Source organism: Methylovulum psychrotolerans (assembly GCF_002209385.1).
Lineage (GTDB): Bacteria > Pseudomonadota > Gammaproteobacteria > Methylococcales > Methylomonadaceae > Methylovulum > Methylovulum psychrotolerans.
In genome coordinates, this window is sequence record NZ_CP022129.1 from 1151496 (window position 1) to 1266838 (window position 115343).

Consider the following 115343-nt stretch of genomic DNA (forward strand, 5'->3'; position numbering starts at 1 on the left):
CGCCAGTTCTTGATCGCGTTTCAGCAATATAGCGCGATAACGGGCGCGGACAGACAAACACAGCAACACAGCAATGGCGATACCCGCCGCCCCTAGGCCGGCCGTGCCGCCTAGGTAAGTTTGGATCATGTCTAAATACATTTGCATAACATCCCCTCCTCTAAATGATAGCTTCGCTACGGAAGCGGCAGCTTGTTTCAGCCTACACCACCTACTGTGGCGGGCTTGCTGTCTTCTTGTTAAGTGAAAACCTAAAAAAATCAAGGCATAATCTTCTCAGGCAAAAAAAACCTGCCCAAAGAAGATGGGTGAAATACTAACTGATGTTATGCAAATGAATCCAGTCAAATTTTGTCAGGATTTTTAGCGGCAGGGAATGTCGTCAGAAATGACGGGCAACAAAAGACAATAACGGTACTGATTCGCCCAAGACAGGCATTTACAAAGAAGTCGGCACCGTACTATTAGCCTGATAATGCGGTTGATAAACCGCCCACCCCAAAACGAAAAATTCCGCCGTGCAAAACTTTTGCAGGGCGGAATTCTCTAAACGGCAACCTTAAGGAAATGTAGGCCAAAAAGCCCGGCATCACTCTGGTCTGTCAACTAACTCAACATAGGCCATTGGGGTGTCGTCGCCGGATCTGAAACCGCATTTCATAATCCGCAAATAACCGCCTGAACGGTCTTTATAACGTGGGCCGAGTTCGTTAAACAATTTAGTGACCATATCGCGGTCACGCAGTTTAGCAAATGCCATACGTCTTTTGGCAACGCTGTCTTCTTTAGATAAAGTAATCAGGGGTTCAGCAAAACCCCTTAATTCTTTAGCTTTCGGTAACGTGGTTTTGATCAATTCATGCTTGAACAGTGAATTGACCATATTGCTGAACAGCGCCTTACGGTGGCTACTGTTCATATTAAATTTTCTACCTGATTTACGATGTCTCATGGTAATGATGACCTAATAATATTAATGTGTTGTTGAATGGGATTGGTCGGCCAGATTGTCAGGCGGCCAATTCTCCAAGCGCATACCCAACGACAAGCCTTTCAATGCCAGTATATCTTTTATCTCGGTCAATGATTTCTTACCAAGGTTAGGCGTTTTTAACAGCTCGACTTCGGTACGTTGGATCAAATCACCAATATAGAAAATATTTTCGGCTTTTAAGCAATTGGCTGAACGGACAGTCAATTCAAGATCATCAACCGGACGAAGCAATACAGGTTCGAAGATTTCTTCAACTTCCACTTTCTCTTCTTCAAGCTGATCATTGACTTTTTCAAAATCAACAAAGACAGACAATTGCTCATGCAAGATAGTTGCGGCGAGCTTAATAGTCTGCTCTGGATCGACAGTTCCGTTTGTCTCTAACTCAATAATCAGTTTGTCCAAATTAGTACGCTGTTCGACACGGGTGCTTTCAACCTGATAAGCCACTTTCATAACTGGGCTGTATGAGGCATCCAACTGCAAAGAACCCATGGCGGGCGCGTTATAGCCTTGCAACGCCTTACGCACACTGACAGGCTCGTAACCACGGCCACGACGCACTCTGATCTTCATGTTCAATACGCCAGCTTGGGTCAAGTTGGCGATCACCAGATCAGGGTTGACGATTTCGACATCGTGCGGCAGAGTAATATCACCCGCCAAAACGCTGCCTGCGCCATTTTTAGACAGGGTAAGCTCGACTTCATCTTTTGAATGTAGGATTACCGCCAATTTTTTCAAATTAAGCAGAATGTCGATAACATCTTCCTGAACGCCTTCGATGGTGGTGTATTCATGAAGTACGCCTTCAATCTCTACATCAGTGACTGCACAACCTGGAATAGTTGACAGCAAAACCCTTCTCAAGGCATTACCTAAAGAATGGCCAAAGCCACGTTCAAGCGGCTCAATAACAATTCTTGAATGGTTAGGGGTTTTATTTACAACCTCAACAAGACGAGGCTTCAATAAGCCAGAAATAGAATTCTGCATTTATATCCCTCGAATTTCAATTATTTAGAGTAAAGCTCGACAACTAACTGTTCATTAATATCGGTACCTAAATCAACGCGATCAGGTAATGAAGTGAATGTACCTGTCATATTTTTTGAGTTGACATCAACCCATGCCGGAAAACCATACTGCTCGGTCACTGCCAACGCATCAATAATACGTTGTTGTTTTTTCGCTTTTTCACGCACGGCCACCACATCGCCAGGGGCGACTTGGTAAGACGGGATATTAATCAGCACACCGTTCACTTGCATGGATTTGTGGCTGACCAATTGGCGGGCTTCGGCTCTGGTTGACGCGAAACCCATACGGTAAACGACGTTGTCCAGTCTTGATTCCAGCAGGTTCAACAAGTTCTCACCTGTCGCGCCTTTTTTCATATCAGCAATTTTGTAATAGTTTCTAAATTGCTTTTCCAAAACACCGTAGATGCGGCGCAAACGCTGTTTAGCGCGTAACTGCATCGCATAGTCAGAATTTCTGGCACGCTTGGTGCCATGCTGACCGGGTCTTTGGTCTAATTTACATTTGCCTTCCAAAGATTTGCCTCTGCTTTTTAACAGCAGGTCAGCGCCTTCTCTTCGGCTTAATTTACAGGTAGGGCCTAGATATCTTGCCATATTATTGCTCCAAATTCTCTATACGCGGCGTTTCTTAGGTGGACGGCAACCATTGTGAGGAATGGGAGTGACATCAATAATATTGGTGATTTTGAAGCCGAGGTTATTTAACGATCTAACCGCAGATTCACGTCCAGGACCTGGACCTTTAACCAGTACATCTAAGTTTTTCATGCCAAACTCTTGGGCAACAATACCCGCTTTTTCAGCGGCAACCTGTGCGGCGAACGGGGTACTTTTTCTTGAACCACGAAAACCGGAACCGCCAGAGGTAGCCCAAGACAGAGCGTTCCCTTTTCTATCGGTTATTGTTATTATAGTATTATTAAAAGACGCATGGACATGGACGATACCGTCAACCACTTCTTTTTTAATACGTTTTCTTGAACGATTTGGACTAGCCATTTACTTTTTCTCTTTAAAGAATATCTTATTTTCTAATAGGTTTACGCGGACCTTTTCTAGTCCGGGCATTGGTTCTTGTCCGTTGCCCCCTTAACGGCAGACCACGGCGATGCCTAATCCCGCGATAACAACCTAGATCCATTAAGCGTTTAATATTCATAGAAACTTCGCGGCGAAGATCACCTTCCACTGTCATCTTTGAAACGACTCCACGAATCGTTTCCAACTGATCTTCGGTTAATTCTTTTATTTTAATGGACGGCAATATACCTACTTCCGCACAAATTTCAGATGCAGTTTGACGGCCAACTCCATAAATCGCAGTTAAGGCAATAACTGCGTGCTTATGATCTGGTACATTTATCCCGGCAATACGTGCCATTCAGATACCCCTTTGACTAATATTCTAAAGTTAAGTGCCGAATTATAGCACTATAGAAATAAAGACACAACAAAATCAACCTTGTCGCTGTTTATGTCTGCCATCAAGGCAGATAACCCGAACGACACCGTTTCTTTTGACTATTTTACAATTTCTACAAATTTTTTTTACAGATGCACGAACTTTCACTGCAAACTCCTAATTGTTTTTACAACAAAATCATTTCTTTAAATTGGCTTTCTTCATTAAGCCTTCATATTGCTGTGACATTACATGGGTTTGCATTTGAGAAATGAAATCCATAACCACTACGACAATAATCAACAAAGAAGTTCCGCCAAAATAAAAGGGAACATTCCAATACACGATTAAAAACTCCGGCAACAAACAGACCAGCGTGATATAAAACGCACCGATTAACGTTAACCGGGTCATCACCTTGTCGATATACATGCTAGTTTGCAAACCGGGTCTGATACCGGGTAAGAATGCACCAGATTTTTTTAAATTTTCAGCAGTCTCTTTTGAATTGAACACCAATGCGGTATAGAAAAAGCAAAAGAAGACGATGGCGGTAGCATACAGCAACACATACACAGGCTGGCCTGGTGAGAGCATGGTGGCAATATCCTGTAGCCAGGCAAAACCTTCCGCATTACCAAACCAGCCCGCAATCGTCGCAGGGAACAGGATGATACTGGAAGCAAATATGGGGGGGATAACACCCGCCATATTTATTTTTAAGGGTAAGAAACTACTTTGTGCGGCATAAAGCTTGCGGCCTTGCTGGCGTTTAGGGTAGTTAATCAGAATCCTTCTTTGGCCGCGCTCAACAAACACCACTAAGGCGGTGACGGCGACCGACAACAAGAACAGCAACAGGATAAAGCCGCCGTTCATTTCGCCCGTTTGCGCAAGCTCCAAGGTACTGGCGACCGCTTTAGGCAAACCTGAGACGATACCGGCGAAGATAATCATGGAGATGCCGTTACCGATACCTCGCTCGGTGACTTGCTCGCCCAACCACATCAAAAAGACCGTTCCGGTCACTAAGGTGATGGTCGTGACGGCGATAAAACCGAAGCCAGGATGCAAAACGACCGACAAACCGCCGGCTGTTTGGTTTTGTAAGGCCAAGGAAATGCCAATCGCCTGGAAGGTGGCCAAGACCACCGTCCCATAGCGGGTAAATTGGGAGATTTTACGTCTGCCCGCCTCACCTTCTTTCTTCATCTGCTCCATTGAAGGCAGCACCACCGTCATCAACTGCATAATGATTGATGCGGAAATATAAGGCATGATACCCAGAGCAAAAAGACTTAAACGCATCAAAGCCCCACCTGAGAACATGTTGAACATGTCCAAAATTGAGCCGCTCTGCTGTTCAAACATAATGGCCAGCGCTTTAGGGTCTATGCCAGGAACCGGGATATGCGCCCCGACCCGATACACCACAAAGGCACCTAAGACAAAAAACAATCTTGCTTGCAGCTCGGAAAAATTGCCCGGCTTGTTGGTCATTTGCGCTCTTGGAGTATTCACTGAATTAAGCCTCTATTGTTCCACCAAGCGCTTCAATGGCTACACGTGCGCCACCAGTAACATTAATCCCTTTAATGGTGACAGCTTTAGTGACTTCACCCGATTTAATGATTTTTGCTAACTTAGTAAAAGCAGGGACGATATTCGCGTCAATCAATGCCTTCAAATCAATGACCTCAGAAGTCAGGCCGTTCAGCTCGCTCAAACGGACTTCGGCAGAGAATTTTTGTGATCTTGATTTAAAGCCGACTTTCGGCAAACGGCGTTGCAAAGGCATCTGACCGCCTTCGAAACCGACTTTGTGGAAGCCGCCACTTCTGGCTTTTTGACCTTTATGGCCTCTTCCGCAAGTTTTGCCCATCGTACAGCCGATACCCCGGCCTACGCGTCTGGATTTTTTGCGTGATCCTTCACTGGACTGTATGGTATTCAGAAACATTATACTTCCTCAACTTTTAGCATATACGATATTTTATTTATCATGCCTCTGTTTTCTGGCGTATTAAGAACTTCAACGGTTTGATGCATCTTACGCAGACCCAAGCCTTTCAGACACGCTTGATGTCTGGGTAAACGCCCAAACTTGCTCTTAATCATTGTCACACTCAATTTATTAGTAGCCATGTTACGTTATCCGATAATTTGATCGACAGATAAACCACGTTTGGCGGCTATTTGGTTGATGTTGTGCATTCCAGTAAGGCCGTTGATGGTTGCTCTGACCACGTTGATGGGGTTGTTGGTGCCGATACATTTTGCCAAGACATTATGTACGCCGACAACTTCAAAAACCGCACGCATCGCGCCGCCCGCGATAATGCCCGTACCTTCGGAAGCAGGCTGCATGTAAACTTTCGCCGCTCCGGTGGTGTTCATGATCGGGTATTGTAAGGTGTCGCCTTTCAGAGACACTTTACGCATGTTTTTGCGGGCTTGCTCCAATGATTTTTGGATGGCAATTGGCACTTCGCGGGCTTTGCTCACACCGTAACCGACACGGCCTGCGCCGTCGCCGACCACTGTCAGGGCGGTAAAGCCGAACACGCGGCCACCTTTAACCACTTTCGCTACCCGTCTTACGTTAACGAGCTTCTCTTGCAAACCGTCAGTACTGCCTTGGGCAGGTGCTGTAGACATTTTATTCTCCTAAAACTTCAAGCCGACTTCACGCGCAGCATCAGCCAATGCTTTCACGCGACCATGATATTTAAAACCAGATCGATCAAAAGCAACCTCAGTGATACCCGCAGCAAGCGCCCGTTGGGCGATGTGCTTGCCCACTTCAGCCGCCGCCTGGATGTTGTCGGTATTTTTCAATCCCGATTTGATGTCCGCTTGTGTGGTTGACGCGCTCACCAAAGTGCTGGTGCCATCACCGCTGATGATTTGGGCGTAGATATGCTGGGAGGTCTTATGAACCGATAAGCGGATGGCATTTAATTTTTTTATTTTGCAACGCAATTTCAATGCGCGCTTCATACGAGTTTGCTTCTTTTCCATCACGCCACCTTATTTCTTCTTAGCTTCTTTCTTGATAACAGTCTCATCAGCATATCTGACACCTTTGCCTTTATAGGGTTCAGGTGGACGATACGCCCTAATTTTGGCGGCCACTTGCCCTATCTGTTGCTTATCGCTGCCTTTGATGACGATTTCTGTTTGAGTGGGAGTCTCAATCGTCACGCCGGCAGGGATTTCGAACTCGACAGGGTGGGAGTAACCCAAAGACAAGCTTAAGACAGTTTCTTTCGCTTGCGCTCTGTAACCTACACCGATCAAGGTCAGTTTTCTTTCAAAACCCGCAGAAACACCAGTAACCATGTTACTGACAATCGCCCGTGCAGTACCTGCTTGGGCGGTCGCAATTTTGTCATCCTTATTCCAGACCAGTTGCATAACGTCATCAGTGATATCGACGCTGACTGCCGGATTAAGCGCAAACGACAACAGACCTTTAGCTCCTTTAACGGTCACGCTGTTGTTCTCTAATTTTACGTCTACACCCTTAGGTATAGTGATTGGGGCTTTAGCAATTCTTGACATAACACGCCTACATTAACAAACAGTACAAATAACTTCGCCGCCATGCCCGATAGCGCGTGCAGCCCGGTCAGTCATAACACCATTTGATGTTGATACAATAGCAATACCCAAACCACCAAGAACCTTTGGCAACTCATCTTTAGATTTATAGATGCGTAAGCCGGGTCTACTAATTCTTTTAATATTTTCGATAACCGGAACACCTTTATAGTATTTCAGTTCGACCGTCATTTCGATGTGATTACCTACCGTTTCTGTACTAAAATCGGTTATATAACCTTCTTCTTTTAATACTTTTGCTATCGACACTTTCAATTTTGAAGACGGCTGCTTGATAAATTTCTTACCTGCCGATTGGCCGTTTCTGATGCGTGTCAGCATATCCGCTACAGGATCTGTCATACTCATTATTATTTCTCCTAACTCGATCTACCAGATATTACCAGCTAGCCTTAACTAAGCCAGGCACGTCACCACGCATTGTGGCTTCTCTCAGCTTGTTACGGCTCAGGCCAAACTTACGATAATATCCGTGCGGACGGCCGGTCAAATTACAACGGTTACGCACTCTGGACATGCTCGAATCCCGTGGCAGCTTTTGCAGTTGCACTTGCGCCAATTCTTTGTCTTCAAACGATGTGTTAGGGCTTCTGATGGCTTCTTTCAAAGCGTCACGTTTAGCACTGTATTTTTTTACCAACTTTTTGCGCTTGTCTTCACGAGCGATCATTGATTTCTTTGCCATGATAAACCTACCCTTAGCTCTTAAATGGGAAATTGAACAGTTTCAGCAACGCTAAACCTTCTTCATTTGTCCGTGCTGTCGTAGTGATGGTAATATCCATGCCGCGCAAAACATCAATCTTGTCGTAATCAATTTCTGGGAAGATGATCTGCTCTTTAACACCCATTGAATAGTTACCACGACCATCGAAACTTTTTGGGCTAAGGCCCCTAAAGTCGCGGATCCGTGGGATTGAGATGCTGATCAGACGATCCAAAAACTCGTACATTTTTTCGCTGCGCAAAGTCACTTTGCAGCCAATCGGCATATCGTCACGGATTTTAAAGCCCGCGATGGATTTTCTTGCCAAAGTGACCACTGGCTTTTGGCCGGCGATTTTTTCCATATCGGCGACAGCCGCTTGCAACACCTTTTTGTCGGTGACTGCGCCGCTCACGCCCATATTTAAAGTGATCTTAGTGATCCGTGGCGCCTGCATGACGGACTTGTAGCCAAACTGCTGCATCAATGCCGGAAGCACGGTTTCTTTATATGTTTCTTTTAATCTTGCCATAACCCATCTACACCTTAATTATCAACGACTTGATTGGTAGATTTAAAGTATCTGACTTTTTTTCCATCTTCCAATATTCTAAAGCCAATACGATCTGCCTTTTTTGTCGCAGGATTATACAAACCAATATTGGAAATATGGATGGGCATGTCTTTTACGACGATGCCGCCAGAAGCTCCGGTATTTGGGTTCGATTTTTGAGTCTTTTTGACTTGGTTAATTCCCTCAACCAATACTTTATCATTCTTAAGAACCTGGGTCACACGGCCGCTTTTGCCTTTGTCCTTACCGGTCCGAACAATAACGTCATCACCTTTTTTAATTTTTTGCATATTCTTCCCCTTATAATACTTCAGGAGCCAAAGAGATAATTTTCATAAATTTTTCCCCTCTAAGCTCGCGTGTTACTGGGCCAAAAATGCGCGTACCTAAAGGTTGCAGGTTATTGTTTAAAATAACCGCCGCGTTACCGTCGAAACGGATTACCGAACCGTCCGGGCGACGAACACCCTTACGGGTTCTGACGACCAGGGCGTTATAGACTTCGCCTTTTTTTACTCTTCCGCGCGGGATCGCATCTTTTATGCTGACTTTGATGATGTCACCAATGCCGGCATAACGTCGGTGCGAGCCACCCAGGACTTTGATACACATGACCTTTTTCGCGCCGCTGTTATCGGCGACATCAAGGTTAGTTTGCATCTGAATCATGATCTATTCCTAATTTGACTGTATATAAATAGCTGCTGCTATTTGTTCGAACTTTCTAAGACCTGAACAAGCATAAATGTTTTGTTCTTTGACAACGGTCTGCAAGAGGCTATTGAAACAAGATCGCCTTCTTGGCAAACATTGTTCTCATCATGGGCCATCATTTTAGTCGAACGTTTAATGTACTTGCCATAAACGGAGTGTTTGACCACCCGCTCAACCAAAACCGTGATGGTTTTGTCCATTTTGTTGCTGACCACCCGACCGGAGATGGTTCTTAATTTAGTGACGGCTTCGCTCATATCATGCACCTACCATTTGTGTTAATACTGTCTGGATACGTGCGATATCACGTCTTACTTTTCTCACTTGGTCTGACTTAGAAAGCTGGCCTGTGGCTTTTTGCATTCTAAGGTTAAATCGCTCGCGTGACAGCTCGAGCAACATAGCCTGTAATTCGGCTTGGGTTTTTTGACGTAATTCGGTTGCTTTCATTACATTATGGTCCGAACGGTAAAGAGTGTTTTTAATGGCAACTTGGCGGCGGCAAGCGTAAACGCTTCGCGGGCCAGCTCTTCGGAAACCCCTTGGATTTCGTACAGCATTGTGCCAGGTCTGATTTGTGCAACCCAGTATTCTACACTACCCTTCCCTTTTCCCATACGAACTTCTAATGGTTTTTTGGTAATTGGCTTATCTGGAAATATTCTGATCCAGATTTTACCGCCACGCTTGACGTGACGGGTAATGGTACGACGTGCAGATTCGATTTGGCGGGCGGTCAATCTGCCACGGCTGATGGATTTCAAGCCGTATTCACCAAAGCTGACAGACGAACCTTTGACGGCCGTACCGTTGTTTCTGCCTTTGTGTTGCTTACGAAATTTGGTTCTTTTAGGTTGAAGCATGACTTTTTCCCTTCAACTATTTTTTAGATTCAGAATTAATGGAGGCGATATGCGCGTCCATGTCGAAGACTTCACCTTTGAATATCCAGATTTTGATACCGATAATTCCATAGGTGGTGTTCGCTTCGGCGGTCGCATAATCGATGTCGGCACGCAGGGTATGCAAAGGCACACGACCTTCCCGATACCATTCGGTACGCGCAATCTCAGCACCGTTCAGACGGCCACCGATGCTGATTTTGATGCCTTCGGCACCCAAACGCATGGTGTTGGTCACGGCACGTTTCATGGCGCGGCGATACATAATCCGTTTTTCAAGCTGTTGGGCAATGCCTTCGGCAACCAACTGCGCGTCCAATTCAGGCTTTCTGATCTCTTCAACGTTAACTTGAACGGGGATACCGATCATTTTTGATATTTCTTGCTTCAACACATCAATGTCTTCGCCTTTTTTACCGATCACAATACCGGGTCTTGCGGTATGGATGGTGATGTGGGCGTTGTTAGCCGGACGGTTGATTTGGATGCGGCTCACTGAGGCGTTAGCCAATTTTTTTCTGATAAATTCCCTGATCTTCAGATCTTGATGCAGAAAAATTGGGTAATCTTGCGAACTCGCATACCATCTTGAATTCCAATCTTTGACAATGCCAAGGCGTATGCCCGTTGGATGTACTTTCTGACCCATATCTATAAACCCCTACTCGAATTCTGCAACGCTAATTGTGATATGACAGGTTCTCTTAAGGATATGGTTCGCACGTCCTTTGGCTCTCGCCTTAAACCGTTTCATAGTTGGCCCTTCGTTGACAAAAACGGTGGACACCCTTAAATCATCAATATCAATACTCTCATTGTGCTCCGCATTAGCGATAGCCGATTCGAGTATTTTCTTTATGATAGCGGCAGCTTTTTTGGAGCTGAACTTCAATGTGTTCAGAGCCTTATCAACCGCCAGGCCACGAATTTGATCGCCGACCAGACGGGCTTTTTGGGCAGATAAAGGCGCATTACTTAATTTTGCGGAAATTTCCATTATCTACAAGCCCCTATCTCGATTTCTTATCAGCCACATGGCCTTTATATGTACGGGTAGGTGCAAATTCACCTAATTTATGGCCTATCATATTTTCAGAAATCAACACTGGAATATGGAGCTTGCCATTATGTATAGCAATGGTCAAACCGAGCATGTCGGGAATGATCATTGATCTTCTCGACCATGTTTTAATTGGTTTCCGATTATTGCTGTTTACGGCATCTTCAACTTTCTTCAGAAGATGGTGATCAATAAAAGGACCTTTTTTAATTGAGCGCGGCACGTTAATCCCTCTCTATTCTACTTACGGCGTCTGATAATCATATTATCAGTACGTTTGTTTTTTCTGGTTTTGTAGCCTTTAGTCGGCATACCCCACGGTGATACCGGATGTCTGCCGCCGGAAGTACGACCTTCACCACCACCATGCGGATGGTCGACAGGGTTCATAACAACACCTCGGACAGTAGGACGGACACCCCGCCATCTTGACGCACCGGCTTTACCTAATGAGATCAGGTTATGTTCGGCATTGGAGACTTCACCAATAACCGCCAAACAGTCGGCCATCACTTTACGCATTTCACCAGAACGCATTCTGATGGTGGCATGGGCGCCGTCCCTAGCAACCAATTGCACTGAAGTGCCTGCGCTTCTGGCGACTTGTGCGCCTTTGCCGGGTTTCAGTTCAACACAATGCAGGGTAGTACCCATCGGGATGTTTCTTAAAGGCATACAGTTGCCTGTTTTGACAGGCACGGTCTCGGAAGAGATGATCTCTTGGCCGACTTGCAGACCTTTTGGGGCAATAATATATCTGCGCTCGCCGTCTTTATACAGGACTAAGGCGATGTTGGCGGTACGATTCGGATCGTATTCCAAACGCTCGACTACCGCAGGGATATTGGTTTTGTTTCTTTTAAAATCAATAATACGGTATTGTTGTTTATGACCACCACCAACATGACGTGTTGTTATGCGCCCTTGGTTGTTACGACCACCGCTTTTACTGATTTTGCTTAATAAAGGTGCATAAGGGCTACCCTTATGCAATTCATCGTTTTTTACTCGTACAACAAACCGTGATCCTGGTGATGTCGGTTTTGACTTTACAATAGCCATGTTTTTTACCGTTTCCTATTGACCTTTGACGTAACTGAATTAAGCAGTGGCAAACTCTATGTCAAACCCTTCCTTAAGTTTCACATAAGCCTTTTTCCAATCGGACTTTTTATATAATGAACGTGCCGATCTTTTTTGTTTACCTTTAACGTTCAGCACATTAACAGAGTCAACTTCAACACTAAACATCAATTCCACTGCACTTTTAATTTCGTCTTTGTTGGCCCGTTTATCGACCTTGAAGACAAATTGTTTGTTGCTTTCCGCAAGAGCCGCGCTTTTTTCCGAAACTATCGGTGCCAGCAGGACGTTTGCCAATTGATACGAACTCATACTCACGATAAACGCTCCTCAATGATTTTCAGCGCTTGGGGGGTAGCGATGACTTTATCGGCCGAAACCAACAGGACTGGGCTTAAGTTTATCGCTTCAACAACTTCTACATAAGGGATGTTACGCGCCGCCAAAGCCAGATTGACATCTAACTGTTCGACAATAATCACGACCCGTTTGGCATCAAGCGTTTTCAGCTTGGCGACCAATTCCTTCGTTTTTGGCGTACCCGGCAAAATATCTTGACTGACCACCAGACGCTCTTGTCTGAGCAACTCGGACAAGATTGATTTAATGCCCACGCGGAACATTTTTTTGTTTAACTTTTGTTCGTATGATCTGGGGCGTGCCGCGAAAGTCACACCACCGGTGCGCCAGATAGGGCTACGGGTGGTACCGGATCTGGCACGGCCTGTGCCTTTTTGACGCCAAGGCTTGATACCGCCGCCGCTGACATCCGAACGTGTTTTTTGCGCTTTAGTACCTGCACGACCACCCGCCATATAGCGGACGACCAGCTGATGCACCAACGTTTCATTGAAAGCCTGACCGAATACCGCATCAGCCACTTCGAGCTGACCGGCAGAATCGCCTTCGTTTAAAGCAGGTATATACAAACCCATGACTTAACCCTTATTCCGCTTTTTCATTGCGGGCGTGATAATGACATCACCGCCCTCAGCACCAGGCACTGAGCCTCTAACCAAAATCAAACCCCGTTCCTCATCAATGGCATGGATAGTCAGGTTTTGGATAGTTTTTTGCACCGCCCCCATATGACCTTCCATCTTTTTGCCTTTGAAAACCCGGCCCGGCGTTTGGTTCATACCGATAGAGCCTAATACCCTATGCGAACGGGAGTTACCGTGGGTAGCATCCTGCATGTGAAAGTTATGACGCTTGATACCGCCGGCAAAACCTTTACCAATGCTTCTGCCTTGGACATCGATATACTGACCTTCGGTGAAGAGGGTCAACGGCAATACCGAGCCAGTGCTAAATTCATCACCTTCGCCTTCTTCAAGACGGAACTCCCAAAGACCACGACCCGCTGTCACATTAGCCGCAGCGTAATGACCAGACATTGCTTTGTTGACCCTGGAAGATTTTTTATCACCGGTTGTGACTTGGATCGAGCGATAACCATCGCGTTCGATGCCTTTCACTTGAGTCACTGTATTTGCTTCAATCTGGACAACAGTCACGGGTACTGATGAACCGTCTTCACAAAAAACTCTGGTCATTCCACATTTACGACCAATAAGACCTATTGACATTTGCCAATTCCTCTACTTCTAATTCAATTTTATTTGAACATCGACACCCGCTGCCAGATCCAGTTTCATCAACGCATCTACAGTCTTGTCTGTCGGTTCTACAATATCCAACAATCTTTTATACGTCCGCAACTCATATTGATCGCGAGCATCTTTATTAACATGCGGAGAGATCAGGATTGTGAAACGCTCTTTTTTAGTAGGCAAGGGAATCGGGCCTTTAACTTGCGCACCGGTTCTTCTTGCTGTTTCTACTATCTCACCAGCCGATTGATCAATCAATTTATGATCAAATGATTTCAAACGGATTCTGATAGTTTGATTTGACATATTTATTACTCAATAATAGAAGCAACAACACCCGCACCGACGGTACGGCCACCTTCACGGATTGCGAAACGCAAACCGTCTTCCATCGCAATCGGCGAAATCAATTTCACCGTGACCGAGATGTTGTCGCCAGGCATAACCATTTCGACACCTTCGGGCAATTTGACCGCACCGGTCACGTCGGTGGTGCGGAAATAGAACTGTGGGCGGTAGCCGTCGAAGAACGGCGTATGGCGACCACCCTCTTCTTTTGACAAAACGTAAATTTCGGCATTGAAGTGGGCGTGTGGCTTGATGGTGTTTTTGTGCGCCAAGACTTGGCCGCGCTCGACATCATCACGTTTGGTACCGCGCAACAGCAAGCCGACGTTGTCGCCCGCTTCGCCTTGGTCCAACAATTTGCGGAACATTTCGACACCAGTGACGGTGGTCGATACGGTCGGGCGGATGCCGACGATTTCAACTTCTTGGCCGACTTTGATGATACCGCGTTCGATACGGCCTGTAACCACCGTGCCACGGCCTGAAATCGAGAACACGTCTTCGATAGGCATCAGGAAAGCGCCGTCGACGGCACGTTCAGGCAACGGGATGTAGCTGTCCAACGCTTCGACCAAACGGACGACGGACGGTGCGCCGATGTCGCTGGTGTCGCCGTTCAACGCCAACAGGGCGGAACCTTTAATGATCGGGGTGTCGTCGCCTGGGAATTCGTACATGTCCAGCAGTTCGCGGATTTCCATCTCGACCAGTTCCAACAACTCTTCGTCGTCGACCATGTCGGCTTTGTTCAGGAACACGACGATGTAAGGCACGCCGACTTGGCGTGACAGCAGGATGTGCTCGCGGGTTTGCGGCATCGGGCCGTCAGCGGCGGAACAGACCAGGATCGCGCCGTCCATTTGCGCGGCGCCGGTGATCATGTTCTTGACATAGTCAGCATGGCCTGGGCAGTCAACATGGGCGTAGTGGCGGGCAGGCGACTCATACTCGACGTGTGAAGTGGCGATGGTGATACCGCGCGCACGTTCTTCAGGGGCGTTGTCGATTTGGTCGAAGGCCTTAACCTCACCACCTTGCATTTCGGCCATGACTTTGGTCAGGGCGGCGGTCAGGGTGGTCTTGCCGTGGTCGACGTGTCCGATGGTGCCGACGTTGACGTGGGGTTTGCTACGCGAAAATTTTTCTTTGGCCATGAGTTAATACCTTATATTTATTCAATTTTATGAAGATTTTTTAATGATAGCATCTGCGATATGGGCAGGCGTTTCATTGTACTTTTCAAACCGCATACTGTATGTAGCGCGTCCTTGGGTGGAAGAACGCAAGTCAGTCGCATAACCAAACATTTCTGCAAGCGGCACTTCGCAACTGATGACCTTACTGGCCGGCAAATCCTCCATACCCAGAATGATGCCGCGCCGCCTGTTGATGTCACCGACGACATCGCCCATATAGTCTTCTGGTGTTACAACTTCGACTTTCATTATCGGCTCCAGCAACACGGGCGACGCTTCAGCCATGCCTTCGCGGAAGCACATCGAGCCTGCAATCCTAAAAGCCATTTCGTTCGAATCCACATCATGGTACGAACCGTCAAATAATGAAACCTTAACGTCCAAAATAGGAAAACCGGCCAAAACACCGCTTTTTAGCTGGTCTTGAACCCCTTTGTCGACAGCCGGGATGTATTCCTTAGGCACCACGCCGCCAACCACCTCATTGACGAATTCGTAACCTTTGCCCGACTCCAGCGGCTCTATGCGCAACCAGACATGGGCATATTGCCCGCGCCCGCCGTTTTGCCTGACAAACTGCTTTTCGTGTTCGACCGTCTTACGGATAGTTTCACGGTAGGCAACTTGCGGGTTGCCGATATTGGCATCAACGCTGAATTCCCTTTTCATGCGGTCAACGATAATTTCCAGATGCAGTTCACCCATACCCGAAATAATCACTTGACCGGATTCGGCATCCGTCATCACCCTAAAGGATGGGTCTTCCTGCGCTAACCGCGCCAAAGCGACCGCCATCTTATCTTGGTCGGCCTTAGTTTTAGGCTCCACCGCTATGGAAATGACCGGATCGGGAAATTCCATTTTTTCCAAGATCAGCACCGCATCCAAGCCGCACAAGCTGTCGCCCGTGGTCACATCCTTAAGGCCGATAGCCGCGGCAATGTCGCCCGCATAAACTTCCTTAACCTCTTCCCTGCTGTTGGCGTGCATTTGGACGATACGCCCAATACGCTCTTTTTTCTTTTTGATCGGGTTATAAATGACATCACCCGAATTCAACACGCCAGAATAGACCCGGAAGAAAGTCAATATGCCAACAAAAGGGTCGGCAGCAATCTTGAAAGCCAAAGCAGAAAAAGGCAAGCCGTCATCAGCATGACGTTGCACCTGCGTTTCTTCGTCTTCTAACAAACCAACTACGGGGGGTATATCTGTCGGTGCGGGCAAATAATCAATAACGGCATCCAATAACGCCTGGACACCTTTATTCTTAAAGGCGGAACCACAAAAGGCGGGGACTATTTGATTATCGATTGTCCGTAACCGAATACCCTGTTTTATTTCTTCATCGGACAACACACCTTCAACCAGGTATTTGTCCATATACTCTTCGCTGGCTTCCGCCGCCGCTTCAATAATGGCTTCCCGCCATTTTTTGCATATCGGCAACATATCAGCCGGAATGTCATCTTCGACAAAGGTCATACCCATATTGGCATCATCCCAATAAATGGCCTTCATCTTGATTAAATCGACAACACCCTTATAATTCTCTTCAGAGCCGATAGGCAACTGCATAGGCACGGGAACCGCACCTAACCGATTTTTAATTTGCCCGATAACCCGCAAGAAGTCAGCACCCGTGCGATCCATCTTATTGACAAATACCAATCTAGGCACCTTGTACTTATCGGCCTGCCGCCACACCGTTTCCGATTGTGGCTCAACACCGCCGACCGCACAAAAAACCGCACACGCACCATCTAACACCCGCAATGACCGCTCGACTTCAATGGTAAAGTCAACATGACCGGGCGTATCAATGATATTGATACGGTGCTGCAAATACTGCTTTTGCATCCCGCTCCAGAAACAGGTAGTCGCTGCCGAGGTAATAGTAATACCCCTCTCCTGCTCTTGCTGCATCCAATCCATGGTTGCAGTACCGTCATGCACTTCACCGATCTTATGAGAAACCCCTGTATAATACAGGATGCGCTCGGTCGTCGTCGTCTTACCCGCATCAATATGAGCCATAATGCCGATATTGCGGTAACGGTCAATAGGCGTTTTCCGAGCCACTCTACCTAAAACCTGAATAAAGGCTAGAAGCGGTAATGAGAGAAAGCTTTGTTAGCCTCTGCCATTCTGTGGGTATCTTCACGCTTCTTCGCAGCATTACCCTTGCCTTCGGAAGCATCCATCAGCTCACCAGCCAATTTAGAAGCCATCGTGCGCTCATTTCTTTTGCGTGACGCATCAATCAACCAACGCATTGCCAAAGCCATACGTCTTGACGGACGCACTTCAACAGGCACTTGATAAGTCGCGCCACCGACACGGCGGGATTTAACCTCAACGCGCGGCTGAACATTTTCCAAGGCTTTAGATAAGACATCTAAAGGAATGGTATGGCCTTTATTTTCAATAACATCAAGAGCACCATAAACAATCGATTCAGCGACTGACTTTTTACCGCTATCCATGACCATATTCATGAACTTAGTCAACATGACGCTATTAAATCTTGGATCTGGAATTATCTCTCTTTTAGTTGCAACTCTTCTTCTAGACATTTTTACTATCCAATATTTTTAGCTTTTTGGCCGTTTAGTTCCATATTTAGAACGTCCGCACTTTCTGTTATTGACACCTGAAGCATCTAAGCTACCACGGACAACGTGATAACGGACACCTGGTAAGTCTTTAACCCGGCCGCCCCTTATCAAGACCACGGAATGCTCTTGCAAGTTATGGCCTTCACCACCGATATAACTACTTACCTCAGCACCATTCGTCAATCTGACCCGCGCTACTTTACGCAATGCAGAGTTAGGCTTTTTTGGTGTTGTGGTATAAACACGGGTACAAACGCCCCGGCGCTGTGGGCAAGCTTCAAGAGCAGGCACATTGCTTTTTTCTATTCTTTTAGCACGCGGCTTACGAACCAACTGGTTAATCGTGGCCATATTTATTACTCACTCCGATAGACAATTAACTGCCAGACAAAATTAAACCAACCGTCAAGATTAAAATCACTGACAGTCAAAATTGTTTTCGACTTTCTAAATCACTTTAGCTTACGTTAGCAGGACATTTTACTTACCTATAACGTATAGGTCAAGCATATTTTAAATATCATTAACTTCGCTTAGATATTTAAGGCTTGCTTCAACGCTTCTTCGGTGTCTACCACCGTAGCGCTGGCGGTTTCTGCCAGATGCTGTTGCGCGAAACGGTTCTTTCTGTTTTCATGATAGGCCAACCCTGTACCTGCGGGTATCAGCCTACCGACGATAACGTTTTCTTTCAGACCTTGCAGGCTGTCGCTCAACCCGCGTACCGCCGCATCGGTCAAGACCCGGGTGGTTTCTTGGAAAGACGCAGCAGAGATGAACGATTCGGTCGCCAATGACGCTTTGGTGATACCGAGCAGCACCGATTCGAAGCTGGCCGGAATCTTACCTTCATTTTCAATCCGCTCATTTTCAAACCTGACCGCCGCACGCTCTACTTGGTCGCCTTTTAAGAACGCCGTGTCGCCGGACGCGGTAATCTCAACTTTTCTCAGCATTTGCCGAATGATACATTCGATATGCTTATCGTTGATCTTCACACCTTGCAGACGGTAAACGTCTTGAATTTCCTTGACCAAATAGTTGGCCAACTCCTCAATACCCCTCAAACGCAGGATGTCGTGCGGCGTCAATTCACCTTCGGCGATGGTTTCGCCTTTTTCCACATACTCACCCTCAAAGACGGTGATATGCCGCCATTTGGGGATCAGGGTCTCAACCTGTTCGCCCTGGGCATCGGTAATGATGACCCGTTGCTTGCCTTTGGTTTCCTTGCCGAAAGAAATGGTACCGCTGGTTTCCGCTAAAATCGCCGGATCTTTGGTTTTACGCGCTTCGAACAAGTCGGCGACACGCGGCAAACCACCCGTGATGTCACGGGTTTTACTGGATTCTTGCGGAATTCTTGCCAATACGTCACCGACCTTCACTTCGCCGCCGTCCTTAATACCCGCAATCGCGCCGGCGGGTAAGAAGTATTGCGCCGGAATTTCAGTGCCGGGCAGGTAAATGCCGTTGCCGTCATGGTCAAGCAGCTTCACCATAGGCCGCAATTCTTTACCCGCACTACCGCGTTGCTTAGGATCGGTAACGACCAAGGAGCTTAAGCCCGTGACTTCGTCGGATTGTTTTTGTACCGTCACGCCGTCAACAAAGTTGACCAACTCGACAATACCGTCCACCTCGGTGATGACCGGATGCGTGAATGGGTCCCAAGTGACAATAATGTCGCCGGCACTGATCTTGCTGCCTTCCTGTACCGACAATACCGCCCCGTAAGGGATTTTGTAACGTTCGCGCTCACGGCCATAATCATCGACCACGCACACCTCACCTGAACGGGACACCGCGACCAAATTGCCTTCGCGGTTGGCGACTGATTTTAAGTTACTAAGGCGTACCGTACCCGCCGATTTGACTTGGACGTTACTGATCGCCGCTGACCGCGAAGCCGCCCCACCGATGTGGAACGTCCGCATGGTCAACTGGGTACCCGGCTCACCAATGGATTGCGCGGCGATAACACCGACCGCTTCACCGATGTTGACGTGGTGGCCACGGCCTAAGTCACGGCCATAACAGGCCGCACAAACACCATGACGGTTTTCGCAGGTGATGACCGAGCGGACAATCAACTGGTCGACACTGTGCTCGTCCAACACCGATACCCAATGCTCGTTCAGCAACGTGCCCGCAGGTACGATGATGTTCTCGTTAGCCGGATCCATCACATCGTTGACCACCACACGGCCCAAAACGCGTTCGGACAACGGCTCGACCACGTCACCACCTTCAATGATCGGCATCATGACCAGACCGTCTTTGGTGCCGCAATCTTGGCCGGTAATCACCAAATCCTGGGCAACGTCGACCAAGCGGCGCGTCAAGTAACCGGAGTTGGCGGTTTTTAACGCCGTATCGGCCAGACCTTTCCGCGCTCCGTGGGTAGAAATAAAGTATTGTAAAACGTCAAGACCTTCACGGAAGTTAGCGGTAATCGGCGTTTCAATGATCGAACCGTCCGGCTTCGCCATCAGACCGCGCATCCCCGCCAACTGCCGGATCTGCGCCGCAGAACCCCGCGCCCCTGATTCCGCCATCATAAAGATGGAGTTAAAGGATTTTTGTTTGACGGTATTGCCTTGTGCATCAACCACCGACTCTTCACCGAGGCCGTCCATCATGACCTTAGCGACTTGGTCGTTAGCATGGGACCAGATGTCGACAACCTTGTTATAGCGCTCGCCGTCGGTGACCAAACCCGATGAATACTGGCTTTGGATTTCGTTCACTTCGGCTTCGGCGGCGGCAATAATGTCGACTTTTTTGGCCGGAATCGCCATGTCTTCAATACCGAAGGACACACCGGAAATGGTCGCGTAACGGAAGCCCAAATACATCAGCTGGTCGGCCAACACGACGGTTTCCTTATTGCCCAAATAACGGTAGCTGTAGTTAATCAACCGCGAAATGTTCTTTTTGGTCATATCGCAATTGACCAATTCATACGGCATCAAGTCGGGCACCACTTCCCAAATCAAAGCCCGGCCTACCGTGGTTTTGACCCGGTAAGTCTTGGACTCTTTTTCACCCTTATCGTTAAGGAATTTTTGGGTAATGCGCAATTCGATTTTCGCCTGCAATTCCACCGATTTGGCTTGCAACGCCTTATGGATTTCCCCGGTATCGACAAAAATGCTGCCGTCGCCCCGTGCGTTAATTTTTTCGCGGCTGATGTAATACAGCCCCAAAACCACGTCTTGGGACGGGTTAATGACCGGCTCACCGTTCGCTGGCGACAAAATGTTATTGGTCGCCATCATCAACGTCCGCGCTTCTAACTGCGCTTCAATAGACAAGGGGATATGCACCGCCATCTGGTCGCCGTCAAAGTCGGCGTTGAAGGCGCTACAGACCAACGGATGCAGCTGGATAGCCTTACCTTCGATCAGGGTCGGCTCAAACGCTTGGATACCCAATCTGTGCAAAGTCGGGGCGCGGTTCAGCAAAATCGGATGTTCGCGGATAACCTCTTCGAGAATATCCCAGACTTCCGTGCCTTCACGCTCGACCATTTTCTTGGCGGCCTTAATGGTCGTCGCCAAGCCACGGAATTGCAGTTTGCTGAAAATAAACGGCTTGAACAACTCCAAGGCCATTTTTTTCGGCAGGCCGCATTGGTGCAAGCGCAAGGTAGGTCCTACCACGATGACCGAACGGCCAGAGTAATCGACGCGCTTACCGAGCAAGTTCTGCCGGAAACGGCCTTGCTTACCCTTAATCATGTCTGCCAAAGACTTCAAAGGCCGTCTGTTAGTACCTGTAATGGCACGGCCACGACGGCCATTATCCAACAGGGCATCTACAGACTCTTGCAACATGCGCTTTTCGTTGCGCACGATGATGTCCGGGGCGTTCAAATCCAACAAGCGGTTCAGACGGTTGTTACGGTTGATGACGCGGCGGTACAGGTCGTTCAGGTCAGAGGTCGCAAAACGGCCACCGTCCAACGGCACCAGAGGGCGCAATTCGGGCGGCAATACCGGCAACACTTGTAAGATCATCCATTCGGGGCGGTTTTTGGAGCTTAATAAAGCATCCATGACCTTCAGGCGTTTGGCGTATTTCTTGATTTTAGTTTCTGAGCTGGTCGAGTTAATCTCTTCCCGCAAGATATTGACCTGCTCTTGCAAATCAATGGCTTTGAGCAATTCATAAATCGCTTCCGCACCCATCTTGGCGATGAAATCATCACCATGCAACTCGACCGCATCCAGATATTCGTCATCGGTCAGCAACTGGCCTTTGTCCAAAGGGGTCATACCCGGATCCAAGACCACGAAAGATTCGAAGTACAAGACCCGCTCAATTTCGCGCAAAGTCATGTCTAACAACAAGGCAATCCGCGACGGTAACGATTTTAAAAACCAAATATGCGCGACCGGACTGGCCAAGTCGATATGGCCCATGCGTTCACGGCGGACTTTTGACAAAGTGACTTCAACGCCGCATTTCTCACAAATCACCCCACGGTGCTTCAGACGCTTGTACTTACCGCACAGACATTCATAGTCACTGACCGGACCAAAAATCTTGGCGCAAAACAAGCCGTCACGCTCAGGCTTGAAAGTACGGTAGTTGATGGTTTCCGGTTTTTTCACTTCACCGTAAGACCAAGAACGGATCATATCTGGCGAGGCCAAACCAATGCTAATACCGTCAAAATCGTCGGCACGACCTTGGCGTTTTAAGAAGTTCATTAAATCTTTCAAGAGCTCGTCCTCTTCAAAATAATCTCTGGCAGAATCCAGAGCAGGCATTCATGTAGCGGCAATCAACAACGCGGGCTTATTCGCGTTGCAATTCTATATCCACAGCCAATGAGCGAATTTCTTTAATCAAAACGTTAAAAGATTCCGGCATACCTGCTTCCATTTTATGATCCCCATCCACGATGTTTTTGTACATGCGGGTACGTCCGGTCACGTCGTCGGATTTGACGGTGAGCATTTCCTGTAAGGTATAGGCCGCACCGTAGGCTTCCAACGCCCAGACTTCCATTTCCCCAAAGCGCTGACCACCAAACTGGGCTTTACCGCCCAAAGGCTGCTGTGTGACCAAGCTATAAGGGCCAGTCGAACGGGCATGCATTTTATCGTCAACCAAATGGTTCAGTTTCAGCATATACATATAGCCGACCGTGACTTCACGTTCGAACGGTTCACCCGTCAAACCATCGTACAAGGTGATTTGCCCGTGTTCCGGCAAATCCGCCAATCTGAGCATGGTACGGATGTCTTCTTCGTCCGCACCATCAAAAACCGGGCTGGCCATCGGCACACCGGCCACCAGATTCGCCGCCATTTCAAGAATTTCTTTATCCGTAAAGGAGTCCAGATCTTCTTTGCGGCCACTGCCGTTGTAAATCTTGTCCAGATACTCGCGGATCTCGTTAATCTTGGCTTTCGCTTCGAGCATTTTGCCGATTTTGATGCCCAGACCCTTAGCCGCCCAGCCTAAATGGGTTTCCAGAACCTGCCCTACGTTCATCCGCGACGGTACGCCCAACGGGTTCAGAACAATGTCGACCGGATTGCCGTCGGCGGTATAAGGCATGTCTTCTATAGGCCGGATCATCGAGATAACCCCTTTGTTACCATGACGGCCCGCCATTTTGTCACCCGGCTGGATACGCCGTTTGACGGCCAAATAGACCTTAACCATTTTCAGGACACCTGGCGGCAAATCGTCGCCCATGGTGATCTTCTTGCGTTTGATTTCAAACTTCTCGTCAAAATCTTTGCGCTGTTGCTCGATTTGCGTGGCGACCGTCTCCAATTGCAGGTTCAGCTCTTCATCCTGCATTTTGATTTTCAGCCAATCCGAACGTCTCAAGCCATCCAAATAGTCTTGGCTAATTTCGGTGCCGGCCCGCAAACCCACACCCGCCAAAGCGACCTTACCGATTAACAGCTTGGCGACACGCAAGAAAATATCTTCTTCAAGAATTTTCAGTTGGTCGTCCAAATCCTTACGGTAGCTTTTGATTTGGTCTTGCTCAATATCCAACGCCCGCTTGTCTTTCTTGACCCCATCACGGGTAAAGACCTGCACGTCAATGACCGTACCTTCGATACTGCCGGGCACCCGCAAAGAAGTGTCTTTAACATCGGCCGCTTTCTCGCCAAAAATGGCGCGTAACAACTTTTCTTCCGGTGTCAGTTGGGTTTCGCCTTTCGGAGTTACCTTACCGACCAGAATATCGCCGCCTTTGACTTCCGCACCGACATAAACAATGCCGGATTCGTCCAATTTCGCCAACGCCTCTTCACTGACGTTCGGGATGTCGGCGGTGATTTCTTCGGGGCTGTGCTTAGTGTCACGCGCAACGCAAGTTTTTTCTTCAATATGAATGGTAGTGAAGCGGTCTTCTTTCACAACCCGCTCAGACACCAAAATGGAGTCTTCGAAGTTGTAGCCGTTCCATGGCATGAACGCCACCAACATATTTTGCCCCAAGGCCAACTCACCCATATCGGTGGACGGGCCATCGGCAATAATATCGCCCTTGTTAACAATGTCACCCGGCTTCACCAACGGTTTTTGGTTGATACAGGTGTTTTGGTTAGAACGGGTATATTTGATCAGGTTATAAATATCCACGCCTGAGCTGCCAGTTTCGGTTTCGGTATCGTTAACCCGAACTACGATTCTGGCGGCGTCGACCGCTTCAATCTTACCGCCACGGGTAGCGACCACCGTCACGCCGGAGTCTTTGGCGACCGTCCGCTCCATACCTGTACCCACCAAAGGCTTTTCTGCCCGCAAGGTCGGTACGGCTTGGCGCTGCATGTTAGAACCCATTAACGCGCGGTTCGCGTCATCGTGTTCCAAGAACGGAATAATAGAAGCGGCGACCGAAACAATCTGCTTAGACGACACGTCCATGTACTGTACGGTGTCGGACATCGCCAAGGTAAACTCGTCTTTATGACGGCAAGATACCAGACCGTCAACCAACTTACCGCTTTCGTCAACCGCGACACTGGCCTGGGCAATAACAAACTCGCCTTCTTCAATCGCCGACAAATAGTCGACTTGGTCGGTAACATGGCCATTGACCACTTTCCGGTACGGGGTTTCCAAGAAACCATAGTCATTGGTACGCGCATACACCGACAGCGAGTTAATCAGACCGATATTCGGGCCTTCAGGCGTTTCAATCGGGCAAACCCGGCCATAATGGGTGGCGTGTACGTCACGCACCTCAAAACCGGCTCGCTCACGCGCCAAACCGCCGGGACCTAAAGCCGATACACGGCGCTTATGGGTCACTTGCGATAAGGGGTTGTTTTGGTCCATAAACTGCGACAACTGGCTGGAACCAAAGAATTCTTTAACCGCCGCCGACACCGGCTTGGCATTAATGATTTCTTGCGGCATCAGACCTTCGGAATCGGCCAAGGTCAGACGTTCCTTCACGGCACGTTCAACCCGCACCAAACCGACGCGGAATTGGTTTTCGATCATTTCCCCGACCGAACGGACACGACGGTTACCCAAATGGTCAATATCGTCGACATTGCCGTTACCGTTACGGATACTGATCAACTCTTTCAGGACATCAATAATGTCTTCTTTCGTCAGCGTACCTGTACCGATAATCTCTTCGCGGCCTAAGCGGCGGTTAAATTTCATCCGGCCTACCGTCGACAAATCATAACGGTCATCGGTAAAGAACAGGTTTTGGAACAAGTTTTCCGCCGATTCTTTAGTCGGTGGCTCCCCAGGGCGCATCATCCGGTAAATTTCCACCAACGCTTCCAGCGTGTTGCTGGTTGTGTCCAGACGCATGGCGTTACTGATGTACGGCCCTCTGTCCAAATCATTGACAAACAAGGTATTGATTTCGACAATGCCTTTTTCAATACAACGCTCGATCAGTGCGTCGGAAATTTCATCATTAACGTTAGCGACCAACTCGCCAGTCGAGTGGTCAATGACGTTGTGGCCCAAAATTTTGCCGATCAGATAATCGCGCGGCACTTCCACTTCGGTCATGCCGACCTTGTTCATTTCGCGGATATGCTTGGCGGTAATACGGCGGCCTTCTTCAACCAGCACTTGGCCGTTATACTTAATGTCGAAAGCGGCGATTTCACCACGCATACGTTCCGGTACGATATGGAACAGGCACTGTTGGGCACTTAAAGTAAACTTGTTGGTTTCGAAGAAAATCTTAATCATTTCTTCGTTTTCATAACCTAACGCCCGCAACAAAATAGTCGCCGGGATTTTTCTGCGCCGGTCTATCCGTACATAGACGCAATCTTTATGGTCAAACTCAAAATCCAGCCATGAACCACGGTAAGGGATCACCCGTGCATTAAACAGCAACTTGCCGGATGAATGCGTCTTACCTTTGTCATGGTCAAAAAAGACCCCTGGCGACCGGTGCAATTGCGAAACAATTACCCGCTCCGTGCCATTGATAACGAAAGTTCCATTTTCGGTCATTAAGGGCAATTCGCCCATATAAACTTCTTGCTCGCGGATATCTTTAACAATTTTTGCGTTACCCGGGGCATCTTTGTCATAAATGACCAGACGCACTAAAACGCGTAACGGCGCCGCAAAGGTTGCCCCGCGCTGTTGGCATTCTCTGACATCAAAAACAGGATCACCTAGTCTGTATTTGACATATTCGAGCACTGCATAACCGGAGTGGCTCTCAATGGGGAAGACGCTGGAGAAGGCGGAATGCAAGCCTATATCGGCGCGTTTCTCAGGAGTGGCACCCAATTGCAGAAAGCTGGCATAAGAGTTGATCTGCGTTGCCAGAAGATAAGGAACTTCGAGCACTTCAGTGCTTTTGCCAAAGTTATTTCGAATACGCTTTTTTTCGGTAAAAGAATAGGACATATCGCTTCCAAACTTTTTCGTCATGAAATGTTTTTACTGTACAAATCGTTGTAAACAGTAAAAGGCCGGTGACTTTAGGCCACCAGCCATACTTAAAAGACCGAAGTCTTGATGTGGGTCAATATTATTATTTAATATCGACTGTCGCGCCCGCTTCCAGCAGTTGCTTTTTGATCGTTTCCGCTTCAGCTTTAGGAATGCCTTCTTTCAGGACAGTCGGTACGCCTTCTACTGCGTCTTTCGCTTCTTTCAATCCCAAACCAGTGATGGTGCGGACAGTTTTAATGACAGAAACTTTGTTTTCGCCGAAACCGGTCAGGATAACATCGAATTCAGTTTGTTCTTCAACTGGAGCGGCAGCAGCGGCAGGAGCGGCAGCAACAGCTACGGCGGCGGCGGCAGAAACGCCAAACTTTTCTTCCATTGCTGAAATTAATTCAACAACTTCCATGACAGTCATATTAGATATAGCGTCCAAGATTTCTGCTTGTGATATTGCCATTTTTTTGTTCCTCGAAATATAATTAGTTTTAACGGGTTAGATAAGAAGCTTAAGCCGCTTCTTTCTGATCTCTGATCGCCGCCACTGTGCGAACCATTTTTGCATGCGGTTCGGCCAAAGTACGGACAAATTTCTCGATAGGCGCCTTAATGACCGACATCAGCATACTGATAGCCTGATCACGGGTCGGCAAGCTTGCCAAACGGGCCAATTCGGACGAGTCATAAAGTTGACCACCGATTGCCACCACCTTAGGGATTAATTTGTCATGACCTTTAGCAAAATCACCAATCAAACGCGCTGCCGCACCCGGATCGTCCATTGAGAAGGCAATCAGCAAAGGGCCTACCAGGCCGCTTTGCATACACTCAAATTCGGTTCCGGCAACAGCACGTCTTGCCAGGGTATTTTTTACGACCCGCAGATAAACGCCAGTCTCTCTTGCTTTCTTGCGCAGTTCGGTCAGTTCCGTTACGGACATACCCCGATATTCTGCTGCAATGGCAGAGTGAGCTTTAGCGGCGATTGCAGCAACTTCTTCGACGACAGCTTTTTTGCCATCCAAATTTAGTGCCACGCTTACCTCCGATAGTTTCTGAATTATTCAGATTGATAAAATGTACCTTTTCAGGCACTCCTTTAACGGCTCTTTCCCCAGTATAAATGCGTAGGTCCAGTCTCCGTCTACGCAGGAAATTAAGTTTTGCAACACCTGCGGTCTTTGACGGCCACCGCTTAGAAGGCGGCGACCCAAAGTTTTGTTAAGCAGCTAAGCTGCTGGGGTCTAACCACAAACCAGGCCCCATTGTTGAGGACAAGGTAATCTTTTTGATATAAATGCCTTTGGCAGAAGAAGGCTTCGCTTTACGCAAATCCGCCAACAGTGCTTCCAAATTACCTTGGATGGCCGCCGCATCAAACGTAACCTTACCCAATGTGCAATGGATAATGCCGCCTTTATCGGTACGGTAACGGACTTGGCCTGACTTGGCATTTTTTACCGCCGTGGCGACATCAGCGGTTACTGTGCCGACTTTCGGGTTAGGCATCAGGCCGCGCGGGCCTAAGATTTGACCTAACTGGCCGACGACGCGCATCGCATCAGGTGAGGCAATAACCACATCGAAATTCATTTCGCCTTTTTTGACTAAGTCGCCCAAGTCATCCATACCGACGATATCCGCACCCGCCGCACGCGCAGCTTCCGCATTAGCACCTTGGGTAAAGACCGCAACCCGAACCGTTTTACCGGTACCGTTAGGCAACACAGTCGCACCACGGACGTTCTGGTCGGACTTACGCGGATCGACACCTAAATTGACGCTGACATCAATCGCTTCGTTAAATTTGGCGACGCTTAATTCTTTCAGCAATTCGACCGCTTCAGTAATGGAATACTGCTTAGTGCGGCTGACTTTTTCTTTAATAATTTTTGCTTTTTTAGATAACTTAGCCATTACAAGCCCTCCACGTTCAGGCCCATGCTACGCGCACTGCCGGCAATTGTTTTTACCGCCGCTTCAAGATTGGCGGCATTTAAATCTTCCATTTTGATTTTGGCAATGTCTTCCAATTGCTCACGGGTAACGGTACCGATTTTTTTGGTGTTCGGGTTGCTGCTGCCGCTCTTAATGCCCACGGCCTTTTTCAACAGGATAGTTGCCGGTGGGGTTTTGGTGATGAAGGTAAAGCTACGGTCACTGTAAACGGTAATGACGACCGGTAAAGGCAAACCTTTTTCAACATCTTGAGTTTTGGCATTGAACGCCTTACAAAACTCCATAATGTTAACGCCACGCTGACCGAGCGCAGGCCCGATTGGTGGACTTGGGTTGGCTTCACCTGCCTTTACTTGTAACTTAATATACGCCGTTATCTTTTTTGCCATCTTAAACTCCAATGTGGGTGCAAGCGCTTTTCAGCTCCCCTTAGAAACAAAAATCCCAGCCTTATACAGACAGGGATTTGAAAAATCATTTAGCCAAACAAAAGGTTAAGTTTTTTCAACCTGAGCAAAGCCCAATTCGACAGAAGTAGACCGACCAAAAATGAGCACCGATATTTTCAGCTTACTTTTCTCATAATTGACTTCTTCAATAGCACCATTAAAATCCTTGAATGGCCCGTCGATAATCCTGACCACCTCACCTGCCTCAAACAGGATTTTTGGCCGAGGCTTATTGACACCCTCTTCAACACGGCTTAATATTGCCATCGCCTCTTTTTCGGAAATGGGTGCAGGACGGTCGGATACCCCACCGATAAAACCCAAAACCTTAGGGACATCCTTAACCATGTGCCACGTCTCATCGGTCAACTCCATTTGCACCAAGACATAACCGGGAAAAAACTTGCGCTCACTTTTGCGTTGCTGACCCATGCGCATTTCGACGACTTCCTCAGTAGGCACTAAGATTTTGCCGAAATACTGCTCAAGGCCATCGCGTTTTATTCTTTCTTCTAGCGACTGCTTAACTTTATTCTCAAAATTAGAGTAAGCATGAACCACATACCATCGTAACGACATTCCTTATTACCCGCCTTGACCAGTTAACAGGCGCACACCCCAAAACAACACGGTGTCCAATAACCACAGCACCAAACCCACGACCGTAACCATCGCAAAAACCATCAACGTGGTTTTCATGGTCTCATCGCGGGTTGGCCATACTACTTTTTTTACTTCCAGCTTCGATTCGACAGAAAACGCCCAGATTGACCGACCCAAAACAGTGGTCAGCATCATAGCAACGACACCGGAAAATACGACCAGAAGACCCATGACACGATACAACAACTGGACATCCGAGAAATAGTAGAACCCGCCGATACTTGCCACCAAACAGACTACAGAAGCAACCTGCTTAACAATATCAAGGACGGAAACGTCAGTCTCTACTTGGGTGTTCATAGGCTATTGATTATGAAATTGGAAAATATAGAAATGTTTTATCTGAGTGGCAGGCCAGGAGGGTCTCGAACCCCCAACCAGCGGTTTTGGAGACCGCCATTCTACCAATTGAACTACTGACCTGTATCAGAAAAACCTTTAAAGAGCAGGATATAATATACTATTGCAGAATATTATTCAAGCTTTGATGTGAAGGATGCCGGCGTCTCCGGCATCCCAGAACTGCTTATTCAATAATAGAAGCAACAACACCCGCACCGACGGTACGGCCACCTTCACGGATTGCGAAACGCAAACCGTCTTCCATCGCAATCGGCGAAATCAATTTCACCGTGACCGAGATGTTGTCGCCAGGCATAACCATTTCGACACCTTCGGGCAATTTGACCGCACCGGTCACGTCGGTGGTGCGGAAATAGAACTGTGGGCGGTAGCCATCAAAAAATGGCGTGTGACGGCCACCCTCTTCTTTTGACAAAACGTAAATTTCGGCATTGAAGTGGGCGTGTGGCTTGATGGTGTTTTTGTGCGCCAAGACTTGGCCGCGCTCGACATCATCACGTTTGGTACCGCGCAACAACAGGCCGACGTTGTCGCCCGCTTCGCCTTGGTCCAACAATTTGCGGAACATTTCGACACCGGTGACGGTGGTCGATACGGTCGGGCGGATGCCGACGATTTCAACTTCTTGGCCGACTTTGATGATGCCGCGTTCGATACGGCCTGTAACCACCGTGCCACGGCCTGAAATCGAGAACACGTCTTCGATAGGCATCAGGAAAGCGCCGTCGACGGCACGTTCAGGCAACGGGATGTAGCTGTCCAACGCTTCGACCAAACGGACGACGGACGGTGCGCCGATGTCGCTGGTGTCGCCGTTCAACGCCAACAGGGCGGAACCTTTAATGATCGGGGTGTCGTCGCCTGGGAATTCGTACATGTCCAGCAGTTCGCGGATTTCCATTTCGACCAGTTCCAACAACTCTTCGTCGTCGACCATGTCGGCTTTGTTCAGGAACACGACGATGTAAGGCACGCCGACTTGGCGTGACAGCAGGATATGCTCGCGGGTTTGCGGCATCGGGCCGTCAGCGGCGGAACAGACCAGGATCGCGCCGTCCATTTGCGCGGCGCCGGTGATCATGTTCTTGACATAGTCAGCATGGCCTGGGCAGTCAACATGGGCGTAGTGGCGGGCAGGCGACTCATACTCGACGTGTGAAGTGGCGATGGTGATACCGCGCGCACGTTCTTCAGGGGCGTTGTCGATTTGGTCGAAGGCCTTAACCTCACCACCTTGCATTTCGGCCATGACTTTGGTCAGGGCGGCGGTCAGGGTGGTCTTGCCGTGGTCAACGTGTCCGATGGTGCCGACGTTGACGTGGGGCTTGCTACGCGAAAATTTCTCTTTGGCCATGAATCTATACCTTTAACTTTTTGACTTTGCAAAATGGAGCTCATAACCGGATTCGAACCGGTGACCTCTTCCTTACCAAGGAAGTGCTCTACCTACTGAGCTATATGAGCACGACCATAAATGGAGCGGGTGATGGGAATCGAACCCACGCAATCAGCTTGGAAGGCTGGAGTTCTACCATTGAACTACACCCGCATTCTTGTAAATATAAATGGTGGAGGGGGGAGGATTCGAACCTCCGAAGGCAGAGCCGGCAGATTTACAGTCTGATCCCTTTGGCCGCTCGGGAACCCCTCCAGTATCGGGTAAGCTCACTATTATCTTGGCAAAGACTGCCTTTGTCAACGGATTATTTTTATTTTTATTGTTTTCTTTACTCAAGCAAGTGAATTGTGCCTTCAGCGCATTTAATAATTCATTAAAAATCAATAAAATAATAAATGCGCAGCCGTTATATGCCAAACTTAACGTGACCAATACCACAGGCAAGGAATGCGCGGGGTTTTTGAGCCATTAACCCACTTTCCTCAGTGCGTAAACGGCTCCAGCCAACACCAACAAACTGGGGGTAAAGGCTACCAACGGCGGATTAAGGTTGTAAATCAAGCCGACATGGCTAATCGTCATATCCAAAACATTAAAGCCCATGCCAATGACCACGCCGATCAGGATGCGGCTAGCGGCGCTCACGCCGCGCTTAACCCCAATAACAAACGGTGTGGATACCAGCAACATGACAAAAATGACTAACGGAGTCACGACCCTGCCCCAAAATGACATCTCATAAAGCTGTGACTTTTGCTGGTTTTCTTTTAAAAACTGCACATACAAGGCCAAATCATACAAAGATAAATTATCGGGATTGACGACCACAATCTTTAACAAGTCAGGGGCGATGGAGGAATTCCACACCTGCTCCGTGGCGCTGCTGGCCTGTATTTGCGCAGTAGTGACCGCCGAAGCCTGAATATTTTCCAGCCGCCACTGCTGTTTGCCCAAGTATACCGCCTCTTTGGCGTGGACAGAGCGCAACAAATGCCGTTGCGCATCCGTTTCATAAATACTGATGTCGGCAAGGTTGCCGTTATCTTCGAGCAAACGGATATTGATAAAACGCGTCCCCTCACGCAGCCATATCCCATATTTGAGATTGCGGAAAAATGCGTTATGTTGGGCGGTAGCCCGCATGACCTGTGCCTTTTCTTCGGCAAAAGGCGCGACAAACTCACCGACCAGAACGGCTAAAGCCACCCAAAAGCAGCCAGCGACCAACACCGCCCTAATAATCCCGAACACCGATAAGCCCGCCGCCCGCATCGCAATCAGCTCATGATGGTTGGCGATAGCACCTAAAGCAAAGAGACTGCCGATTAATGCCGAAGCCGGCATCAGCTCATAAAATACGGTAGGTGACGTTAAGGTGACAAAATAACACACGTCGGCAAGACTATAATCACCACGGCCTATATCATCGAGCTCATCGCTGAAGGTGAATAAATCGAACAGGGTAAGCAACAAGATGGCGGCAAAAAAAGCCGCTTTTAAAATGTCTTTGGCGATGTAACGGGTCAGGACATTCATGCCGCACCCCTTTGGGCCAGATGACTATACAGCCACCGCCAGCCATATAATCTGGCCAACAACACCCCGCCTACCGCCAACAGCAGCAAATTAACCCCAGCACCTCCTAACCAAACAGGAATGACTTCTTTTGTAACCCACAACTGACTGATCCGCAACAAATTGCCGTAACAAAAATAAATGACAAAACCGATCAGGATATTACCGAACACGCCGCCGCGCGGTGACACTTGCGCCAGCGGCACAGCCAAAAGGCTCAGCAGCAACATACCTAACGGAACCGACCAACGCCGCTGCAACTCCGCCCTGTCGACGGCGGCGCCAGAAACCCAGAGGGTTTCGGCGGCAACAGCGGTACGGGTATAAAAAACCGCCGTATCCGGCTCCTCGACCCTGACAGCATAATCCTGAAATTTTTCAATGACAAAATCCAACTGCCCCGGTACGCCCTGAACCCGCTCACCGTGATAAAACACCACATAGCGGCCTTCCGGCAGCTCCCGTAACCGCGCCGATTCGGCGGTAATGATGCTGGGCGTACCGCCTTGGCGGTGCTGGACGAAGACATCGTGCATGACATTATCATCACTGATGCTTTCGACATAAAACACCAAATCCCCTTGACTATATTCACTGAATTTTCCGGCCGCGATACCCCGCAAATCCGCAGACTCGTCACCCGCGTGCATAATATTGGCGGTAGTGGCCTCCGCCCACGGCGTAGCGTATAAAGACAGCCCGGCGGCAGCGACACTTAAGGGCAACACCAACAAAAACACGGCACGGTACAAGGTCAACACCCCTCCCCCAGCGGAAGCGACGGCGGACATCTCCTGGTCGCGGTACATTTTGCCCAGCACCATCAGCACGGCCATAAATAAAGCGGGGGGCAATAGCGACACGCCAATGATAAGGGTTTTTAACGCCAATAAGGTCGCCAAGGTCTCGCTGGACACCCGTCCTTGAATCGCCTTATCCAACACCCGAATAAACTCGCGGCTGACAATGATGACGACAATCACCGACCACACCGACACCAGTGTTTTCAGTAAATCTTGGGCAATGAGCTTATCCAGCACCGTTAAGGTAAAAGTGCGACGGATTTTTGGGGCTTTAGGGCAATCGGCTAGCAAATGTGGCTCCTTAAACTTAATGCGTGTAGTGGCGAAGTTAGAGTAAAACACCCGTCCGCCTATTTTTCTATGGCTTTCACAGCTCAAAATCCTTAATCAGAATTGCTGTTTCACGCCTACGATACGGGAATTTACCGCCTGAAAGGTATATAATCTCCCGCCTAACCTTGAGTCGGCAACGGTTTGCCGCCCAACTACCCTCTTTCCTTTGCAACTGGACGATAACGTTATGGACTATTCTATAGAAACCGCGCCATTAGAAACACTTGAATGTGACTGCCTCATTGTCGGTGTTTACCAAGATCTGCAACTTAGCCCCGCCGCCGCTCGCCTTAACGATAGCACTGGCGGGCTGATCGGCAAAATCCTCAGCCGTGGCGACATCAACGGCAAGAATGGCGAAACCGTCTTATTGACCACTATCCCCGATAGCCCTATCGAGCGTATCCTGTTAGTCGGCCTAGGTGAAAACAAGCCTATATCCAGCAAAATGTTCATTAAAGCCTTAGCGGCCGCTGTTAACAGCTGTAAAAAACCGCCCATCAAATCCGTCGTGTGCTGCTTGGCTGAATGCGCGGTCGAAGGGGTGGATTGGACATGGAAAACCCGCCAGATTGCCGAAGTGTTCGGTGACGCGGTTTATCAATATACCCAAACCAAATCCGACAAAACCACCGAAAGCCAACTGGCCCACATCCGCATCAGCGCAAATGCCGATACCGCAACGGCAGCCCAAATTGGCTTGCTGCAAGGCCAAGCTATCGCCGAAGGAGTCGGTTTTGCCAAAAACCTGGCGGATTTGCCGGGCAACGTTTGTACGCCCGCTTATCTTGCCGAACAAGCCATCAGTTTAGGCGAGCAATTCGCTAAGCTGTCCACGCATATCCTTGAAGAAGCCGATATGCAGGCTTTAGGCATGGGCTCGCTGCTCTCTGTGTCGCGGGGCAGCCGCCAACCTGCCAAACTGATTAGCTTAGACTATCAGGGCGGTGAGAAAAATAGCAAGCCGATTGTCTTAATCGGCAAAGGCCTGACCTTTGATGCCGGCGGCATTTCCTTAAAACCGGGTCTGGGCATGGATGAGATGAAGTACGACATGTGCGGCGGCGCAGCGGTACTGGGCGCACTGTTAGTCGCCGCCCGCCTAAACCTGCCTTTAAATATCATTGGCTTAGTGCCTGCTTCAGAAAACCTGCCCGATGGCGACGCGAATAAACCTGGCGACATTGTCACCAGTATGTCCGGCAAAACCATCGAAATTTTAAACACCGATGCCGAAGGCCGTCTGATCTTATGCGACACCTTGACCTACGCCGAACGTTACCACCCAGATGTGGTCATCGACATGGCGACCTTAACCGGAGCCTGCTTAGTGGCCTTAGGGCGCATCCCCAGCGGCTTGCTTGGCAATGACGACGCATTGTGCGACGACCTGATCGCCGCCAGCGAAACGGCTAATGATAGCCTATGGCGGCTACCGTTGTGGGAAGAGTATCAGGAATTGCTAAAATCCAACTTTGCCGACATGGCCAATATCGGCGGCAAAGATGCCGGAACGATTACCGCCGCATGTTTCTTATCGCGCTTCGCCGAAAGCTTCCGCTGGGCACATTTGGATATCGCCGGCACCGCTTGGCGCACCGGCCAAGCCAAAGGGGCGACTGGCCGACCAGTACCGCTGCTCAGCCAATATTTACTCAACCGCGCCGCCCAGCTTTAACTGCCCATGCCGGACATCAGCTTTTACTTGTTAAGCTCCACATCAGCACAAGAGCGCTATTTATTTGCCTGTAAACTGATCGAAAAAGCCTACCGCAGCGGCGTGGCCTGCTATGTATTGACCGACCGCGCCGAACAAAGCCAGTTGCTCGACAACCTGCTCTGGACATTCAGAGCAGGCAGTTTTATCCCACACCAGATTTATAATGGGCAAATACCGGACGCGCCCCTGGTAACGCTGATAGGTCACCAGCCAGCGCCCGCCGCGTGGCGGCACACGCTGATTAACCTATCTACACACTGCCCAGAAGCGTTTTTACACCTCCAACGGCTTTTGGAAATCCTCGACCAAAATGAAGAGACCAAAGCCGCAGGTCGGCAACGTTACCGCCAGTACCAACAAGCCGGTATTAGCATTGCAACGCATAACCTATAAATAGAAAAAACCGACACGACATCATGGAAAAGACTTACTCACCGCACTCAATCGAACAACGCTGGTACCAAACATGGGAAGACAAAGGCTATTTTGCCGCCCAAGGCACAGGCGAATCATATTGCATCATGATCCCGCCGCCTAACGTTACAGGCAGCCTGCACATGGGACACGCCTTCCAAGACACCATTATGGACGCGCTGATCCGCTACCACCGCATGAAAGGCTGCAACACCTTGTGGCAAGCGGGCACCGACCACGCCGGTATCGCCACGCAAATGGTGGTCGAGCGCTTATGCGATGCCGAAGGCAAAACCCGCCATGATTACGGGCGCGAGGCCTTTATAGACAAAGTGTGGCAATGGAAGGAAGAATCCGGCGGCGCCATTACCCGCCAATTGCGGCGCATGGGTTCGTCATTAGATTGGCAACGCGAACGCTTCACAATGGACGCGGGCATGTCCGATGCGGTGCAGGAAGTTTTTATCCGCCTCTATGAAGAAGGCCTGATTTATCGCGGCAAACGCCTGGTGAACTGGGACCCGGTTTTGCATACCGCCGTTTCCGACTTGGAAGTCTTACCCACCGAAGAAAACGGCTCAATGTGGCATTTGCGCTACCCGTTGTCCAATGACCAAGGCTTTCTGATTGTCGCCACCACCCGCCCTGAAACCCTGCTCGGCGATGCCGCCGTGGCCATCCACCCCAATGACGAGCGTTACAAGCATCTGCTGGGCGAATTTGTCGAACTGCCGCTGACGGGCCGGCGCATCCCAATTATTGCCGATGACTATGTCGATCCCGAATTCGGCACAGGCTGCGTAAAAATCACCCCTGCCCATGATTTTAATGACTATGAGGTCTGGACACGCCATCGCCACACCTCGGCCATGCAAGACTTGCCGCAGGGCGGCCTGATTAACATATTCACCATCAATGCCAGCGTCAACGCCGACGGACTGATACCTGCCGCTTACCAAGGCCTGGACCGCTTTGCTGCGCGTAAGCAAATCGTCGCCGACTTAGAAGCTCAAGGCCTGCTGGAAAAAATTGCCGACCATAAGCTGATGGTACCGCGCGGCGACCGCTCCGGCAGCGTCATCGAACCGCTGCTGACCGACCAATGGTATGTCAAAGTTGCCCCGTTGGCAGAACCGGCAATTGCCGCCGTCGAAAACGGCGACATTAAATTTGTCCCCGACAATTGGAAAAACACCTATTTTGACTGGATGCGTAATATCCAAGATTGGTGCATTTCCCGGCAAATTTGGTGGGGACACCGCATTCCGGCTTGGTATGACGAGTTAGGCAATATCTATGTCGGCGCCTCCGAACAAGCCATCCGCACCCGGCATAACTTGGCCGACGACTACCCGTTACGCCAAGACGAAGACGTGCTGGACACTTGGTTTTCGTCTGCCCTCTGGCCGTTTTCCACCCTCGGTTGGCCGGAACAAACGCCGGAATTGGCGCAACATTACCCGACCAGCGTTCTGGTCACCGGGTTTGACATCATTTTCTTCTGGGTCGCGCGGATGATTATGATGGGGCTGAAATTCCAAGGCCAAGCGCCGTTTAAGGAAGTCTACATCCACGGCTTGGTGCGTGATGCCGAAGGCCAAAAAATGTCCAAAACTAAAGGCAACGTCTTAGACCCCATCGACATCATCGACGGCATTGACTTGGAAACCCTGGTCGCTAAGCGTACCGGCGGCATGATGCAGCCACATTTGGCAAAAAAAGCCGAACAGGCGACCCGCAAAGATTTTCCGGACGGCATTAGCCCTTACGGCACCGACGCGCTACGCTTCACGTTCGCGTCGCTCGCCTCCACAGGCCGCGACATCCGCTTCGATCTGGCGCGTACCGAAGGCTACCGTAACTTCTGCAATAAACTATGGAATGCGGCCCGTTATGTGCTAATGAACACCGAAGGGCAAGATTGCGGCTGCGGTGATGCCCCCTGTGAATTCAGCCAAGCTGACCGCTGGATCAGCTCACGCCTGCACCAAGTCATTGATGCCACTTGCCACGCCATCGACCATTACCGCTTCGATTTAGCGGCCCAAGCACTTTACGAGTTCACTTGGAACGAATATTGCGATTGGTATTTGGAACTGGCTAAGGTCTCCCTGCAATCGGACAACCCCGCCCTACAACGCGGCACGCGCAAGACTTTATTAACGGTACTGGAAAACGTGTTACGTCTGGCGCACCCCATTATGCCCTTCATCACCGAAGAAATCTGGCAACGGGTCGCACCGCTGTTGGGTATTACGGGTGACACGGTGATGTTACAGGGGTATCCTAAGGCGGACACCGCACAAATAGACCAGCAGGCCATTGCCGAAATCGATTGGCTCATGCAGGTGATTTTAGGGGTACGGCGTATCCGTGGTGAAATGAACATCGCCCCGGGCAAACCCTTGCCCGTGTTGCTCCAACACGGCTCTGCCGCCGACCAAATATTCGTCAGCAATAACTTGGTTTATCTGCAACGTTTGGCGCGGTTGGAAACCTTAACGTGGCTGGGCGACTCGGAGGCCGCACCAGAATCGGCCATCGCCTTAGTCGGTGACTTGCGCATTTTAATCCCTATGGCCGGATTGATTGATAAAACCGCCGAATTGGCGCGTCTGGATAAGGAAATCCAACGCCTAAAAAACGATTTGCCGCGAGTGGAAGGCAAACTGAACAACCCGGCTTTTGTCGATAAGGCCCCTGCCGAAGTCATTGATAAAGAAAGGGCCAAACTGGCGGAAATGCACTCCATGCTAAACAACCTTGAGCAACAGCACACCAAAATCAGCGCCTTGTAAACTTTCCGTTGCCCGAAAAAAACCCACCGAATGAGGGTTTTTTTCGGTCTAAGCTAGACAAAACAGGGAATTGCTCTATATTTTTAATGATGATAAAAACTGACCTAACGCATGGCTACTGAACCGACTGACATTCAACTAAGAGGGCTTGCCAAATTATTGGTCCAAGAAGGGCTGCTCACGGAAAGCCAAGCCAGAAACAACATTAAAGAAGCCAAAGAAAATAAAGTCCAACTGATTAGTCACTTAGTCGCCAATAAGGTTGTTGACAGCAACACCATCGCCCAAAAAGCGTCTGTTGAATTTGGCCTGCCGTTTTTGGATTTGGATGCGGTTGACTGCCATAGTTTACCCATTGCCTTAATTAACGAAAAACTCATCCGCAAACACCATGTCTTACCGCTATTGCAACGTGGCAAGACTTTATTTATTGCGGTATCCGACCCGACCAACCATTTGGGTGTGGAAGATATCAAGTTTCAGACGTTGATGCGTCCGGAACTGATTCTGGTTGAAGAAAGTAAACTCAGCCGCGCCATTGAAATTGCTTTGGAAGTCCCCGAAACCACCATGATGGATTTGCTGGACTCGGACTTGGACAATGTTAACTTAGGGGCCGACGATGGGGCGGTAGTGGTTGACGGCAATTCGGATGCCGACGAGGCACCGATCGTCCGGTTCGTCAATAAAGTGCTGTTGGACGCCATCAAAAAAGGCGCGTCCGACATCCACATGGAACCTTACGAAAAAAACTTCCGGATCCGCTTCCGGCAAGACGGTATGCTCTACGCCATCGCCAGCCCGCCCGTTAATATCTCCACGCGCATCATCTCGCGGGTTAAGGTCATGTCGCGCATGGACATTGCCGAACGTCGCGTCCCCCAAGACGGGCGTATCAAACTGTTATTGTCAAAAACCAGGGCCATTGACTTTCGGGTCAATACCTGCCCGACTTTGTTTGGCGAAAAAGTGGTATTGCGTATTCTCGACCCCACTGCCGCGCAACTGGGCATTGAAAAACTGGGTTTTGAGCCTGAGCAGCAACAACTGTTCCTCAAAGCCATCCATAAACCTTATGGCTTGGTACTGGTAACTGGCCCTACGGGTAGCGGCAAAACGGTATCGCTGTACACAGGGCTAAATATCCTCAACAGCATCGACCGTAACATTTCCACCGCCGAAGACCCGGTGGAAATTACCGTCGAAGGCATTAACCAGGTCAACGTCAACAACAAGGCCGGGCTGACTTTTGCCGCCGCGCTGAAAGCCTTTTTACGGCAAGACCCTGATGTTATTATGGTCGGTGAGATCCGCGATTTGGAAACCGCCGATATTGCCGTCAAAGCCGCCCAAACCGGCCATTTGGTATTGTCCACCCTACATACCAACGACGCGCCGCAAACGCTCAACCGGCTAATGCAAATGGGGGTAGCCCCTTTTAACATCGTCTCGGCGGTCAACCTGATCATGGCGCAACGGCTGGCCCGCCGCCTCTGCGAACGTTGTAAAGCCCCTATTAAATTTCCCGACAAACTGTTATTGGAGGCGGGTTTTACCGAAGAGGAACTGCCTGACTTGCAACTGTTCGCCCCAGTCGGTTGTGATAACTGCACTAATGGCTATAAAGGCCGGGTGGGCATTTATCAGGTTATGACCTTAAGCGAAAAAATGTGCGAATTGATTTTGGAAGGCGGCAACTCCTTACAACTGACCCAACTGGCGAAAGCCGAGGGCATTAACGACTTGCGTGCTTCTGGACTGAATAAAGTCCGTATGGGCGTAACTAGCCTACAAGAAATTGACCGAGTAACCAAGGAGTAGACATGGCAGAGAAAACCGACCAAATTGATTTTGTCTGGCAAGGTCTGGACAAGGTAAAAAATAAAACCAAAGGCGAAATTTCCGCCATCAGCGAAGTGGTCGCCAAAGCCGAATTACGGCGGCAGGGCTTTCGCGTCACCAGCATCAAGAAAAAAGCCAAACCGCTGTTCGGCGCCCGGCCAAAACCCATCACACCCGGCGACATCGCCATTTTTGCCCGCCAATTGGCGACCATGATGGGGGCAGGTTTACCCTTAGTACAGGCGATTGACATCGTCGGGCGCGGCCACGAAAACCCCAGTATGCAAGCCATGCTGATGAAGATAAAAGGCGATATTGAGGCGGGCGATACCTTAGCAGAGGCCTTGCAACGGCATCCTATCCAGTTTGACGAACTGTTTTGCAACTTGGTGCGGGCAGGTGAACAAGCCGGTGTATTGGAATCCTTACTCGATAAGGTCGCCACTTATAAAGAAAAATCCGAGTCCATGAAAAAGAAAATCAAAAAGGCCCTCACCTACCCTATCGCCGTATTGGTGGTGGCGTTTTTGGTGACGGCCATTTTGCTGTTGTTTGTGGTGCCGGTGTTCGAAGACTTGTTCAAAAGCTTTGGTGCAGACTTACCGGCCTTTACCCGTATGGTCATCGACATGTCGGCATGGTTGCAAGCGTGGTGGTATGTGGTACTGGGGATTTTGCTCGGCGCTTATTACACCTTTGATTTTTTCAAAAAACGCTCCAAGGCCTTCAACCATTTTCTTGACCGGATGCTCTTGCAAGTTCCCGTCGTCGGATTGATTATCAACAAATCCGCGATCGCCCGCTTTGCGCGTACCTTATCCACCATGTCCGCCGCCGGTTTACCGCTGGTTGAGGCATTAGTCTCCGTAGCAGGGTCTTGCGGTAACATTATTTATGCCGAAGCCGTTATGAAAATGCGTGAAGATGTCGCCAACGGCCAGCGCTTACAGTTTGCCATGCAGCAGACCGGAATATGGCCGCACATGGTGCAGCAAATGGTCGCCATTGGTGAAGAGGCCGGCTCTATGGATGCCATGCTATCGAAAGTAGCCGACTTTTACGAAGAAGAAGTGGATAACTTGGTAGACAATTTAAGCAGCCTGATGGAACCCATTATCATGGTCATCTTGGGTATTCTGGTCGGCGGCCTGATTGTCGCCATGTATCTGCCGATCTTCAAGCTCGGCGCTGTCGTCAGCTAAGCCTTTCACATAACAGCATATGATAGAGCTCCTAGACATATTATTCCGCTCGCCCTTGCTCTGTACGGCATTGGCAGGCGTGGTCGGCTTGCTGGTAGGCAGCTTCCTGAACGTCGTCATCTACCGCCTGCCGGTCATGATGCAGCGCAGTTGGCGCAAGGAATGCCTGGAATATCTGGAATTGCCGCCTGAACCTGAGGCGGCACCATTCAACTTGGCCTTGCCGCCCTCACGCTGCCCGGCTTGCGATGCCCCAATAAAAGCCTACCAAAACATTCCGGTAGTCAGTTATCTCGTCTTACAAGGTAAATGCGCCCACTGCCGCAACCCCATTGCCTTGCGTTACCCGCTCTTAGAAGCCTTCACCGCCCTACTGTCAATCGCTGTCGCTTGGCATTTCGGCTATAGCCTTCAAACCGTGTTTGCACTGTTACTGACTTGGGCCTTAGTCGCCTTGAGCTTTATTGATATCGACCACCAATTGCTGCCCGACTCGATTACCCTGCCCATGCTATGGCTAGGCCTGCTGCTGAACGTTTTTGGCGTGTTTACCGATAGCCATGCCAGCATTATCGGGGCGGCGGCGGGTTATTTGGCGTTGTGGTCGGTCTTCCAACTGTTTAAACTGCTGACGGGCAAAGAAGGTATGGGTTATGGCGACTTTAAGCTGCTGGCCTTATTCGGTGCTTGGCTGGGCTGGCAAGTATTGCCGTTAATCATCCTCTTATCGTCGCTGGTCGGTACTGTCGTCAGCATTGCCGTGCTGCTCATCGCCAAACGCGACCACCGCATCCCCATACCCTTCGGGCCTTATTTGGCCTTGGCGGGCTGGATTGCCTTATTATGGGGCACGGACATCAATAAGCTGTATTTGGCCGTATCCGGCTTATGATCCCATGTTAAAAGTCGGCCTCACCGGCGGCATAGGTTGCGGAAAAACCACCGTCTCAGAATTATTCGCCGAATTGGGCGTAGCCGTTATTGATGCCGACCTCATCGCCCGCCGCCTAGTCCAGCCCGGCCAACCGGCCTTAAGGCAAATTGTGGCGATGTGGGGAAAAGACATGCTGGAGAGTGACGGTTCGCTCAACCGCAGTCGGTTACGCGAGCGGGTATTTAGCCAACCAGAAACCAAACAAGCTCTGGAAGCCCTATTGCATCCCTTAATTTTTCAAGCCATGCGCACGGAAATGGCAGTGCTTAACAACCCTTATTGCCTACTCGCCATACCCTTATTGTTCGAAACCCAAATGACGGCTCTAGCCGACCGGATATTGGTGATCGATTGCCCGACCCAGTTGCAAATTGAGCGCGTACGCCGCCGCGACCAATTATCTACCGGGCAAATTGAGGCGATTATTGCCAGCCAAGTTTCCCGTGAATACCGCCTTGCCCATGCTGACGACCTGATAGAAAACACGGCCAGCAACGACAAACTTGCAGAAGATGTCAAAAAACTGCACAATTTATACCTTTCATTCAGCAATTGCCAGGATTAACTTGTCTGTGAACAACACCATTACCTATGAATTCCCGCTCAATGAACGTATCCGCGTATTCATCAGGTTAGAACAACTCTTTCAACAATTCGGCCACTTTTCAGCAGGTGCGACTGTGGCCGACAAACGTGCCGCCATCAGCGCCCTGCTCGACATCATGTCCATTTTTAGACGCAATGACCTAAAATCAGAAGTATTAAAAGAACTTGACCGCAACACTAAAGTGCTGGGAAAAATGGCCCACAATGAGGGCATTGATGCCGATAAACTGGAAAACATCCTTGCCGAAGCTGCGTTTATCAGCAAAAACCTCTATGCTGTGACCGGAAAAATCGGTATGAACGTCATGGAAAGCGACCTGTTCCAAAGCATCACCCAACGCAGTTCCATTCCGGGCGGCACCTGCTCGTTTGATTTGCCCGAATACCACCATTGGCTAGAGCAAGATGCCGCCTATTGCCGAAAGGATTTGGAGTTGTGGAGCAATCCTTTTCATGACATCCGCACCGCCATCGCACTGGTATTGAACTTGATCCGCCATAGTAACTCCCCCACTGAAGAAGTGGCGGTGGCAGGCTTTTTCCAATTCACCCCTGACCGTAACCAAACTTTCCAACTCCTGAAAGTTAGCCTGGATAAATCCCTGCCCTGCTTTGCCGAAATCAGCGGCGGCAAGCACCGTTGCACCATCCGCTTTATGGTGCCGCCGGAAGATGACAAACGTCCGACCCAAAGCCCTGATGACATTCCTTTCCAACTGACTTGTTGCCTATTCTGATGTCTGCCTCCAGCAAACCCCTCACCGTTGCTTGCCCTACTTGCAAAACCCCTGTTGCGTGGTTGCCTGAGCAAGTGTTCCGGCCATTTTGTTCGCAGCGCTGCAAATTGATCGACTTAGGCGAATGGGCAATGGAAGAAAAACGCATTCCGGGCGAGCCTCTCCTTGACGGTGACGAAGAAGACGGCGACCATCCTATTTGGCAATCCTAAGTTTACCGAGCCACCACCCACTTGAAATTTTAGGCGCTGACCGTTTACGGACGGGAAGCCCGAAATTGCCAAACACAGCAACAGCAAAAAAGCCTTGTCCTTAAATCAAGGCTTTTTAAAAGCTGCCGTTATAGCAAAGTCCCCGTTATCCTGTCTTTAACGGGCAGACAACCAGACTTTAAACCAAAAATGCCCGGATCGAAGCGATGCCTTGCGCCCCGGCTTGCCGCGCCATAGTCAGTGACGTTAAGGCCATGCCGCCTAAAGCATACACCGGTAAATTAACCCCCGCCACCCACTCAGAAAAAGCCCCCCACCCTAAAGCATCAGCATCCGGATGGGTCAGGGTCGGCAAAACGGGCGCCAACACGGCAAAATCCGCCCCTATAGCTTGGGCGTACCGCAATTCATCAGCATTATGGCAAGAAGCCGCCAACCAACGGACATTTTTAGGACGCTGTTTCAATACCCGCAAATCTTGGCTGGTCAAATGGATGCCCTGCACCAACGGATGCTCCGCCAGACCCAATGACGAGTTAACCAGCACGGTTATGCCCCGCCCTTGACCACTGACATTAAGTTCATCCAAAAACGCCGCCACAACCGCCCTAGGCAACCCCTTAGCGCGAATCTGCACCAATGTTGCGCCACTGGCGATAATTTTCTGCCAATGCACCCGCAACCCCGCTCCGTTCTCCGCTTCCAAAATGGCGTAATAAGGCGGCAATTGCACGGCGGCGATAATGGGCCGGTTCGCAGCCGGAAACGTATAAGCCGCCAAATCTTCCGGCTCCACCCAACGTACCGGTTGGCCTTCGTTACCACGCGCCAGCCCCGAAAACCCGCTGACTTCAAATACCAGCAACTGCACTTCACGTTCGGGGTATTGGTGGCAGATACTGATTAACGGCGTTGCCGACTGCACCGTAATATCCAACTCCTCTTTCAACTCGCGCCGCAACGCTTGGTCGGCGGTTTCACCCACCTCCAGCTTGCCGCCGGGAAATTCCCATAAACCGCCTTGATGTAGGGTGGGGGCGCGTAAAGCGATCAATATTTGTCCGGCGGCGTTACGCACCACACCAACGGCCACCTGCATACGTTGTTTGCGCATTATCGCCCCTATCTGCCATCATGTCCGATATTCGGCATTGATCTTGACATAATCGTAAGAAAAATCACAAGTCAACACTTCTTGACTGACCCCGCCACGCCCTAAACTCACCGTAACCGTAATCTCTTCCTTATCCATTACCGCTTGCCCCGCCTCTTCGGTATAATCCGCCGCTCGGCCACCCCGTCTGACGATACACACATCGCCCAGATAAATCTGCACCGCCTCCAGCACTAAATCGCTAACGCCGGCCCGTCCGACTGCCGCCAAAATCCGCCCCCAATTGGCATCACTGGCAAAAAAGGCGGTTTTTACCAAAGGCGAATGGGCAATGGTCTTAGCCACTTGCACCGCTTCATCAACGGTCGCCGCCTCCGTCACCACAATCCGCATCAGCTTGGTCGCCCCTTCGCCATCACGGACAATCAACTCCGCCAATTGCTTAGCCACCTCCATAACGGCGGCGGCGAACAGCCGATAATGTTCAGAATCTGCGTGTAGCTCCGGCACTGCCGAATAACCGCTGGCCATCAGCACACAGGCATCATTGGTGGAAGTATCGCCATCGACTGTAATCCGGTTAAAAGACTGTCCGACTGCCTCTGTCAGACACTGCTGCAATAACTTTTGGCTGATTTTCGCATCCGTTGCCATAAAGCCCAACAAGGTCGCCATATTGGGATGGATCATCCCCGCCCCTTTGGCAATACCGTTAATGGTAATGGTCTGGCCGTCCAATTCCAGTACCCGGCTCACACCTTTAGGAAAAGTATCGGTAGTCATAATCGCCCGCGCCGCCTGTAGCCAGTGATCTTCCGCCGTATCTAACATCGCCAGCGGTAACACGACCATCATTTTATCTATCGGCAAAGGTTGGCCAATGACCCCTGTGGAAAACGGCAATACTTGCTTAGTATCACACCCCACCAATTCGGCTAAGCTGGCACAAACCATTAAGGCATCCTGTATCCCCTGCTCACCTGTACCCGCATTGGCATTGCCTGAGTTAACCATCAGCCAACGGGGCTGTTGCGACAAATGTGCTTTAGCAATCTGCACTGGGGCGGCACAAAAGGCATTTTGGGTAAACACAGCCGCACAACTTGCCTGCTCCGGCAGGGCTATCAATAACAAATCATCTTTTAGGGTGTTTTTGATGCCGGCACAAGCCGTACCTAAAGTGATGCCCGCCACGGGCGGCATTGCTGGAAAGTCACATTGACCTTGCTGTCCTACAGCCATAATAATCCTCGTTTTAATTGACCGGAATGCGCGGGCATCCCGAAAAGTTTATAGTTTAAAAAATACCACTAACTGATTCAGTTGCGGCACTTGCATCTGCAACAATTCGCATTGCGCCTTAACAAGCGCCAAGCTTTCCGCCTGCGCCGATAAGGCCAAAGGCAAAATCAATTCCACCTCAGTCTGTCTGTCCAAATAATGCAGCCGGAACTCAAGCCCCGCCGCCATATCGCCCAAATAAGCATCAAGCAAATCCTGTACCGCCGCCCTCGATAAAGCGGGTTCCTGATAGCTAAAGTCTTGGTCATCTTCGGGGTCGACATGCACCAACACATCCAGCACGTCATCAAAACGGCTAATCAGCACATCCCTGACCGCGTCACCGATACAATGGCCCTCGGATACGGTAATGCGCGGATCAACGACAATATGGGCATCGATATAGGCATCTTCGCCCATACGGCGGGTACGCAACAGATGGATACCTTTCACCCCTTCGACGCTTAAGATCACCTGCCGGATCTGCGCCACCAACGACGGCGGTAACGAGGTGTCAACCAATTCCTTAATGCTGTCGAACACCAGATTAAGGCCGATTTTGGCGACCATCAGCGCCACCACCGCCGCCGCAACCGCATCGGCAAACGGATAGCCCTGCAAGACACCGACAATACCGCACAACACCACCAAGGAAGACAGCGCATCACTGCGTTGGTGCCAAGCGTTCGCCAACAATAATTTTGAACGGGTGGTTTTGGCTATGCGCTTCGTATAGTGATAAAGCCATTCATTGAGCAAAATAGATAAAGCGGCAATACCCAATGTCATCGGTTCGGGAGTCGGCAAATGCTCAGGATGGTGTACGCGCTCCAACACATGCCAAATAATCGCCGCGCCAATGGCGACCAAACTCAGCCCCAAAATGACCGTGGCGATAGTCTCAAAACGCCGATGCCCGTAGGGATGGTCCGGGTCGGCCGCACGGCTGCCGAACCTGACCGCGATAATCACCAGCAAATCACTGAGCAAATCCGATAAGGAATGGATGCCGTCAGCAACCAAAGCCGCCGATTGCCCCACAATACCGAACGTCAGTTTAATCGCCGTCTGCAAGATATTAACCAAAGCCCCGACCAGACTGGCGCGTCTTTTTAGGCGTTCAGCCATTACCTCACTGGACACCGCCGCCATTACGCACCCACCTCCAAAATAATAAAATACTCATGGTCGGCAGACCGTGTGGCCAGTACCTTATGGCCGTTAATCCGGCACCAGGCCGGAATATCTTGCATAATACCGGGATCAGTACCTACCACCTCCAAAATGTCGCCGGGCGACAATTGCTTGACCTTATCTTGGGTGCGGATAACCGGTAAAGGGCAGAGTAAACGGCGGGTATTAAGGGTATGTGTCGTCATGGCGATAGTCACTGGGTTGGCAACCTAATTAAGCTGGAAAGAATAGTTTAATTATAACGCGGTATTGCCAAGCCTTAGCGGATTTGCGGCAACCGTCACGCGATAGCAGACAAGGGCTATAGGCCAGAGAGCAGATTTTTTGCCCATCGATGACGACAGGCATTGCCGAGACTAAAAGCTCAAATGACAGGTGGGAAGGGCAACCCCTAAATTTTTGGCAACAAAAAAGGCCGGATTTTTGACAAATCCGGCCTTTTTTATCAGTAACTTGTTACTCAGCAAGAACCAGTGCTTTTACTTTTGAATTCAGTCTGCTTTTGCTGCGTGCGGCCTTATTTTTGTGGATAATGCCTTTGTTAACTGCGGAATCGATAATGGGCACAGCCGTTTTATACGCTGCTTGCGCCAATTCCTTGTCGCCCGCCCGTACTGCGGCAATGACCTTTTTAATGAAGGTGCGTAAGTTGCTGCGTTGTCCTGCGTTGCGAATACGGCTTTTTTCCGCTTGTTTCGCGCGCTTTTTAGCTTGTGCTGTATTAGCCATGGTGTCTCGGTTTTTTCAAGTTAAGTAAAATAGCCGTGTATTATCTTTTTAAATGTTATTATTGTCAAACTTTTTAGCGAGTTACGGAGCCGAAGATTGAGCAGGCAACTTTTTAAAGCCACCGCCGCCGTTAGCGGCCTGACACTGCTGTCCCGATTGCTGGGATTTGTCCGCGATATGCTGATTGCGCGGCTGTTTGGTGTGGACGTGGCGACCGATGCGTTCTTTGTCGCGTTTAAGCTTCCCAACTTTCTGCGCCGGTTATTTACCGAAGGCGCGTTCGCCCATGCCTTTATCCCGGTTTTGGCAGAGTATCAAGCACAAAATGACCCGGCTGCGGTGCGTCAGTTTATCAGCAAATCCGCCAGTATGTGGGCTTTTATGTTGTTAGTGCTGACCATCATCGGTGTGCTGGCTGCGCCCTTGCTGATTTTATTGCTGGCTCCAGGCTTTAATTGGCAAGGCCCGCAACACGATTTGGCGGTACTGATGTTGCAGATCACCTTCCCTTACCTGCTGTTTATCGCCTTAGTCGCCTTTGCCGGAGGGATTTTAAACGCCCACCATCAGTTTATTGTCCCGGCCTTCACCCCTGCCCTACTCAATATCAGCATGATTGCCGCCGCCATTTGGCTAGCCCCTCTACTGGCCGAACCCGTCACCGCGCTGGCATGGGGCGTACTGATTGCCGGCCTCGCCCAACTGGCACTGCAAATCCCGCCGCTCATGCGCTTAGGCCTGTTGCCACGCTGGCAACTGGATTTTCGGGATGAGGGGGTCAAGCGCCTGTTTAAGCGCGTTGTCCCGGCCATTTTTAGCGTCTCGGTGACACAAATCAATTTACTACTGGATACCTTAATCGCCTCCTTCCTAACCGTCGGCAGCGTTTCTTGGCTGTATTATTCCGACCGTTTGGTGGAATTTCCGCAAGGCCTATTAGGTTTGGCCTTAGGTACGGTCATCTTGCCGCAATTGGCTAAACACCACGCCCAAGCCGACCCCAAGGCTTTTTCCAACGCCTTAGATTGGGGCTTGCGGCTGGTGTTACTGACAGGCATTCCGGCCACTCTCGGCCTGATCCTGCTAGCCGAACCCATGTTGGCGACGCTGTTCCAATATGATGAATTTACCCATACCGATGTGCAACTGGCCGGACAAAGCCTGCAAGCTTACGCTCTAGGCCTACTGGGCTTTTTAATGATCAAAGTGCTGGTGCCGGGCTTTACCGCCCGCCAAGACCTCACCACCCCTTTACGTTACGGCAGCTATGCGATGGTGATTAGTCTAGCAGGCAATGTCCTGGCGATACCGCTCGCCCATGCCGGACTGGCCTTAGCCACCTCCTTAGGGGCACTTATCAACGCCCTGCTCTTACTGAACAAATTACGCCAAGAGCGCGTCTATCAGGCCGCCCCCGGTTGGGTGCTGTTTTTGGTACGGGTACTGCTGGCCAGTACGGCAATGGCGGCCTATCTGCACTACGGCGTAACCATTGATGATTGGCAACACTGGCACACCACGGCGCGGATAGTGAATTTGCTGAAAGTCATCCTGCTCGGCGCAGGCGTTTATGGTGCCATTTTGCTAATAACAGGCTTAAGACTACGGCATTTAAGCGTAGCCCATGATAAGATAAATAATTTTTTATCATCGTAAGCTAAGCGCCCGCGCCGCCCGTAACCGACCGGGTACTGCAAACGCGGAAAATGCGCCCCACCCAGCGGCGGGGTACGGATTGAAAGGACTGAAGACCATTGAAACATGCACTTAATTAGAGGACTGGCACAATTAAAACCTTTCGTGGACGGGTGCGTACTGACGATAGGCAATTTTGACGGCTTACATCTAGGCCATAAGGCCGTGATCGAAAAACTGGTGGCGCGGGGCGAAGCCTTAGGCTTGCCTGTGGTCATTATGATTTTTGAGCCGCAACCGCTGGAATATTTCTTAAAGGATAACGAACCCTCACGCCTCAGTGCCTTGCGCGATAAAGTGATCCAATTCAGCGGCCTGCCCGTGGATTATTTGCTGATAGCGCGGTTTAACCGCCAATTTGCCGATGTCGATGCCGACCAGTTTATTGATGAGATTTTGCTGAAAAAACTCAATATCAAACATCTGGTAGTCGGCGACGACTTTCATTTTGGCAAGGCGCGGCGCGGCAATTTTGCGTTGCTGAAAGCCAAAGGCCACCGCCACGGCTTTAGCGTTGAAGATACCGGCTCTTATCTGGCCGAAGGTTGCCGCGTCAGCAGCACCCTGATCCGTGATGCCCTAGCGGCAGGTGATTTGGTGCAGGCAGAACGCTTGCTGGGACGCAGCTATTCGATTTGCGGACGGGTCGCCCACGGCGACAAACGCGGGCGGACATTAGGCTACCCGACTGCAAATATCCGGTTATTCCGTAAAAACACCCCCATAAATGGGGTGTTTGCCGTGACCATGACCGGCATAGATGGCCAAGAAGTCATGGGCATCGCCAATGTCGGCAGCCGCCCTACCGTAGACGGCAGCTCTAAAGTGATATTAGAAACGCATTTGTTTAACTTCAACCGTGAAATATACGGGCGTTATGTGGAGGTGCATTTTAAGCACAAAATCCGCGATGAGCTGCGTTTCGCTTCGGTGGAGCAGCTAAAAGCCCAGATTGTTTTGGATGTGGCGGTGGCTAAGGAATGGCTGTCACAAAACTACCATTTAGAGCAAAGCAAGTGATGAAAATTTATATGGACAACTGCTGCTTGAACAGACCCTTTGATAACCAAGCTGATCTCAGGGTTCATCTGGAAGCGGAAGCAATAAAAACAATTATTACATTAGTTGAGCGGCAGATATGGCAATTAGTAAGTAGCCCTATTTTAAAATTTGAAATAGCAAAGTTAACCGATGAACCGCGAAAAATAGAACTAAGGCTAATGGAATCGCTGGCTAGCGAGGTGATTGAAATAAATTCCTCAATGATTAACAGAGCTAAACAATTTGAAAGTTTCGGCGTACAAGCGTTTGATGCCTTGCACTTGGCCTGTTCGGAAAATAATGCCGACATTTTCCTGACGGTCGATGATAAGTTTATAAAAAAGGCGCAAACTATTAATGGGCTAAAAATTACCGTCCGCAACCCCTTAGTCTGGCTTAATGAGGTTTTACCATGAGTGTAATTGACTATAAAACAGAACAAGAAATCTACAAAACTGGTATTGACATGCTCTACCAAGGTCTTGGTGCGAGCGGCTTTATACGATTCATACAACAGTTTAACCAAGGCCACGGTAACTATGCCGAAGATCGCCAACAATGGCAACAACCGTATTCGGTCGATGCAATCTTATTGGAAATGAAAAACGAAACCTTGCCGTAGCTTAAAATTGCCCAGTGATTTACAGTGAAACCTATATTTCTTCAATGGAGATTGCTTTTGGATAAATTGCGCGTTTATGTGCCAACCACCCCTGCCATTGAACAACAAAGGGACACGCTTCGTAACAGGGTTAAGGAAGCTGAATCGAATTACGCGACGGGACACGTGGCAACAGGCAATATTGCTGATTTGTTCAAGGCTTTAGACGATGAAAGTAGAGTTGATTGATATTGGCACTCATTGACGTGTATTAAAAAATTTAAAAGATAAGAGCTTATAAAAATGGATTACAAAAAGACCCTAAACCTACCCAACACCGCATTTCCGATGAAAGGCAATCTGGCGCAACGTGAGCCGGAGCAGTTGAAAAAATGGCAACAATTGGAATTGTATAAAAAAATCCGTGCCAACCGTGCGGGTAAGCCGCTGTTTGTACTGCATGATGGCCCGCCTTATGCCAACGGTGAAATCCATATCGGCCATGCGGTCAATAAAGTATTAAAAGACATTATCATCAAAGCCAAAACCCTCAGCGGTTTTGACGCGCCTTATATTCCCGGCTGGGATTGCCACGGCCTGCCTATTGAATTGCAGGTGGAGAAAAAAGTCGGCAAGGCGGGGGTTAAAGTCTCCCCGGCCATTTTCCGCAAAGCCTGCCGCGAATACGCGGGCAAACAAGTCAGCCTGCAAAAGGACGCATTTGTGCGCTTAGGCATTTTCGGCGATTGGGAACAGCCGTATTTGACGATGGATTTTAAATTCGAGGCCGATATTGTCCGCTCCCTCGGCAGGATCAACGCTAAAGGCCACATCACCAAAGGTGCGAAGCCTGTACATTGGTGCACCGACTGTGGTTCGGCCTTGGCGGAAGCGGAAGTGGAGTATGAAAATAAAGACTCGCCTGCGATTGATGTACGTTTTACAGTAGTCGATAAATATAAAAATGACTTTTTAAGCTGTTTTAAACTGAACGATTCTGATAAGAGCTTTAATAAAAACCATTTTCCTGTCTCTATAGTGATATGGACAACTACACCTTGGACTTTGCCTGCTAATCAGGCGGTTGCATTAAATGCTAATTTGACTTACGGCTTGGTTGAATACAAAGGCAAAGACAATGATGAACCTAGCGAATATATAGTTTTAGTAGCAGAAGAAAATAACGATGGAACGACAAGAGTTTCATCTCGTATCACAGGACGTTATACCGATAAGGACTGTGAACAGCATGGATATTGTAAAGGTGGGGATTTAGTAAATTTCATAAATACGCTTAATGATAAAGACGCACATCCAAATATATTACAACATCCATTTTATGATGACCGACAAGTTCCTCTTATTCTTAGCGACCATGTAACTACAGATACTGGAACAGGCGCGGTTCATATTGCTCCAGCACATGGACAAGAAGATTATGTTGTCGGCCGCGCCTATGGTTTACCTGTTGATTGTCCTGTTGATAGCAATGGTGTATTAACCGCCCCGCTATTTGCAGGTCAACAAGTGTTCACTGCCAACGATCAAATCGTAAAAAAACTGGAGGAACTGAAAAAGTTACTCCCTGTGGCTAAAGAAAAAGATCGAATCATTAACCACAGCTACCCGCATTGCTGGCGGCACCACACCCCGATTATCTTCCGCGCCACCCCGCAATGGTTTATCTCTATGGACAAAAACCACTTGCGCGAGTTGGCCTTAAGCGCCGTCCAGCGCGTGGAATGGATTCCTGATTGGGGGCAAGCGCGTATCGAAAGCATGATGAATGGCCGCCCTGACTGGTGTATCTCGCGCCAGCGCACCTGGGGCGTGCCGATTACCTTTTTCGTCCATAAAGAAACTGGCGAGCTGCACCCGCGCACCGCCGAACTGGTCGAACAAGTCGCACAACTGATCGAGCAACAAGGCATAGAAGCATGGTTTGAACTGGACACGGCACAATTGTTGGGCGCGGAAGCCGAATTTTACGACAAAATGACCGACACCTTAGATGTCTGGTTCGATTCGGGTGTCACCCATGCCGCCGTATTGGAGCGGCGCAAAGAACTGCATTTCCCCGCCGATTTGTATCTGGAAGGCTCCGACCAGCATCGCGGCTGGTTCCAATCATCGTTGCTGGCCTCGGTCGCCATGAACGATGTCGCCCCTTATAAGGCCGTGCTGACCCACGGCTTTACGGTCGATGCCAAAGGCGAAAAAATGTCCAAATCCAAGGGCAACGTCATCCCGCCACAATCGGTGATGAAAAACCTCGGCGCGGATGTGCTGCGTTTATGGATAGCCTCCACCGATTATCGCGGCGAAATGCGCGTGTCCGATGAAATCCTAGAACGCACCTCCGACGGCTACCGCCGCTTGCGCAATACCGCACGGTTCCTGTTGTCCAATCTGGCTGATTTTGACCCCGCCCAGCATCTAGTTGCCACTAATGGTTTGCTAGATTTAGACCGTTGGATTGTAGACCGTGCCTATCTGTTGCAAGAAGAAGTCAAAGCCGCTTACGAAGCCTACCAGTTCCAACACATCTTCCAAAAAGTGCATCATTTTTGCGTGATTGATTTGGGCGGCTTTTATCTGGACATCATCAAAGACCGCCAATACACCGCCAAAACCGATGGCCTTGCCCGCCGTTCGGCGCAAACCGCCATGTACCATGTGTTGGAAGCACTGACCCGCTGGCTGGCGCCTATCATCAGCTACACCGCCGAGGAAATCTGGCATTACCTGCCCGGACAACACAGCGAATCGGTGTTTTTGGAGACCTGGTATGAAGGCTTGACGGCCCTGGATGAAACCTCACCGTTAAACCGTGACTTTTGGCAAAAAATTATGGCCATCCGCACCGAAGTCAGTAAAGAACTGGAAAAAAGCCGCGCCAGAGGCGAAATCGGTGCCTCCTTAAATGCGGAGCTGCACCTGTATGGCAATGCCGCCCAGCAAGCCGATTTAGGGCAACTGGCCGATGAACTGCATTTTATCTTCATCACCTCCAAAGCCACCGTACTGCCCGAACAAGCCGCGCCGGAAGATGCAGTCGCCAGCGAAATCGACGGCCTAAAAATCACAGTCGTGGCCTCGACCGAGCAAAAATGTGTACGCTGTTGGCATCAACGCGCCGATATTGGCGTAAATCCAGACCATCCCGAACTGTGCGGGCGTTGCGTTGACAACGTTGCAGGCACAGGGGAAGTGAGACATTATGCTTAAATGGTTATGGTTGTCAGCTTTGGCCTTAGTCTTAGACCAAGCCAGTAAAATCGGTATCTCCAGCACCATGCAGCTGTATGAGTCGATTGCCCTGATACCTTCGCTAAGCTTGACCTATGTGCATAATAAGGGCGCATCGTTCAGTTTCTTAAGCGAAGCGGGCGGCTGGCAACGCTGGCTATTTGCCGCCCTAGCCGCCATCGTCAGCACCACCTTAAGCATCTGGCTGGCACGGCTGCAAAAGCATGAAACCCTGCTGGCCGTGGCTATCGCCCTAATTTTAGGCGGCGCTATCGGCAACCTGATCGACCGCTTGATTTATGGCTACGTCATCGACTTTGTTGATTTTTATGTCGGCACTTGGCATTTCGCTATTTTCAATATCGCCGATGCCGCAATTAGCGTCGGCGTGGGGCTGATGCTACTGGAATCTCTGGGCGTGGGCAAACCCAAAGAAAGCGGCGTAACGCAGTAAATATCCCCATTATGCCCCTTAATGGGGCATAACAACACTAGCGACCAGACCCACACAAACAGCATCCACCTCTACATCGTCATTTTGCCAGGAGTTACACCATGCGGATATTAACCCCACCTTTTGCTTTGCTCGCCCTCATCACCCTGTGTTTGGGCAATGCCCCTGTGTTTGCCGAAAACCCAGACCCCCACGCCGCGCATCACGCACAAACCAGCATCGACTGGCCCGGCGTTTATTACGGCTTTACGCCATGCGCAGATTGCAAAGGGGTTAAAACCTCACTGGCCTTAAACAGTAACGGCAGCTACATCCTGATGACCCAAAATGTCGGCAAATCCGACCGGGAATTTGTCGAAAAGGGCAAATTCACTTGGCATGAGGATACCAAAACTATTATTCTGACCCCACGCAATAGCCCAAACTCACGCCACTATTTGGTCGGCGAAGATACCCTAACCCAGCTCGACAGCAACGGCAGCGTCATCACCGGAAAAAATGCCGACGGCTATATTTTGCGCCGGAATGCGCTGAGCCAACCACAAGCGGCGCATCCGAGCCATTAACCTTGCTAAGCGGATGTGCGGGAAAAATCCCCATCCCATCCGCGCCCATCCCCGCGTTTTACGCTATAATTAGCCCTTTTAACTCAACCCAACAAAGCCAGCCGTGTCGAGTCTAAACAACGATTTATCTACCTTTCAAGGCCTTATCCTTGCGTTACAAACTTATTGGTCAGAGCGAGGCTGCATTTTATTACAGCCTTTAGACCAAGAAGTCGGTGCAGGCACCTTCCACCCCGCCACTTTTTTACGCGCTATCGGCCCTGAGCCGTGGAACGCCGCCTATGTACAGCCGTCGCGCCGCCCGACTGACGGACGTTTTGGCGAAAACCCCAACCGCTTGCAGCATTACTACCAATACCAAGTCATGCTCAAACCCTCGCCGGACAATATCCAAGAGCTGTATCTGGGGTCATTGCGGCATTTAGGTTTTGATCTGCTCGAACATGACATCCGTTTTGTCGAAGACAACTGGGAATCCCCCACCCTAGGTGCATGGGGCTTAGGCTGGGAAGTCTGGCTGAACGGTATGGAAGTCACCCAGTTCACTTATTTCCAACAAGTCGGCGGTTTGGAATGCCGTCCAGTCACGGGCGAAATCACCTACGGCCTGGAGCGGTTGGCGATGTATTTGCAGGGTGTAAAAAGCGTTTATGATCTGGTCTGGACGAAAACCCCGCACGGTATCGTCACTTATGGCGACGTGTTCCACCAAAACGAAGTGGAAATGTCGGCGTTTAACTTCGACCACGCCAACGTGCCGTTCCTGTTCACTTGTTTCGACACTTACGAGCAAGAATGCCAAAAGCTGATCGAGCTGAACCTGCCGCTGCCTGCTTATGAAATGGTCTTAAAAGCCTCGCACACCTTCAACCTGCTCGATGCCCGCCATGCCATCTCCGTCACCGAACGGCAACGCTACATCCTGCGTGTGCGGACTTTATCGCGTGCCGTAGCCGAGGCTTATTATGCACGGCGCGAGTCGTTGGGGTTTCCGATGTGTAACACGCCCACCGAGTGAAATGGCAAACTTTTTCAACTCCGTAAATATTACTAATTTCAAATCGCTTAAAAGTGTGACCTTAAGCGATTGTAAGCGGATTAATCTGCTGATTGGTAAGCCGAATGTGGGCAAGTCTAATATTTTGGAGGCATTGGGTTTATTTGGCTTGGGTTATGTGCGTTTTAACCGCAACAAAAAATTAACGCAATATGTCCGGTTTGAAAATGTGCCGGAACTGTTTTTTCAGGGCAATATACACGAACCCATCTGCATAGCGATAAATGATGATGAATCTAATTGTCGGCTTGACTATTTTGATTCAAACCCACAAACCCTGCAAGAAGTTATCGAGCATTATGATAAGGCATTAAACATAAATTTGTTTCTTAACGGTCACCATAATCACCTCTTCATCAATAACGATCTGAATGTCATAGAAACGCCACAATTTACAGGTTTTGCCCCTGTTAAAGCCTATAAATTTACGGCCAACTTGGTACTGGAAAAACAAAACCTGCCTTATCTTGTCCCGCCATTTGGCGTTAATTTGCTAAATGTCATTCAGGCAGATAAGGGTTTAAAGGGAGATTTGGCGCGGATTTTTTCTGAGTATGGCTTAAAGCTGGTTTTTGATATGGCCAACCATTCGCTAAAGCTCATGAAGGAAACCAGCGGTGATGAAATATTTTTGCTGCCTTATAGCTCGATTGCGGATACGTTACAAAGAATTATCTTTTTCAAAGCCGCCATTGCCTCCAATCAGGATTCAATCCTATTGTTTGAAGAACCCGAAGCCCATTGTTTTCCGCCATATATTACCCATATTGCCAAAGAAATCATCGGCTCGGAAAGCAATCAGTTTTTTATCGCCACGCACAGCCCTTACATCCTTGATGCCTTTTTAGAAAATGCGCGTACCGATTTGGCTATTTTTATGGCGGATTTTAAAGACGGGCAAACGGTCATTAAACGGCTGACGGATGCAGAACTCAATGACGTTTACGAATATGGCTTAGACTTATTTTTTAATGCCGAGCTATTCACGGATGAAATCTAATATCAATCTTTGCGTGCTGCCGGAATGTTATCTTGACACCAACCTGCTTGAAACGCTGGTGCCTCCTGACAAAATCGGCAGTACACGCGGCTATAATCACAAGCATAGTTGCAATAAAGTGGTTGATGATATGCTGGGCAAATTGCAGGATGATTTTGCCGTAGGCATAGTGGATAAAGACCGAAGACCATTAGAACGCACCGCCCAATTTGTAAACATTGACGAGCGGCACGGCTTAAGGCTTTGCAAAGACCCTAACAAAAACCATTACTTGATCTTTCACCCGCCGATAGAACAATGGCTGCTTGATGAAGCTAAACTAGTCGGCATTGCTTTAGACGCTGAAACTTATCGGTTGCCGACTACTTTAAAAGGCCTGTTGCAAGAAACTAAGCATGAACATAGCAAGCATGATAAACGCTTCAAATGCTTGTTCCGTGACTTAAAAGCTGCCGACGCACCAGGTATCAATTTATTGGCAAAATGGCTAGAGCATTTAAAATCAAACCCTTACAATACCGACATCAACACATTACAAAACCTGTAATCAAATACATCCAACAAAGGTCGCCCTGTGTCAGAACAACAACATTTACTTTTCGAATTAGGCTCTGAAGAATTGCCGCCCAAAACTTTGCTGAAACTGAGCAACGCGTTGCTGAATAACATCATCCAGGGGCTTAACGCCGCCGAGCTGACGTTTACGGCCAGCAAAGCCTACGCCACACCCAGACGCTTGGCGGTGCTAATTGAAAACTTGGCGACCGCACAGCCGGACAAAACCGTGGAAAAACGTGGCCCTGCCATCCAAGCGGCGTTTGCGCCCGACGGTTCGCCCAGTAAAGCCGCATTAGGCTTTGCCAGCAGTTGCGGCACAACCTTTGATCAATTGGAGCGGCTAAAAACCGACAAAGGCGAATGGTTGAGCTTTACCCAAGCGGTCAAAGGCCAAACCACCGCCGAAATCATCCCCGACATCATCCGCCAAAGCATTGCCGACTTGCCGATAGCCAAGCGGATGCGCTGGGGCAGTTTTGCCACCGAATTCGTCCGGCCTGTGCATTGGGCGGTATTACTGTTCGGCGAGCAAGTCATCAGCACCGAAATACTAGGCCTAACGACAGGCAACACCACCCTAGGCCACCGTTTCCACGCCCCGCAAGCCATCACCATCAGCGACCCGCAAGCTTATGAGGCGGCGTTATTCAATGAGGGCAAAGTCATTGCCAATATTGAACAGCGTAAAGCCATTATCCGCGCCAAAGCCCAAGCGGCGGCCGCTGCGGTGAACGGCATCGCCCATATCGAAGAGGATTTGCTGGAAGAAATCGCCGCCCTCAATGAGTGGCCAATACCCGTCACAGGTAACTTTGACCCGCGCTTTTTGGAACTGCCCGCCGAAGTGCTGATCACCACCATGCAGACCAACCAGAAATATTTTCCGGTCAAAAATGCCGAGGGCGGCTTATTGGCGCATTTCATCACCTTCAGCAATATCGAAAGCACCCGCCCCGAATCCATCCAACAAGGCAACGAACGGGTGGTGACCCCCCGCCTTGCCGATGCGGAATTTTTCTGGACACAAGACCGCAAACAAACCTTGGAGCAGCGCGTCGAAACCCTGTCCAACATCGTCTTCCAAGAAAAACTGGGTACGGTTGCCGACAAAACCTTACGCGTGATCACCCTGGCCGAGGCCATCGCCACGCAATTGTCGGCCAATACCGATTACGCCAAACGCGCCGCCCTCTTGGCAAAAACCGATTTAATGACCAACATGGTCGGCGAATTCGGCAACCTGCAAGGCATTATGGGACGTTATTACGCCTTAGCAGAAGGTGAAGCGGCGGAAGTGGCTTGGGCGCTGGAAGAACAGTATTTCCCTAAACAATCGGGCAGCGAAACCGCCAGCAGCACCACTGGGCAAATCCTCGCCATCGCCGAAAAACTTGATACCTTAACAGGCATTTTTAGCGCCGGATTGATACCGACTGGCGATAAAGACCCTTACGCCCTACGCCGCGCCGCATTAGGCACATTACGAACGATGATAGAAAATGGCCTGAGCTTGGACATCCCCAAGCTCTGTGCGTTGGCGTTGGAACAATTTCCACACAGCTTCGACAAAGCCGCCACCCAGAACGCCGTGGTCGAGTTCATTTTTGACCGCCTCAAAGGCTACTGTCTGGATAAAGGCTATAGCGCCGATGAATTTGATGCCGTCATGACCTTAGCCCCCACCGAACCGCTGGACTTTATGCAGCGTCTGGCGGCGGTAAAAGCCTTCCGGCAACTGCCCGAAGCCGACAGCCTAGCGGCGGCCAACAAACGTATCCGCAATATTTTGAAAAAGTCCGACACCACCCCGGCGGAAATCGTCGGCGAACTGGTCGAAGCCCAAGAATTGCAATTATTAGCCGCCGCCCGGCAATCCGCCCAGGACATTTTGCCCTTATTGGCACAACACGATTATCAGGCCACCCTTAACCGTTTGGCGGGCTTGCGCAATGATGTCGATGCGTTTTTTGATAATGTCATGGTCATGACCGATGACTTGGCCTTACGCGCTAACCGCTTGGCCTTGCTGGAATTGTTGTCGGCACAATTTCTGACCTGCGCCGACTTGGCAAAACTGCAATCCTAATGCAAAACCCGGCCATCGGTTTCGCACCACTGCTGCACCGTCAAGGAACTATACGCCTTGCCGGGCAGTCGATGCCGCGTACCTGCAAGCTAGCCTTGACTCTTACCGCCTGCCGCCCATGAACCAGCAACGCTTCGTATTATTAGACCGTGACGGCGTGATTAACCAAGATTCTGAAGACTTCGTCAAGTCACCTGACGAATGGTTGCCTATCGCGGGCAGTTTGGAAGCCATTGCCCTGCTCAACGCGCACAGCTACCAAGTTGCCGTCATCACCAACCAATCGGGTCTAGCACGGGGCTTGTATGATTTGGCCATGCTGGAGCGCATCCATGCCAAGATGCACCGCTTGGCCGCCGAACACGGCGGCACTATCGCAGCGGTTTATTTCTGTCCGCACGGCACCGACAGCACCTGCGCTTGCCGCAAGCCCAAACCCGGCTTATTACTGCAATGTGCGGCGGAACAGCACATTAACCTAAGCGAAACCGTGATGGTCGGCGACTCATACCGCGACCTGCAAGCCGCTTGGGCAGCCGATGCCTTACCTGTCCTGGTGAAAACCGGCAACGGCAGACAAACCTTAAACGCCCATCCCAACCTTACTATTCCTGTTTTTGACACTCTTTATGACGCAGCCAAACACCTCGTATCAGGGCAATAAACTCACACTTTACTTAGGGTCAAGCGTACTTTTTGCCTGGATCATGCTCACCCCGTTCATTTTTGGGCCAGTAGTCATCACCTGCATTATCTTCCCCTTCTCGGTACGCTATGCCATCGCCAATTTTTGGGTCGGCTCCATACTCTGGGTAGCCAAAGTGTGTTGCGGCGTACGTTATAAAGTAGAAGGCTTGGAAAACATAAAAGACCTGACCGCCGCCGTGGTGCTGTGCAAACACCAATCGGCTTGGGAAACCCTAGCGCTCAGACAGATTCTGCCTACCCAAACCGCCTTATTAAAACGTTCGTTACTGTGGTTACCGCTTTGGGGTTGGGCCTTGGCGACCCTAAAGCCGATTGCCATCGACCGCACCCAGCAACGCGCCGCCCTACGCATGTTGCTCGATAAAGGCACACAATACTTAAACGAAGGCATTTGGGTGGTGGTTTTCCCAGAAGGCACCCGTACTGCCCCAGGCGAGGTGAAAAAGTTTAATGCGGGCGGAGCCATGCTGGCCGAAAAATCCGGCTATCCGGTCGTGCCTATCGCCCTTAATTCAGGACAATGCTGGCCACGCTACAGTTTTTTAAAATATCCCGGCACCATCACCGTCAAAATCGGCCCGGTCATCGCTACCGAAGGCCGCAAAGCCAACGACATCAACACAGAAGCGGCGGATTGGATAAAAAACGCCATGGCGGCTATGGAACAAACATAACCACCCCAACCGCACTTTTTTGCGAAAAAACCGACACCTAGCCTGCACAAGCACAACTTGCAGGTATAATGCTAGTTAACCTTCAAAAAATAACAACAAAGGCACAACACACATGAAAAAACGACTGCTTATCGCCTTATTGCCTGTTTTATTAACGGCTTGCGCAGAGAAAGACCAATATCAGGCAGCGGTATTGGCACACATCCAAAAAGACCAACAATTACAACAAGAACAGCATTTAAAAGACTATAAAATCGACCCCGAACGGCTCGCCAAATGCGTCGTGGACACCAGTGCCAACAAAATGCCCGGCATCTTCATCTACGACCCGTCCCGCCTGACAGCCTTCCGCAATTACACCAAAATGCTCAACGCGCCTTTTGCACCGGATCCTAAAAAAGCCTTTGAAGAGTTGCGTATCCTATTCACCCCCGAACACACCCTTGCCGAAGCCCACGCCAATTTTACCGAGAGCATGTTAGATTGTTATTCGGCAATGGTCTCGGAAAGTGAGCCTGACGCGAAATAAAGCGGGGATTGGGGAGGGTTTCCGGCTAGGCGGAGACCCTTTTGGTTTGAAATGAGGGTCTAAATGATAACCATAAGGAAGCGGTAAGCATTTTTTCTTATGGAATAGAGCGAGATACTGCAAAGCATCAGGTGAAATTCAATCATCAGAAGGGGGCGAACAAATCCGCCCCCTATACAACACCGCTGAACTTAAGCCTTCTCTTTACCCGCTGGCTTAATCAACCGTATACCCAACTCCTTAAGCTGCGCATCGGTCACTACCGCAGGCGCATTGACCAGCGGACATGCTGCCGATTGGGTTTTTGGGAAGGCGATCACGTCGCGGATAGACGTGGACCCCGTCATCAGCATCACCAAACGGTCTAAGCCGAACGCCAAGCCGCCGTGCGGAGGCGCACCGTATTTCAAGGCTTCCAACAAGAAGCCGAATTTTTCTTGCGCCTCTTCTTCACCAATGCCCAAAATGCCCAAGACGGTTTGCTGCATGGCAGAGCGGTTGATACGGATGGAGCCGCCGCCGACTTCGGTACCGTTCAGCACCAAATCATAAGCCCGCGACAAAGCCGCACCCGGATTTGCCACCAACTCTTCTACAGAGCAACTCGGCGCGGTAAACGGATGGTGGATGGCATTGTAACGGCCAGCTTTTTCATCCCAATCAAACATCGGGAAATCGACAACCCAGACGGGTTTCCATTCGCCTTCCAGCAAGTTCAAATCATGACCGAGTTTAACACGCAACGCGCCCATCGCTTCGTTGACAACATGCGCCTTGTCCGCACCGAAGAAAATCAAATCCCCTTCTGCCACATGTGTACGCGCTAATATTTCCATCAGCACATTCCAAGGCAACGATTTAACGATAGGCGATTGTAACGCTTCTTCAACCGCCGCTTGGCGGTCGTTAACATCACAAGCACTCAAATCGGGCAACGCGTTGACCTTAATATAGGCCAAACCTTTCGCCCCGTAGATACCGACAAATTTCGTCAATTCGTCAATCGCTTTGCGGGTCAGGACTTTACCGCCATTAGGCACACGCATCGCAACAATACGGCTTTTCGGATCATTTGCAGGACCTGAGAATATTTTTGAATCGACCGTTGTCAACAGATCGGCAATATCCACCAACTCCAGCGGGATACGCAAATCAGGGCGGTCGATACCATAACGCGCAATGGCTTCTTGGTAGGTCATGCGCGGGAATTCGGCAGGCAGGGCGACATTGATCACCTTGGCGAATAACTGGCGGATCATCTCTTCCATGATGACCATAATCTCGTCTTCGGTCATGAACGAAGTTTCAATATCCAACTGGGTAAATTCAGGTTGGCGGTCGGCGCGTAAATCTTCGTCACGGAAACAGCGCACCACTTGATAGTAACGGTCCATACCCGCCACCATCAGGATTTGCTTATACAACTGCGGCGACTGCGGCAGGGCGAAGAAAGCATTCTCGTGGGTACGGCTAGGGACAATATAATCGCGTGCGCCTTCGGGCGTGGCCTTGGTCAGATATGGCGTTTCAATCTCAAAAAATTCGTTATCATCCAAGAAATTTCTCAGCACCCGCGTAACATCGCGGCGCACTTTCATTTTTTCTTGCATGGCGACGCGGCGCAGGTCGATATAACGGTAACGCAAGCGCAATTCTTCGTTGACTTCGATTTCGCTTTCGACAGGGAACGGCGGGGTTTCCGACTCGTTTAAGACTTCAATCTCTTTAGCCAAAATTTCAATCGCACCGGAACGCATATTGGCGTTGACCGTACCTGAAGGGCGGCTTCTGACAAGGCCGGAAATTCTTAAGACATATTCGCTACGGACACTTTCCGCCGTCGCAAAAGTATCGGCGGTATCGGGGTCGACTACGACCTGCACCAAGCCGGCACGGTCGCGCAAATCAATAAAAATCACGCCGCCATGGTCACGCCGTCTATGTACCCAACCGCAAATCTCAACGGTTTCGCCTAGCTGTTGTGTATCTAATTCCCCGCACTTGTGGGTACGCATAATATTTCCCTGTTATTCTTAGTAGATTTTGAAGGGCCTGCCACCAAGCAGGCCAAGTAAATGGGTTAATGGCTTTTAGTACAGCCGCCGCCTGGGCAACTGGGCGCAGCTGCGGCAGGTGCGCTGGCTTCGCCTGCGACATTTTTCTTAGCGCCGCTTTTAAAATCTGTTTCATACCAGCCGCTGCCTTTAAGGCGGAACCCGGCGGCGGAGATTTTTTTCATCAGTTCCGGCTGGCTGCAAGCCGGACAGACCGTCAGCGGCTCAGCATTGAGTTTTTGCAACGCTTCATGGGCATGGCCACACGCTTGGCATTGGTATTCGTAAATGGGCATAGCTAACTCCTAAACAAAATAATAAGTACAATAGGGCGCAATGGTCGTTTTTCAAGGCACTTACTATAGAATAGCCGCCATTTTACAGACATTTTTTCGACAAACTAGCCTACCATGCAAACAATAACCCTCACCCGCCCCGATGATTGGCATATCCACGTCAGAAACGGCGCTGTTTTAGCAACCGTGCTGCCGCATACCGCCCGGCAATTTGCCCGCGCCATCATCATGCCCAACCTAAAACCGCCAGTCACCACCGTAGCACAAGCCGAACAGTACCGCGCGGAAATTCTCCAAGCCCTACCCGAAGGCATGGACTTCACACCGCTGATGACCCTATACCTCACCGCCGCAACCACCACAGACGAACTGCAAAAAGCCGCCGAAACCGACTTTGTCCACGCCGTCAAACTCTATCCGGCAGGGGCGACCACCAATTCGGATGCGGGCGTGGGTAACATCCAAGCCATCTATCCACAACTGGCGGCTCTGGAACGCCACGGTTTGCCGTTATTGGTGCATGGCGAAGTCACCGATGACGATTGTGACATTTTCGACCGTGAGCGGGTCTTTATCGACCGCCATTTACGCGCCATAGTGGCCGAATTTCCCGCCTTACGCATTGTCTTAGAGCATGTTACCACATCCGAGGCCGTGCAATTTGTCGAAGCGGCCGGCCCGCAAGTCGCCGCCACCCTCACCCCCCAGCATTTGCTGTTAAACCGCAACGCCCTGCTGACAGGCGGCCTACGTCCGCACCACTACTGCCTACCCATCCTCAAGCGCGAACAGCACCGCCAAGCCCTAGTCGCCGCCGCCACCAGCGGCAACCCCAAATTCTTTTTAGGCACCGACAGCGCCCCGCACCTGACCCACCTAAAAGAAGCCGCTTGCGGCTGTGCAGGCTGCTTTAGCGCCCCTGCCGCCTTAGAACTCTATGCCGAAGCCTTCGAACGTGCAGGCGCGTTGGACAAACTGGAGGGCTTCGCCAGCCACTACGGCGCAGACTTCTACCGCCTGCCCCGCAATACCACCACCGTCACCCTGACCAAAACCGCATGGCGCGTACCCGCCACCATTCAAGGCGAAGACGGCGTGGCGATTACCCCCTTATGGGCAGGGGAAGAATTGGCCTGGCAAATGCGCTAATGCCCTCCCCCAATGAATAGATTTTTTTATTGCGCCCATTTCGCGTACCATGCACCCTCACGGCGATTAACCAGGAACTGACACCTATCCCATGGACACCCCAGCCACCCTACCCTTGGACAAACGCTTTAGAGGCTACCTACCCGTCGTTGTTGACATAGAAACGGCAGGTTTTAACCCGAAAAAAAATGCCGTACTGGAAATTGCAGCCGTCATCGTCGAATTCGACAGCGACGGCAACCTAGGCATTACCGAACGCCATTCGACCCATGTCGTGCCGTTTAAAAACTCGGAACTGGACGAAGCTGCGCTAAAATTTAACGGCATCGACCCGCACCACCCGTTCCGCATGGCGATAGAAGAACACGCAGCCCTAGACTTGCTGTTCAAACCGATCCGCCACGCCGTCAAACGTAACAACTGCACCCGCGCCATTTTGGTCGGCCATAACCCGGCCTTTGACATCGCGTTTTTAAACGCCGCGATCACCCGCACCCACATCAAACGCAGCCCGTTCCACCCGTTCAGCACCTTCGACACCGCCACCCTAGGCGGCTTGGTCTACCGACAAACGGTACTGGCAAAAATTGCCCAAGCGGCAGGCATAGAATGGGACAACGACAAAGCCCATTCGGCGCTCTACGATGCCGAAAAAACCGCCGAATTGTTTTGCATCATCGTCAACCGCTGGAAACACTTAACGGCCTTGGCGGCGGATGGCAAGACCGACACAGAAACCAGCACCTTGCCATAATACCTGCCGCCAAGGCTTCGCAAGCCGTGAATTAAGCAACACCACAAAGCAGCAGACAGCCTTTTAACAAGTTGTTCCAACTGAATCTTAAGAAATTTCCATTGACTCTAGGAAATCATAGACATATAATGGCGGACTGATTTTTTAACAGATTAATGCTTGACGGAGCTTACGCAAATGTATGCGGTAATTCAAACAGGTGGTAAACAGTACCGCGTTGAAGAAGGTACAACCCTAAAAATAGAGAAACTGGAATTGGGCGAGGGCGATAGCGTCGAATTTGACAAAGTTCTCATGATCCAATCCGGCGATTCGGTACAAGTCGGCCTGCCCTTCATCGAAGGCGGCAAAGTAACGGCGACCGTTATGTCTCAAGGCAGACATAAAAAAATCAAAATCGTTAAATTTAGAAGACGCAAACACCACATGAAACACATGGGGCATCGTCAATATTACACAGAAGTCCAGATCACTGGCATTTCTGCTTAATCAGGAGTTAAAGAAATGGCTCATAAGAAAGCTGGTGGTAGTACCCGTAACGGCCGCGACTCGAACGCAAAACGCTTAGGCGTCAAACGTTATGGCGGCGAAGAAGTTATCGCGGGTAACATTATTGTCCGTCAACGCGGCACCCATTTCCATGCGGGCGATAACGTCGGCTGCGGCAAAGACCACACCTTGTTTGCAGTTGCAGACGGTAAAGTGGTTTTTCAGGTTAAAGGCCCCAAAAACCGTAAATTCGTCAGCATCGTTGCTGCCGCATAATACCTAAAACGCTGGGCTGGCCTAGCCAGCGTCTGTTAAGACCGCCTGATCGTACCTAGCCCTGTCTTTTGCATCTGTTAGGGTATCCAATAAAACGATAGGTGGTGCTTATGGCATTAACGGTTAAGTTTGAAGCAGAAAACAACCTCTTTGTCGTCCATACCACAGGGGTCTTGGTGCGCACCGAAGCTGATGCTATAAAAAAGCAGGTGGTCGCGTTCATCAAAACCTATGGTCGCGCCAAAGGCTTGATTATTATTGACGAAGGCTTTCTCAGCATAGCCACTTTTGTCAACTGGGATGATGACGAGGATGACGAATTCCTCCAACAGCACGTTGACAGATTGGCCTTAGTCGGCGATATGAAATGGCGCGACAGCGCCTTATTGTTCTTGTTGCACGGTTTTGTGCCGTTTAGCATCCATTATTTCAAAGCCGACCAAGAAGCCTTTGCCAGAGCATGGCTGCACAGCTAAAGCGCGTAAGCCGTCGCCCTTTCGGGCGTTTACTGCCCATCTATTCGCTAACGCAGAGAGCCGCTTGCGTCTCTGCCACAAAAGACGCAAACTATTGCGCCTCTACAAAAGCTCCGCTGTTTGCATGGCGGGGCTTTTTTTGTTTTTACAGTCTGGTCTTAAGCGGTGTAAGTAATTATGAAATTTGTTGATGAAGCAGAAATTCGCGTAGAAGCGGGTGACGGCGGCAACGGCGCAGTCGGCTTCCGGCGCGAAAAATATATCCCCATGGGCGGCCCTGACGGCGGCGACGGTGGCGACGGCGGTTGCGTGTACTTAGTCGCCGTCGAAAACATCAATACCTTGGTCGATTTCCGTTACCATGCCGTACACAGGGCCGAAAAAGGCCAAAAAGGCATGGGCAATAAATGCACGGGTAAAAAAGGCGAAGACTGCTACGTTGCCGTACCGCTAGGCACACAAGTGTCCGATGCCGAAACCGACGAAGTCATCGGCGACTTGACCCGCCTAGGCCAAACCCTGTTGGTCGCCCAAGGCGGTTTCCACGGCTTAGGCAATACCCGCTTTAAAAGCAGCATCAACCGCGCCCCGCAAAAAGCCAGCAAAGGCACGCCCGGCGAACACCGCCAATTGCGCTTAGAACTGACCTTAATCGCCGATGTCGGCCTGCTAGGAATGCCCAACGCCGGCAAATCTAGCCTGATCCGCTCGGTATCGTCCGCCACCCCTAAAGTCGCCGACTACCCCTTCACCACCCTGCACCCTAACCTCGGTGTCGTGCGCATTGACGACCTACGCAGCTTCGTCATCGCCGATATTCCCGGCGTTATCGAAGGCGCAGCGGAAGGCGCGGGCCTAGGCTTACAATTCTTAAAACATCTGTCACGCACCGGACTGTTATTGCATCTGGTCGATGTAGCCCCTTATGACAGCACCGAATCGCCCGTAGAATCGGCACAAACCATCATCCGCGAAGTGGAAAAATGGAGCGATAACCTCGCCACCAAACCGCGCTGGCTGGTCTTAAACAAAATCGACCGCTTAAGCCCCGAAGAAGCCGAAGAACGTTGCCAAGCCATCATCGACGAACTGCAATGGACTGGCCCGGTCTTTAAGACCGCTGCCATTAACGGCGCAGGGACGCGGGAGCTGATGTTTGCTATTATGAACTTTTTGGAAGCGCAAAAGCGCGGCGATAACGAAGAGGCCTAACGCCCTCGCATGGCATTACCGTAGGGCAAATGGACGAAACGATTAAAAGCTGAGACGAGAGCTTATCATTGCTACCGATACCAATAGCAGAGGGAATACCAAACCGTGAGCAGAACACACTTTAAAAACGTCAAACGGGTGGTCGTTAAAATCGGCAGTTCCCTGTTAACCAAAGGCGGACAAGGGCTGGATAAAGCGTCTATTGCCGCTTGGGTCCAACAAATGGCCGAATTGCGCCAGCAAGGCATTGATATCGTGCTGGTGTCATCCGGCTCGGTCGCCGAAGGCATGAGCCGCTTAGGCCTAAAAAGCCGCCCAAAAACCCTGCACGAATTACAAGCGGCGGCGGCAGTCGGGCAAATGGGGCTGGTGCGGACATTTGACGACAACTTCCAAGCCCACGGCCTCCATGCCGCGCAAGTGCTGTTAACGCACGATGATCTGTCAGACCGCCAACGCTATCTCAATGCGCGTAGCACTTTACTGACCTTGCTGAATTTCGGTGTCGTCCCGGTCATCAATGAGAATGACACCGTCGCCACCGAGGAAATCCGTTTCGGCGATAACGACACCCTCGCCGCGCTGGTCGCCAATTTGGTGGAGGCCGAGCTGCTGATTATCCTCACTGACCAACAAGGCCTGTTCACAGGCGACCCCGGCTTATATCCCGACGCGACACTCATTCCAGAAATCAGCGTCAATGATGACCGGCTGGAAAAAATGGCGGGCGATAGCCGTAGCGGCTTAGGGCGTGGCGGCATGTCCACCAAAGTCCGCGCCGCACGGCTGGCTTCGCGTTCGGGCGCGGCCACCGTAGTCGCCTCCGGCGGTGCGGCGCACGTCATCAGCACCGTCATCGCAGGCCACGAACTCGGCACTTATTTCGTGCCTGACATAGAACCATTAGCCGCACGGAAACGCTGGCTGGCAGGGCAATTGCAAGTCAGAGGGCAATTGGTCTTGGATGCGGGCGCGGTAAAAGTGTTAAAAAGCGACGGCAAAAGCTTGTTGCCTGTCGGCATTAAAACCGTCTCCGGCCAATTTGAGCGCGGCGAACTGGTGTCGTGCGTCGATGAAAGCGGCGCGGAAATCGCCCGCGGCCTGATTAATTACGGCATTAACGATGCCCGCCTGATCGTCGGCAAAAGCAGTTCGGAATTTGAGAAAATTTTGGGCTATGCCGACGATGCCGAAATGATCCACCGCGACAATATGGTGCTGATTTAAGTGCTTTTTCTTGCCGCAGATGCCCTGAACATCATCTGCGGCAAAACCGTTACAGTTTGTTTCCTAAATAAGCTAATATTCCGCTTTATCTTTGTAATGAGAATTGTTATTATTTACATAACACCTTCCTTTCGGAGATACCCCCCATGTATGTATGTGTCTGTAAAGCCGTCACCGACAAGCAAATAAAAACCGCTATAGATAACGGCGTTTGTACCCGCCGCCAATTGTTTGAATGCTTTGGGGTTGGCAGTGATTGCGGCAAATGTAATAAGCATGTGAAAGAATTGCTTAACCAAAACCCAACGGATTACTCTATAATGCCCTCGGCTGTAAACCAACCCCTCCTCAACGCCGCTTAAGCCCTATAGGTACGACTATGAAAGGTGACACAAAAGTTATTGAATTCCTCAATAAAGCCCTGACCAATGAACTGACCGCCATTAACCAGTATTTTTTACATGCGCGGATGTACAAGAATTGGGGCTTTAAGAAACTGAACGAAAAGGAATACCACGAATCCATTGATGAAATGAAACACGCCGATTTATTAATCGAGCGAATTTTATTTCTGGAAGGCCTGCCCAACCTGCAAAGCTTGGACAAGCTGATGATCGGCGAAAACCCGCAAGAAATGCTTAGCTGTGACCTGAAACTGGAGCAGATAGCCATCCCTTTGCTACGCGAAGCGATTGCCTACTGCGAAACCGTCAAGGATTACATCTCCCGCGAGATCTTAGAGCGCATCCTTGAAAACGAAGAAGAGCATGTCGATTGGCTGGAAACCCAGTTTGAATTGATTGGCCAAGTCGGCATCCAAAACTACTTGCAATCGCAAATGTAAGCACCCAAACCTGCGGCCATTTCGGTATAATACGCCTTTTTTGTCCTGGATTTACGTTCCAGCCTACAATAAGGAAGACCATGCCCCCTATCGTTGTTTGCGCCCTTTACAAATTTGTCACCCTCGAAAACTTCCAAGCCTTACGCCAACCGTTGCTTGACGTTATGGAAGACCAACACCTGCGCGGCACCTTGCTGCTCGCCAGCGAAGGCATTAACGGCACAGTAGCCGGTAGCCGCGCCGGTATCGACACTTTACTGGCTTGGCTACGCCAAGACCCGCGTCTGGCGCAGTTAGATTACAAAGAATCCTACACTGACACCCTGCCCTTTAACCGCCCTAAGGTCAAGCTGAAAAAAGAAATCGTCACCCTCGGTGTCGAGGGCATTGACCCGTTGCGCGTAGTCGGCACTTACGTCAGCCCCAAAGACTGGAACCAACTGATTTCAGACCCCGATGTCGTGGTGATCGACACCCGCAACGATTACGAGTACCAAGTCGGTACCTTTAAGAACGCAGTCAACCCTAAAACCGACAGCTTCCGGCAATTCCCCGATTTTGTCAAAACCCATCTGAACCCCGACCAGCATAAAAAAGTCGCCATGTTCTGCACGGGCGGGATACGTTGCGAAAAATCCACCGCCTATTTAAAAGAGCAGGGTTTTAGCGAAGTCTACCACCTGCAAGGCGGCATTTTAAAATATCTGGAAGAAGTGCCGGTCGAAGAGACGCTATGGCAGGGCGAATGCTTTGTGTTTGACGAACGCGTCACCGTCAACCACCAGTTAGAAAAAGGCGATTACGACCAATGTAACGCCTGCCGCTTGCCCATCACCGAAGCCGACAAAACCAGCCCCCTCTACCAGCAAGGCGTAAGCTGCCCACACTGTTACAATAAAGTGACCGCCGAACAAAAAGCCCGTTTTCAGGAGCGCGAAAAGCAAATGGCACTCGCCAAACACCGTGGCGAAGCCCATATCGGTGCCGATGCTGCCAAGGCGCTGGTTGCCAAACGCGCCGCCAAACTGCGCCGCCTGCAAACCCGCCAAGCCGACACCGAACAGGCCTAAGATATGGACAAATGCCCCTGGGCACTGGCAAGCCCCCTAGAAGAACACTATCATGATACCGAGTGGGGCGTACCTGTCCATGATGACCGCTTGCTGTTTGAGTTTCTGATCTTGGAAGGGGCGCAAGCGGGTTTAAGCTGGGCGACCATCCTGAAAAAACGCGACGGCTATCGGCAAGCTTTCAACCATTTCGATGCCGCCCGTATCGCCTGTTATGACGCGGCAAAAATTCAAGAACTATTGGCCAACCCCGGCATCGTCCGCAACCGCCTAAAAGTCCAAGCCACTATCGGCAACGCCCAGGCCTTTCTGGCCATACAAGCCGAATTTGGCAGCTTTGCCGCCTATATCTGGCAGTTTGTCGGTCATCAGCCTGTGCAAAACACTTGGGCGACCCTGCGCGACGTACCCGCCAGCACCGCCCAGTCCGATGCCATGAGCAAAGACTTAAAAAAACGCGGCTTTAAATTTGTCGGCAGCACCATTTGCTATGCCTATATGCAGGCGACCGGCATGGTCAACGACCACCTTATTGGCTGTTTTCGGCATGGGCAAACATAAAAATTCGCACCGAGCCTGTTAAGGGGCTACTATAAACGCCCCTTAACCTAGCCGATAAGAGGCCACACAATGCGTTATTTACATACGATGGTACGCGTCCACAATCTCGATGCCACACTGGATTTTTACTGCAACAAACTAGGCTTGCAAGAACACCACCGCATGGACAACACCGCAGGGCGTTACACGCTGGTGTTTCTGTGCGCACCGGAAGATGCCGCCCAAGCACAAGCAACCCACGCGCCCTTATTGGAGCTGACCTATAACTGGGATAGCGAAGACTACACAGGCGGGCGTAATTTTGGGCATCTGGCATTTGCCGTCGATAACATCTACACGACTTGCCAAACCTTATTGGATGCGGGGGTAGTCATTAACCGCCCACCGCGTGACGGCCACATGGCCTTTGTGCGCTCGCCCGACGGCATTTCCATTGAATTGCTGCAAGCAGGCGGAGCCCTCGCTCCGCAAGAGCCTTGGCTGTCCATGCCCAATACCGGCAACTGGTGATATACCCTACCTTAATTTAACGCGGAGGGCACGAAAACAACCGCGTGTCCTCCGTGGTTAAGGTTTTTTTAAACGGGCACTGCCAACACGCCTGATTTTTACAGGCTTGTAGAAAAAATGTTAAAAGGTTTATGAACGCTTACCCATGCCCTGCCGGGACAGCGGATAGCTGTTAAGAATTGGCTAAAATTCTTGCCAATCAATTTTCCCAATACGGCGAACGCTCGTAGTACTTGTATACTTCACGATTCCAGTTTTCTTCGTCCATTGAAGGCCAATGATCTGGATTGAAACCAGGTGCCGCTTCCAATCGCTCCTTGGAAATATTGAGCACATACTCGCTATTCTTCAGGCTGTAATCAAGTGCGCTGAATGGAATTGCAAATAGCTTTTCCCCCATGCTGAGAAAACCGCCAAACGCTACGACGGCATATGCAACCCTGCCTGTACGAGGGTCGATAACAATTTCCTTGATGTCTCCGAGGCTGTCGCCTTGAGGATTAATGACTTTGGATCCGGTGATGCTGGATGCTTTTACGGGCGCATTTGAAAAATGATGTAGATGAGTCACTTTGATTCTCCGGTTATGTGATGATGTAAACAGTAATTCAGTGCTGCATATATCCGACTACTTTAGGAAGCCAAGCAATGAATTACAGCCGTCATGCTAGACGGAAAATCACACGTACTCAGTACGGTATCGCACTTAAAAAATTATTGTTGGTGTATCGATTCGGATGAACAGCAACAAAACACCATCACTATCCAGGCTAAATTCGGACAGAATCTGATCGCCATAAAACGGTATGTGTGGAATCGCACGGACTTCCTAAAGCGGAAGGGCGTATATAGGTAATATAGAGTCCGACGTTAAGCAAGCGACATGACTGGCGGTTGGCCTTAAAGCCGGATCGGCCTGTGTTGATTAATTAGCGACGGCATCTATACCCATCATTTTCCTTGAAACCCGTTCTCAGTGGAGTTCTAACATGCGTAATTTAGTTGCTGGATTAATTCTAATCATGACATTGCCGATGGTTTGTAAGGCCGAAAAAGCCGCTACCAACACGCCAGGAGTCCCGGTTGCCGGATCTAACGAAGTCCAACTTCCAGAGACCGTTCCGAGTCCATCTCCTGAGGCATTATCACCCGACTCCCATCCAGGGAAGACCCCACAGGGCGGTAGTGCAGACTCCCCCAATACGCAAAGCGAAGCCTTCAATATCTGCTTACGCGCTACCCAGCGTTTCGAGCAACAGGAAAAGGCAAAAGGAACTAGCAAAACGGTGTCAGCGCCGTTGTCTGCTTCGTGCAAAACGGAATTGAAACCAGCATCGTATTGGCTTTGCATGGACAAAGAATCCATTACGGAAGTCGACTTTAATGTCGCCCATACACATTGTGCGAAATAAACTAAGTTTTTAAATTAATCCACTGTATCGAAGGTGTAAATAAATCCGTGTAACCGCTTATTTTTGAATGCCATAAAATATGGCAACGAAGGAGAAAAAAATGGGCAACATGATAACAGTCTCTAAAATGAGGTTCTGCCGCAACTATTTACAAGAGCTGAGCCCGCCCTAATTGGCGGGCAAAACTAGCCTACCAAATGGAGATAGCCTCCGGCGTTAAGCAAACGGCAGGTCAAACGTTGGCACACACGGTTAGACCCATCGTGCAATGGCTAAAGGCCATTGCACTGTGTTCTGTGTCGCTCAATGCGTGACGGCATCTATAAATTGCTGGTAAGTGGGACACCGCGCTCCGCCAAAATCTCTTCCAGATCGCGGTGGGAAACGCCATACCGGACATAGAAGAAAACTGCGTACAGGATAACGTCTTTTGGATAGTGGACACTTTTAAAGCTGATCTTAATATTCTGGCAACAAAAATTAGCAAATTATTCACCAAGATTGGGGCATTTGCGACAGAACCTCAGATCGCCTGTTTAATCCGTGCCAAGGCGTTTTCCAAGTTCGCCATGCTGGTGGCGATAGAAATACGGATATGACCGGGGCAACCGAACGGCGAACCCGGCACTAAAGCAACACCCGCTTTTTCTATCAGATATTCGGCAAATTCCAAATCGTCATTAATGCCATCCAGACGGGCGATCAATTTTTCGACGTTAGGGAACACATAAAACGTGCCGTCGGTTTCCAAGCATTCGATACCGTCAATACCGTTTAATTCCGCAACCACGAAATCATGGCGTTTTTTAAACTCCACACACATCTGGTCGATAAAGCTTTGGTCGCCCGTTAAGGCCGCTTCCGCCGCCACTTGGGAAATGGAAGTCGGGTTAGATGTACTTTGCGATTGGATGGTACACATCGCCTCGATCAAATCGGCAGGCCCTGCGGCATAACCGATGCGCCAGCCCGTCATCGAATAGGCTTTCGATACCCCATTCATCACCACCGTGCGGTCATACAGGTCAGGATGGGCATTTAAGATATTGACAAACGAACCTTTTTTCCACAATACATGCTCGTACATGTCATCGGTGGCGATAATAATGTTCGGAAACGCTTTTAACACGTCGCCCAAAGCCGACAATTCCGCTAAGGAATAGGCGATGCCGGATGGATTGGACGGGCTGTTGATAAAAATCAAGCGGGTTTTATCGGTAATCGCCGCCCGCAATTGTGCAGGGGTCATCTTAAAATGCTGGGCTTGGGTGGTTTCAACAAACACCGGCACACCGTCCGCCAATAACACCATATCAGGATAAGACACCCAAAACGGCGCGGGGATAATCACCTCGTCACCTGCGTTCAACAGCGCTTGGGTCAAGTTGAACGAGCTTTGTTTACCGCCACAGGACACCAAAATTTGTTTGGGCAGGTACTCTAAGCCATTATCTTGTTTAAACTTATCGATAATCGCTTTTTTCAGGCTGGCGATACCGTCAACTGCCGTATATTTGGTAAAACCGCTGCCGATAGCCTTAACCGCCGCCGCTTTGATATGCTCAGGCGTGTCAAAATCCGGCTCACCAGCACCCAAGCCAATAATATCAAGGCCTGCCGCCCTCATAGCCGCAGCTCTTGCGGTGATGGCCAAAGTGGGGGAGGGTTTGACGGCTTGGACTCGGTGGGATAGTGGGATGTTCATAGTATTATGCTGTGTAATCTGCGTGTAAAATGCCATTAATTATACACTAAGGGCCAATACTTGCTAGTTGGCAAACAGTAAAACCCGCCTATTGTCATTAAAATAACAAGGTTATTTCAGGGTTTTTCAACAACTTTTTGGGGTATATAGACCATTAGGTTATGATATGGCTTAAGAGCGTTTAACTTCCCCTCTGCCTACTTAGATTTTTAACATCCCACCACCCGAAAAATGCCCTGTCAGGGTATTTTTTGTGTTCGGCATTAAGCCCGTGTGCGGCAACAGTAAAAGCCCCCCCGGACTACGGCTAAACGTAAGCAGGCAGTGGGGCTATGGCATGACTACTTATACTTCAAACGGTCAAGTTTTCGATTTTAGGATTAACCCGTTCGGCTGTCTCCAGACAACCCCTGTGGCGGAGCTTGTCGAAGGGCTCACCACGAACGGATTACCCGAAAAATTGACCGTTCAGGGTATAGCTGATTTTGCAAGAAACTGTTTTTTTATACATAAATGGGCATAAGGTAAGCAATGAGCATAAGTGATCCTAAAATAAGAAGTCTATTTTTATCCTGTGACGGTTTTTTGAATGCCGCCGTAGTACAAAAAAAGCTAGTCAGTGAAGGCGGCGGTGTCGATTTATTAATTGATAACGAGTTCATCAAATCATTGGACGCTTCGGACGCACCCGAAGCCAAAGACCAGCCGTTGTTACTGAACATCAACCAAATCTGCGATGCTGGCTTTGAGCATCAGCCCGCTTACTGGGCCATCGACCCATCACACGCCAACCTAGCCAGCTTAGGTTGCGACCTGAACGAAAAATGGTCGCTGTACAACGGCCATACCCTCTATATCTATCAAAATGCCGGTATCGACAATAGCGTCGATCTGGTCTATATCGATCCGGTGGTCGGCGAATTTATCCCGATCGACGCTAACGGGCATTATCAACTGGGCGGCCATTTCGGCCTGCACCGTTGCTTGGCAAGCTATATTATTGAAGTCTATGACGCACAGTACAAAATCATCACCCGCCAAGAAACCAACATCCCCGAAGGCAAACTGGGCGGCAGGGACTTAGAAGGCTATATTAGCATTACCGAATATTTACAAGCCCCCAAAAAAGCCGCCTTTGTCCGCCTACTGGTACGCAAATTTCCAGCCAAATCCTTAGAAAAAGACAGCTTTCTGTTTTTTACCCAACCGGCGTTCACTTTGCTGGCTGGTGAAGACAAAACACCGTTAAAATGGGAAAAATCATTGATTAGCGTCGAAGGCTGGCAAACCTTACGCAAATGTGACCACACCCAACTGGCCTATATCCAGTTTCAATTACCAGAACACGCTTATGATGGCGAACAGCACACCATCATCCTGATCGACCGGAATAGCGGCTTACCTGCCCAAGGCTCGCCTAAGACGTTCAGCTATGCAACCGATGTCCACGGCAAGCTCGAACAACTCGAAGGCTCACGCGTCATCGGCTGGATTTCACAGCCTGATATGCGGGTCGAATTGTATGTCGACGGGCTGTTTGTCATAGACACCACCTCGGCAAAAGCCGATGACAACGCGCAAGTTTTCGGGTTTAACATCGCCTTGCCCGTACAGTTGTTGGATGGCCGCCCTCACCTTCTGGAAGTCAAAGCCCGGCCTTCGGGCAAACTGATCGGCGTACTGGCGGAAATCACCCCACCACAACTGACCCCTTGGGATGTGCTGCAAAAATATGCCGCCAAACCTCTACCCGCCAAACTATCCCCCGCCGCCGCCTACCGCTACGAGGCCATGCGTGCCTCCTTACTGGCCTTGTCTGCCGCAGCGGGCAATAAAGACGGTGAAGCGCTGGCGGCCTTAGTTGCGCACGTCACCTGCTTAGGTCGGCTGCATGAGCAACTGGTGGCGGGGTTTGACAAAATCCGCCACTTTGAACACCTCAGCTTTCCGGTAGTTGAAACACCCGATGTCAGCATCGTGGTGCCTGTCCACAACAAGTTTCCGGTCACTTATTATTGCTTAGTCGCCCTCTTGTTTGCGTACAACAAAGCCAGCTTCGAAGTGATTCTGGTCGATGACGGCTCCAGCGACGATACCGTGGATGTCCTGGATTATGTGGACGGCATCCAATACTTGCGCAACGAAACCTCGCAAGGCTTTATCCGTAGCTGTAACCGGGGCGCAAGTATCGCCAAAGGCCAGTATATCGTCATGCTCAACAACGATACCGAACCTACCGTGCATTGGTTGGATGAGTTGATCTTCACCTTTGAGAGTTTCGACAAAGTCGGCTTGGCAGGCTCTAAATTGCTGTATCCCGACGGTAAATTACAGGAAGCGGGCGGCATTGTCTGGAGCAGCGGCAACCCGTGGAATTACGGGCGCAGCGGTAATCCGCACGAACCCCGGTTTAGCTACACCCGCCAAGCCGATTATCTGTCCGGTGCGGCCATCATGTTGACTACCGCCTTATGGAAACAAGTCGGCGGCTTTAGCGAAGAGTATTGCCCTGCCTATTTTGAAGACACCGACCTGGCCTTTAAAGTCCGGGCGGCAGGCTATAAAACCCTGTTTGTCCCCCTGTCCATCGTCTATCACTTTGAAGGCATCAGCAGCGGCACCAGCGTCACTTCCGGTACGAAGCGCTATCAGGAAATCAACCGGCCTAAATTCAAGCAAAAATGGATCAATAGCTGCCGTTTCAACGGCGAAGAAGGCAAGCAGGTCGACCTGAACAAAGACCGTGGCATCAACCATCGCGCCCTAGTGATTGATTACCAAACCCCACGGCCTGACATTGATGCGGGCAGCTATGCCGCCATCCAAGAAATGCGCCTGTTGCAGTCATTGGGCTTTAAAGTCACCTTTATACCGGAAAACTTTGCCTATATGGGGGCATATACCGAGCTGTTACAACGGCTTGGCATTGAGGTCATCTACGCGCCGTTTGAATACAGCATGCAAACGTTTATGGAAAAGCGCGGCAGTGAATTTGATGTGGTTTACATAACCCGTTACTACGTCGCCAAAAACCAACTGCATTGGGTACGCCAATACGCGCCGACCGCGAAAGTCCTGTTCTGCAATGCCGACCTGCATTTCCTGCGCGAACTGCGCGAAGGCATCGAGCGCAACGACCAAGAACAGATTAACAAAGCCTGTGTTATCCGGGAGGATGAACTGTCGATTATGCGGCAAGTGGACGTGGTGTTATCCTACAACCCGATTGAACATGCCGTGGTGCTGTCGCATAACCTCAATAGCACCAAAATTGTCACCTGCCCTTGGGTCGTGGACATCAAAGACGACATTCCAGGTTTTGCCGACCGCCAAGACATCGCCTTTTTAGGCGGTTTCGGCCATCCGCCCAATAAAGCGGCGGTGTTGTTTTTCATCAGCCAAGTGATGCCAATCTTGCGCTACCAACTGCCCGATGCCAAATTCCGCATTTACGGCAGCAATGTACCGCCGGAACTGGAAAAACTGGCCTGCGACGATGTTATCGTCGAAGGTTACATCGAAGATGTTGCCGACATTTACAATACCTGTAAAGTCTTTGTCGCCCCGTTACTGACAGGTGCAGGCATTAAAGGTAAAGTGATCGACGGACTCGCGCATGGTACGCCGTCAGTGCTCAGCCCCATCGCCGCCGAAGGCACACCGCTACGCCACGGCCTGGAAGTCATGATCGCCGAAACGGCGCAGGACTGGGCAGATGCCGTCACTGAGCTGTATATTGACCAAAGCGTATGGGAAAAAACTTCCATTGCCGCGCGTGAATTTGCCGCCCGCCATTATTCTTTTGAAAATGGCCGCAAATTGATGCTAAAAGCCTTGGAAACCTGCGATGTCTTTGCCTCTACCGACAACCAAGCCTTAGCGGTCAACAAAACGCGGACTTCCTTGTAATAAACTTATCGCATTTCACTTGCAATACCTCTATAGTGACCTAGACTATTAATTTGACTATTGCCGTTATGTTACCCTGCTTATACTGAGTATAGGCAGGGTAACACACAGGTTACGCCGATGCCTCGTCTGAAGCTAACAGCCGACTGACCCCAAAATACTATTGGCTAACGCCGCTTAATTTAACGATTACAACGACCGATGACAAAACCGACCCTGCTGTTACATATTGGTACCGAAAAGACAGGCACAACGTCGATACAAGAGTTTTTAGCGCATAACCGCCGCCGTTTACAACAAGCGGGCATCTTGTATCCTAGTAGCCTAGGCGACAAAAATCATATCAAATTGGCCGCTTATGCCGAGCTGAGGCCATGGTCTTTCGGCAACAAAAATTTAGGAATTAATAGCGCGGAAAAACATGCCGAGTTTTGCTTAAGGTTAGAACAACACCTGAGCGATGAGCTTAAACGCCATGACTATCGCAGTGCCATTATATCTAACGAACATCTTCATTCGAATGTCACCAGCATCGGGCAAATCGAAACCATAAAAGCACTTTTGGAACGGTATTTTTCGGATATTAAAGTCTTGGTCTATTTCCGGCGGCAAGATTTAATGGCAGTGTCCCTGTATTCCACTGCCCTGCTGGTCGGCTTTACTCCCGCCCAGCATTTGGACGTGGGGGCCGCCCGCAACTACTATTACCGCTTCGATACCATTTATGATAATTGGGCGGAGGTATTTGGCAGCAACAACATCATTGTCAAGCCATTCGCGCGGGAAAAGCTCCTTGCTGGCAATGTGGTCTTGGATTTTTGTGCCACCGCAAAACTGACCCCTGAACTCGGTTTAGCCATGACCGAACGTAAAAATGAGTCGTTGTCGCTAGAAGCGGCCTGCCTGATCTTAGAACTGAATGAACGGATTAAAGACGGGCGGCTGGAGTTACCGGAACCGGCCGCCCGCAAGCGCAACCAATTAACACAAAAGATTACCGAATTGTTTAAAGGCGGAACCTATTATCCCAACCGTCAACTGGCTATGCGTTTTTTCCAGGCCTGCTCGGAAACCAACAACGCTTTACAGGAACGGATTGGTGTAGATTTGTTCAATGATGATTTTTCCATGTACCCCGAACAGGAGAACGTCGAGTTGTTTGCCGCTAAACGCCTATGGGCAAAAACCGCCTTAGACAGCTTTGATCTACATACGCCCGCCCCTTAACAGCCAAGCGTTTGCCGATACCCCGCGTAAAAAGCAATCCCGTTAAATAAAAACGCCATGTCCACCCTACACTGGACTGGCAGGTGTAGGAGGGACATGGCGTAATACGCTGCCCTATGCCTTATTAGCGGCAAATAAGAGCTTTATACCTAACGCGCCGTCAAAACGTCAACCGCAGCCCTACCCAACCGGCCCGGGGCGCACCCGGTGACATAAAGCGACCGTCATTAAATTTGCTCCCCAACACATCGGCGGCATTACCGTACATACCAAACGAACTGTAACGTTCATCGGCAATATTGTCCAACTTAGCAAACACGGTAACATGTGGGCTAACTTTATATTCCGTTGTGGCATTAAACAGCCAGTAACCTGCCAATGGCCGGGTGACATTCGCCTCATCACCGCGATAATATTGGCTGCCGCTATACAAACCATTTACGCCTATCGACCACTTCCGCCATAAATCCACCCCCACCGCCAATTTGAGTAAATGCTCAGGAATGCCCGGGATACGGTCGCCAGATTGTACGGCGATAATTTGCTCAGGGTTAAGCGGATTCTGTATACCAAAACCGTCGAGAAAAATGGCATTCAGATAGGTATAATTGGCCGAAAAATGCCAATCGTCAATACGGCCAAATAGCTGCGGATAAGTAATGTTACTGCCCATTTCCAAACCTTGCCGCAAGGTTTTACCGACATTGCTAAAATAGCCTTGATTATTGAAATTACTGGAAAAATCGCGGCGAAAAATAATGTCGTTCTCATTGGCGGTATGGAAATAGCCTAAATTCCATTGCCCGTCACCTTTCCCCAACAGCCCCTTTAAATGCCCTTTAAAGCCCCCTTCAAAGGTATTGGCGACCACCTGCTTTAACTCAGGGTCGCTGACAAACGAATTCGGTAACTTACAGGGGGCAGCCGGATCGGCACAGCTCAACTCCATCGGGGTCGGGGCGCGGGAGGATTCACTGTAACTGCCATATACCGTAACATTCGGCAAAGCTTGATAAGTCAAGCCCGCTGACGGGTTAAAGCGCTGGAAAATATGCTGGCCATTCAAGTTGCGGTCGGCATTGATATAACCGTCCGCCATCGCCAGATCAATATGGTTATAGCGCCCGGCAACCGTCGCCGTCAGCTTATCGGTAATGGATAAACTATCGGTGGCATAAAACCCCACCGTATCGCTATGAGTATGTAAGCGCACCCTCGATTCATCGACATAAATGCCGCTGCCGATAGTGCCACGGTCGGCGGTCAATTCGGCCAGTTCGGTATCCGAGCCAAAATGCACATCGGCATTGTCATAACTGGCCCCCACCGCCAAACTGTTTTCGTGCGCCCAGACATCGTGCGTAAACAACGCCTGCGCCGTACCGCCACGCGTATACATATTGGTATAGCTGACGTTATTGGTCGCCCCATCGACGCTCTCACTAAAATTGACCGTGTTGCCTTGGGTGTCCAACACCGGGTCGCCTTCACCAGTACATAACAACGCCGCGTTATCGGCACAAGCGCTATAATCGCTGCTGTCGCCATTAAACGAACGCATCCGGTTTTGCCGAAAATAGACATTACCCGTCAGCTCGACCGTGTCATTCAGCGCGTAATTGCCCGCCAATTCGGTAAAGAACAAGCGCGTGACCGTCTGGTCGGGATGGGTAAACACCGCATTGCGGTCTTGCGCCAACAACTGTACCGGCGCCGTGCCATTACCGCGCAAATCGTTATCATTGGCGGCGACCGTCAAATCCAAACCGCCCCTATCGCCATGCCAGCTTAACGTCCCTAAGGCCTGTTTCGCCGCCGACGGCGAAAAATCCCGCCAACCTTGCTCTTCAAAACTGCGCAAATCCAAGAAATAGCCCAGCTTACCGTTATTGCCGCCGCTGGTGATCTCCTCAACATGGCGGTCAAACGAGCCGCCGTAAACCTCAAGCTGATGGCCGGGCGCAGAAAATCCGGTCTTGGTTTTCATCACCACCGCCCCGCCCAACGTATTCAGGCCATAAACCGGATTGGAGCCGCCGTGTAGCGTAGTCGATTCAAGTGCTCCAGGCGGAATTAAATCCCAATTGACCGAATCGCCAAACGGCTCGTTAAAGCGCACCCCGTTGACATACACAGACAAGCCCTGCGGCAACCCCAGCAGCGGCGACGCGACAAAGCCGCGATAATAAATATCCGGCTGCAACGGGTTATTCTGCGCCTCGTTAATATGGACACTGCCTAAATAACGGTTAAGATACTCCGCCAACGACAGGCTTTGCGCCTGTTGCAATTGCGCCGAAGACACCGTCTGCACCGCCGCCGGGATTTTATCAACCGACACCCCGCCCACCGACTGCATGGGGGAGACCCCAACCACCTCGACAGCCTCCAAATCAACCGCCGCTTCCTCCGCCCTACCCCCGGCCGCCACAGCCAACAAACTCACGGCCCAAAAAACCTTCTTCATGTCTATCTTACTTCACAAAGCCTATAAAACCGCCATCTTAGCTAATCTGCCCGATAAACCCTAGCCACCCGCCACAAAAAGGAATTATTCCTGCTAACAGAGCGGCTTTTGCCAATAGCATGGCTGTTGAGTTGCTTTTAACCGCCATGACTGGCAGAATTCCGACACCCCTTCCGACACCCCCAACCATTATGCCCAACCAGACCTTGCCCCACTTCAGCAAACACCTGCGCACTGACTGTGCCCGCGACTTGCTCGCCCTCCTCGCAGGCGGCCTATACACCCTTGCCTTCGCACCTTTTAACTACGCCGTTCTAGCCCCCATCGCCCTGCTCCTGCTGTTTTCCGGCTGGCGGCACGCCACACCGCTACGCGCCCTACGGCGCGGCTACCTGTTCGGCTTGGCCGCATTTGGCATCGGCGTGTCATGGGTTTATGTCAGCATCCACGATTACGGCCATGCCGGATTGTTCAGTGCAGCGGCATTAACGACCCTGTTCTTTAGCTTTTGGGCACTGTTTCCTGCCTTGGCGGGCTGGTTGACGGTACAGTGCCGCGCCAGCCATAGCATTCTGGGTGTGGCATTAATTTGGGCATTACTGGAATACTTCCGTGGCGTACTGCTGCTGAACGGTTTTCCGTGGCTACTGGGGGCATATTCGCAACTGCACAGCCCCTTAGCGGGCTACATTCCCCTGATTGGGGCTTATGGCACGGGTTTTTTGCTCGCCTTGTCCGCCGCCCTCGCCGTTGCCGTACTGCACCACAACAAACGCCGTTACTGGCTAGGCGGCCTACTGGCACTGATCTGGATCGCAGGGGCAGGGCTACGCCACATCACTTGGACGACCCCTATCGGCAAAGACCTGCAAGTGGCCTTAATCCAAGGCAATATCAGCCAAGACCAAAAATGGTTGCCGGACAACCAAATGAACACCTTGATGCTGTATAAAAACCTCACCGCCGAACACTGGGGCGCAGATGTTATCGTCTGGCCGGAAACCGCCATCCCCGCCTACTTATCCGAAGTCGAAGGCTTTTACCTCACGCCCCTACAAGCCGAAGCCCTCCAGCACCACACCGATTTAATCGTCAGCCTACCCGCCGAAGGCGACACCGACACAATCATGTATAACGCGGTACTGACCCTAGGCCAACACCCCGGCCAATACAATAAAAATCACCTACTGCCCTTTGGCGAATACATGCCCTGGCAACCCTTATCCGGCTATATCCTCAATAAACTCGACATCCGGCTAGGTGACTTTACCCCCGGCGGCGACCAACAACCCCTATTACAAGCGGGCGGCTACCCTTTCATCACCTCGATATGCTATGAAGATGCCTTCGGCGACGCCAACATCAACGGCCTGCCCCAAGCCGCCTATCTGGTCAACGTCACCAATGATGCCTGGTTCGGTGACTCTATGGAACCGCACCAACACCTGCAAATCGCGCAAATGCGGGCATTAGAAACTGGCCGCTTTATGCTCCGCGCCACCAACACCGGCCTGACCGCCGTGATTGCCCCCGACGGCAACATCAGCGCCAGCGCCGTACCATTTACCACTACCGTGCTAAAAGCCAACATCACCCCAATGGGCGGTATGACCCCCTACGCCCGAATCGGCGACCAGCCTATAGTGCTGGTATTGCTGGGAATTTTTTTAGCGTGGTGGGGGTGTCAGGTGAATGCGGGGTATAAGCGCGGTAAAATAAGTTAATACAACACAATTAACGGCTATTTTTAGAATGCGCGACTGGAGCCTAATGCAAAAAGCCCTTTCTCCAGACATTGTTGCAAGGTCTGGAGAAAGGGCTTAAGCAAGGCAACTGCCCCACATCATCAATGCACATGAAGGCAGTCGTTTTGAGTAAGAAGCCATCGTAACTGTCGTTGAACTTGGTCTGGGGTAATATCGGTCAGCGTCGCTTTTTATAGCCATTAAACCTTCTCTGAAGTCCGTCATCGTCCATCGGGTCGTGGGTATTGTATAAATCGCAACTTAATAGTAACTTATATATTTCCTTATGATGCTCCAATACATAGGTGTAGTTTTTTCTAAACTCACTTCCGGCCTCAAAGGCGATGCCTTTTGAAACCCCATACACGCCCGATATGCCATCGAGCGGCAGTGATTTTATATTTTTGACACAAGTAGCAAGCGCATTTGGCAAATCAACCCTATCATATAGTTTTGGAAACAACCCGTAAGATGATAAGACAAAGGGGCCGTCTATATTGTCAACACCCGCCCCAGAAGCTAAAAGAGCATCTACAAGTAATTTGTATTTTGGGCATGAGTTAACATCTATTGATCCATGGATGTATATAAAAACATAGTATATATCAATATTTAGCAAGGTGTTTTTTTGGCTCGGAATGCCATAGCAACGTTCCAACTCCTTCAGATTGTCCAACCTAAAGGTTTTTCTTTTGAAAGGCCACATAGCATATCCCTCTCATAATCTGTGCTATTACCTTTAGAATCGGCAAGCAGTGTCATTAAGCCGTCCGTTGTGTAGACCCTGTTCAGCCATAGGTGCATTCGTATTGGTTATCAGGATTACGTCAAGTTAGGGGTTATGCCTGAGAAATATATAACAATTGCTTTTGTGGATCATCATATTCCACATAAAAAGTAATCAAATATTCATCCCCATCTCTGGCAAAAATAAACAAAACTTGATCACTCGGTGAGACCACAATTTGCTTACCCATAAAGTTATCCAGTATTTTATTCCAATCCCATACTATTCTAGTACCACAGGGAAGCTCTAAATAAATATCCTGTTCTCCTGAAAGAACATCAATCCTCGGTTTATCTGGCACAACATCAAAATTTACTGCGTTTTGACCAGGTGCAATCACTGCATATAGATCATTAGCAAAAAATAAAACCAATGTACTTCCATTGAATTGATAGCCCTTTAAAATTTTACCATTTATCAAATCCAGCTTAACTTTATATAAATTTTCTCTTTGTTTAGCAGCAGCGACTGCTTCAGACATTGAATTATATTCATTGTCACAAATGCCTTGTGTTACCCGAATAATCTTATCCATACCACACCTTTAACCATATTCCACACGAGACAGAAACCAAAGGGACAAATTTACCAATACTTATCGTTTTTTGAGGTTCTATGACCCTATTTCCATCTGCCTGTTTTCGGATTTCTCAATGCCGATTGCCATTCACCGTTAGAATCCACACCAGTCCATTTTTCAGTGTAGCCCTGGTCGCGTATGTCAATATTTTTTGTTTTACCTTCGTACTCAACTTCATCTAATAGGATTACCGAACCAACAGCCGCCTCAAATGAATCTTCATCCCTTTACAGTTGCAGCGTATTACCTGATAAATTTATCAATCAATGCCTGCTCAATCCGAACCCCATTAATTTCCCAAACACGCCCTTCTTTACAGGATCTAGCCTGTAAATTTAAGTTTTTGAACAACAGCTCATCCCCAAATATTTCCCCAAACCCTTCATGGGAACACACATAGCACAAAATAGTCGATTTATTCATTATAATTAAATCCTCCCATTTTTTGCCGCCATACCAGAAAATACAGGTGCTTTTAATGAATGCAAACCCATAAGGTGGATTACCTTAGGGCAAATTCGCCTTATGGGTTTACGGTATGCGCCTTACCACGTTGTGCGAATCAACCTATCGAATTAGGAATTAGCGCAGAGTGTTTATATAAAAAGCTTCTTACTTGTTCAGATTGTGTATTGAAATCAATGCTGTTAATTTCATCAATTTTAATTGTAGAAAGTCCGTCATCTTCCCCAAACTCATTGACTAAACGGACGCTAATCAATTCCGAATCTAACTTTTCGACAATTCCTACCAATGAATCATCAGGATCATTTCCCCAAATAACGATTACAACTGAATCCTCTAAAGATTGCTTTAAGGCATCCTCAAAAAGATTACCTGATGATATTTTGTTAGGGTATATTTCGTTGAATACCTTGCCTTGTTTTTTGTTTAACAGTTCAATTTTTTTTTCATATTTTCCATCATATTCAATTTTAACAATATCCGATAATAACCTTATTTCAAATCCGGCATTTTCACCATACTTCGAAAGAGTGCGCAACCGAACATGTTCATTTGTAATTGAATCTACATATCCAACAGAATATTGCCCCCAATCGTTAGCATTAACATACGCCGACACAATAATATTATGTATTTTTGCGTATTCTAAAATTTGTTTAAACGGCATCAATTTTAACCCCAATAGAAAAATAAAAAATTTTCTAGATCACCCTTTCCCAGTCCAGCGTTCGGCTATGTATTTGAACAAATAGCTTCGTCAATATTTGTTAATTGACTCAAAAATTCCTTATTTTCAACACCGTTAATTCTAGGGATGGCCATATAAACAACAGGTTTACTTAAATTATTTATTTCATATGGATCAACAATATCATTATTGATATAAACAGATATTGACTCTATTTTCTTTGTATCATTATTGTATAAACCGGACGCATAATACTCAGTGCCTTTTATTTTTAACAGAACCAGAGGCGGTGCGACGTGATCGATTGGCACTTCAACAGAGTTGAGTATTGGGCGCATTGCGGTTTCATCTCCTCCATCAGGTACGCCCTCCGCATCAACTTGGATACACCATACCCACACAGGATATTTAATGATGTCGTGAAAAGTTATATCACTTATGAGTTTCCAAGAACCATACTCTTCAAAAATATTTTTTTTCATCTTAGGAAAATCATGATGTTGATCCAACCCAAAAGGATCAATAAAATTAACCGGATTCCCCAACACATACCCATAAAGGTTACCCTCCCAAACCCAATCGGGTCTTTCGCCGTCCAGCGTCCGGTTTCGGCATCATAATCCCTTGCGCCGAAGCGGACAAGTTTGGTGCGCCGGTCGTACAGGCCGCCCGCGTAGCCAAAGGGCCGGAAGCCAACCCGCAGTAAAGTGCCTGTGAAGCCGTGCCGGATTACCTTAGAGTGAATCCGCCTTATACGGGTTATTTGTGGCACAAATCCTTAACTATTTCTTGGGGACTCCCTATGCAATGCCATTGTAGTTCGCCGTGTACGAATTCAGGTATAAGTGCAATAGTTATCTGGTTCGGATAATTGACACCGATTAACACACCTTGGTCAGACGCTAAATAGGTGAAATCAGATGATACCGATGTTGGTATATGCACTTTCATCGCTTGACAGGCAACAATTGGCAAGTGTTGCCCGCGCCAGCATTTATTAGCTGCTTCGCTTGCTGCCCCCAAGGTTTGCATGATCTCCATCAAGGATACTTTTGATTTGGGCAACGTGTCACTGCGAAGCCCTATCCATAAAACCATAAGTAAAAAACAAAACATACACAAAATTACTAGCAACAATGAGTATTTTATTTTCATTATTCAACTAAATTAATTACAAAGGACACGATTTGCTTCGTCTACGCCAGAACTCTTCCACAACATTTTTAGCAATAATTTCAGCAAGTTTATCCAACGGGTCATATAATTCACCATGAGTTAACATTTTCTCAAAAGTGCTTTGCTGAACATGTAGCTATTCATGTGCGATTGTTTGAATAAATTGCTCTGCTAAAGGATCATAAACTGGAGTTTCACCTTTGCCGTAGATATTTGCATTGATTTGAATATTATTTTGAATATCAGTGTACCCTTGACAGGCACAACAAGCTTCAGGAAATAATCATACTTTGTAGTTCATTTAGTAAATTTGGATGCCCTGAAACCAAGGCTAATAAACTTTTAATGCCGCCACCAGCGGCAAATAGAAAGTATTCACAACCTTCAACTTCGTCTAAATCATATGTGGTAACAACGTCAAACGCCCTGTTGTCTTCTATAATGTTATCAATTTCATCATGAAGAAACTCTGATTCTAATCCTACACAACAGAATTCAATACAACCCATTTTTAAAAGTGTAACGATAAGTTTTTCAGCTTCCAAACATTCGGTTTTATTTGCAGCAGGTAAAAGCACAGCAAACGGAGAAGATATATTTATATTAATCAGCAGCCCATCATTTAACGAAGCAAAACAAAGGACACGCGTTCCAAAATTAAAGCATTTATTTTCCATTCGTAAGTTTATCAATGTTATTCTTAAATGTTTGAATTTCTTTTTCTAGATGGTTTATTCGAGCTTGTTGAGCAGCTTCAATTACTTCTTGTGGCTGCCCTTCCATTCCTGGCCTAACAGTTGGATTTGCCTTAAAGTCATTTAATTTTTGCTCATGCTCTGCAATCCGTTTTTCAAGCGAACGGATACCTTTTTCAGCTTGTTTTCCTAAGGTTTTGCAGTCGGGCCCAACAGCTTCGCCAGCCTCAAGTGAATCATAATCTTCATTACCTTCATCTTCGTGAGTCGCATTATAGATTATCACGCCTAGCGGTAATCCAGTTGTTTCTGTAATGGCATCATTGATAGCGTTGCCAACAGCCCACCCGACATTCCACCCACTCCTTGCAGCCCAAACAGCGTTTTTTCCTTTCGGATCAAGCGCATTCACAGGATCCCCGACCACATACCCATAAAGGTTACTGTCCCCGCCGCCAAACCCAATCGGGTCTTTCGCCGTCCAGCGTCCGGTTTCGGCATCATAATCCCTTGCGCCGAAGCGGACAAGTTTGGTGTGGCGGTCGTACAGGCCGCCCGCGTAGCCGAAGGGCTGGAAGCCGGGGTTGGTGTCTTGGGTGATGTTGCCCCAGACATCGTAGTCGATGCGCTGGGCGACGCTGCCGTTAGCGGTGTTGATGACCAAACGCGGGCTGCCGAGGTGGTCACTGATGATGCGGTAGGTGGCGCCATTTTTGGTCAGGTAGTCCGGCACGTTGGCTTTGCTGGCGTAGACGAAGCGGCTGACTATTTGGTTGTTGCCGTCCAGTTCGGCGATGGGGTTGAGTTGGTTTTGGTAGAGGAAACTCTGCACCAACACGCCGTTGACGGTTTTGCCGATGCGGCGTAAGCGTGCGTCCCTACCACGTTGCCTTTTCAGGTAAAGTTTGTTTAATCGCCGTTATTTGTTCGGGGGTCAAAGGCAACAATTCATCAATGCGGCTATTCGGCCACACGGGCAGTTTTTCTAATGACCCCCACCCCAAAAACTATCGCTTAACGGCAACGGGTAAATAAGTTAAATTAGCGGCTATGGCGGCTAGGTTAAGCCTTTTGTCCGCCCACGCCTCTTGTGATTCCGTCAGAAATTAACAAGCCCAGATCAAACCAATGGATTAACCTGTGCAAAGAAAACCACCTGAAATTGTCGCTGCTGTAGACCTAGGGTCTAACAGCTTCCACATGATTGTTTGCAGCTTAAGCAATGGCAAACTGATCACTTTAGACCAATTGAAAGAAATGGTCAGGCTGGCCTCGGGGCTGGACAAAAATAACATCTTAGATGCCGACACCCAACAACGGGCTTTGGCCTGTTTGGAACGCTTCGGGCAACGCATCCGCAACTTTCCGCCGGAAAGTGTGCGCATTGTCGGCACCAACACGCTGCGGGCGGCCAAAAATGCCCCGCAATTCCTCGCTAAGGCCGAACAAGCCTTAAGCCACCCCATCCATATCATTTCGGGTATTGAAGAAGCACGGCTGATTTATCAGGGCGTGGCGTTCAGTTTAGGGTCGCAAGGTAATGTCCGGTTGGTGATGGACATTGGTGGCGGCAGTACCGAATATATTATCGGCAGCGGTGCAAACCCGCTGAGCAAAGAAAGCCTGCACATGGGCTGCGTGTCGCTAAGCAATTGGTTTTTTCCGGACGGCAAACTGTCAAAAGCCGCTTTCGACAAAGCCGTGCTTTTCGCCGAACAGCAACTGGAGCCTATCGAAACCCGCTTCCAACCTTGCCATTGGCATGAAGCCATCGGCGCGTCAGGCACCTTAAAGTCACTTGCCAAAGTGCTACAGGCAAAAAACTGGAGCAACAACGGCATTACCCGTGCCGGATTGGAATTGCTGGCCGAGCATTTATGCCAATGCACCCATATCAGCGAACTCAACTTGCCGGATATCGATGACGAACGCCTGCCAGTCTTTCCGGGCGGCTTAGCGATTGCCTACGCCACCTTCAAAAGCCTGAACATCGAACAGATGACCATTTCCGAAGGGGCGTTGCGGGAAGGCTTGATCCAAGACATGTTAGGGCGGATTTACGACCAGGACATCCGCGCCGCGACCACACAGAACATCGCCGAACGCTACCATACCGACCGCCAACATGCGCTACGGATTAAGCAGACGGTTAAGTACATCCTCGACAACGTCACATCGGGTAAAAACGCCGCCACTGCGCAACAAGCGTTTATCACCGATGAAAACGGCCACCAGTTTTTGGATTGGGCCGCCGATCTGCACGAAATCGGCCAGGACATCGCCCACAGCCAATACCATAAACACAGCGCTTACGTTATCGAAAACGGCGATTTAGCGGGTTTTTCCAAGCAAGACCAAACAGTCTTGGCGGCCATTATCCGCTCGCATAGGCGCAAATTTTCCTTTGCCCGCTTCCTCAACCTGCCCACCCCGTGGAACGAATATGCCCCGTATCTGACCCTGATTTTAAGGCTTGCCGTGCTGTTGCGGCGCAACCGTCATGACGAAGACTTGCCGCCGTTTAAAATCAATCTGGGCAAAAATAAAATGTCCCTGAAATTCCCTAGCGGCTGGTTGGCGCAAGCGCCGCTGACCCATGCCGACTTGGCGCAGGAAGCAGACTATTTAAAAGACGCGGGCTTCACCCTGACGTTTTCCTGACCGACATGATAAAACACCTATTGCGCTTACCGCTGTACTGCCTGGGCACGCTGCTGGCAATAGGTGTGATTATTATCCTGTTCGGGGTCAGCGACCACCCCGATGTACAATTGGGCTGGACACTAGGCCATGAAGACATACTCCGCGCCCGCAAAATCCTCCGTGAAGGCTCAAAAACCAGCCCCGACGAAATCGGCACCTTAGTCCTGTCAAAAGAAGACCTCAACCTCGCCGCTAATTACCTGCTGAACCGCTACAGCAAAAGCGCGGTAGAAATTTCCTTAAAAGCCAACAAGCTAAAATTTATCGTCACAGCCACCTTGCCGGAAAACCCGCTGGGCAAATACCTTAACATTACGATCAGGTTGGGTAATGCCGACGACGGCCCCTTGCCCACCGTCACCAAATTTAAGGCGGGAAAACTGCTGCTGCCCTCCAGCATTGCCGCCTATCTGATTGATTACGGCATCCGCCATTCAGCCTTAAACGCCTATTTTCTCCTCGCCACGCGCCAGATCCAGACGGTAAAAATTGACCCGGACAAAATCACCGTCACTTATTTTTCTGACCTCAAGACCCTCATCCAATCGCGGCAACTGCTCTCCCCAGAAGCCAGTACCAGCGCGTTTAACGATTACCAGAAAAAGCTCGGCGAAATTGTCGCCGGACACGACCCGAAATGGCGGCTGTCTTTTGCCGATTTGCTCAAGCCTTTATTTACCCTCGCCTACCAGCGCTCTGACCTGAACAACGCCATTGACGAAAACAAGCTCGCGATCATCGCCCTGAACGACTATATCAACAAACAAGAGACCCACCGCTTCCTGACCTCAGCCAACGCCAGCACCCCTTATTACGCGGCATTTATGTACAAACGTAGCGATCTGGCGCAACATTTCATCGGCTCGGCGACCCTGACCGCCTCCATGAACGGGCAAGTCTCTAAAGTTGTCGGCGAAGAAAAGGAACTGAGCGATGCCGACGGCGGTAGCGGCTTTAGCTTTGTCGACTTGGCGGCGGATAAGGCCGGCACCCGTTTCGGCGAACTCGCCACCGCCTCACCGGAACAAGCCCGCAAATTCCAAAAAGCCCTATCGGAAATCAAGGGCTACAATGACATCATGCCCGACCCCACCGATTTGCCGGAACACATGAACGAAAGCGAATTTAAATCCCGTTACGGTTCGACCAGCAGCCCCGCCTACCAACGCCTATCACAAGAAATTGACGAACGCATCGCGGCAATCCCGCTGTATAAACAAGATTAAGCCGCCAAACCAGCGGCTGATGCCGCCAGTTTGGGCTAACAGACCGAAAAAGCGTTAAAAAAGCCCCGCCAATATCTGTCAGCACTGGATTTATCGCTTATTTTTATTATTTATTTTCAATAACATAAAAACTCATTAGCTATTTTGTGGCCTATTCACAGTTTGGGCGGTAATAGTTAATTTCCTCAGTGGCGTAATTTTTATATAGTCGGCAGCTTCGCATCGTGCGGCGCAAACAAACCCAGGAGCCACTATGTATACATCGCTTTTTTCAGCCGAAGTCCAAGCCGTATTTGACCAAGCCTGCCGCGCTTCAGGGCAAACTAACGGGCCATTCCCGTCACCTGCCGACTGGCGCGACCACAGCATTTATTTTTTGCTGGTTGACCGTTTTAACAACCCGTCCGCCCCACCTGCCCATTCCCCTTACGACGACCCCCATTATGACCGCTTCCAAGGCGGCACGTTTAGGGGCATCCGCCAACGCCTCGACTACATCAAAAATTTGGGTGTGGGGGCGATTTGGTTAAGCCCGGTACTGAAAAACCTGCCTTTTTCCGATACCACCTAGCATGGCTACGGTATCCACGATTTTCTCCGCGCCGAACCCCGCTTTGCCGACAATCCGAACCAAGCCGACGACGAATTACGCGCCCTAGTCGATGCCGCACACCAAGCGGGGCTGTATGTCATTTTCGATATTGTCCTTAACCATACCGGCAACGTCTTCGCCTATAACGGCAACACCACCGCCCCGTATTCCGATATCCCTTTGCCTATCCAATGGCGCGATGCCGAAGGCATACCCCAAGCCAATTACAGCGATGTCGCCAGCATCGCCAACCCATCGGCTGATGCGTTTGTTTGGCCTACGGAACTGCAAAACAACGCTTATTTCCGTCGGCAAGGCGGCCCCGACCCGAAGGGGCCGGATACCCTAGGGGATTTTTCCGCACTCAAGCAACTGATGACCGACAACTCTGAGCTACAAAACTATTTAATCCGCGCCTATCAATATGTCATCGCCCGTTATGACATAGACGGCTTTAGGATAGACACCTTACGCTACCTGCCTGCCGATTTCGCCCTGACGTTCGGCAATGCCGTGCGCGAGTTTGCCCTGGCCATCGGTAAGAAAAATTTCTTTACCTTTGGCGAAGTGTGGGACGGTAACGCCGAAAACGATATCGCCCGCTTTATTGGCCGCAACACGAAAATGGGCAACGATGCCAACAGCCTGATAGGTGTCGATGCCGCGCTAGATTATCCGCTGTTCAATACCCTTAAACCCGTTATCAAAGGCAGTCAAGCACCCAGCACTGTCACGGCGATGTACCAATGGCGCAAACAAAGCGAGCAATTTATCTTAAGCTCCCACGGCGATGCCACCCGCTATTTCGTCACCTTCCTCGACAACCACGATGTGAAAGAACGCCTACGCTACGCCAACCCCAACAACCCCGACCGCTATAATGACCAAGCCACCCTAGGCTTAGCCTGTCTCTACGCGCTGCCGGGTATCCCCTGCGTTTATTACGGCACCGAGCAAGGTTTGCACGGGGTAGGCTCTGATGCCGCCGTCCGCGAAGCCTTATGGGGGATCGCCCCGCAATTTCCGCAAAACGGCTTGTTTTACACCGAGCTGAAAAAATTGGCGGCAGTACGCGCCAGCTTGCCCGCCCTACGCTATGGCCGCTTTTATTTCCGGCCCATTTCCGGGGATGGGAAAAACTTTGCGGTGTCGGCATTACCGAATGGGGTATTGGCTTGGTCACGTATCCTTAACGACCGGGAAATCCTTGTTATCGCTAACACCAGCACCACCCAAACGGTTAACGTCTATGCCATTGTCGATATGTCGCTGAGCAGAACCGGCGACCAGATGACAGTTTGCTACAGCAATAAACCGCACCCCCAAGCGCCCAACCCTGTCGCCCGCTTCGGGGCAGTGACAGTCTCGGAAGTGGACGGCCCGACAGGCAAAGGCCCGATTAATGCGGTGCGGGTAACTTTACAAGCGATGGAAATACAGATTTTGCGGATATGATAAAACGGAGCTAGCCATCGCCTACCCCGCTTAAACCACCATCTGCGACGTGATCTTAGGGATAATCAGCAATAGCAAAAATAGCGGCGCCAGCAAGATCAGCAACGGCGAAACCAAAAGAAAGCCGAGAAAATGGCTATTGACCCCTTGCTGCAAACGATAGGCGGTACGGGCAGTCGATTGGCGGATGACCTCAACCAAGTGACTGAGCCAATCCAAAGGGATCAATAAAGCGAAACCAAAGCCCAATGCTAACAGCACTAAGGAGTAGACAATCGCCACTACAGCCGCTATCGGCTTTAACAGCAAATAAGTGTCGGCGACATAATTATAAAGCCGCCTGACCGCGTGGCAAAAAATGCTGTTGACCATTTTAAACGCACCAGAACCATCTAACGCGCCGCTGGATTCATTGGTAATGAAACTGTCCATCGAATCGCTGGACAGTTTGGGTATAACCAAGAACACAATCAGCAAAGGCGACAAAACCACTAACAGGATAGGCCGGAACAAAAACGAGAACAGGCCGCTGTCAATATAATCGCTATGGGTTTTCATCATACCGATAATCAGATGCCGACAAGCATCGGTAAGCTTGCCCAGCCAGTCTAAGACAATCCCCAAATAAAAAAACAGCCCTATTGCCGTTAAAACGACCGAATAAACCACAGCCAACGGCAGAACAAGAGGTTTTAACGCCCAAGCCGCCTGCCCCAAATACAGCCAATTATTCCCCGCAGCCTTAAAATAGGAATGCGCAATATGGGTGAAAATACCTGTATTCATGCAGTTAATTGATTAGTATAAGATAATGGCTTTCTTATGATTGGTGCTGGGTAAAAGAGCTTCACCCTATAGCTACCCCAAAAGGTAAAACCTCTGTTATTAGACGTGGCAATATAAGCGCAAGAAAAGCTTTTGACAACCCATCCTTGCACTAGCAAAAAAATTCACAAAAAAATTCGCAATGCCGGAACTTTTTTTTTGGCATAGCGTCTTAATCCTGTTCGCCTTTCACGGCGACCAGCCAGCCGTATTCCCCCCTTTGTTAAACGGCTGGTTTCCCCTCAAGCCCCAGGGTTTTTCTCCAGACTCTGGGGCTTTCTTTTGCCCGCCAGAAACGTCCAAAGCTTGTTAAGCCTCTTGCGCTTCGGTAGCCATCTCAACCGTTTCCGCAACTTGCTGTTCAGGATTAAACAACTGGTCTAAAGCCTGGTGCACTTCATCGACACCCACTTTTTTTAATGCCGAAAACAATTGGATGGTCAAAGGTACAGTCATGTCTTTCAATTCACGGCGCACCTGCAATAAGGTATTTTTACCCGCCCCGTAGGTCAGCTTATCGGCTTTAGTCAGTAAAATATGCAAAGGCAATTGGCTATGCTCGCACCATTCGACCATTTGCCAATCGAATTCGGTCAACGGATGGCGGATATCCATCACCAAAACAATCGCGCACAAAGATTTGCGGCTGGTCAGATACGTTTCCATCAGCTTATGCCAGTCTTGTTTGACCGCCAAAGGCACTTTCGCATAACCGTAACCGGGCAAATCGACAAAGCGCAATTGTTCGCTAATCTCAAAAAAATTGAGCATTTGGGTGCGCCCTGGGGTCTTACTGATCCTCGCTAAGCCAGTGTGGCGGGTCAGCGTATTGATCGCACTGGACTTTCCGGCATTGGAACGGCCAGCAAAAGCAATTTCCAACCCCTCGTCGGCAGGCGTGTCCTTAAGATGCGGAGAACTGTTTATAAATTTGGCTTGGTGGTAAATTGGATTCATCGTTGCCTCGCTTAAGCGTAGTAATTAGGGTAGAATTTGATGGATAACACAGCCTGCACCATCTTAAAGGCTATTATAACGAACTGGTGCCGCCGCCACGCCTAAAGCCACCTGTGCAGCAAGCGGGGCGGCGGGTACACATCGGCAACCAATTAATTTATTCCGAAGGGGAAAACCTGATGAAAAAACAATGGCTGGCACTATCACTGGCTCTGGCACTCACTGGCGCATCTGGCGTATCACAGGCTGAAGGCACAGCGGAAGCCGGAAAAAGCAAATCGGCGACTTGTGCCGGCTGCCACGGGGAGCAGGGTAACAGCATGGTAGCAACATTCCCGAAGCTTGCCCAGCAGCATCCGTCTTATCTGGTAAAACAGTTACAGGCATTTAAAAACGGCACGCGCAAAGACCCTATGATGTCAGGCATAGCGGCAGGCTTGTCGGATGACGATATGGCCGACATTGCCGCTTATTACGCCGAACACAAAATCAGCGACAACCCCCTGCCGATTTTAAATGACGACGATGACACTGCCGACCAAGCGGCCATAAAACCCGAAGAAAAGGTCATCGCCTTAATCAAACAAGGTGGCGACTTATACCGCAACGGCGACTTGACCCGCGAAGTGTCCGCGTGCATCGCCTGCCACGACCCCCAAGGCAAAGGCAACAAGCCTGCTGGCTTCCCGCTGGTCAAATCCCAACATGCCGATTATCTGATTAAAGCCCTGACCGATTTTAAATCCGATGCGCGTAGCAACAACCCCGAAAACATCATGCACATGATCGCCAAAAAAATGACCGACGAAGAAATCAAAGCCGTCGCCTATTATATTTCCATGATGAAATAACTTTCGCCCTTTCCTACACTCTTACGGAGCCTCTGACCTATGCTAAAAAAACTTGCCCAAGCCAGCCTGTTAACCTTGTTGCTGTTCTGCTCAGCATCACAGGCAGAGTCTGTCGGTTATGAAACCCTCTCGCCCGCCCAACCGACCCAACACCCCGACAAAGTCGAAGTGATTGAGTTTTTCTGGTACGGTTGCCCGCATTGCTATGCGTTTGAGCCTGAATTGGCGAAATGGCTGAAAAAACTGCCGAAAAACGTCGAATTTATCCGCCAACCTGCGGTGTTTAGCGAACAGTGGGGCAAACATGCCAAAGCGTATTTTGTCGCCGAATCGTTAGGTGTGGTCGATAAAGTCCACGCCGATTTGTTCGATGCTATCCAAAACAAAAAACAAAAGCTGGAAACCGAAGAAGAGCAAGCGGCGTTTTTTGTCGCCCACGGTGTCGATGCCGCCCAATTCCATGACGCGTACAAATCCTTCGCGGTCGATTCCAAAATGCGCCAAGCTCCGGTCACTGCCGCCCGTTACGGCATTACCGGCGTACCCACAGTGGTCATCAACGGCAAATATGTCACTAGCGGCCCTATTGCAGGTAGCCACGAAAAAATGCTGGAAGTGATGGATACCTTGATTAAACAATAAAGCGCGAAATAAGCGCCTAACCGCACTTATCCAAGAAAGCCGCCGCCTGCACTTAAAAGGCGGCGGCTTTTTTATTTACAGCCCTTCGGCCAATTGCTGCGCATAGCCCGTATAACCGCGCGGGGTCAACGCCAATAACGCCGCTTTGGCCTCATCAGGCATATCCAACTGGCTGATGAACACTTGCATTTGCTCCGGCGTAATGCGTTGGCCACGCGTCAGTTCTTTCAACTTCTCATAAGGTTTTTCAATCCCATAACGGCGCATCACCGTTTGGATAGGCTCCGCCAACACTTCCCAATTCGCATTCAAATCCGCTTCTAAGGCCTCGACATTCAATTGCAGCTTAGAAATGCCTTTTAAACTGGCTTGGATAGCAATGCTGGTATGGGCAATGCCGACCCCAATATTGCGCAATACCGTCGAATCGGTCAAATCCCGCTGCCAACGCGATATCGGCAATTTTTCCGCCAAAAAGCCAAACAGCGCGTTCGCCAAGCCTAAATTGCCTTCGGAATTTTCAAAATCAATCGGGTTGACTTTATGCGGCATAGTCGAAGAACCGACTTCGCCCGCCACCGTGCGTTGTTTGAAATAGCCCAAGGAGATATAACCCCACACATCACGGTCAAAATCCAGCAAAATCGTGTTAAAACGCGCCAGGGCATGGAAGAACTCGGCAATATAATCGTGTGGCTCTATCTGGATGGTATAGGGGTTAAATTGCAAGCCTAACGATTCGACAAAATCCTGGGCAAACACCGCCCAATCGACATCAGGATAGGCGACGCTATGGGCGTTATAGTTACCTACCGCGCCGTTAATCTTGCCCAGCAACTCGACCGCTTGCAGTTGCGCCAACTGGCGTTGCATCCGCGCCGCAACATTGGCAAATTCCTTGCCCACCGTGGTCGGGGTCGCCGATTGCCCGTGGGTACGCGCCAGCATCGGCTGGTCGGCGGTGTCGGTGGCGATGGTTTTGATGGCGTTGATGCAATCGGTGATTTGCGCGGCGATAATCTCCCGCCCCGCTTTCAGCATCAGCGCGTAAGACAGATTATTAATGTCTTCGGAGGTGCAGGCAAAATGGATAAACTCGCTGACCTGCTCCAGTTCGGCACAGCCCGCGATTTTTTCTTTCAGCAAATATTCGACGGCCTTAACATCATGGTTAGTGGTTTTTTCAATGTCCTTAACCCGCTGCGCGTCCGCCTCGGAAAACTGCCCGATAATGTCATCCAATAACCGGTTAGCCGCCTCACTAAAAGGACTGACTTCAATGATTAAGGGATGTTGCGCCAAAGCCTGCAACCAACGGACTTCCACTTCCACGCGGTAACGTATCAGCCCATATTCGCTAAACACCGGACGCAGTTTTTCAACTTTATCGGCATAGCGGCCGTCGATGGGGGAAATGGCGGTTAAACTAAAATTTGTCATGTTTTTATAGGTAAAAATAAAGGTAGTGGGGATAAAAGAGGTTATTTAACAGGCATAACGCCACCTTTCCGGCGTAAACCGTAACCGACCCGATAGACATCGGGCATGTTGATTCTGCCATCGTGCATGGGCTGAAAAATGCCCAAGGCAATCAAATCTTGTTTGAGGCCTTCGTAACCTTGCTCTAAACGACTAGGTGGCAAACGGATGCCTTCCTCATCAATATATTGTAATTTATCTTTGATCGTATTTTGCTCCCAACGCTCTACAAGAGCATCAAACTCACAAGGAACACTCATACCTTGCAACGGATTAATTAGGACTTCTATCCATCGATAGTCTTCTTTTAATTCATTAACTCGAATTTGCGAAGCTTGCTGCACACCTTTTTTAAGTGCTTGGTAATGCAAAGGGAATCTATGATCTTTGACCGCTTCATCTAAAGCCGCCTGGCGTAATGCCGCCAAAAAACTGCGCGGACTGACTTTGCCATGGCTATCTCCCAGGTGATTAGGCAACCATGTATAAGTATTGCCTCTCCTAGCATTAGCCCCCATCCATTTACCAACGAGCTGATGGAAAATCTCTTGCTGAACATTCTCATATTTACGCATATCATCTGGAATTATCCAGACACCCAACTCATGTTTTTTCCACGGTTGATTAAAATATTTTTTACAAATATCACGAAATTCTTTGCCGCCCTGAGGGGCATTTCCTAAATATTGCCATAACAAGTTATATAACTCTAACTTATTCCATTCCAGTGGGACTTTGTTATTGTTAGAAATAACTTTTGAACCATCTGGAAAAGAATAAACATACGGGTCTTCCAGCATGTCGGGGCGAACGAAAATTTTTAAACGAATCGCTTTGAATGAACGAAATTCCAAAGTGACTTGCAACAATCCTCTCAATAAGTTTTTTAATGATTTCCAATCATCGGCAGTCCGTTCTAAAGCATCAAACAACACTATATGCTTTCTTTTTTCTTGATCTAGTTTCCTATCAATTTGAACCAATTTGCGTTCTAATCTTTCGTATTGTTTTTGAAAATGACTGATTTTTTCAGACCATAATGTATTGCTCGCCAAACCAAAGTCTCTTTCTCCGAGAATGTTCCAGAAAATAATAGTCAGCCAAATAGTTTGCGCATCACTCTTTTGTAACAACTGGGATAAAATTTTTTTGCTTGGATAATTGTCAGAACGGGTTTGGCCAAAACCGGCAGAACATTCAATATTAGCCAACTCCGCACTTCGAGGTGATAGATCAGCAACCAAGCGACGGCGTTCCGGGTCTTGCAGTTCTAGCCACCATTCACTTTTTCCCGCCCCGCGAATACCCTCAACCAACATACTGTCAGGTTGGAGTGCTTTCGCATGACTGGACGGCACATAGAAATACTGCATATCGATTAGCTTATCGCCTGATTGATGCTGCTGCTCAGGCAAGGCTAAAAAAGCTTGCCGAAGTGCTCCAACGGGAAAAACACTCATAAGATCATTCGCCTAAAACAAGTTGGGTGGCGGTCTGTAAAAAATTGCCATAACAGGCCGTTAACTGCGCTCCATTAATTTTGAAATAATCTTCGATTGCTAGAGGATCGAATTCTTGAAAAGTCATATTCCACAAAATTTCCACCGGAAAATGCGAAGCCTCGTTGTCATCCAGCGCATAGCTAAATGTATCGAAATCTTCGGCGGCAGTTTCTTCGTAGATAGTCTCTAAAAACAGGTTATAAGCCGATTCACGGCAACGGGATAAATAATCCGCCCGCCCCAATTCCGGCACCATACCCGCAACGACCTTCAAATTTTCCCTAAACTGACCTAAATTGCCATTCCACTTTTGCCAGTGTGAAAACAAATAGCGATAGGCTTGCCATGTTTGCGGGGTATTGACCGCAAACAAAAACGCCATATCAGTTAAGCGGGTAATGGCGATAGCGGCAATATCATGAATACCGGCCCGGCTATCAAGCAAAACAATATCGGGTTTTTCCTGCGCCTCCAGTTGCTCTAACAGCAAAGCAAGCCGATGGGCAAAATCCAAGTTTTCCCCGTTTTGATTGATGCTCATATAAATCCGCGACAGTTTGGCAATATAATCCTGTTCTTTGCCACCTGCGGCGGTTACGATGCGAATCACCCCTTCGCAGTTTTCGGCTAAGGGACTGGTTGCCACCATCTCGCGCAATAACTCATCATCGGCTTGCCCTACGGCTTCCTCTACTAGCCAATCGACAACCCCAAAATCGGGTAAGTTAGCTTGTGGCAACAAAATTTGCCCAATGCCCGGCGATTCAAGATCCAAATCTACAACCAAAACTTTTTTGCCTTGTTCGGCCAAAAACCAAGCCCAGATAGCCAAAGCGCTAGAACGCCCTACCCCGCCTTTAATGCCAAATAAAGTTGCTCTTTTAGGCTTGGTATTTCTTTTTATGGGATTGCGTAACCAATCTTGACCTGTAATCTGCTTATCTAATAAATAGATAGGTTGATCCGTATTAGGAATGCGAATTTTATCAGGTGAGTCCGTAATGCTTTCACTGTTAAAAAAGTCCTGCTTATAGAGAAAAATCGCCTCAGCGGGGTAGGCAAACTTCCCTAACGATACCTCTAAGCTCTCTGCCAAATCTTGTTGCAGTGACGTTTGCTCACTTGACAAAAACAAACGGATTTTGCCATAAAGGTCACGGATTACAATCGGCGGCTCTTGACCTAAATGCGCATAATGGGCTTCAATAAATTTAATGGCAAGGGGCAATGCGTCCTGAAATCTGACGATTCTAGTCATTGGATTACGCCCTTAATAAACAGCTCTTGCAAAAGATTGTGTAATTCTCTTGTTGCAGAGCGATGGGAGTCGGTACGCTGTTTGTCAATACAACATTCGTGAACATAGCGTTGAAAAATATCCCAATCACCAAAATAGTTTACGTCTGGCATACCATACCCACTCCTCGCCAGTAGATCCACATTAAACGTAACAGAAAAATGATCCCACAAATCCCTTGCAGCATATTGATTATCAAAATGTTTTTTATGAGGGCTGTTTCTTAAAAAATCCCCCGTAATAGGGTCGACACTATCTGGCTTTAAACCAACAATAATGTGTTTTAAAACACACTCTGATGACACCCCATAAAGTTGATCGGCATTAGCCCAACGCGAATGGGCATAAAGCAATTCACCATCATTAAAATGCCGGATAGCGGCGTTTTTAAAATCAACTCTCATGGTAGCCCTCGATGGGGAAAATGGCGGTAAGGGGACAATTAGTCATGTTTGTGTGTCCCGATACCTTTTAAGTGTTGTGTCATCTAAGTAGTGTGTCATCATTTGTTAAATTAGAGCTTGCCGCCAGGGCGGGCTACAGGCTGGGTGTCCTGATCGAAACAATCCACGCTAGTGCCTGTAAAGGCTTGAATCAAGTAACGGCGCATATCGTGGTCATCTTGAAAAACACTCATCCAGATTGACCAGAAGCCTGTGCTGGTAGCAGTATCAATAATTGAGCCATACATTTCTTGGCTTGTATGTATGCTTAATCTTAACTTAGCCCTCTCGGCTTTTCCCCAAGCTTCCTTACGCTTTATCCAACGCCGATCTTGTTTGCTCAGCTTTGGATGCCCTGGCTCCCTATCTAGTCCGGTCAATGCCAACGTCTTACCCGCAATCTGCTGATGCTCTTGCGTTAATGCCGCGTGAATTTGTGGCGCACAATCTTTTTCATAAAAAAAGCCGCGTAACGTGTTATCGGTGTCCGGCCAAAAATAGACGTGTAGATTATTGGCATTAATCGGCTGGTCATTTTTGATACTATTGCAATTTTGGCAAGCCAATAAAAAATTAGACCACGTTGTCTCTAAAATAGGCTCTAGGCTTTTAGGTTGGATATGCTCAACAGCAGGTGTTTGCAGTGGGCTTTCACAATAGCAACAATAGTCACCTATACGGTCAATTAATTCATCACGCGCATCGCCGTACTTTTTGAAACCGATAGGATTACCCTGCTCATCTGTGGGTACATCACCACGACAAACAGGCCTCATTGCCGCGCATTCCCATCCGCTGCTTGGCGTTCCATCTTTAAAAACGCCTGAAATGCAGGATCATCACTATAGGGCAACAACAAATCATCCAGCCGTTGCCGCAAACGTTGCTTTTCCCCTTCACTCGCGGACGGCAGTTGTTTCAATGCCGTGTAATAGGCTTCAGCGGCTTTTTCCATATCCAAAAACCGCTGGCTTTGCTGAGGGAGTTCCACTCCTTGCTGGTTTTCGGCAATATCCTCGATGCTTTTGCTGTCAACAGCTACCGCTTGGTTAGTTTCCAAATCCCATAACAAAACATCTTCGCGGTGATAAAGCGACTGGATAATAAACGGAGAATGGCTACTGGCGACAAATTGCACCTTAGGGAAAGTGTCCAATAACCGCCCCACCACTTGACGTTGCCATTTAGGATGCAAATGCAGGTCAATTTCATCAATTAACACAATGCCTTCGGTTTGCTTGATAACATTGGCTTGCAATTGTGGATTCAGTGTTGCCATCCGATAGGCAATATCAGCGACCATGCCTATCATGTTGCGGTAGCCATCACTTAAAAGATGAAAAGGGATTGTTTGATTTTTACCTTGAACGACCGTTTCAATCCGTAACTCATCCCAATCCATATCCCACCATGCCCGTTTGGCATCGGGAATCATACTGACAATAGCTTCACGCACCGCCTCTAAGGCATGGCGACGCTCTTGTTTCTGCAAAGAGGCCAGCTCTTGGGTTTTAAACCAACTAAAAAAACTTTTTTGATCGGACGCTGGATTTAAACAATTTTGATAGCCATCAAAACGCGACCCAGGGCCTTTATGTCTTGTCTTTTCATCGTCTAGTTGTTGCCACAACCTCCCCGTTCCATAATAAGCTATTATTGGAAAAACAATATTTGGGGCAGCTGTTTTTTCTATTACCGACCTTATTACCTCAACATACTTGCGATTTATCTCGTAAGAAGAAGATCGTTGATCCAGTCCATTAAGGTCATCCTTGCTAAAGCAATAAAATTCATCTTTTCCCTTTCCTCTACCATTTATCCAATAAAATTGTTCGCCAACAAAAAACCCCCAAATGCGAATAAAAGCACTGTTTGATATTTCTTTCAAAACAGCTTGCCCCATTATTAGCTCTTCATAACGCATATCACTAGATGCCATTCTAGGGCTATCATTGACCTTAATATCGGTTATTTCAAATACTTCAAATAATATACTCCCCATTGAAATGGCAAGCGCATCCAAAATAGCAGTCTTCCCACTACCATTATCACCAATCAACAAGGTAAACCGATCCGCCAGCATTAATTCATAATGCTGGAAACAACGAAAATCCATTAATTCTAACTTAGAAATTCTCATTATATTTCAACTCAATAATCCCCCCGCCCAAGCAAACCTCGCCCAAATAGAACACCACCGACTGCCCCGGCGTAATCGCCCGTTGCGGCTCGTCAAACACGGCTTTGCACCGCCCGTTGGGCAACGGTTGCAAATAACAGGCTTGGTCAGCTTGGCGGTAGCGGGTTTTCGCGGCGCAGCGCAGGGGTTCGGATAGCGGCACACCGCTACACCAGTCCAAATTGCCCGCTTCCAGGGTATTATGCAGCATCAGGGGATGATAATGGCCTTGGCCTACCACCAGCACGTTATTGGCCAAATCCTTGTCCAGCACATACCACGGCTCGTCTGGTGCGTCTTTAACGCCGCCTATACCTAAACCTTGGCGTTGCCCCAGTGTGTAATACATCAGGCCGTTATGCTTACCGATCAACTGGCCTTCGGGGGTGCGCATCTCGCCCGGCTGGGTAGGCAGATAACGCTGCAAAAATTCCTTAAACTTGCGCTCGCCGATAAAGCAAATCCCAGTGCTGTCTTTTTTCTTATGGTTCTCAAAACCGGCTTTTTTCGCCAACGCGCGGATTTCCGGCTTATGCAAATGTCCGATAGGAAACAAAGTGCGCGACAAGGCTTTTTGCCCCATGGCATAGAGAAAGTAACTTTGCTCCTTATTCGGGTCTAAGCCTTTGAGCAACTGAAACACGCCGTCGCGTTCGGCGACGCGGGCATAATGCCCCGTGGCAATATGGTCAGCCCCCAAATCGTCTATGGCATAATCCAAAAACGCCTTAAATTTGACGTGTTTGTTACACAAAATGTCAGGATTGGGAGTGCGGCCTGCGGCAAATTCCGCCAAAAACACCTCAAACACCTCGTCCCAGTATTCGGCGGCAAAGTTGACGGTCTTTAACGGGATGCCCAAACGGTCGCACACTTGTTGTGCATCCGCCAAGTCTTGCATGGCCGTGCAGTATTCGGTGCCGTCGTCTTCTTCCCAGTTTTTCATAAACAAACCAGAAACTTGATGGCCTTGCTCCAACAACAGCAATGCCGTCACCGAAGAATCGACACCGCCGGACATACCGACGATAATGTTTTTACTCATGATCCAGATCGAGAAATGATTTTAATAACGCTAAAGGGTGGCGCTGGCCTTGCATGTATTCATCGACACCCAGTAACACTAAAGGGCTACGCAGACGGTGCGCCTGTGCGGCAATTTCGTCACGGGTCAGCCAATGGGTGGCGACAATACCCGTATCCAAGGGCTGTGTCGGGTCGTGGCTATGGCAAGACCCGGTAAAAAGAACCCGAAGAAAGGTCGTAGACTGTGGGTTCCTGCGCCAAAGTTGTAGGGAAACAATCGCCTCCGGCTCAAATTGCCAGGCGGTCTCTTCCCTCACCTCGCGCTTGACGGCGGCGATCAGGTCTTCATTTTCTTCAAAATGTCCGGCTGGCTGGTTAAATTGCAGGCCGTACGGGGTTTCTTCTTCAACCAACAAAAACCGCCGATCCTGCTCAATAATGGCGGCGACGGTAACGTGAGGCTTCCAAACCATCTAGGGGCTTCCCATATCAACAAAAGCGGATATATTACTCGATTTAGGCGGTCTATGTTGCTAAAGATTCACTAAATCTTCGCTAAATTTTCACTAAATATTCGGTAAAGGCTTAGTAAAGATTCGGGCCAATTGCCCGAATTCTTGCGCAATCCTAAGGCAGATAATAATTTGTTATGTATAGACGCTTGAAATGCTCTACACTTAGCATTATGTTAGTACACATAGAGTCTTATTTATCCGGTTACTATGTCCGATTCAAATCCGTTCGATAATGATAATGACCTGGCAGTCCAGGAAGCCAAACCTAAATTGCAAAAGCCACCGCTCTATAAAGTCATTCTGCTGAATGACGATTTTACCCCGATGGACTTTGTCGTAGAGGTGTTGATGGATTTTTTTGGTATGTCAGAAGAATTGGCAACGCAAGTGATGTTGCAGATACATACGCAAGGGGTCGGTGTTTGCGGAACGTATACCAAGGACGTTGCTGAAACAAAAGTAACTATCGTCAATGAATATTCACGCGAGCACCAACATCCGTTGCTGTGTTCGATGGAAGTCGTGTAAGGAGCGTTTATGTTAAGCAAAGAACTTGAAATCACGTTAAATAATGCGTTTAAAAATGCCCATGATAAACGCCATGAATTTATCACTGTCGAACACCTGCTGCTGGCGTTGCTTGACAACGCCTCGGCGGAAGCCATCATGAAAGCCTGTGGCTGCAATATAGCGCTGCTGAGGAGCCAATTGACCAAATTCATTGACGAAACCATGTCATTGATCCCGCCGGGCATCCAGCGCGACACCCAACCGACTTTAGGCTTCCAGCGGGTGCTGCAACGGGCGGTCTTCCATGTCCAAGCCTCCGATAAAAAAGAAGTGACCGGAGGCAACCTGTTTGTCGCCCTGTTCAGCGAACAGGACTCCCATGCGGTGTACCTGCTCAATAAACAGGACATTTCCCGCCTGGACGTAGTCAATTACCTCTCGCACGGCATTTCCAAGATTGACCAAAACCATCCCGAAAATAATGCCCCCGACCCTAGCCAGGACAACAACCCCGATGCCGAATCCGGCACCCCGTTGGACAGGTACGCCACTAACCTGAACGAAGAAGCCTTAAAGGGGCGGATTGACCCATTAATCGGGCGCGAACCGGAAATCGAGCGCACCATCCAAACCCTATGCCGCCGCCGCAAAAACAACCCCTTATTGGTGGGCGAAGCGGGAGTCGGCAAAACCGCCATTGCCGAAGGCTTGGCGAAAAAGATTGTCGAAGAAGATGTACCCGACGTACTGTTGAAAAGCGTCATTTACTCGCTAGATTTAGGCGCCTTAGTGGCGGGTACTAAATATCGCGGCGACTTTGAAAAACGCCTGAAAGCGCTGATGAACCAACTGAAAAAAGAACCCAACTCGATTTTGTTCATTGACGAGATCCATACCATCATCGGCGCGGGTTCTGCATCCGGCGGAGTCATGGATGCCTCCAATCTGATCAAGCCCGCGTTGGCGGCTGGGCATTTGCGCTGCATCGGCTCGACCACTTACCAAGAATATCGCGGCGTGTTTGAAAAAGACCACGCCTTGGCTCGGCGTTTCCAAAAAATCGACGTATCCGAACCTTCGGTCGCCGACACTATCTTAATCCTCAAAGGCCTGAAATCGCGTTTTGAAGAACATCACGACGTAAAATATTCACCCGATGCCCTGCGCCTGGCTGCCGAATTGTCCGACCGCTATATCACCGACCGCCACTTGCCCGACAAGGCGATTGATGTCATTGACGAAGCGGGGGCCAAACAGCGGATGACCGCCGAGGCCGAACGTAAGCAATTGATTGACGTTGCGGAAATTGAAGAAATCGTCTCAAAAATCGCCCGTGTCCCCGCCAAATCGGTGTCTTCCAACGATGTCGAAAAACTGGCGAACTTGGAAAAAAACCTCAAAATGCTGGTGTTTGGGCAAGATGAAGCTATTGCCGCCCTGGCCTCGGCCATCAAATTGTCACGCGCAGGCCTGCGCGACAGCCAAAAAACCATCGGTTCGTTTCTGTTTGCAGGCCCTACGGGCGTAGGCAAAACTGAAGTGACCCGGCAACTGGCGAAAGTGCTGGGCGTGGAACTGATCCGCTTGGATATGTCCGAATACATGGAACGGCACACCGTATCCAGACTGATCGGCGCACCTCCGGGCTATATCGGCTTCGACCAAGGCGGTTTGCTGACCGAGCAAGTGACCAAGCATCCCCATGCCGTGCTGTTGCTGGACGAGCTGGAAAAAGCCCACCCTGACGTGTTTAACCTGTTATTGCAAGTGATGGATCATGGCTCACTGACCGACAACAATGGCCGCAAAGCCGATTTCCGCAACATCATCTTGGTCATGACGACTAATGCGGGGGCAGAAGAAGGCAGCCGCGCATCCATTGGCTTCACCCACCAAGACCATGCGACCGATAGCCTAAAAGTCATTGAAAAAAGCTTCTCGCCGGAGTTCCGTAACCGTTTAGATGCCATCATCCAATTCAAGCCGCTGGATATTGCCATCGTCGGGCATGTGGTCGATAAATTTATCTTTGAACTGGAAGCCTTATTGGCGGACAAACAAGTCACCCTGACCCTAGAGACCGAGGCGCGTTTATGGCTGGCGGAAAATGGCTGCGACCCCAAAATGGGGGCAAGACCGATGGCGCGGTTGATACAGGAAAAAATTAAAAAACCCTTGGCAAATGATTTACTGTTCGGCAAATTGGCGAACGGCGGTCATGTCACCATTTACATGGAAAATAACCAACTGGGCTTCGCCATAGAAGGCAAAGAACTGATGGTATCGGAAGACAGCTAAAAACCTTAGGATGCGCTGATCCCAAAGCAGGATTAGCGCATACGGAAGGAAATACGGCCTTTTGACAAATCGTAAGGGGTCATTTCCACCTTAACGCTGTCACCCGTCAAAATACGAATGTAATGCTTACGCATTTTGCCGGAAATATGTGCAGTAACGATATGACCGTTTTCCAGTTGCACACGGAACATGGTATTAGGCAGCGTGTCGATGACTTTGCCTTCCATTTCGATTTGATCTTCTTTAGCCATGGCTATAACCTCTCTATTTAAAAACGCCCATTATAACATAAGCTGGAGGTTAACAATAAAAATGTGTCGCATCAAACCGTCAGCAAGCCGACATCCCCATACTCCGTCCATTGTTTATTAAGCAATATCTGCATAGGCTGGTACTGGCTTTTATAGGCCATTTTCTTACATTCCTTAATCCAAAACCCCAAGTACAAAAACGCCAACCCGGCCTGCTTGGCGTGTTCTATTTGCCATAACACCGCATAAACGCCGGGGCTGTACTCGGCAAAATCCGGGTCAAAAAACGTATACACCGCCGACCACCCCAATGCTAACTGGTCGACCACCGCCACCGCCACCAACTGCCCGTTGATAGCAAACTCGACAAAACGGGTATCGCACCACGAACTGCCTAAAAAAGCCATATACTCCTCAGGGCTGGAGCGTGCCATATCACCCTCGGTATGGCGCAACGCCTGATAACGCAAATACAATTCATAATGCGCCTGCACAAACACCGCCGGCCTGACGCTGACTTGAGTCGCCAGATTGCGCTGCCAACAGCGTTTCTGGCTACGGCTGGGCACAAACTCCGCTACCGGCAAACGCACCGACAAACACTGGGCGCAACGCTGACAATTGGGCTTATAGACATCGTCGCCGCTACGCCGGAACCCTTGCGCCATCAGTTGCCCATATATCTCGGCAGTCATCGCGCAGGAAGGATGGACAAACACCGAACGCGCCAGTTGCCCCGGCAGATAACTGCACGGATGCTCTTCAGTCAAAAATAAAGGTAAGGTTCTCATACCGCACTCCAAGCAGAAGGGCTGGCGACACCGTCACAATAACGCCCCAGCCATTGCACAAAATCATCCCGCGAGATCTCTTCAGCCCCTAAACTGACCAAATGCTGTGAATGGACTTGGCAATCGATCAGCCGGTACTGCCAAGACTTAAGATGGCCCACCAACACCGCAAAAGCCACCTTTGAGGCATCGGTACGCGTATGGAACATCGACTCACCAAAAAACACCTGCCCCAACGCCACGCCATACAAGCCGCCGACCAACTCGCCGTCCAGCCAAGCCTCCACCGAATGGGCGATACCTAAGCGGAACAGCTCATTATAAGCCTGCTTAATGTCGACAGTAATCCAAGTGCCCGACTGCCCCGCCCTCGGTTGGGCGCAACAGTCCATAACTTGCGCAAACGCCCGGTCTATGGTCACTGTGTAGACATTTTGCCGCAAAGTCTTACGCAAACTGCGCGAAATGACCAGCTTATCAGGAAACAGCACCAAGCGTGGGTCAGGCGACCACCATAAAATCGGCTCGCCTGGGTTATACCAAGGAAAAATCCCCTGCCGATAGGCATTCAGCAAGCGTTTTTTTGACAAACAGCCGCCAATCGCCAATAAACCATCCGGCTCTTTTAAGGCTTTTTTTACGGACGGGAACGCTTGCTCGGGATTTTTCGGATTAAGAATAGTCAGCTTCATTGATCTGCCACCTCATCTACACTAACGAGAAACACCGGTTGTGCCAGCGGCATGAATACGACTAGGATATTCAACCCAACAGATCATCCAAATACTTCTCTGCATCCAAGGCCGCCATACAGCCCGCCCCCGCCGAGGTGATCGCCTGCTTATAGACAGAGTCCATCACATCGCCCGCCGCAAACACACCCTCGACACTGGTCGCGGTGGCGTTGCCTTGGATGCCGCTACGGACTTTAATATAGCCATGCTCCATCTCCAACTGCCCGGCAAAAATGTCGGTGTTCGGCGTATGGCCAATAGCGATAAACACCCCATGCACATCGACATCTTGGGTGCTGCCGTCGCCGACTGACTTGACCCGCAAGCCCGTCACGCCCATATCATCGCCCAACACCTCATCTAGGGTGTGCCCCCAGATAATTTCGACATTGCCATTTTTGGCTTTTTCCAGTAACTTATCAGAGAGGATTTTTTCTGAGCGGAACTTATCGCGGCGATGCACCACCGTGACTTTTGAGGCGATGTTGGCAAGATACAAGGCTTCTTCAACCGCCGTATTCCCGCCGCCTATCACCGCCACAGGCTTATTGCGGTAGAAAAACCCGTCGCAGGTCGCACAAGCCGACACGCCCTTACCCTTAAAGGCTTCCTCAGAATCCAACCCCAAATAACGCGCCGAAGCACCCGTGGCAATAATCAGCGCATCGCAAGTATAAACGCCCGTATCACCTGTTAAAGTGAACGGTTTCGCCGACAAATCCGCCGTATGGATATGGTCAAAAATAATCTCGGTCGCAAAACGCTCGGCATGTAAGCGCATCCGTTCCATCAGATCCGGCCCTTGCAAACCTTCCACATCACCCGGCCAATTGTCAACCTCGGTGGTGGTGGTCAATTGCCCGCCTTGCTGCATACCCGTAATAATCACTGGTTGCAGATTGGCGCGGGCGGCATAAATCGCCGCCGTATACCCCGCAGGGCCGGAACCTAAAATTAACAGGCGACAATGTTTGGAATCACTCATGGACAACTCTCTACAAAAAAAGGATAGTCAGTAAATTATGCAGGGGAAAGCGCGTTTCGACAATGTTATTGTTGCCTAACGCCAACTTGGGGGAGACCACAAAAAGCCCCGACAATTCCCGACTGTTATTAATGCAAAATTTAACACGATTCAACTATAATCATCCCTTAGCCGATTTCACCTTATCGAATCAACCTTATGTCTGCTGTAATGGAAGAAAAAACCTTTCGCGGCCTCCGCGAAATCGTCATCCTAAGCCTGTTTGCCTGCGCCTTGTTTTTCTTAATCTCCCTGGTGACTTTTAGCCTGGAAGACGGCGGCTGGACACACAGCGCCGCCAATAACCGCCCCGCCAATGCCTGCGGCGTGATTGGGGCTTGGCTTGCGGATATTAGCCTGAGTTTTTTCGGCCTGAGCGCTTACCTGTTCCCGCTCCTGATGGGCTGGCATAGCTACCATTTTTTCCGCCCGAAAAAGATCACCCACGAAAAAACCCTGATCAAAGCCCTAGGCATGATGGCCGGCCTTACCTCCGGCACTGCTTTGCTGCACCTGTATGTGCTGCGGGTACACATTGACTTGCCGCGCGACACGGGCGGCATCCTAGGCGAAGAAATCGGCGACTTGGCCTACCGCCTGCTGGGCAACTCAGGGGCAACCCTATTCCTGATCGTCCTGCTGCTCGCCAGCATCACCTTGGCCACCGAAGTGTCTTGGTTAGCGGTAATCGACTGGATAGGCAAACAAACCTTTATGCTGGCGCGGCTGGCCTTCCGCTATCTAAGCCAATTTAAGCCTAAGCCCACCGCCGTAGCCCCTACCCCTGACGCGGTAGGCACGGCTGCGATGCTGATGCCGCCATTGCCAAAATTGACCAAGAAAGCGCCGGAAAAAACCGCCGCTAAGACCGTCATACCTTTACCGCAAGCATTCGAAAACCTCGTCGAAAAAGTCGCGCCTAAAG

The 115343-nt window shown here is 49.5% G+C and carries 124 protein-coding genes, 4 tRNA genes and 3 pseudogenes (2 of these 131 cut by a window edge); 48 read left to right on the forward strand and 83 right to left on the reverse strand.

What is annotated here, in order from left to right; all coding sequences use genetic code 11:
- The 48 genes from CEK71_RS05090 to lptF form a co-directional block, all read right to left on the reverse strand.
- A protein-coding gene (locus CEK71_RS05090; RefSeq protein WP_088618373.1) for a hypothetical protein crosses the window boundary here: on the reverse strand, positions 1 to 147 show its 5' portion. 1605 nt of this gene lie to the left of the window's left edge; only the first 147 of its 1752 coding nucleotides appear in the window; the start codon lies at positions 145 to 147; the stop codon falls past the left edge of the window.
- A 442-nt stretch (positions 148 to 589) separates the two neighbouring features.
- Positions 590 to 952, reverse strand: coding sequence for a 50S ribosomal protein L17 (gene rplQ, locus CEK71_RS05095; RefSeq protein ID WP_088618374.1), 363 nt, complete (start codon positions 950 to 952; stop codon positions 590 to 592).
- A gap of 21 nt (positions 953 to 973) precedes the next feature.
- Positions 974 to 1990, reverse strand: coding sequence for a DNA-directed RNA polymerase subunit alpha (locus CEK71_RS05100; RefSeq protein ID WP_088618375.1), 1017 nt, complete (start codon positions 1988 to 1990; stop codon positions 974 to 976).
- A gap of 20 nt (positions 1991 to 2010) precedes the next feature.
- Positions 2011 to 2631, reverse strand: coding sequence for a 30S ribosomal protein S4 (rpsD, locus tag CEK71_RS05105; RefSeq protein WP_088618376.1), 621 nt, complete (start codon positions 2629 to 2631; stop codon positions 2011 to 2013).
- A gap of 18 nt (positions 2632 to 2649) precedes the next feature.
- The gene (rpsK, locus tag CEK71_RS05110) at positions 2650 to 3036 is read right to left on the reverse strand and encodes a 30S ribosomal protein S11 (RefSeq protein WP_088618377.1); all 387 of its coding nucleotides are present in this window, start codon (positions 3034 to 3036) and stop codon (positions 2650 to 2652) included.
- A gap of 25 nt (positions 3037 to 3061) precedes the next feature.
- Positions 3062 to 3418, reverse strand: a complete 357-nt coding sequence (rpsM, locus tag CEK71_RS05115) for a 30S ribosomal protein S13 (RefSeq protein ID WP_088618378.1) — start codon at positions 3416 to 3418, stop codon at positions 3062 to 3064.
- Positions 3419 to 3493: 75 nt separating this feature from the next.
- The gene (gene rpmJ / locus CEK71_RS05120; RefSeq protein ID WP_083930166.1) at positions 3494 to 3607 is read right to left on the reverse strand and encodes a 50S ribosomal protein L36; all 114 of its coding nucleotides are present in this window, start codon (positions 3605 to 3607) and stop codon (positions 3494 to 3496) included.
- A 30-nt stretch (positions 3608 to 3637) separates the two neighbouring features.
- Positions 3638 to 4939: a preprotein translocase subunit SecY gene (gene secY / locus CEK71_RS05125; protein WP_088618379.1), complete on the reverse strand. Its 1302-nt coding sequence runs from the start codon at positions 4937 to 4939 to the stop codon at positions 3638 to 3640.
- A 25-nt stretch (positions 4940 to 4964) separates the two neighbouring features.
- Entirely contained in the window at positions 4965 to 5399 is a 435-nt protein-coding gene (gene rplO / locus CEK71_RS05130; RefSeq protein ID WP_088618380.1) for a 50S ribosomal protein L15, read from the reverse strand.
- Positions 5399 to 5584 carry a 50S ribosomal protein L30 gene (rpmD, locus tag CEK71_RS05135; protein ID WP_088618381.1) on the reverse strand — a complete coding sequence of 62 codons (186 nt, stop codon included), beginning with the start codon at positions 5582 to 5584 and terminating at the stop codon, positions 5399 to 5401. Before rpmD ends, rplO begins: the two co-directional genes overlap by 1 nt.
- Before the next feature lie 6 nt (positions 5585 to 5590).
- Positions 5591 to 6097: a 30S ribosomal protein S5 gene (gene rpsE / locus CEK71_RS05140; RefSeq protein ID WP_088618382.1), complete on the reverse strand. Its 507-nt coding sequence runs from the start codon at positions 6095 to 6097 to the stop codon at positions 5591 to 5593.
- A gap of 9 nt (positions 6098 to 6106) precedes the next feature.
- Positions 6107 to 6460 (reverse strand): 50S ribosomal protein L18, encoded by a 354-nt coding sequence (rplR, locus tag CEK71_RS05145; RefSeq protein WP_088618383.1) that lies wholly within the window; start codon positions 6458 to 6460, stop codon positions 6107 to 6109.
- A 9-nt stretch (positions 6461 to 6469) separates the two neighbouring features.
- Positions 6470 to 7003 (reverse strand): 50S ribosomal protein L6, encoded by a 534-nt coding sequence (gene rplF / locus CEK71_RS05150; protein ID WP_088618384.1) that lies wholly within the window; start codon positions 7001 to 7003, stop codon positions 6470 to 6472.
- 12 nt (positions 7004 to 7015) lie between these two features.
- Positions 7016 to 7411 (reverse strand): 30S ribosomal protein S8, encoded by a 396-nt coding sequence (rpsH, locus tag CEK71_RS05155; protein ID WP_019864917.1) that lies wholly within the window; start codon positions 7409 to 7411, stop codon positions 7016 to 7018.
- A 31-nt stretch (positions 7412 to 7442) separates the two neighbouring features.
- Positions 7443 to 7748: a 30S ribosomal protein S14 gene (rpsN, locus tag CEK71_RS05160; RefSeq protein WP_088618385.1), complete on the reverse strand. Its 306-nt coding sequence runs from the start codon at positions 7746 to 7748 to the stop codon at positions 7443 to 7445.
- Between the two features lie 13 nt (positions 7749 to 7761).
- Positions 7762 to 8301, reverse strand: coding sequence for a 50S ribosomal protein L5 (gene rplE / locus CEK71_RS05165; RefSeq protein WP_088618386.1), 540 nt, complete (start codon positions 8299 to 8301; stop codon positions 7762 to 7764).
- 14 nt (positions 8302 to 8315) lie between these two features.
- Positions 8316 to 8633, reverse strand: a complete 318-nt coding sequence (gene rplX, locus CEK71_RS05170; RefSeq protein ID WP_088618387.1) for a 50S ribosomal protein L24 — start codon at positions 8631 to 8633, stop codon at positions 8316 to 8318.
- A 10-nt stretch (positions 8634 to 8643) separates the two neighbouring features.
- Entirely contained in the window at positions 8644 to 9012 is a 369-nt protein-coding gene (rplN, locus tag CEK71_RS05175) for a 50S ribosomal protein L14 (protein WP_088618388.1), read from the reverse strand.
- A gap of 38 nt (positions 9013 to 9050) precedes the next feature.
- Entirely contained in the window at positions 9051 to 9314 is a 264-nt protein-coding gene (gene rpsQ, locus CEK71_RS05180; RefSeq protein ID WP_088618389.1) for a 30S ribosomal protein S17, read from the reverse strand.
- Between the two features lies 1 nt (position 9315).
- A complete protein-coding gene (rpmC, locus tag CEK71_RS05185) occupies positions 9316 to 9507 on the reverse strand; it encodes a 50S ribosomal protein L29 (protein WP_088618390.1) in 192 nt (63 codons plus the stop codon).
- Entirely contained in the window at positions 9507 to 9920 is a 414-nt protein-coding gene (gene rplP / locus CEK71_RS05190; RefSeq protein WP_088618391.1) for a 50S ribosomal protein L16, read from the reverse strand. Before rplP ends, rpmC begins: the two co-directional genes overlap by 1 nt.
- A gap of 16 nt (positions 9921 to 9936) precedes the next feature.
- Entirely contained in the window at positions 9937 to 10608 is a 672-nt protein-coding gene (gene rpsC / locus CEK71_RS05195) for a 30S ribosomal protein S3 (protein ID WP_088618392.1), read from the reverse strand.
- 12 nt (positions 10609 to 10620) lie between these two features.
- Positions 10621 to 10956 (reverse strand): 50S ribosomal protein L22, encoded by a 336-nt coding sequence (rplV, locus tag CEK71_RS05200; protein ID WP_088618393.1) that lies wholly within the window; start codon positions 10954 to 10956, stop codon positions 10621 to 10623.
- Between the two features lie 13 nt (positions 10957 to 10969).
- A complete protein-coding gene (gene rpsS / locus CEK71_RS05205; RefSeq protein ID WP_088618394.1) occupies positions 10970 to 11242 on the reverse strand; it encodes a 30S ribosomal protein S19 in 273 nt (90 codons plus the stop codon).
- 17 nt (positions 11243 to 11259) lie between these two features.
- Complete coding sequence (gene rplB, locus CEK71_RS05210; protein WP_088618395.1) at positions 11260 to 12081, reverse strand: 50S ribosomal protein L2; 822 nt, start codon at positions 12079 to 12081, stop codon at positions 11260 to 11262.
- Positions 12082 to 12120: 39 nt separating this feature from the next.
- Positions 12121 to 12414 (reverse strand): 50S ribosomal protein L23, encoded by a 294-nt coding sequence (gene rplW / locus CEK71_RS05215; RefSeq protein ID WP_198328468.1) that lies wholly within the window; start codon positions 12412 to 12414, stop codon positions 12121 to 12123.
- A gap of 2 nt (positions 12415 to 12416) precedes the next feature.
- Entirely contained in the window at positions 12417 to 13037 is a 621-nt protein-coding gene (gene rplD / locus CEK71_RS05220) for a 50S ribosomal protein L4 (protein WP_088618397.1), read from the reverse strand.
- Positions 13038 to 13040: 3 nt separating this feature from the next.
- Complete coding sequence (rplC, locus tag CEK71_RS05225; protein ID WP_088618398.1) at positions 13041 to 13691, reverse strand: 50S ribosomal protein L3; 651 nt, start codon at positions 13689 to 13691, stop codon at positions 13041 to 13043.
- Positions 13692 to 13709: 18 nt separating this feature from the next.
- Complete coding sequence (gene rpsJ, locus CEK71_RS05230) at positions 13710 to 14021, reverse strand: 30S ribosomal protein S10 (RefSeq protein ID WP_005373966.1); 312 nt, start codon at positions 14019 to 14021, stop codon at positions 13710 to 13712.
- A 5-nt stretch (positions 14022 to 14026) separates the two neighbouring features.
- Entirely contained in the window at positions 14027 to 15217 is a 1191-nt protein-coding gene (tuf, locus tag CEK71_RS05235; RefSeq protein ID WP_088618399.1) for an elongation factor Tu, read from the reverse strand.
- A 27-nt stretch (positions 15218 to 15244) separates the two neighbouring features.
- On the reverse strand, positions 15245 to 17341 hold the full coding sequence (gene fusA, locus CEK71_RS05240) for an elongation factor G (RefSeq protein WP_088618400.1): 2097 nt from the start codon (positions 17339 to 17341) through the stop codon (positions 15245 to 15247).
- A 23-nt stretch (positions 17342 to 17364) separates the two neighbouring features.
- The gene (rpsG, locus tag CEK71_RS05245) at positions 17365 to 17835 is read right to left on the reverse strand and encodes a 30S ribosomal protein S7 (RefSeq protein WP_088618401.1); all 471 of its coding nucleotides are present in this window, start codon (positions 17833 to 17835) and stop codon (positions 17365 to 17367) included.
- Positions 17836 to 17853: 18 nt separating this feature from the next.
- Positions 17854 to 18228, reverse strand: a complete 375-nt coding sequence (gene rpsL, locus CEK71_RS05250) for a 30S ribosomal protein S12 (protein ID WP_019864937.1) — start codon at positions 18226 to 18228, stop codon at positions 17854 to 17856.
- Between the two features lie 182 nt (positions 18229 to 18410).
- Entirely contained in the window at positions 18411 to 22595 is a 4185-nt protein-coding gene (rpoC, locus tag CEK71_RS05255) for a DNA-directed RNA polymerase subunit beta' (RefSeq protein ID WP_088621512.1), read from the reverse strand.
- An 88-nt stretch (positions 22596 to 22683) separates the two neighbouring features.
- Positions 22684 to 26757 (reverse strand): DNA-directed RNA polymerase subunit beta, encoded by a 4074-nt coding sequence (rpoB, locus tag CEK71_RS05260; RefSeq protein WP_088618402.1) that lies wholly within the window; start codon positions 26755 to 26757, stop codon positions 22684 to 22686.
- Between the two features lie 127 nt (positions 26758 to 26884).
- Positions 26885 to 27259: a 50S ribosomal protein L7/L12 gene (gene rplL / locus CEK71_RS05265; protein ID WP_088618403.1), complete on the reverse strand. Its 375-nt coding sequence runs from the start codon at positions 27257 to 27259 to the stop codon at positions 26885 to 26887.
- Positions 27260 to 27308: 49 nt separating this feature from the next.
- Positions 27309 to 27836 carry a 50S ribosomal protein L10 gene (gene rplJ, locus CEK71_RS05270; RefSeq protein ID WP_088618404.1) on the reverse strand — a complete coding sequence of 176 codons (528 nt, stop codon included), beginning with the start codon at positions 27834 to 27836 and terminating at the stop codon, positions 27309 to 27311.
- 184 nt (positions 27837 to 28020) lie between these two features.
- Positions 28021 to 28716 carry a 50S ribosomal protein L1 gene (gene rplA / locus CEK71_RS05275; protein ID WP_088618405.1) on the reverse strand — a complete coding sequence of 232 codons (696 nt, stop codon included), beginning with the start codon at positions 28714 to 28716 and terminating at the stop codon, positions 28021 to 28023.
- Positions 28716 to 29147 (reverse strand): 50S ribosomal protein L11, encoded by a 432-nt coding sequence (rplK, locus tag CEK71_RS05280; protein WP_088618406.1) that lies wholly within the window; start codon positions 29145 to 29147, stop codon positions 28716 to 28718. The genes rplA and rplK overlap by 1 nt, the downstream gene beginning before the upstream one ends.
- Before the next feature lie 105 nt (positions 29148 to 29252).
- The gene (gene nusG / locus CEK71_RS05285; RefSeq protein WP_088618407.1) at positions 29253 to 29786 is read right to left on the reverse strand and encodes a transcription termination/antitermination protein NusG; all 534 of its coding nucleotides are present in this window, start codon (positions 29784 to 29786) and stop codon (positions 29253 to 29255) included.
- Positions 29787 to 29792: 6 nt separating this feature from the next.
- Positions 29793 to 30170, reverse strand: coding sequence for a preprotein translocase subunit SecE (gene secE, locus CEK71_RS05290; protein WP_088618408.1), 378 nt, complete (start codon positions 30168 to 30170; stop codon positions 29793 to 29795).
- Between the two features lie 47 nt (positions 30171 to 30217).
- A tRNA-Trp gene (locus CEK71_RS05295) sits at positions 30218 to 30293 on the reverse strand.
- Positions 30294 to 30396: 103 nt separating this feature from the next.
- Positions 30397 to 31587 carry an elongation factor Tu gene (gene tuf, locus CEK71_RS05300; protein WP_088618399.1) on the reverse strand — a complete coding sequence of 397 codons (1191 nt, stop codon included), beginning with the start codon at positions 31585 to 31587 and terminating at the stop codon, positions 30397 to 30399.
- Positions 31588 to 31621: 34 nt separating this feature from the next.
- A tRNA-Thr gene (locus tag CEK71_RS05305) sits at positions 31622 to 31697 on the reverse strand.
- Between the two features lie 11 nt (positions 31698 to 31708).
- Positions 31709 to 31782, reverse strand: a tRNA-Gly gene (locus CEK71_RS05310).
- A gap of 17 nt (positions 31783 to 31799) precedes the next feature.
- Positions 31800 to 31884, reverse strand: a tRNA-Tyr gene (locus CEK71_RS05315).
- Positions 31885 to 32100: 216 nt separating this feature from the next.
- The gene (gene lptG / locus CEK71_RS05325; RefSeq protein WP_088618410.1) at positions 32101 to 33168 is read right to left on the reverse strand and encodes an LPS export ABC transporter permease LptG; all 1068 of its coding nucleotides are present in this window, start codon (positions 33166 to 33168) and stop codon (positions 32101 to 32103) included.
- Entirely contained in the window at positions 33165 to 34352 is a 1188-nt protein-coding gene (lptF, locus tag CEK71_RS05330) for an LPS export ABC transporter permease LptF (protein ID WP_232463768.1), read from the reverse strand. The genes lptG and lptF overlap by 4 nt, the downstream gene beginning before the upstream one ends.
- Before the next feature lie 178 nt (positions 34353 to 34530).
- On the opposite strand from lptF, the gene CEK71_RS05335 reads away from it, so the two are divergent.
- From CEK71_RS05335 to yacG, 9 genes are all read left to right on the forward strand, one after another.
- The gene (locus CEK71_RS05335) at positions 34531 to 36021 is read left to right on the forward strand and encodes a leucyl aminopeptidase (protein ID WP_088618411.1); all 1491 of its coding nucleotides are present in this window, start codon (positions 34531 to 34533) and stop codon (positions 36019 to 36021) included.
- Positions 36022 to 36027: 6 nt separating this feature from the next.
- Complete coding sequence (locus CEK71_RS05340) at positions 36028 to 36456, forward strand: DNA polymerase III subunit chi (protein WP_088618412.1); 429 nt, start codon at positions 36028 to 36030, stop codon at positions 36454 to 36456.
- A gap of 23 nt (positions 36457 to 36479) precedes the next feature.
- Entirely contained in the window at positions 36480 to 39275 is a 2796-nt protein-coding gene (locus CEK71_RS05345; protein WP_088618413.1) for a valine--tRNA ligase, read from the forward strand.
- Positions 39276 to 39386: 111 nt separating this feature from the next.
- A complete protein-coding gene (pilB, locus tag CEK71_RS05350) occupies positions 39387 to 41096 on the forward strand; it encodes a type IV-A pilus assembly ATPase PilB (protein ID WP_088618414.1) in 1710 nt (569 codons plus the stop codon).
- A 2-nt stretch (positions 41097 to 41098) separates the two neighbouring features.
- Positions 41099 to 42319 (forward strand): type II secretion system F family protein, encoded by a 1221-nt coding sequence (locus CEK71_RS05355; protein WP_088618415.1) that lies wholly within the window; start codon positions 41099 to 41101, stop codon positions 42317 to 42319.
- Positions 42320 to 42338: 19 nt separating this feature from the next.
- Complete coding sequence (locus CEK71_RS05360; RefSeq protein ID WP_088618416.1) at positions 42339 to 43211, forward strand: prepilin peptidase; 873 nt, start codon at positions 42339 to 42341, stop codon at positions 43209 to 43211.
- A gap of 4 nt (positions 43212 to 43215) precedes the next feature.
- Positions 43216 to 43818 (forward strand): dephospho-CoA kinase, encoded by a 603-nt coding sequence (gene coaE / locus CEK71_RS05365; protein WP_088618417.1) that lies wholly within the window; start codon positions 43216 to 43218, stop codon positions 43816 to 43818.
- 7 nt (positions 43819 to 43825) lie between these two features.
- Positions 43826 to 44596, forward strand: a complete 771-nt coding sequence (gene zapD, locus CEK71_RS05370) for a cell division protein ZapD (RefSeq protein ID WP_088618418.1) — start codon at positions 43826 to 43828, stop codon at positions 44594 to 44596.
- Entirely contained in the window at positions 44596 to 44808 is a 213-nt protein-coding gene (gene yacG / locus CEK71_RS05375; RefSeq protein WP_088618419.1) for a DNA gyrase inhibitor YacG, read from the forward strand. Before zapD ends, yacG begins: the two co-directional genes overlap by 1 nt.
- A 178-nt stretch (positions 44809 to 44986) precedes the next feature.
- On the opposite strand, the gene CEK71_RS05380 is transcribed toward yacG, so the two are convergent.
- From CEK71_RS05380 to rpsT, 5 genes are all read right to left on the reverse strand, one after another.
- A complete protein-coding gene (locus tag CEK71_RS05380) occupies positions 44987 to 45922 on the reverse strand; it encodes a Nudix family hydrolase (protein ID WP_088618420.1) in 936 nt (311 codons plus the stop codon).
- An 18-nt stretch (positions 45923 to 45940) separates the two neighbouring features.
- A complete protein-coding gene (argJ, locus tag CEK71_RS05385) occupies positions 45941 to 47164 on the reverse strand; it encodes a bifunctional glutamate N-acetyltransferase/amino-acid acetyltransferase ArgJ (RefSeq protein ID WP_088618421.1) in 1224 nt (407 codons plus the stop codon).
- Positions 47165 to 47212: 48 nt separating this feature from the next.
- A complete protein-coding gene (locus CEK71_RS05390; RefSeq protein WP_088618422.1) occupies positions 47213 to 48355 on the reverse strand; it encodes a cation diffusion facilitator family transporter in 1143 nt (380 codons plus the stop codon).
- Positions 48355 to 48582 (reverse strand): sulfurtransferase TusA family protein, encoded by a 228-nt coding sequence (locus CEK71_RS05395; RefSeq protein ID WP_088618423.1) that lies wholly within the window; start codon positions 48580 to 48582, stop codon positions 48355 to 48357. The genes CEK71_RS05390 and CEK71_RS05395 overlap by 1 nt, the downstream gene beginning before the upstream one ends.
- A gap of 271 nt (positions 48583 to 48853) precedes the next feature.
- Positions 48854 to 49126 (reverse strand): 30S ribosomal protein S20, encoded by a 273-nt coding sequence (gene rpsT / locus CEK71_RS05400; RefSeq protein ID WP_088618424.1) that lies wholly within the window; start codon positions 49124 to 49126, stop codon positions 48854 to 48856.
- 96 nt (positions 49127 to 49222) lie between these two features.
- Here rpsT and murJ point away from each other — a divergent pair, with 96 nt between their 5' ends.
- The 15 genes from murJ (at position 49223) to CEK71_RS05470 (ending at position 63344) form a co-directional block, all read left to right on the forward strand.
- Positions 49223 to 50782: a murein biosynthesis integral membrane protein MurJ gene (gene murJ, locus CEK71_RS05405; protein ID WP_088618425.1), complete on the forward strand. Its 1560-nt coding sequence runs from the start codon at positions 49223 to 49225 to the stop codon at positions 50780 to 50782.
- Between the two features lie 105 nt (positions 50783 to 50887).
- Complete coding sequence (gene ribF, locus CEK71_RS05410; protein ID WP_088618426.1) at positions 50888 to 51841, forward strand: bifunctional riboflavin kinase/FAD synthetase; 954 nt, start codon at positions 50888 to 50890, stop codon at positions 51839 to 51841.
- Entirely contained in the window at positions 51802 to 52278 is a 477-nt protein-coding gene (locus CEK71_RS05415; RefSeq protein ID WP_157679008.1) for a type II toxin-antitoxin system VapC family toxin, read from the forward strand. The genes ribF and CEK71_RS05415 overlap by 40 nt, the downstream gene beginning before the upstream one ends.
- On the forward strand, positions 52275 to 52484 hold the full coding sequence (locus CEK71_RS05420; protein WP_088618428.1) for a hypothetical protein: 210 nt from the start codon (positions 52275 to 52277) through the stop codon (positions 52482 to 52484). The genes CEK71_RS05415 and CEK71_RS05420 overlap by 4 nt, the downstream gene beginning before the upstream one ends.
- Positions 52485 to 52541: 57 nt before the next feature.
- Positions 52542 to 52712 carry a hypothetical protein gene (locus CEK71_RS22435; RefSeq protein WP_157679010.1) on the forward strand — a complete coding sequence of 57 codons (171 nt, stop codon included), beginning with the start codon at positions 52542 to 52544 and terminating at the stop codon, positions 52710 to 52712.
- Between the two features lie 54 nt (positions 52713 to 52766).
- The gene (gene ileS, locus CEK71_RS05425) at positions 52767 to 55691 is read left to right on the forward strand and encodes an isoleucine--tRNA ligase (RefSeq protein WP_088618429.1); all 2925 of its coding nucleotides are present in this window, start codon (positions 52767 to 52769) and stop codon (positions 55689 to 55691) included.
- Positions 55684 to 56166 (forward strand): signal peptidase II, encoded by a 483-nt coding sequence (gene lspA / locus CEK71_RS05430; RefSeq protein ID WP_088618430.1) that lies wholly within the window; start codon positions 55684 to 55686, stop codon positions 56164 to 56166. The genes ileS and lspA overlap by 8 nt, the downstream gene beginning before the upstream one ends.
- Before the next feature lie 101 nt (positions 56167 to 56267).
- Positions 56268 to 56732 carry a copper resistance protein NlpE gene (locus CEK71_RS05435; RefSeq protein WP_088618431.1) on the forward strand — a complete coding sequence of 155 codons (465 nt, stop codon included), beginning with the start codon at positions 56268 to 56270 and terminating at the stop codon, positions 56730 to 56732.
- A gap of 103 nt (positions 56733 to 56835) precedes the next feature.
- On the forward strand, positions 56836 to 57750 hold the full coding sequence (glyQ, locus tag CEK71_RS05440; protein ID WP_088618432.1) for a glycine--tRNA ligase subunit alpha: 915 nt from the start codon (positions 56836 to 56838) through the stop codon (positions 57748 to 57750).
- Positions 57751 to 57805: 55 nt separating this feature from the next.
- Positions 57806 to 58789, forward strand: coding sequence for an AAA family ATPase (locus CEK71_RS05445; protein ID WP_232463769.1), 984 nt, complete (start codon positions 57806 to 57808; stop codon positions 58787 to 58789).
- Positions 58779 to 59336 carry a hypothetical protein gene (locus CEK71_RS05450; protein WP_088618434.1) on the forward strand — a complete coding sequence of 186 codons (558 nt, stop codon included), beginning with the start codon at positions 58779 to 58781 and terminating at the stop codon, positions 59334 to 59336. The genes CEK71_RS05445 and CEK71_RS05450 overlap by 11 nt, the downstream gene beginning before the upstream one ends.
- A gap of 27 nt (positions 59337 to 59363) precedes the next feature.
- Positions 59364 to 61433 carry a glycine--tRNA ligase subunit beta gene (gene glyS / locus CEK71_RS05455; RefSeq protein ID WP_088618435.1) on the forward strand — a complete coding sequence of 690 codons (2070 nt, stop codon included), beginning with the start codon at positions 59364 to 59366 and terminating at the stop codon, positions 61431 to 61433.
- Between the two features lie 118 nt (positions 61434 to 61551).
- Entirely contained in the window at positions 61552 to 62097 is a 546-nt protein-coding gene (gene gmhB, locus CEK71_RS05460; RefSeq protein ID WP_088618436.1) for a D-glycero-beta-D-manno-heptose 1,7-bisphosphate 7-phosphatase, read from the forward strand.
- 43 nt (positions 62098 to 62140) lie between these two features.
- Entirely contained in the window at positions 62141 to 62815 is a 675-nt protein-coding gene (locus CEK71_RS05465) for a lysophospholipid acyltransferase family protein (protein ID WP_232463770.1), read from the forward strand.
- Positions 62816 to 62927: 112 nt separating this feature from the next.
- Positions 62928 to 63344: a hypothetical protein gene (locus CEK71_RS05470; RefSeq protein WP_088618438.1), complete on the forward strand. Its 417-nt coding sequence runs from the start codon at positions 62928 to 62930 to the stop codon at positions 63342 to 63344.
- A 191-nt stretch (positions 63345 to 63535) separates the two neighbouring features.
- Here CEK71_RS05470 and aspS read toward each other — a convergent pair whose 3' ends face one another.
- Positions 63536 to 65359, reverse strand: coding sequence for an aspartate--tRNA ligase (gene aspS / locus CEK71_RS05475; protein ID WP_088618439.1), 1824 nt, complete (start codon positions 65357 to 65359; stop codon positions 63536 to 63538).
- 65 nt (positions 65360 to 65424) lie between these two features.
- Positions 65425 to 65694 carry an FmdB family zinc ribbon protein gene (locus tag CEK71_RS05480; RefSeq protein ID WP_088618440.1) on the reverse strand — a complete coding sequence of 90 codons (270 nt, stop codon included), beginning with the start codon at positions 65692 to 65694 and terminating at the stop codon, positions 65425 to 65427.
- Between the two features lie 114 nt (positions 65695 to 65808).
- Between CEK71_RS05480 and pyrC the strand changes: the two genes are divergently transcribed.
- The 12 genes from pyrC (at position 65809) to CEK71_RS05540 (ending at position 74262) form a co-directional block, all read left to right on the forward strand.
- Positions 65809 to 66843, forward strand: coding sequence for a dihydroorotase (pyrC, locus tag CEK71_RS05485; protein ID WP_088618441.1), 1035 nt, complete (start codon positions 65809 to 65811; stop codon positions 66841 to 66843).
- 91 nt (positions 66844 to 66934) lie between these two features.
- Entirely contained in the window at positions 66935 to 67597 is a 663-nt protein-coding gene (gene rnt / locus CEK71_RS05490; protein ID WP_088618442.1) for a ribonuclease T, read from the forward strand.
- A 177-nt stretch (positions 67598 to 67774) separates the two neighbouring features.
- A complete protein-coding gene (gene rplU, locus CEK71_RS05495) occupies positions 67775 to 68086 on the forward strand; it encodes a 50S ribosomal protein L21 (RefSeq protein ID WP_088618443.1) in 312 nt (103 codons plus the stop codon).
- Positions 68087 to 68101: 15 nt separating this feature from the next.
- Positions 68102 to 68362: a 50S ribosomal protein L27 gene (gene rpmA, locus CEK71_RS05500; RefSeq protein WP_088618444.1), complete on the forward strand. Its 261-nt coding sequence runs from the start codon at positions 68102 to 68104 to the stop codon at positions 68360 to 68362.
- A 110-nt stretch (positions 68363 to 68472) separates the two neighbouring features.
- A complete protein-coding gene (locus CEK71_RS05505) occupies positions 68473 to 68838 on the forward strand; it encodes a SpoIIAA family protein (protein ID WP_088618445.1) in 366 nt (121 codons plus the stop codon).
- Positions 68839 to 69015: 177 nt separating this feature from the next.
- Positions 69016 to 70050 (forward strand): Obg family GTPase CgtA, encoded by a 1035-nt coding sequence (cgtA, locus tag CEK71_RS05510; protein WP_088618446.1) that lies wholly within the window; start codon positions 69016 to 69018, stop codon positions 70048 to 70050.
- 105 nt (positions 70051 to 70155) lie between these two features.
- Entirely contained in the window at positions 70156 to 71277 is a 1122-nt protein-coding gene (gene proB / locus CEK71_RS05515; RefSeq protein WP_088618447.1) for a glutamate 5-kinase, read from the forward strand.
- 146 nt (positions 71278 to 71423) lie between these two features.
- A complete protein-coding gene (locus CEK71_RS05520; RefSeq protein WP_088618448.1) occupies positions 71424 to 71639 on the forward strand; it encodes a (2Fe-2S)-binding protein in 216 nt (71 codons plus the stop codon).
- Positions 71640 to 71656: 17 nt separating this feature from the next.
- Positions 71657 to 72121, forward strand: a complete 465-nt coding sequence (gene bfr, locus CEK71_RS05525) for a bacterioferritin (protein WP_088618449.1) — start codon at positions 71657 to 71659, stop codon at positions 72119 to 72121.
- 80 nt (positions 72122 to 72201) lie between these two features.
- Positions 72202 to 73191 (forward strand): oxygen-dependent tRNA uridine(34) hydroxylase TrhO, encoded by a 990-nt coding sequence (gene trhO / locus CEK71_RS05530; RefSeq protein ID WP_088618450.1) that lies wholly within the window; start codon positions 72202 to 72204, stop codon positions 73189 to 73191.
- Between the two features lie 3 nt (positions 73192 to 73194).
- A complete protein-coding gene (locus CEK71_RS05535; RefSeq protein WP_088618451.1) occupies positions 73195 to 73752 on the forward strand; it encodes a DNA-3-methyladenine glycosylase I in 558 nt (185 codons plus the stop codon).
- Positions 73753 to 73821: 69 nt separating this feature from the next.
- Positions 73822 to 74262 carry a VOC family protein gene (locus CEK71_RS05540; protein ID WP_088618452.1) on the forward strand — a complete coding sequence of 147 codons (441 nt, stop codon included), beginning with the start codon at positions 73822 to 73824 and terminating at the stop codon, positions 74260 to 74262.
- A 199-nt stretch (positions 74263 to 74461) separates the two neighbouring features.
- On the opposite strand, the gene CEK71_RS05545 is transcribed toward CEK71_RS05540, so the two are convergent.
- Complete coding sequence (locus CEK71_RS05545; RefSeq protein ID WP_157679012.1) at positions 74462 to 74833, reverse strand: PRC-barrel domain-containing protein; 372 nt, start codon at positions 74831 to 74833, stop codon at positions 74462 to 74464.
- 451 nt (positions 74834 to 75284) lie between these two features.
- Between CEK71_RS05545 and CEK71_RS05555 the strand changes: the two genes are divergently transcribed.
- Complete coding sequence (locus tag CEK71_RS05555; protein WP_157679014.1) at positions 75285 to 75674, forward strand: hypothetical protein; 390 nt, start codon at positions 75285 to 75287, stop codon at positions 75672 to 75674.
- A 341-nt stretch (positions 75675 to 76015) separates the two neighbouring features.
- On the opposite strand, the pseudogene CEK71_RS05560 reads toward CEK71_RS05555, so the two are convergent.
- A pseudogene (locus tag CEK71_RS05560) lies at positions 76016 to 76138 on the reverse strand (IS6-like element ISPmar1 family transposase); the annotation flags it as partial.
- A 59-nt stretch (positions 76139 to 76197) separates the two neighbouring features.
- Positions 76198 to 77379 (reverse strand): pyridoxal phosphate-dependent aminotransferase, encoded by a 1182-nt coding sequence (locus CEK71_RS05565; protein ID WP_088618456.1) that lies wholly within the window; start codon positions 77377 to 77379, stop codon positions 76198 to 76200.
- Between the two features lie 531 nt (positions 77380 to 77910).
- On the opposite strand from CEK71_RS05565, the gene CEK71_RS05570 reads away from it, so the two are divergent.
- Both CEK71_RS05570 and CEK71_RS05575 read left to right on the forward strand, forming a co-directional pair.
- Positions 77911 to 81288 carry a glycosyltransferase gene (locus CEK71_RS05570; protein ID WP_088618457.1) on the forward strand — a complete coding sequence of 1126 codons (3378 nt, stop codon included), beginning with the start codon at positions 77911 to 77913 and terminating at the stop codon, positions 81286 to 81288.
- A gap of 201 nt (positions 81289 to 81489) precedes the next feature.
- The gene (locus CEK71_RS05575; RefSeq protein WP_088618458.1) at positions 81490 to 82515 is read left to right on the forward strand and encodes a hypothetical protein; all 1026 of its coding nucleotides are present in this window, start codon (positions 81490 to 81492) and stop codon (positions 82513 to 82515) included.
- A gap of 160 nt (positions 82516 to 82675) precedes the next feature.
- Here the strand turns inward: CEK71_RS05575 and CEK71_RS05580 are convergent, their stop codons facing one another.
- The gene (locus tag CEK71_RS05580) at positions 82676 to 84982 is read right to left on the reverse strand and encodes a TonB-dependent receptor (protein ID WP_088618459.1); all 2307 of its coding nucleotides are present in this window, start codon (positions 84980 to 84982) and stop codon (positions 82676 to 82678) included.
- A 119-nt stretch (positions 84983 to 85101) separates the two neighbouring features.
- On the opposite strand from CEK71_RS05580, the gene lnt reads away from it, so the two are divergent.
- Entirely contained in the window at positions 85102 to 86706 is a 1605-nt protein-coding gene (lnt, locus tag CEK71_RS05585) for an apolipoprotein N-acyltransferase (protein WP_232463771.1), read from the forward strand.
- A gap of 199 nt (positions 86707 to 86905) precedes the next feature.
- Here lnt and CEK71_RS05590 read toward each other — a convergent pair whose 3' ends face one another.
- From CEK71_RS05590 to CEK71_RS24280, 10 genes and pseudogenes are all read right to left on the reverse strand, one after another.
- On the reverse strand, positions 86906 to 87433 hold the full coding sequence (locus CEK71_RS05590) for a hypothetical protein (protein ID WP_088618461.1): 528 nt from the start codon (positions 87431 to 87433) through the stop codon (positions 86906 to 86908).
- Between the two features lie 133 nt (positions 87434 to 87566).
- The gene (locus tag CEK71_RS05595) at positions 87567 to 88049 is read right to left on the reverse strand and encodes a hypothetical protein (RefSeq protein ID WP_088618462.1); all 483 of its coding nucleotides are present in this window, start codon (positions 88047 to 88049) and stop codon (positions 87567 to 87569) included.
- A 288-nt stretch (positions 88050 to 88337) separates the two neighbouring features.
- Complete coding sequence (locus tag CEK71_RS05600) at positions 88338 to 88517, reverse strand: hypothetical protein (protein WP_088618463.1); 180 nt, start codon at positions 88515 to 88517, stop codon at positions 88338 to 88340.
- A gap of 139 nt (positions 88518 to 88656) precedes the next feature.
- Entirely contained in the window at positions 88657 to 89226 is a 570-nt protein-coding gene (locus tag CEK71_RS05605) for a hypothetical protein (RefSeq protein WP_088618464.1), read from the reverse strand.
- 65 nt (positions 89227 to 89291) lie between these two features.
- Positions 89292 to 89729, reverse strand: a complete 438-nt coding sequence (locus CEK71_RS23095; RefSeq protein WP_198328469.1) for a hypothetical protein — start codon at positions 89727 to 89729, stop codon at positions 89292 to 89294.
- Positions 89726 to 90019, reverse strand: a complete 294-nt coding sequence (locus CEK71_RS24115; protein ID WP_198328470.1) for an RHS repeat-associated core domain-containing protein — start codon at positions 90017 to 90019, stop codon at positions 89726 to 89728. The genes CEK71_RS23095 and CEK71_RS24115 overlap by 4 nt, the downstream gene beginning before the upstream one ends.
- On the reverse strand, positions 90007 to 90402 hold the full coding sequence (locus tag CEK71_RS05615; RefSeq protein WP_088618465.1) for a hypothetical protein: 396 nt from the start codon (positions 90400 to 90402) through the stop codon (positions 90007 to 90009). The genes CEK71_RS24115 and CEK71_RS05615 overlap by 13 nt, the downstream gene beginning before the upstream one ends.
- 293 nt (positions 90403 to 90695) lie before the next feature.
- Entirely contained in the window at positions 90696 to 91100 is a 405-nt protein-coding gene (locus CEK71_RS05620; RefSeq protein ID WP_088618466.1) for a hypothetical protein, read from the reverse strand.
- Positions 91090 to 91530: a hypothetical protein gene (locus tag CEK71_RS23510; protein WP_232463855.1), complete on the reverse strand. Its 441-nt coding sequence runs from the start codon at positions 91528 to 91530 to the stop codon at positions 91090 to 91092. The genes CEK71_RS05620 and CEK71_RS23510 overlap by 11 nt, the downstream gene beginning before the upstream one ends.
- Before the next feature lie 36 nt (positions 91531 to 91566).
- Positions 91567 to 91956, reverse strand: a pseudogene (locus tag CEK71_RS24280) (RHS repeat-associated core domain-containing protein); the annotation flags it as partial.
- Positions 91957 to 92258: 302 nt separating this feature from the next.
- Here CEK71_RS24280 and ppx point away from each other — a divergent pair.
- The 3 genes and pseudogenes from ppx to CEK71_RS05640 all read left to right on the forward strand — a co-directional run bounded on the left by ppx (position 92259) and on the right by CEK71_RS05640 (position 97094).
- Positions 92259 to 93779 carry an exopolyphosphatase gene (ppx, locus tag CEK71_RS05630; RefSeq protein ID WP_088618468.1) on the forward strand — a complete coding sequence of 507 codons (1521 nt, stop codon included), beginning with the start codon at positions 92259 to 92261 and terminating at the stop codon, positions 93777 to 93779.
- Between the two features lie 5 nt (positions 93780 to 93784).
- Positions 93785 to 95047 (forward strand): hypothetical protein, encoded by a 1263-nt coding sequence (locus CEK71_RS05635; RefSeq protein ID WP_088618469.1) that lies wholly within the window; start codon positions 93785 to 93787, stop codon positions 95045 to 95047.
- Between the two features lie 253 nt (positions 95048 to 95300).
- Positions 95301 to 97094, forward strand: a pseudogene (locus tag CEK71_RS05640) (alpha-amylase family glycosyl hydrolase).
- 30 nt (positions 97095 to 97124) lie between these two features.
- Here CEK71_RS05640 and CEK71_RS05645 read toward each other — a convergent pair.
- Together CEK71_RS05645 and yihA are read right to left on the reverse strand one after the other, a co-directional pair.
- Complete coding sequence (locus tag CEK71_RS05645) at positions 97125 to 97880, reverse strand: hypothetical protein (RefSeq protein WP_088618470.1); 756 nt, start codon at positions 97878 to 97880, stop codon at positions 97125 to 97127.
- A gap of 348 nt (positions 97881 to 98228) precedes the next feature.
- A complete protein-coding gene (yihA, locus tag CEK71_RS05650) occupies positions 98229 to 98876 on the reverse strand; it encodes a ribosome biogenesis GTP-binding protein YihA/YsxC (protein WP_088618471.1) in 648 nt (215 codons plus the stop codon).
- 179 nt (positions 98877 to 99055) lie between these two features.
- Between yihA and CEK71_RS05655 the strand changes: the two genes are divergently transcribed.
- Together CEK71_RS05655 and CEK71_RS05660 are read left to right on the forward strand one after the other, a co-directional pair.
- On the forward strand, positions 99056 to 99727 hold the full coding sequence (locus CEK71_RS05655; protein WP_088621514.1) for a c-type cytochrome: 672 nt from the start codon (positions 99056 to 99058) through the stop codon (positions 99725 to 99727).
- A 39-nt stretch (positions 99728 to 99766) separates the two neighbouring features.
- Entirely contained in the window at positions 99767 to 100369 is a 603-nt protein-coding gene (locus CEK71_RS05660) for a thiol:disulfide interchange protein DsbA/DsbL (protein ID WP_088618472.1), read from the forward strand.
- Between the two features lie 75 nt (positions 100370 to 100444).
- Here the strand turns inward: CEK71_RS05660 and purB are convergent, their stop codons facing one another.
- The 8 genes from purB to CEK71_RS05700 all read right to left on the reverse strand — a co-directional run bounded on the left by purB (position 100445) and on the right by CEK71_RS05700 (position 108768).
- Positions 100445 to 101809 (reverse strand): adenylosuccinate lyase, encoded by a 1365-nt coding sequence (gene purB / locus CEK71_RS05665; RefSeq protein ID WP_088618473.1) that lies wholly within the window; start codon positions 101807 to 101809, stop codon positions 100445 to 100447.
- Between the two features lie 41 nt (positions 101810 to 101850).
- Positions 101851 to 103308 carry a hypothetical protein gene (locus CEK71_RS05670; protein ID WP_088618474.1) on the reverse strand — a complete coding sequence of 486 codons (1458 nt, stop codon included), beginning with the start codon at positions 103306 to 103308 and terminating at the stop codon, positions 101851 to 101853.
- A gap of 4 nt (positions 103309 to 103312) precedes the next feature.
- Positions 103313 to 104608: a KGGVGR-motif variant AAA ATPase gene (locus CEK71_RS05675; RefSeq protein WP_088618475.1), complete on the reverse strand. Its 1296-nt coding sequence runs from the start codon at positions 104606 to 104608 to the stop codon at positions 103313 to 103315.
- On the reverse strand, positions 104605 to 105051 hold the full coding sequence (locus CEK71_RS05680) for a hypothetical protein (protein WP_088618476.1): 447 nt from the start codon (positions 105049 to 105051) through the stop codon (positions 104605 to 104607). Before CEK71_RS05680 ends, CEK71_RS05675 begins: the two co-directional genes overlap by 4 nt.
- 110 nt (positions 105052 to 105161) lie before the next feature.
- Positions 105162 to 105866, reverse strand: coding sequence for an HNH endonuclease (locus CEK71_RS05685; RefSeq protein WP_088618477.1), 705 nt, complete (start codon positions 105864 to 105866; stop codon positions 105162 to 105164).
- On the reverse strand, positions 105863 to 107230 hold the full coding sequence (locus tag CEK71_RS05690; protein WP_088618478.1) for an AAA family ATPase: 1368 nt from the start codon (positions 107228 to 107230) through the stop codon (positions 105863 to 105865). Before CEK71_RS05690 ends, CEK71_RS05685 begins: the two co-directional genes overlap by 4 nt.
- A complete protein-coding gene (gene mnmA, locus CEK71_RS05695; RefSeq protein WP_088618479.1) occupies positions 107217 to 108314 on the reverse strand; it encodes a tRNA 2-thiouridine(34) synthase MnmA in 1098 nt (365 codons plus the stop codon). Before mnmA ends, CEK71_RS05690 begins: the two co-directional genes overlap by 14 nt.
- Positions 108307 to 108768, reverse strand: a complete 462-nt coding sequence (locus tag CEK71_RS05700; protein WP_088618480.1) for an NUDIX hydrolase — start codon at positions 108766 to 108768, stop codon at positions 108307 to 108309. Before CEK71_RS05700 ends, mnmA begins: the two co-directional genes overlap by 8 nt.
- Before the next feature lie 249 nt (positions 108769 to 109017).
- Between CEK71_RS05700 and clpS the strand changes: the two genes are divergently transcribed.
- Together clpS and clpA are read left to right on the forward strand one after the other, a co-directional pair.
- Positions 109018 to 109338, forward strand: coding sequence for an ATP-dependent Clp protease adapter ClpS (gene clpS / locus CEK71_RS05705; protein ID WP_088618481.1), 321 nt, complete (start codon positions 109018 to 109020; stop codon positions 109336 to 109338).
- Positions 109339 to 109347: 9 nt separating this feature from the next.
- Positions 109348 to 111618: an ATP-dependent Clp protease ATP-binding subunit ClpA gene (gene clpA / locus CEK71_RS05710; protein ID WP_088618482.1), complete on the forward strand. Its 2271-nt coding sequence runs from the start codon at positions 109348 to 109350 to the stop codon at positions 111616 to 111618.
- Between the two features lie 32 nt (positions 111619 to 111650).
- Here the strand turns inward: clpA and infA are convergent, their stop codons facing one another.
- The 4 genes from infA to trxB form a co-directional block, all read right to left on the reverse strand.
- Positions 111651 to 111869, reverse strand: coding sequence for a translation initiation factor IF-1 (gene infA / locus CEK71_RS05715; protein WP_019866271.1), 219 nt, complete (start codon positions 111867 to 111869; stop codon positions 111651 to 111653).
- A gap of 71 nt (positions 111870 to 111940) precedes the next feature.
- Entirely contained in the window at positions 111941 to 112660 is a 720-nt protein-coding gene (locus CEK71_RS05720) for an arginyltransferase (protein ID WP_088618483.1), read from the reverse strand.
- A complete protein-coding gene (gene aat / locus CEK71_RS05725) occupies positions 112657 to 113352 on the reverse strand; it encodes a leucyl/phenylalanyl-tRNA--protein transferase (RefSeq protein ID WP_088618484.1) in 696 nt (231 codons plus the stop codon). Before aat ends, CEK71_RS05720 begins: the two co-directional genes overlap by 4 nt.
- A 70-nt stretch (positions 113353 to 113422) precedes the next feature.
- Positions 113423 to 114379, reverse strand: coding sequence for a thioredoxin-disulfide reductase (gene trxB, locus CEK71_RS05730; protein WP_088618485.1), 957 nt, complete (start codon positions 114377 to 114379; stop codon positions 113423 to 113425).
- Between the two features lie 198 nt (positions 114380 to 114577).
- On the opposite strand from trxB, the gene CEK71_RS23880 reads away from it, so the two are divergent.
- Positions 114578 to 115343, forward strand: the 5' end (the start) of a protein-coding gene (locus CEK71_RS23880) for a DNA translocase FtsK (protein WP_269766608.1). Its footprint extends 1565 nt past the window's final position; the window shows 766 of its 2331 coding nt (coding positions 1–766); its start codon is at positions 114578 to 114580; its stop codon lies off the right edge, out of view.

Coding starts and splice junctions, on each gene's coding strand:
- rplB (WP_088618395.1), bottom strand. CDS start 12,081: ATGGCTATTGTAAAGTCAAAACCGACATCACCAGGATCACGGTTTGTT.
- CEK71_RS05690 (WP_088618478.1), bottom strand. CDS start 107,230: ATGAGAATTTCTAAGTTAGAATTAATGGATTTTCGTTGTTTCCAGCAT.
- CEK71_RS05655 (WP_088621514.1), top strand. CDS start 99,056: ATGAAAAAACAATGGCTGGCACTATCACTGGCTCTGGCACTCACTGGC.
- rplO (WP_088618380.1), bottom strand. CDS start 5,399: ATGTTTCTGAATACCATACAGTCCAGTGAAGGATCACGCAAAAAATCC.
- rpsM (WP_088618378.1), bottom strand. CDS start 3,418: ATGGCACGTATTGCCGGGATAAATGTACCAGATCATAAGCACGCAGTT.
- yacG (WP_088618419.1), top strand. CDS start 44,596: ATGTCTGCCTCCAGCAAACCCCTCACCGTTGCTTGCCCTACTTGCAAA.
- CEK71_RS05540 (WP_088618452.1), top strand. CDS start 73,822: ATGCGTTATTTACATACGATGGTACGCGTCCACAATCTCGATGCCACA.
- yihA (WP_088618471.1), bottom strand. CDS start 98,876: ATGAATCCAATTTACCACCAAGCCAAATTTATAAACAGTTCTCCGCAT.
- tuf (WP_088618399.1), bottom strand. CDS start 31,587: ATGGCCAAAGAGAAATTTTCGCGTAGCAAGCCCCACGTCAACGTCGGC.
- CEK71_RS05380 (WP_088618420.1), bottom strand. CDS start 45,922: ATGCGCAAACAACGTATGCAGGTGGCCGTTGGTGTGGTGCGTAACGCC.
- mnmA (WP_088618479.1), bottom strand. CDS start 108,314: ATGAGTAAAAACATTATCGTCGGTATGTCCGGCGGTGTCGATTCTTCG.
- ileS (WP_088618429.1), top strand. CDS start 52,767: ATGGATTACAAAAAGACCCTAAACCTACCCAACACCGCATTTCCGATG.
- CEK71_RS05635 (WP_088618469.1), top strand. CDS start 93,785: ATGATAAAACACCTATTGCGCTTACCGCTGTACTGCCTGGGCACGCTG.
- rpmA (WP_088618444.1), top strand. CDS start 68,102: ATGGCTCATAAGAAAGCTGGTGGTAGTACCCGTAACGGCCGCGACTCG.
- CEK71_RS05570 (WP_088618457.1), top strand. CDS start 77,911: ATGAGCATAAGTGATCCTAAAATAAGAAGTCTATTTTTATCCTGTGAC.
- rplV (WP_088618393.1), bottom strand. CDS start 10,956: ATGGAAATTTCCGCAAAATTAAGTAATGCGCCTTTATCTGCCCAAAAA.
- rplL (WP_088618403.1), bottom strand. CDS start 27,259: ATGGCAATATCACAAGCAGAAATCTTGGACGCTATATCTAATATGACT.
- CEK71_RS05470 (WP_088618438.1), top strand. CDS start 62,928: ATGAAAAAACGACTGCTTATCGCCTTATTGCCTGTTTTATTAACGGCT.
- lptG (WP_088618410.1), bottom strand. CDS start 33,168: ATGAATGTCCTGACCCGTTACATCGCCAAAGACATTTTAAAAGCGGCT.
- coaE (WP_088618417.1), top strand. CDS start 43,216: ATGTTAAAAGTCGGCCTCACCGGCGGCATAGGTTGCGGAAAAACCACC.
- aspS (WP_088618439.1), bottom strand. CDS start 65,359: ATGCGTACCCACAAGTGCGGGGAATTAGATACACAACAGCTAGGCGAA.
- rpsD (WP_088618376.1), bottom strand. CDS start 2,631: ATGGCAAGATATCTAGGCCCTACCTGTAAATTAAGCCGAAGAGAAGGC.
- CEK71_RS05595 (WP_088618462.1), bottom strand. CDS start 88,049: ATGGATAAGATTATTCGGGTAACACAAGGCATTTGTGACAATGAATAT.
- CEK71_RS05615 (WP_088618465.1), bottom strand. CDS start 90,402: ATGAAAATAAAATACTCATTGTTGCTAGTAATTTTGTGTATGTTTTGT.
- rplA (WP_088618405.1), bottom strand. CDS start 28,716: ATGGCTAAGTTATCTAAAAAAGCAAAAATTATTAAAGAAAAAGTCAGC.
- CEK71_RS05480 (WP_088618440.1), bottom strand. CDS start 65,694: ATGCCCATTTACGAATACCAATGCCAAGCGTGTGGCCATGCCCATGAA.
- cgtA (WP_088618446.1), top strand. CDS start 69,016: ATGAAATTTGTTGATGAAGCAGAAATTCGCGTAGAAGCGGGTGACGGC.
- rnt (WP_088618442.1), top strand. CDS start 66,935: ATGGACACCCCAGCCACCCTACCCTTGGACAAACGCTTTAGAGGCTAC.
- CEK71_RS05700 (WP_088618480.1), bottom strand. CDS start 108,768: ATGGTTTGGAAGCCTCACGTTACCGTCGCCGCCATTATTGAGCAGGAT.
- CEK71_RS05720 (WP_088618483.1), bottom strand. CDS start 112,660: ATGAGAACCTTACCTTTATTTTTGACTGAAGAGCATCCGTGCAGTTAT.
- CEK71_RS05450 (WP_088618434.1), top strand. CDS start 58,779: ATGAAATCTAATATCAATCTTTGCGTGCTGCCGGAATGTTATCTTGAC.
- CEK71_RS05580 (WP_088618459.1), bottom strand. CDS start 84,982: ATGAAGAAGGTTTTTTGGGCCGTGAGTTTGTTGGCTGTGGCGGCCGGG.
- CEK71_RS05355 (WP_088618415.1), top strand. CDS start 41,099: ATGGCAGAGAAAACCGACCAAATTGATTTTGTCTGGCAAGGTCTGGAC.
- CEK71_RS05415 (WP_157679008.1), top strand. CDS start 51,802: ATGGCTGTCACAAAACTACCATTTAGAGCAAAGCAAGTGATGAAAATT.
- rpsN (WP_088618385.1), bottom strand. CDS start 7,748: ATGGCAAAGAAATCAATGATCGCTCGTGAAGACAAGCGCAAAAAGTTG.
- CEK71_RS05390 (WP_088618422.1), bottom strand. CDS start 48,355: ATGGCGGCGGTGTCCAGTGAGGTAATGGCTGAACGCCTAAAAAGACGC.
- rpsK (WP_088618377.1), bottom strand. CDS start 3,036: ATGGCTAGTCCAAATCGTTCAAGAAAACGTATTAAAAAAGAAGTGGTT.
- rpoC (WP_088621512.1), bottom strand. CDS start 22,595: ATGAACTTCTTAAAACGCCAAGGTCGTGCCGACGATTTTGACGGTATT.
- CEK71_RS23095 (WP_198328469.1), bottom strand. CDS start 89,729: ATGAAAAAAAATATTTTTGAAGAGTATGGTTCTTGGAAACTCATAAGT.
- secY (WP_088618379.1), bottom strand. CDS start 4,939: ATGACCAACAAGCCGGGCAATTTTTCCGAGCTGCAAGCAAGATTGTTT.
- CEK71_RS05660 (WP_088618472.1), top strand. CDS start 99,767: ATGCTAAAAAAACTTGCCCAAGCCAGCCTGTTAACCTTGTTGCTGTTC.
- CEK71_RS05555 (WP_157679014.1), top strand. CDS start 75,285: ATGACATTGCCGATGGTTTGTAAGGCCGAAAAAGCCGCTACCAACACG.
- rpsL (WP_019864937.1), bottom strand. CDS start 18,228: ATGGCCACGATTAACCAGTTGGTTCGTAAGCCGCGTGCTAAAAGAATA.
- rpsC (WP_088618392.1), bottom strand. CDS start 10,608: ATGGGTCAGAAAGTACATCCAACGGGCATACGCCTTGGCATTGTCAAA.
- tuf (WP_088618399.1), bottom strand. CDS start 15,217: ATGGCCAAAGAAAAATTTTCGCGTAGCAAACCCCACGTCAACGTCGGC.
- CEK71_RS05565 (WP_088618456.1), bottom strand. CDS start 77,379: ATGAACATCCCACTATCCCACCGAGTCCAAGCCGTCAAACCCTCCCCC.
- rplP (WP_088618391.1), bottom strand. CDS start 9,920: ATGCTTCAACCTAAAAGAACCAAATTTCGTAAGCAACACAAAGGCAGA.
- CEK71_RS05675 (WP_088618475.1), bottom strand. CDS start 104,608: ATGACTAGAATCGTCAGATTTCAGGACGCATTGCCCCTTGCCATTAAA.
- rpsH (WP_019864917.1), bottom strand. CDS start 7,411: ATGAGTATGACAGATCCTGTAGCGGATATGCTGACACGCATCAGAAAC.
- pilB (WP_088618414.1), top strand. CDS start 39,387: ATGGCTACTGAACCGACTGACATTCAACTAAGAGGGCTTGCCAAATTA.
- CEK71_RS05535 (WP_088618451.1), top strand. CDS start 73,195: ATGGACAAATGCCCCTGGGCACTGGCAAGCCCCCTAGAAGAACACTAT.
- rplK (WP_088618406.1), bottom strand. CDS start 29,147: ATGGCAAAAAAGATAACGGCGTATATTAAGTTACAAGTAAAGGCAGGT.
- nusG (WP_088618407.1), bottom strand. CDS start 29,786: ATGTCGTTACGATGGTATGTGGTTCATGCTTACTCTAATTTTGAGAAT.
- rpmC (WP_088618390.1), bottom strand. CDS start 9,507: ATGAAAGCAACCGAATTACGTCAAAAAACCCAAGCCGAATTACAGGCT.
- CEK71_RS05435 (WP_088618431.1), top strand. CDS start 56,268: ATGCGGATATTAACCCCACCTTTTGCTTTGCTCGCCCTCATCACCCTG.
- CEK71_RS05505 (WP_088618445.1), top strand. CDS start 68,473: ATGGCATTAACGGTTAAGTTTGAAGCAGAAAACAACCTCTTTGTCGTC.
- rplX (WP_088618387.1), bottom strand. CDS start 8,633: ATGCAAAAAATTAAAAAAGGTGATGACGTTATTGTTCGGACCGGTAAG.
- gmhB (WP_088618436.1), top strand. CDS start 61,552: ATGAACCAGCAACGCTTCGTATTATTAGACCGTGACGGCGTGATTAAC.
- lnt (WP_232463771.1), top strand. CDS start 85,102: ATGGCTGTTGAGTTGCTTTTAACCGCCATGACTGGCAGAATTCCGACA.
- clpS (WP_088618481.1), top strand. CDS start 109,018: ATGTCCGATTCAAATCCGTTCGATAATGATAATGACCTGGCAGTCCAG.
- CEK71_RS05100 (WP_088618375.1), bottom strand. CDS start 1,990: ATGCAGAATTCTATTTCTGGCTTATTGAAGCCTCGTCTTGTTGAGGTT.
- CEK71_RS05590 (WP_088618461.1), bottom strand. CDS start 87,433: ATGTGGCCTTTCAAAAGAAAAACCTTTAGGTTGGACAATCTGAAGGAG.
- rplR (WP_088618383.1), bottom strand. CDS start 6,460: ATGGAAAAGAAGCAAACTCGTATGAAGCGCGCATTGAAATTGCGTTGC.
- secE (WP_088618408.1), bottom strand. CDS start 30,170: ATGAACACCCAAGTAGAGACTGACGTTTCCGTCCTTGATATTGTTAAG.
- CEK71_RS05645 (WP_088618470.1), bottom strand. CDS start 97,880: ATGAATACAGGTATTTTCACCCATATTGCGCATTCCTATTTTAAGGCT.
- CEK71_RS05600 (WP_088618463.1), bottom strand. CDS start 88,517: ATGAATAAATCGACTATTTTGTGCTATGTGTGTTCCCATGAAGGGTTT.
- rpsE (WP_088618382.1), bottom strand. CDS start 6,097: ATGTCTACAGCACCTGCCCAAGGCAGTACTGACGGTTTGCAAGAGAAG.
- CEK71_RS05340 (WP_088618412.1), top strand. CDS start 36,028: ATGCCGGACATCAGCTTTTACTTGTTAAGCTCCACATCAGCACAAGAG.
- rpsJ (WP_005373966.1), bottom strand. CDS start 14,021: ATGTCAAATCAAACTATCAGAATCCGTTTGAAATCATTTGATCATAAA.
- CEK71_RS05670 (WP_088618474.1), bottom strand. CDS start 103,308: ATGAGTGTTTTTCCCGTTGGAGCACTTCGGCAAGCTTTTTTAGCCTTG.
- trhO (WP_088618450.1), top strand. CDS start 72,202: ATGCCCCCTATCGTTGTTTGCGCCCTTTACAAATTTGTCACCCTCGAA.
- clpA (WP_088618482.1), top strand. CDS start 109,348: ATGTTAAGCAAAGAACTTGAAATCACGTTAAATAATGCGTTTAAAAAT.
- CEK71_RS05620 (WP_088618466.1), bottom strand. CDS start 91,100: ATGGAAAATAAATGCTTTAATTTTGGAACGCGTGTCCTTTGTTTTGCT.
- rplQ (WP_088618374.1), bottom strand. CDS start 952: ATGAGACATCGTAAATCAGGTAGAAAATTTAATATGAACAGTAGCCAC.
- rpsG (WP_088618401.1), bottom strand. CDS start 17,835: ATGTCTAGAAGAAGAGTTGCAACTAAAAGAGAGATAATTCCAGATCCA.
- rplW (WP_198328468.1), bottom strand. CDS start 12,414: ATGAGTTCGTATCAATTGGCAAACGTCCTGCTGGCACCGATAGTTTCG.
- rplE (WP_088618386.1), bottom strand. CDS start 8,301: ATGGCAAGATTAAAAGAAACATATAAAGAAACCGTGCTTCCGGCATTG.
- rplU (WP_088618443.1), top strand. CDS start 67,775: ATGTATGCGGTAATTCAAACAGGTGGTAAACAGTACCGCGTTGAAGAA.
- rpmD (WP_088618381.1), bottom strand. CDS start 5,584: ATGGCTACTAATAAATTGAGTGTGACAATGATTAAGAGCAAGTTTGGG.
- purB (WP_088618473.1), bottom strand. CDS start 101,809: ATGACAAATTTTAGTTTAACCGCCATTTCCCCCATCGACGGCCGCTAT.
- CEK71_RS05520 (WP_088618448.1), top strand. CDS start 71,424: ATGTATGTATGTGTCTGTAAAGCCGTCACCGACAAGCAAATAAAAACC.
- rplF (WP_088618384.1), bottom strand. CDS start 7,003: ATGTCAAGAATTGCTAAAGCCCCAATCACTATACCTAAGGGTGTAGAC.
- CEK71_RS05465 (WP_232463770.1), top strand. CDS start 62,141: ATGCTCACCCCGTTCATTTTTGGGCCAGTAGTCATCACCTGCATTATC.
- CEK71_RS05575 (WP_088618458.1), top strand. CDS start 81,490: ATGACAAAACCGACCCTGCTGTTACATATTGGTACCGAAAAGACAGGC.
- CEK71_RS05680 (WP_088618476.1), bottom strand. CDS start 105,051: ATGAGAGTTGATTTTAAAAACGCCGCTATCCGGCATTTTAATGATGGT.
- rpoB (WP_088618402.1), bottom strand. CDS start 26,757: ATGTCCTATTCTTTTACCGAAAAAAAGCGTATTCGAAATAACTTTGGC.
- aat (WP_088618484.1), bottom strand. CDS start 113,352: ATGAAGCTGACTATTCTTAATCCGAAAAATCCCGAGCAAGCGTTCCCG.
- trxB (WP_088618485.1), bottom strand. CDS start 114,379: ATGAGTGATTCCAAACATTGTCGCCTGTTAATTTTAGGTTCCGGCCCT.
- rplN (WP_088618388.1), bottom strand. CDS start 9,012: ATGATTCAGATGCAAACTAACCTTGATGTCGCCGATAACAGCGGCGCG.
- infA (WP_019866271.1), bottom strand. CDS start 111,869: ATGGCTAAAGAAGATCAAATCGAAATGGAAGGCAAAGTCATCGACACG.
- ribF (WP_088618426.1), top strand. CDS start 50,888: ATGCACTTAATTAGAGGACTGGCACAATTAAAACCTTTCGTGGACGGG.
- bfr (WP_088618449.1), top strand. CDS start 71,657: ATGAAAGGTGACACAAAAGTTATTGAATTCCTCAATAAAGCCCTGACC.
- pyrC (WP_088618441.1), top strand. CDS start 65,809: ATGCAAACAATAACCCTCACCCGCCCCGATGATTGGCATATCCACGTC.
- CEK71_RS05335 (WP_088618411.1), top strand. CDS start 34,531: ATGGACTATTCTATAGAAACCGCGCCATTAGAAACACTTGAATGTGAC.
- rplD (WP_088618397.1), bottom strand. CDS start 13,037: ATGGGTTTGTATATACCTGCTTTAAACGAAGGCGATTCTGCCGGTCAG.
- CEK71_RS05420 (WP_088618428.1), top strand. CDS start 52,275: ATGAGTGTAATTGACTATAAAACAGAACAAGAAATCTACAAAACTGGT.
- CEK71_RS05685 (WP_088618477.1), bottom strand. CDS start 105,866: ATGAGGCCTGTTTGTCGTGGTGATGTACCCACAGATGAGCAGGGTAAT.
- CEK71_RS05345 (WP_088618413.1), top strand. CDS start 36,480: ATGGAAAAGACTTACTCACCGCACTCAATCGAACAACGCTGGTACCAA.
- lspA (WP_088618430.1), top strand. CDS start 55,684: ATGCTTAAATGGTTATGGTTGTCAGCTTTGGCCTTAGTCTTAGACCAA.
- CEK71_RS05605 (WP_088618464.1), bottom strand. CDS start 89,226: ATGCCGTTTAAACAAATTTTAGAATACGCAAAAATACATAATATTATT.
- CEK71_RS05395 (WP_088618423.1), bottom strand. CDS start 48,582: ATGACGACACATACCCTTAATACCCGCCGTTTACTCTGCCCTTTACCG.
- rpsT (WP_088618424.1), bottom strand. CDS start 49,126: ATGGCTAATACAGCACAAGCTAAAAAGCGCGCGAAACAAGCGGAAAAA.
- rplC (WP_088618398.1), bottom strand. CDS start 13,691: ATGTCAATAGGTCTTATTGGTCGTAAATGTGGAATGACCAGAGTTTTT.
- argJ (WP_088618421.1), bottom strand. CDS start 47,164: ATGGCTGTAGGACAGCAAGGTCAATGTGACTTTCCAGCAATGCCGCCC.
- rpsQ (WP_088618389.1), bottom strand. CDS start 9,314: ATGAGCGAAGCCGTCACTAAATTAAGAACCATCTCCGGTCGGGTGGTC.
- CEK71_RS05360 (WP_088618416.1), top strand. CDS start 42,339: ATGATAGAGCTCCTAGACATATTATTCCGCTCGCCCTTGCTCTGTACG.